The sequence below is a fragment of the Actinoplanes sp. NPDC026670 genome, assembly GCF_040638175.1.
Taxonomy (GTDB): Bacteria; Actinomycetota; Actinomycetes; order Mycobacteriales; family Micromonosporaceae; genus Actinoplanes.
Map to the genome: position 1 here is coordinate 1 of NZ_JBEZXU010000024.1, position 115,343 is coordinate 115,343.

Here is a 115,343-nt window from a genome sequence, read left to right on the forward strand (position 1 = left end):
CGGCCAGATCTTGCATGAGTCACTCGTAGATCACCGGTGCCGAACCCTACCGATACCAACCCCTCCCGGAACCGGCCCACCTATAGAAGCGTCGCCGTGAAGGTGGAGAACCGTGCAAGATCTGCCAGGAGGCAAGGCTGATCAGACCGGCGCACGGCCGGGCCGACGCACGGCCGGGCGGGCACACGGCCGGGCAGGCACACCGCCAGGCAGGCACACCGCCAGGCAGGCACACGGCCAGGCAGGCACACGGCCAGGCAGGCACACGGCCGGGGCGTGGGAGAGGCCGTCAGCTCGCGGTCAGAGCGGACCGGCGGCCGCCGACGACCTCGGCGGCGGCGAGCAGGCCCAGCGACAGCGCGGTCAGTACCCGTACGCCCGTGGTGTGTGGCAGGAACGCGGCCGGGAGGAACGGCAGGACCGCGAGCAGCGGCACCGCGACGACGGCGGCGACGGTCCAGAAGCGGGCCGGGTTTCTGGGGGCGGGCGGCGGCTCGCCGTGCCAGCGACGCACCAGACGGTCACGGCCGATGATCGCCGCGATCAGCGCCATGGCGGCGAAGCCGACAATGTGGGCCGGGTATTCGATGTCCGGGTACCAGGCTTCGAGCCCGTCGAGCACGAGGTGGCTGGCCGCGCCGATGAGCGCCGACGTGACGGTGATCCACCAGCGGTGCCCGGAGGACCGCAGCGCCCCGTAGTCGCGCAGCGCGAACGTCCGGCCCGCGGGCAGGTGCACGGCGATCGCCGGGGCCGCCCGGCGCACCAGGAAACAGCCGAGCAACGTGACCGGCAGGCAGAAAATGATCAGCCCGTGCAGCTGGTGGGAGAGTGGCCAGACCGGTAGGCCGCTGCCGTCGACGAGGTACGCCACGTCGGGTGAGGCGGCGCCCAGGGCCAGGGCGACACCGTCGAACCAGCGTGGCCGCCACAGTTTGAGCGGCAGGATTCCGGCGGGATGGGTGGGAAATGTACTCGGCACCGCCCGCACGATAGCCAACCGTGCCCACCGTGCCCCTAATGTGACGATCATGAAGTTGCGTGAAGAAGAGGTCCGGGTGGGCGATATCCGGGCCGTCGTGATCCGTCCCACGGTCGAGAAGGCGTGGCCTGGCCTGCTTCTCTACACCGACATCTTCCAGTTGACCGAGTCGACGCTGCGGACCGCGCGGCGGCTGGCGGCGGACGGGTTCGTGGTGGTGGTGCCGGAGATCTACCCGCACGGCCCGCTGGCCGGGGTGGCGCTGGAGTTCGACGACGCGGGCAAGCAGCAGGGTCTGGCCGGGGCGGCGGCGACCACGACGGCGCAGTTCGACGCCGACCGCACCGCGGTGCTGGACTACCTGGCCGCCCGCCCGGACGTGTCGGACGTGTTCGTGACCGGGTTCTGCATCGGCGGGCACCTGGCGTTCCGGGCCGCTTTTGATCAGCGGGTGACGGCGACTGTCTGCTTCTATCCGACCGGGCTGCACAACGGCGCGCTGGGCGCGGACGCCGATGCGCAGAGCCTGGCGAGGGCGGCGGACATCCGGGGGCGGCTGCTGATCGTGTTCGGCAGCCAGGACCCGCACGTGCCGGCCGACGCCCGTCTGGACATCCTGCAACGGTTGTACGCGGCCGGCCTGACCGACCTGGAACTGCACGTCTACACCGGTGGCGAGCACGCGTTCATGCGGGATGTCGGCCCCCGGCACGATCCGGCGCTGACCGATCGGGCCCTGATCGAGGCGGTCGCCTTCTTCCGCGAAACCTAGCGTTCATATTCTTCGATGTCTTAGCATTCTGAGAAAGTTTCGCGTCTTCTGGCGTACCCGAAGGGACCCCCATGCGCCGGCGCTTTTCTCTCTCCCTCGCCGCCCTTCTACTGATCCCCGCAGCGCTCGCCGCGGTCGGCCCCCAGCCGGCCGCGGCGGCGTACGCGACGAACGACTACTGCCTCGGTGAGTGCTCCGACATCCTGCCGCCCGGCCAGAACGGCGACGCCGATCTCGCCGCGATCCTGGCGCACCAGGTGTTCGGCACGATGCCCGCCAACTCCGACAACCAGCTGGCCCCCTACGCCAATCTGACCTACAGCTACACCGGCCTGACCCCGGGCCAGATCAACACCTTCTTCAACGACGCGTCGTACGGGGTCGCCGCCGCGAACGTGGCGAGCACGATCACCCCGCGCTCGGACGTCAAGATCGTCCGCGACCGGGCGCTCGGCATCCCGCACGTGACCGGCACGACCCGCGCCGGGACGATGTTCGGCGCCGGTTATGCGGGCGCGCAGGACCGGCTGTTCCTGATGGACCTGATGCGCCATGTCGCCCGGGGCAGCCTGACCGGGTTCGCCGGCGGCGCCGAGGGCAACCGCGACCTGGAGCAGAGCGTCTGGCGCAACTCCCCCTACACCGAGGCGGACCTGCAAAACCAGATCAACACCTTGCGGGCTTCGGGTACGCGCGGCGCGCAGCTCTACGACGACGTGCAGCAGTACCTTGCCGGAATCAACATGTACATCGACGACTGTATGGCTGCACGTGACTGCCCGGGTGAATACGTATTGACGGGTCATCTTGACTCGGTGACGAACGTGGGTGGACCGGTCGACTTCGTGGCGACCGACCTGATCGCGATCGCCGGTGTGATCGGTGGCCTGTTCGGCGGCGGTGGTGGCAACGAGATGCAGTCGGCGCTCGTGCGGATCGCGGCCCGCGCCAAGTACGGCACCACCATCGGTGACCAGGTGTGGCAGCAGTTCCGGTCCCAGAACGACCCGGAAGCCGTGGTCACGCTGCACGCGGGGCAGTCCTTCCCGTACAGCTCAGGGGATCCGAATGCCACCGGGGTGGCCATGCCGGACGCCGGAACGGCGACCCCCGAACCGCTGGTCTATGACAAGACCGGCTCGGCGGCCACCGGCGTGACCGGGACCAGCGCCATCGCCGACTCGCTGAGCACGCTGACCATCGACAGCGCGCATCAGGGCATGTCGAACGCCGCGATCGTCAACGCGGCCAACTCGGCCACCGGCCACCCGGTCGCCGTCTTCGGCCCGCAGACCGGATACTTCGCGCCGCAACTGCTCATGCTCCAGGAGTTGCAGGGCCCGGGGATCAGCAGCCGCGGTGTCGCGTTCAGCGGCCTCAACCTCTACACGCTGCTGGGCCGCGGCCCGGACTACGCGTGGAGCGCGACCTCGTCGGTGCAGGACATCACCGACACGTACGCGATCCGGCTCTGCAACGCCGACGGCAGCACCCCGACGACGGCGTCGACGAGCTACCTGTGGCACGGCACGTGCACCGCGATGGAGACGCTGAGCCGGGTCAACTCGTGGGCGCCGACCACCGCCGACGACACCGCGGCCGGCTCCTACCGGCTGACCGTGCTGCGCACCAACTACGGCCTGGTCACCTGGCGTGGCAAGGTGGGCGGCGTGCCCGTCGCCTTCACGGCGAAGAGGTCGACCTATGGTCACGAGGCCGATTCGGCGATCGGTTTCCAGATGTTCAACGAGCCCGATCAGATGGGTACGCCGTCCGCGTTCCAGAATTCGGCGGCGAACATCGCATTCGCGTTCAACTGGTTCTACGTGAACTCGGCCGACACCGCGATGTTCACCTCGGGCACCGAGCCGATCCGCCCGGCCACCGCCGACCCGAACCTGCCGACCTGGGGTGACGCCGCCCAGGAGTGGACCGGTTACCGGGCCGCCTCCGCGCACGTGCAGGCGGTCAACCAGGACTACTTCGTGAGCTGGAACAACAAGCAGGCGGCCGGCTACTCGGCGGCCGACGGCAACTTCAGCTTCGGTTCGGTGCACCGCGGCGACCTGCTGGACGCGCCGCTCAAGGCCGGGATCGCGGCCGGCACCAAGTACGACCGGGCGACGCTGCTCAAGGTCGTGCAGCAGGCCGGGCTCACCGACCTGCGCGGCAAGGAGGTGCTGCCCAGCCTGCTCCGGATGATCGACACCGCCACGGTCACCGACTCCACCCAGGCCGCCGCGGTCGCCAAGCTGCGCACCTGGCTGACCAACGGAGCACTGCGCAAGGAGACCGCGTCGGGCAGCAAGGTGTACGCCGACGCCGACGCCATCCGGATCTTCGACGCCTGGTGGCCGCGGGTGGTGGCCGCGCAGTTCCAGAGCGGGCTCGGCACCGGCCTCTACACGGCGCTGGTCGACACGCTCCAGATCAACGAGTCACCGTCGGGCGGGCAGACCGGCCAGGTGTCGACGCTGCCGCACTCGGCGAACGCGGCGCAGGGGCACAAGGGCAGTTCCTTCCAGTACGGCTGGTGGGGCTGGGTCGAGAAGGACCTGCGGGCGGTGCTCGGCGACAGTGTGCCGAACTGGTCGACGAAGTACTGCGGCGCCGGCACCGTCAGCGCCTGCCGCAGCGCCCTGCTGACCAGCCTGTCCGCGGCGATCGCCGAGCCGGCGGCCACCACCTACCCGGCCGACGACCACTGCGCGGCCGGCAACCAGTGGTGTGCCGACGCGATCCTCCAGTCCCCGCTCGGCGGCATCACCCACGACCTGATCTCGTGGCAGAACCGGCCCACGTACCAGCAGGTGGTGTCCTTCCCGGCCAAGCGCGGCGACAACCTCGCCAACCTGGCGGCCGGGCGGACCGTCACCGCCTCCGGCAGCCAGTCGGGCAACGCGGCGGCCAACGCGGTCGACGGCAACATGACGACCAGGTGGGCCAGCGAGTGGGCGGACGGCCAGTGGATCCGGATCGACCTGGGCTCGTCGGTCGCGGTGGGACGGGTGCGGGTGTTCTGGGAGTCGGCGTACGCGTCGGCGTACAAGATAGAGACCTCGGCCAATGGGACCACCTGGACCCAGGTCGCCTCCGTCACCGGAGGCAACGGAGGCGAGGACAACGTGGCGCTCACCGCGAGCACGGCACGTTACGTCCGGCTGACCGGGGTCACCCGCGCCACCCAGTACGGCCTGTCCACCTATGAGATAGAGGTGTACAGCCGTTGACGTCCCGCGCCTGGTCCTCCGCGTGGAGGACCAGGCGCGGCCCGGTCAGCGGCCGGTGATGCCGCGGATCCACCCGGCGAGGTTGTCGGTGCGGGCCGGGATCTCGATCTCGGTGTGCGGGCAGCTCGGGCCGTCGCTGACGACCGCCACCAGCTGCGGAGCGTGCCCGCGGGACTCACGGAAGAACGGGCCACCGGAGTCGTACGGGCACGGCGTGGTGTCCGGGTTCGGCGCCTTGCCGCGGACGCCCAGAGTCGAGTCCGCCACCGACTCCACCACCAGCTGCCCGGTCTGAAGATGCGTCACAGGTTTGGCGTTGGCACTGGTCAGCGAGCCGTAGCCGGTGAGCCGCAGCACCTCGCCGACCTTCGGGGCACGGCGGCTGACGGCCAGCGGCCGGATGTCGGTGATCGGCTCGGCCAGCCGGGCCAGGGCCACGTCGGCGGTGGCGGACTGCCGCACCTCGACGATCTCCAGGTCGTGCCCGCCAGGGCTGGTGACCAGATCGGTACGGCCGACGGTCGCGACGGTCGAGGCGGCGACCGGGCGTTCGACCCGGACGCCGTTCTCGTCGCGGAAACAGTGCCCGGCGGTGATCACCCATTCCCGGGCGATCAGGGCGCCCGAGCAGGCGCTGTTGCGGGTTCCTCCGCCGAGGACCGGGATGCCGGTCATCGTCAGCTTGACAGAGAACGAGTATCTGCCCTCTTTCACCGGTTCGCCGTTGGCGATCGCGTTGGCCGGCGAGGCCGCGGCGAGCGTGATGCCCGCCGCGGCCACCGCCAGGAACATCGTTCTTCTTTGTGGCACTTGCTGTCCTCCTCGAAGCGAATGTCCTCTTTGGGATAGACGCAGGAGGATGGTAGAAGGTTGGGTCTAGACCGACGCGGAGATGCAGAACGGGTGGCCGGCCGGGTCGAGCAGGACCCGCCAGCGGTCCGGCTGCGGCTGGTGATCGGGCTTGGTGGCGCCGATCCCGAGCACCGCCGCCTCGCCGGCCTCCAGATCGTCGACGCCCAGCTCCATGTGGGCCTGCTTGGGCACGTCGGAGCTGGGCCAGGTCGGTGGCAGGTACTTCGCCACCTTCACGAACCCGATGCCGTTGCCGGGTCCGCCCAGGTAGACGAACTCGTCACTGGTGTAGCTGATCTCCATGCCGAGCAGCTTGACGTAGAAGTCGGCGAGCGCGACCGGGTCGTCGCAGTCGAGCGAGAAGCCGACATAACGGGCGAGTGCCATGGTGATGCTCCTTTTCGTTGTCACCACCACCCTGTCAGCCATGACTGACATCCTGTGGCAGTCTTTGAAAATGCGTGCGAGTCGTCTGCTGTCCGTGGTCCTGCTGCTCCAGGACCGCGGACGGCTCACCGCCCAGCAGATCGCCGGCGAACTCGGCGTCTCGGTGCGTACCGTGTACCGCGACATCGAAGCCCTCGGCGAGGCGGGCGTCCCGGTCTACGCCGAGATCGGCGCCAACGGCGGATATCAGCTGGTCGACGGCTACCGGACCCGGCTCACCGGCCTGACTCCGCAGGAGGCCGGGACGATCTTCCTGGCCGGGGTGCCGGACGCCGCCGCCGAACTCGGGCTCGGCGCCGTGCTCACCACCGCCGAGCTGAAACTGCGCGCCGCCCTCCCGGCCCGCCTGGCCCGGCAGGTCGACGAGGTCCGCGACCGTTTCCACCTCGATGCGGCCGGCTGGTTCCGGGAGACCGAGGCCCACCCGCACCTGGCCGCACTGGCCGGCGCGGTGTGGAACCGGCGGCGGGCCCGGATGCGCTACCGGCGCTGGCGGGAGCCACGCGAGGTGGACCGCGACATCGAGCCGCTCGGCATCGTCCTCAAGGCGGGCGTCTGGTACTTCGTGGCCCGGGTCGGCGAGGATCTGCGGACCTACCGGGTCGCCACGATCCTCGACCTGACCGTGCTCGACGAGACCTTCGAACGTCCCGACGGCTTCGACCTGGCCGCGACCTGGTCGTCCTGGGCCGCCGACTTCGAACGGCGGCTGCACCGGGCCGAGGCGACGGTGCGCCTCTCCCCCGCCGGGCTCACCCGGATCCCGTACCTGATGACCCGGGCGATGGCCCGCAACGTCCGCGACGCGGTCGGCGCCCCGGACCCGGACGGCTGGACCACGGTGACCCTGCCGATCGAGTCGGTGAAACACGCCCACGCCGACTTCCTGCGCCTGGGCGAGGACATCGAGGTGCTGTCCCCACCCGAGCTACGCGACCTGATGCGGGCCAGCATCACCGCGATGGCCCGCTTCTACCCTCAGGCGGCCTTGGCCGGCGCCGGGGGCGTCAGCTCCATCAACGGCTCGACGGCGGGCCGGGCCAGGTAGTAGCCCTGCGCGTGGCAGATCTGGTTCTCGGTCAGGGCGGCCAGCTCGCCGGGGGTCTCCACGCCCTCGGCGATCACCACCATGCCCAGCGAGACGGCGAAGTTGGCCATCGCGCCGATCAGCGCGAACCGGGCCGGGTCCACGTCGTTGTCGGCGATGATGCTGCGGTCCAGCTTGATGATGTCCGGGCGCAACCGCAGGATGTGCTGCATCGAGGCGTAACCGGCGCCCGCGTCGTCGACGGCCAGACGTGCCCCGAGCGAACGGATCCGGTCCAGGACGTCGGCGACCACACCGTAGTCGTCGATGGCGGTGTGCTCGGTCACCTCGACCACCACCCGGCGGGCCTGGTCACCGAGACCCGACAGCAGGTCGAGCAGCCGCGGGTCGGTGAGCGTCTGCGCGGACAGGTTGATCGACAGGTAGCCGTGCGCCGGCAGCTCCGGCAGGCGGCGGCAGGCCAGCTCGATGGCGTGCAGCTCCAGGTCGATGCCGAGCCCCACCTCCCAGGCCTCGGCGAACCACAGGTCGGGCGTGCGCTTCGGCTCGGCGTTGAACCGGGCGAGCGCCTCCATCCCGGCGATCCGCTGACCGTCGATGTCGACGATCGGCTGGAGCACCACGTACATCGCCTCGGGGTCGTCGAGGGCCTGCTCGATCCGGGCGCGGGAGTCGGCGTACCGCTGCTGCTTCTCGTCCTGCGCGATCTGGGCGACCTTCTCCACCGTGACGTCGGCGGTGAAACCGCGATAGCCGACGGTCCGGCCGGTCTCGTCGAACATCGGCGCGACAGTCGTGCTCAGGTGCCGCACCGACCCGTCGGTGTGCCGGGTCTCGGTGGCCAGATCCTGCCGGCCACCCGGGTCGACCTTGGGCCGGGCCGACGCCCCGTCGCTGATCAGCTCGCAGACGGTCCGGCCGATGACCTCCGGCGGCTGGTGGCCCAGCATCGCGTGCACGCCATGGCTGGAGTAGGTGATCCGCATGTCGGCGTCGGTCTGCCAGATCCAGCCGTGCGCGTTGTCGACGGTGTCCTGGAACGCCTGCACCGCCTCCCGCTCCCGGGTGGTGAGCATCCGCTCGAACCGCACCAGACGGCGGGTTACCACCACGGCGTACGGCAGACCGGCCAGCCCGACCATACCGAGCCACTCGTCGGGTTCCGGGAACTCACCGGCGCTGACCGCGTCGATCCAGTCCCACACGTACGAGACCAGGGCGATCGCCATGGTCACGGCGAGCACGACGACAGCGGACGAGACGACTCGACGAGAGTTGAGAATCTCCTCGGTCGCCACCTGGCGATGCTGTGCCTGGTCAGTCACATTCTGAACGTCGGCACTGTGGGGCCCGTGTTGAGGAACCCGTCGATGATCAGAAAAGGTCAGAGCCCGGCACAGCGCAGCAGCTTTGATTCACGGCGGACCTGGGCGACAACTGTGGGATTCCTTGATTTTCCGGATCGATCGCCCGTTCACCTGTCGACGAGAGCCAGCCACTGTCCGCTGACCACCTGTGCGCCCGGCCCGGAGAGCGTACGCTCCAGCCGCCCGCCGGTTGCCGCGGTCAGATCCCAAAGCGCGCCGCCGGGCAGCCGGATACGGCCCAGCGTCTGACCGCTCGCGTACGCCTGACCGGGTTCGACCAGCCACCGCTGCAGCTGGGCGGCGCCACCCGGCACGGTGAAGACCAGCGGCGTCAGCCGCTCGGCACCGGTGACCGCCGGCACCAGACGCGGCCCGCTGACCAGCGACCAGCGGGCCGCCCCGCGAACCACAGCCAGCTCCGGCTCGTCGATGCGCCGCAGCGGCCGGCCGAACTCGGCGGCGAGCATTTCGACCACGGCCGGCATCCGGGTGCCACCGCCGGTGAGCAGGATCGCTGCCAGTCGCGTGGCCGGCACACCGTGGCGGGCCAGCAGCTGCCGGCAGGCGAGCACCGTGCGGTGCAGGACCGGTGCGGCCAGCGCCGCCAGGCCGGGCCGGGTCAGCCGATAGGCGGGCGCGCCGGGCATCAGGAAGTCCTCGGTCGCCGCGGCGTCGCTCAGTTGATGGCGGATGCGCTGGGCGAAGTCGGTCACCGCCGCATTGAGCCGCAGGGCCGCGGCCTCGTCACCGGCCGGTGGAGTGAGCCATTGCCGGTTCGACGCGGCCACCTGCCGGCCGACCAGCACATCGATGTCGGCGGCCCCACAGTCGCCGAGCCGCACGTGCTCGACGATGTGCGACGCCGGCCAGCCCAGACGGACCAGCGTCGCGTCAAAGGAGCCGCCGCCCAACCCGTACATCAGTGCCAAGTCGCCCTCGGGCAGGCCGGCGCCGGCAGCCAGCACGTGCGCCGCCGCCGTCGGCTCGTCCAGCGACTCCACCGTGGTGAAGCCGGCCGCTTCGGCGGCGGCCAGCGTCCGCGCGCGGCGCGTTTCGTGGTCCCCGCCGCCGGCCGGCACCGTGAGCAGAGCCCGCGTCACCGGCGTGCCGGTGACGCGCTCGGCTTCGCGCCGCAGCGCGTTCAGCAGCGCGGCGAACAGTTCACCGGCACGAAACGGCCGGCCGCCCAAGAGGTACAGCTCGTCTGCGGCAAGTCCGCGGGTCCACCCGGCGGCCGCGGACCCGGGGTCTGCGGAACGGCGCTCCTGGGCGGCGGCGCCGGTCAGCAACTGCTCGCCATCCCGGAAGAGGGCCGACGGCCACGCCGGCGCACCGGTGAGCGGCTCGGTGAGCAGTTGCATGCGATCGGCGGTGAGCAGCAGCACCGTGGTTGCGCTGTGTCCGACGTCGATCACCAGACGCGGGCCGTCAAAGTCCGATGACATCGACGCGGCTCCCTGTCTCGAACTCCCAGTTGACCAGCAGCAGATCACTGCCGGGCACGAACGCGACCCCGGCCGCCGCCGGTGCCGGCGGCACCATGCGATGCAGTTCCAAGCCCTCGGCCGGATCGCTCAGCACCACCCCGGCCGACTGCACCCCGGCCCGCAGCTGTCCGTCAGCCGTGGCGGCCTGAGCCACGAACGCGTCGGCGGCGCTGCGCGGCCGGAAAGCCGGGTTGCGCTGCTCCCAGACCGGATCGGAGATCTTGTCCTCGACACTGCCGGTGTCCAGGTCGAAGACGGTGATGGCAGTGCGCCGGTAGCGGCCCACCGACTGACGTCCCGCACCCTCTACGGCGACACGCCATCCAGTCTCGTCGACGAGCACCCGGCGTACGTCGAATGCTTCAGCGATCTGCGCGGTCAGCGTGCCCGAGGCGACGTCCCAGACTCGAAGGCCCATCTCGTCGTCCCAGCCGATCAGGGTCACCCGCCCCTGCGGGTCGACGAAGAGCCGGCCACCGGCGCTGCCCCCGGTCGGCTCCGGAGTGAAGCCGCCCAGCGCCTCGCCGGTGCCGGCCGACCAGATCCGCACCTCGTCAGCCCGCGCCGAGCACTCGTACAGCGTGATCTGATCGGCGCCGAGCAGGTAGGTGCCGGCGGTTTCGACGCTTCGCAGCACGGTGGGCGACTCGGCCGCCAGCGTCACCGGGTCACGCCGGGCGCCGACCGCCAGAACCGGACCCACCAGTGCGCCGGGCTGCGGCAACGGGCCGTTCAGGCGGCCGGCCCGCGGCGCGGCCAGCCGGGCGACCAGCTGATCATCGGTACGGACCTGGGCGAGTACCGCGCCGGCCGGGTACCGCTCACCGGGGCGCACCTCCCAGTTCAGCAACCGGGCCCGCCCGCCGGGCACGTCCCACACCACCGGCTCGGTACGCCACGGCGCCGCCCATGCGCTGATGCGCCGCTCGGCAGTGCGCTCGGCCCAGCGGGCCGCGCCGCGCACGGCCGCGAACTCGGGGTCGGCACCGCCCCGCGATTTGTGCCCCAGGCGCTCCTCCAGCCCGGCGGCAAGACCCAGCCGGGAGTCGCCACCGGCCGGCACCACCGCGGCGAGGTCGACCGGAGCGATCGCGGACTCCCGCAGCACCTCGAACGCCGCGGCGGCCAGCGCATCGAGATCACGCCCGCCGGTGGTGGCGCGGCTCGCCAGCACCTGGCTGTGGACGCCGTCCACCCGTACACAGGAGACGGTCCAGGAGGCGCCGAGGTCGGCGACGAGCACCGGCGCACCGTCCGGAACATCGGCGCCACTCCGCGGATCGAGGGTGATCGCCACCGCGTCATCGATCAGTTCCACGTCGGTGAACCCGGCAGCCTGTCCGATCTCGATCAGCGCGTCACGGCGCGGGTCCGGGGTGGGCCACACCGCCGGGACGGTCAGCACCAGACGCCGGATCGCGGCCCGGTAGACCCGGCGGGCCTCGGCGCCGATGGCCGACAGGTACACACCGAGCGCCTCCGCGGCCGGCACGTCACGGCCGTCGATCACGAGCGGGGCATCATTCTCGAGCGTACGCCGGGGACCGTCCAGGAGGCGGCGTGGCGACGCCTTCCGTAGTTGCTCGGCCGCCGCTCCGACCAGCCAGGCACCGTTGTCGAATGCCATCGACGACGGCCACACCGGGCGTTCGCTCGCCGGATCACGCAGCAGCGCGGTCCGGTTCTGCGCCACGATCGCGGCCCGCGAGCAGGCGTTGCCGACGTCGACGACCAGGATCGGCTCGGTCACGTGTCTCCTCGTTGCCACCGGAATCCCGGCAACCTGAATCGCCGCCAGTCGCCGCCCGGAAAAATGAGTCCCGGCCAGTAGTGTCCCGGCTACGCTACGCGCAGTCCAGCCACGACAGATGCAAATACGTGGTCCTTCTGCCGGACATCCCGAGGCGGCAGCAACTTCGAGTCGACGAGGTTACCGGCACATGTCGGGGTTGATCGTCCGGTCAGATGCGGCCGGGACCGCGCCGCGGTTCGCGTGCCGGGTGAACCGGCACGCGAACCGGGCAGGCAACCGGACCGACCTCGATCGGCGGCACGCACCACTCACCGAGGCGATGATTGATACGTCGAGTGGTTCAGGACAGGGTGCAGGTGATCGGAGCAGGAGTGGTGGCGGTCCCGTTGCCGACGAAGCCGAACGTGGTGGATGCTCCGGCGGCCAGCGCGCCGTTGTGGGCGGCGTTGCGGACGGTCACCGCCGGGGTGCCGACCACGCCGTTCCACAGTGAGCCGATCGTGGTGCCGGCCGGGTAGGTCCAGTTCACCGTCCAGGCGCTGCCGGCGGTGGTGCCGGTGTTGCGTACCGTCACCTCGCCTTGGAAACCGCCGGACCAGGAGGTGGTGGTCTTGTAGGTGGCGGTGCAGCCCTGGTCGCCGCTGCCTCCGCCGGCGCTGGTGGTGACGGTGCGGCCGGCCGATGCCGCGCCGATGTTCCCGGCCGCGTCGCGGGCCCGGACGCTGAAGGTGTACGCCGTGGACGCGGCCAGCCCGGTCGCGGTGTAGGAGGTCGCCGACACGGTGGCCACCACGGTCCCGTTGCGGAGCACGTCATAGGCGGTCACGCCGACGTTGTCGGTGGCCGCCGTCCAGCTCAGGGCCACGCTGTTCGCGGTGATCGTGCCGGCCGTGGGCTGGCCGGGCGCGCCCGGAGCGGTGGTGTCGCCCTCCGACCCGCCGTCGCCGTAGCGCTGGCCGAGGCTGATCCCGGTGGTGCTGCCGTCGCCGCCGAGCGGGATCTGGTGGTCGAGGCCGACGAACTTGCCGCCGTACTGCCACAGGGCCGGTTTGAGCAGCGCGTACTTCTGCTCGTCCCAGGTCTTCCAGTCGTCGAGCAGCAGGCCGCCGGTGTCGCCGGAGTTCGGGTTGAGCACCCAGAACGTCTGGTGCAGCTGGTTCTCCACGATCAGGTCGCGCAGCGCGGTCATCCACTTGTCCTGGCGGGCGTCCTGGCCGAGCCGGCCGCCCCATTCGCCGACGAGCAGCGGGGCGGTGCCGTTCTCGTGCAGGTAGAACCAGTTGGGCCGCCACACGTCGTCGGTGAGGCTGGCCTTGTCGAACGGCTTGTCGAACCACGGCTGGTTGTAGACCAGCGGCCCGTAGTCGTGCGGCGAGTAGACGAGTTGGTCCTGGTTGGCGCCCAGGTTGATCGGATACTGCTTGGCGCCGCGCAGGTTGCCGCCCCACCAGTTGTAGTAGTAGTTGGGCGACAGGTCGGGGTCGGTGTTCGGGGAGTTCCAGGTCTCGCCCTCACGCGGGTAGACCTCGTTGCCCTCGACCAGGATCAGCACCTCGGGGTTGATCGCGAGGATCCGCCTGGCGGCGGTCTCGGCGGTGTTCTTCCAGTTGTCGACGTCGGTCGAGTTGTCCCACTTGGCGCGCACGGTGTCGTTCGGGGTGCCGTGCGGCTCGTTCTTCAGGTCGAACGCCACCACCGTGTCGTTGGTCTTCCAGCGGGTGGCCGCCCATTCCCAGCCCTGGTAGTACTGCTCCGGGGTGATCGTCCCCTTGTACCAGACCGGGTGGATGTGACCGGAGTTGTCAGCCTCGGCGGAGTGCACGTCGAGCAGCACCTTGATCCCGAAACGCTCGCACAGCTGGAGCCAGTACTCGAAGACCTGGAGGCTGTTCATCCCGGTGAGCTCGGGGTTGGCGTAGGTGTTGACGTTGGGAACGGTCGCCTGCCCGGCCTTCCATTCCAGCAGCAGCTGGGTGGAGATCGGCACCCGGACCAGGTTGATGCCGCGCTGTGCCATCGCCCCGGTGAGCTGGGTGATGTTGGCCGACCAGAGCCCGTGGAACACCCGTTCCGAGGCGTTGAAGCCGAACCAGTTGGCGCCGGTCAGCCAGACCGGGTTGCCGGCCGAGTCGACGATCCGGTTGCCGGAGACGTGCAGCCAGTCGGACGCCGGCACGGCCGCCGCCGCGGGCGCGGCTGGCGCGGTGACGCCGCCGGTCAGCGCCAGGGCAAGCCCGGCAGCTGCGGCGGCCAGACGTCTCCTTGCTCGCCTGTCGAACACGCTGGAACTCCTTCGTGGGGGATCGGGGACGGGACCGCGGGAGCGCTCCCACGACATCCTGTAATCTCCCGGACACAAAACACAACCCTCAGCGATCAATGAGCGTCGAAGTTCCCAAAGCTGACCGCGACGGTTCGACTCTCTCGACCAGCCGGGTGGCCACGATGGTCTACGGTCGTGGCGTGTCGATCTCCGACGGCTTTGACTACGTCACCTACGGCAGCGTGTGCGACCCGGTCGAGCTCGAACGTTTCCTCGGGCACACGATGACGGTCAACGACCGTCTCGTCGCCGACGGCCGGCGCGGCACCCCGGTGTGCGTGTGGGGCCGGCACGGGATCGGCAAGACCGACATCGTCGAGTCGGTGGCGCGGGCCCGCGGCGCGGCGTTCGTGTCGATCGCCCCGGCCCAGTTCGAGGAGATGGGCGACCTGCTCGGGATGCCGGTGGTCGTCGACGGCGGCGCCGCGACCGCGATGGCCCCGCCGGAGTGGGTGCCACGCGAGGACGTGCCGGGCGTGCTGCTCATCGACGACGTCAACCGGGCCGACGACCGGATCCTGCGGGGCCTGATGCAGCTGCTCCAGCGATACCGCCTGGCGTCGTGGAGCCTGCCGCCGCGCTGGCAGATCGTGCTGACCGCGAACCCGGACGGCGGCGACTACTCGGTCACTCCGATGGACGACGCCATGCTCACCCGCATGCTGCACGTGACGCTGCGGTTCGACGTCAAACGCTGGGCCGCGTGGGCCGAGACGCAGGGCATGGACCCGCGCGGAATCGCGTTCGTGCTCACCTATCCCGAGACGGTCACCGGCGTGCGCACCACACCGCGCAGCCTGGTGCAGTTCTTCGAGCGGATCGCCGCCCTCCCGGACCTGCGGGCCGATCTCGACCTGGTCACCATGCTGGGCGACGCCTGCCTGGACTCGTCGACCGTGTCGGCGTTCGTCGCGTTCGTCAACAATGACCTGGACATCCTGGTCACCCCGGAGGAGATCCTCGGCGCCCGGGACTTCGCGCCGGTGGCCGAGCGGCTGGCGGAGCTCGGCGGCCGGGGCGGCCGCCGGGTGGACCTGCTCGCCACGGTCTGCACCCGGGTGGTCAACCACCTCCGGCAACGGACCACCCGCCTCGACGCGACCGCGGTCGCCAATCTACGGGGGCTGCTCACCCTCGAGGCGCTCCCGGCCGACATGCGGCTGGCCATGGCTCAGGACCTGATGCTGCTCGATCGGTCGCTCGGCGCGACCCGCGTGCTCGCCGACAAGGCGGTCGGCCGGCTGCTGCTCGACCTGGCGGCCGTGCCGTCATGAGCCCCGGCCTGGCCGGGATCCGGGCCGAGATCGACGCCGCCGCCCGCGACCTGCTGATCCGCGAGCCGTACTACGGGCACCTGCTGGTCGGCATGATCCGCCTGGTGACCGACGGCGACGCCGGGATCCGCCTGGTGCCGGCCGGTCCGGCGCCGGGGCTGGCGGTGTCCGCCGCCGGGTGGGCGGACCTGTCGCCGGCCGCCCGCACCGCCTGCCTCCGTCACGAGCTGCTGCACCTGACGCTGAAGCACCCGCTGCGGGCGTCGGCGTACGGCTCGCTGCAGCTCTGGGGTCTGGCCTGCGACCTGGTGGTCAACCAGCTGTGCGACACCGCCGCACTGCCCGGCGCGGTCACGGTGGCCGACGTGGGACTGCCGCCCGGCCGCACCGCCGACGACTACTACGCGATGCTGCGTGAGCCGTACACCCGTGCCTGCCAGGGCGGCGACCCGGACGGATCGGCCGGTGACGGTCCGGCGGACGAGGTGGTCGCGGCGGTGCGGGCCTGGCTGGACGGGCCCGCCGCCCGATGTCACGAGGCCTGGCGCGATTTCGCCGCGCTGCCCGCGGCCACCCTGGCGACGTTCACGCACGGGGTCGAGACGCTGCTGGCCACGACCGTGCGCCGGGCGACGGTCCGCGGCTGGGGTCCGCTGCCGGCCGAGCTCGTCGAGATCCTCGAGCTCGTCATCCGCCCGCCGCAGGTGCCGTGGCGGCGGGTGCTGCGGATGTTCGGCGCCACCAGTGAACGGACCCGGCTTCGCACCACACTGTCGCGGCCGTCGGCACGGTACGGAACCTCGCCCGGGGTGCGGGTGCGCCGCAGTTCCCGGCTGGTGGTGGCGGTCGACACGTCGGGCAGTGTGGCGGCGGCGGATCTGACCGCCTTCTTCAGCGAGATCCACGCCATGTGGCGGCGCGGGGTCGAGGTGACCGTGCTGGAGGCCGACGTGTCGGTCCATCGCGAGTACCGCTATCGGGGCCGCCCGCCCGAGACCGTGTCGGGCCGTGGCGGCACCGGTTTCGATCCGGCCATCCGTCGCGCCAACGAACTCGGCCATGACGGACTGGTCTACCTCACCGACGGCTTCGCGCCACGGCCGGCCGTCGCGTCCCGTACACCCCTGTTGTGGGTGTTGACCGCGGGGGACAGCGTCCAGGACCTGTCCCACCTGCCCGGACGCCGGGTCCGCCTCACCGGAAGGAACGGTTGACGATGTCCCAGCCATGGCAGGACCCGGCGACAGCCCGGGCCGAACTCGCCGACCCCCGTGGCGCGGGCCGCCTGGCTCGCGCCTTCGACGCCGGCGACGCCGCACACGTCACCACCTGGCTGGCCCTGGCTCCGGCCGAACGGCGAACCGTGCTCACCGCGGGCGCCCGGGCGCTGCACGAACGCGTCTACACGCTGGCCGCCGGCCCGGGGCGTGACCTGCCGGCCCGGCTTGCCCTGCTGGCCGACCTCGTCGCGGTGCCCAAGCTGGAACCGCACACCGCCGGCCGCTACCTCGCCGACACGATGTACAAGACCGGCTGGCGCCCCGGCGTCACCGCGGAATGGGCCACCGCGTGCGCGGAGGCGTTCCTTCCGTACGGCCCGGAGTATCCGAAGATCTTCCATGACACCGCCCGGGTCCGCTTCCTGTGCGGCGACCGCGACGGGGTGGTCGAGGCGGTCGCCGCCGGCCGGCAGCACGGCGGCAGCATCTGGCTGATCCGCGACGACACCTTCCTGGCCGCGATGTGGGCCGACGACCGGTATGCGGCGGTCTTCGCCGACCTCGACCCGCCGGGGCCGGTCTTCGACAGCCTGCCGGCGGCTGTCCTGGCGGGTCGTCACGTGCACGTCGTGCGCCACTCCGGCCGGCTGCCCGATGCGCCCGACGGCGTGGACCGGCTGGTGAATCTGGAAAGGATCAGCCTGCCCGGTGACGACGCCGGCCCGCTGCTGCCCGGATTGGTTGCGCTGCCGAAGCTCGCCGAGATCAACCTGAACAGCTGGTACCAGCCGTTGCAACTGGCCGCCGAGGACCTCGACCCGGTCCTCACCGCCCCGCGGGCGATCGCCCTGCGGGTCGCCGACGGCACCAGCGACATCGTGTCGTTCGCGCAGACCCGATCACTGCGGGCCGGGTTCGAGGCCGCCGGAACGGCGACGGCCGGGCGGCTGCTGCAGATCACCCTGCTGTTCAGCCTGCCCGACCGTCGGCACGTGACCGGGGCGAGCGTCACCGACCTGCTCGACGCCCTCGACTGCCCGGTTCCGGTGGTACGCGGCCGGGCCGTACAGGTGCTGGCGGACGTGCTCGCCGCCAGCCCGCCGACACTGGCCGCCGGCGACGAGGTGCTGGTCGCCGGCCGGCTCGGCATGGGCGCGGCGGAGATGGCCGAACGGCTCGGCCGGCTCGGTGTGCGGGTGGGCCGCAAACCCGGACCGGCGACCCGGGCGGTGGTGGTCGGCGAGCGGCACCGGGGCGTCGCCGGGCAGCTGCTGGCGGCCGGGCTGCCGGTGATGACCGAGGCCCAGCTGGCGGCCCTGCTGGAGAGCACGACGGAGCCGGTCGACACCGGCGCGACCGACCGGATCCGCGACCTGTTCGCCTCACCCGACCCGGCCAACCCGGCGCTGGCGGCGGAGCTGGTGCGCGCCAACGGCCTGGGCGCCGGCCTGCTCGCCGAACTGCTGGTGGTGTCCCGGTGCAACTGGCTGGACCAGCGGGTCCGGGACCAGGCCCGCCGGCTGTTCAACCGGAGCGCCCCGGTCGGTAGCCAGGCCGCCGTCCGGGAGCGCGAGACCCGGTTCGTGGTCGAGCCTCGGCGGGAGCGCACGCGCGCCTGGCAGCTGCGGGAGAAGTACTTCGAGCTGCGGGCGGCGGCCGGCAAACTGGGCGAGCTGTCCGAGGGGGAGCTGGATCCGTTCACCCTGGTGATGTTCGCCTACCGGATGGTGGGCGAGACCGAGCTGACGTTCGGCTGGCGCGGCATGACGGAGTTGCCGGCGGCGGCGTTCAGCCTGCCGGACACGGTGCTCCTCGACTCCGGCGGTGAGGGCGCCTCGACGGTCGCGGACGAGATCGGCGACCTGACCCGCCTGCGGGTCCTCGACCTCGCCCACAACACGCTGACCGTGCTCCCGGACACGCTCGGCAAGCTGTCGAGCCTCGAGACCCTGCGGATCGGCGCCAACCGGCTGACCGCGCTACCGGCGAGCATGGCCGCGCTGACCGGCCTGACGGAGCTGAGTCTCGGCGGAAACCCCCTCACGACGTTCCCCGGCGTGATTCCGAAGATGACCGGCCTCACGACGTTGAGATTCGAGATCGGGGACAAGGGAGAGCCCTTCGACGGGCTGCCGCCGGGCATCGGCGAGCTGACCGCGCTGCGCCACCTCGACCTGTCCGGACAGCATGTGGGCACGTTGCCGGAGAGCATGCGGGCCCTCACCGAGCTGGAGGAGCTGAACCTGCGCTGGGCGCACGTCGACGCCCTGCCGGAGTGGCTGGGCGAGCTGCCGAACCTGCAGAAGGTGTGGCTCGACTTCATGAAGGGCACCGACATCGCCACGGTGACCCCGGTCGTCGAGCGGCTGAGGGCCCGGGACATAACGGTTCTCTCTGACTGAGCCCGCCGGTCAGCCCACCGGGACCCGCGCCGCGCGGGTCAGACCCGGCCGCCACCAGTTCCACCGGCCTAGCAGTGACATCGTGGCCGGCAGCAGCAGGCCGCGCACCACCGTGACGTCCAGCAGAACCGCCACCGCCATCCCGACGCCGATCTCCTGCACCGCGACCAGGTCGCCGAGGACGAACCCGAGGAAGACGACGCCGATCGCCAGGGCGGCCGTGGTGATCACCGGGCCGGCGGCGGTCAACCCGGCCAGGACGGCGCGATCGCTGGCCGCGCCGTCGGTGGCCGTACGCCGGTCCCATTCCTCTTTGATCCGGGCCAGCAGGAACACCTGGTAGTCCATGGAGAGCCCGAACGCGAAGACGAACAGCAGCAGCGGCGTCGTCAGGTCGAGCGCGCCCCAGGGTTCGAAACCCAGCACGCCGGCGCCCCAGCCCCACTGGAACACCGCGACCAGCACCCCCATGGTCGCCAGCAGCGTCAGCACGTTCATCGCGATCGCCTTGACCGGCACCACCACCGAGCGGGTGAGGGCGAACAGCAACGCCGCGGTCGCCGCCACGATGACGGCCAGGGCAACGGGCAGGCGCTCGGCCACCGATCGTTTCGCGTCGGCCAGTTCCGCCGCCGGGCCGGCCACCAGCACGGGTGCGGGCCCCTCGAGTGCCCGCAGGTCGGCCACCAGTTGCTGGGCCTGCGGGCTGTCCGAGGCGCCCTCGGGCACCACGTCGGCGATGCTCACCCCGGCCGGCACGTCCGGCCGCACGAACACGTCGGACACGCCCGGCAGTTGCTCGATGGTGTCGAACAGCTGGTCCGGGCCGCCCTCGACCACCACGGTCAACGGCTGCTTCGGCGGGTCGGCGAACCTCTCCTGCGTCGCCTCGTACGCCTGACGGGCCTCGCTGCTCCTGGGCAGCACACGCACGTCGGAGTTGCCGAGCTCCACGAACAGCAGTGGAGCGCTCAGCACCAGCAGACCGGCGACCACGGCCAGCGCCACCGGGCCCGGCCGGCGCTGAGCCAGCCCGGCCAGCCGCACGAGAAGACCGGGTCCCCGCGACCGGCGCTGCGCCGGGATGCGCCGGTGGGCGACCGCGATCAGCGCGGGCACCAGCGTCGTCCCGGCCATCGTGGCCAGCACGACGACCAGCGCTCCGCCCATTGCCATCGCGGCCAGCACCGGGTCGCCGAAGACGAACAACCCGGCCAGCGCCACGGCGACCGCCGAGCCGGAGACCAGGACCGCCCGGCCGGCGGTGGCCACGGTACGTTCGACGAGCTCGGCCACCGGCGCGCGCGGATCGGCGGCGCGCTCCTGCTGGAACCGGGTGATCATCAGCAGGCTGTAGTCGACCGCCAGCCCGATGCCGAGCAGGGTCACCACGTTGACGGCGTACTCACTGACCGGCAGCAGACGGGCCAGGCCGGTCAGCGCCAGCAGCGTGGCGGTGACCGCGCCCACCGCGGCGCCCAACGGCAGCAGCCCGGCCACCAGGCCGCCCAGCAGCACGATCAGCAGGATCGCAACACAGACCAGGGCGACCGACTCACCGACGGCGGCGTCCCGGACGGCCTGCTCACCGAAGTCCCGCTCGGCCAGCAGCCCGCCCCCGATCAGGATCTCGGGAGCGTCGATGCGGCGCAGGGCGGCGCTCACCCGGTCGGCGACCCGCAACGCCTCGTCGTCGCTCAGGCCCGGCGTCAGCTCCACAGTGATCAGGGAGCTCTGCTGGTCGGTGGAGATCTGCCGTGTCCCCGTGGTGTAGGAGTCCACGACCTCGGCCACACCGGGGATGTCGCGGATCTCGTACGCGATCCGGCTGACGCTCTCGACGAGCGCGATGGCGCCGACGTCGCGGCCGGAGATCACCGCGACCACCCGTTCACCCTCGGGCGACAGCGCGTCCAGACGGGCCTGCGCGACCGCCGCCGGAGCGCCGGCGGGCAGGGAGTCGATCGACTGCGTGCGATCGTAGACGGAACCACCGAAGACCGCGCCGGCCGCCGCGACCGCCAGCCAGACGACGATGACGGTACGACGCCAGGCGTACATGATTCGACCCAGCCCAGCCGGCATGACGGCCTCCTGACCGGCGCCGGACGGCAGCCCGAGCACATGAGATCATCGCGGCCGGACGGCACGCAACCATGTGGACGCTCACGGCGCCGCGTTGAGCAGGTCGAGCACGCTGTGCTGGCAGCTGTGGTTGGTGGGCACGTAGGGTCCGGCCCAGTGGCTGCCGTACTGGTCGAGGGTGTCGCGGTTGCGGGCGTACGCGCTGTCGGCCTGTCTTTGCAGGTACGCCGTGTAGGTGCCGCCGGTGGCCGTGTTGAGCACACCGAGGCCGCGGACGGCCGGGCCCTTGAACGAGACGCCGTCACCACTGCACGTGTTGCTCTCGTTGGGTTCCCGCATGATCCCGCCCGAGTTCAGGTAGGTGCTGGCGGTCAGCGCGTCCCCGATCCGCCGGGCGGTGGCCAGCGCTGCCGTGTCACCGGTCAGCTGGTTCAGCCGCACCAGGGCATTGATCAACACCCCCTGGTTGTACGTCCACGTCACGTCCCCGTTGTTGCGGCAGGTGCTCAGGTTGACGCCGTCGTTGACCAGGTTGCCGGAGTTGAGCATGCCGGTGCTCTGGAACCACGCCCAGCCGGCCTGTGCCCGTTGCCGGTACACGGTGTCACCCGGGATCCGGCGGGACAGTTCGGCGTTCAGCTGGAGGTAGAGGCTGTTGGCGATGGCGTTCTTGACGGTGCGATCGGTGCGCCAGTAGATTCCGCCGCCGCAGCGGGTGTCCCAGTAGGCGTGCATGTGGTCGGCGTCCGCACGGGCCGTCGCCAGATACCGGCTCTCCCCGGTCAGGTCGTACGCGGCCACCCACGCCAGTCCCCACCAGCCGGTGTCGTCGAGGTACTCGTTGCGGAACTGGCCCTGACGGCTGCTGAGGTTGCGGTCGTAGGTCTCGCTGATCGCGTACCGGTAGCTCTGCATGCCGCTGACCCGGATGCTGTCGATCAGGGCGGTGAGCGCGTTGGCGCCGGTCCACCACCCGTTGGTGTCGAACAGGCCGGTGGCCCGGTCGAAACGCATCATCAGCGCGGTGGAGGCGGCGGTGCGCCGGTTCCCGGCGTTCCAGGTGGTGCGGGCCCAGGCGGTGCAGGCGATCTCCGGCCGGTCGCCGGCCCGGCCGCACGCCCGCAGCGCGCCGACGCCGCGCGCGGCCCAGTCGTCGACGTTGACCATGCCGGTACGCCATCCGGTGCCGCCCGCCGGGATCCGGGTCTCGCTGACACGGCTGCCGTCCACCCAGCTGCGCCCACCGTCCATCGAGCGGTCCAGCCACACCTCGTCGCCGGCCGTGCCGCCGCCGACCGAGGCCCAGCCCATCGCGTCGGTGTCGTTGATGTGCAGACGGAAGGTCCGGCCGTACAGGGAGGTGGCGACCGGGACGCGTTCGGTGGGCGCCAGCGCCGGGTCACGGCCGTCGCAGTAGCGGTTGCAGATGACGGCGGCCGCCCCAGCTGGCCCGGCGTTCGGAACCGGCGCCAGCGCGGCGACCACGATCACGATGAGGCCGGCGGCCAGTCGACGCTTCGTCATACCTGTTAACAAACCTGAAAAATAGCCGAGCGTCAATACAAGGGAGTACGCGGACGCTCGGCGCCTTTCGCAGCCGGTCTCCGCACACCGGAAATGCGGCGGCCCAACCGGCTGGACTGACGGGGGCCGAGGGCCGTTGCAACAGGCTCCGTAGCCGTGACGGGCGCACACGTTGACGATGCGTGTGCTCGCGCAGTCGCCCCGGCAAGGCTGAACGCTCGCGATCGGCCGTGCGTGTGTTCCGGTCCTTGCTGGGGCAAGGACCGGAGCTCACGATCGGCCAGTGTGTGCGCTGGTCGACGTTGCCGACCCGCGCCACCGGCAGTAGCAGGCTCCGCGGAACGCGCTGCGCACCCACCAGCCGTCGCCCAGCACGGTAAAGCCGCCCACAATCCAGCGCTCAGCGACGGCTGACGGTCTCAGCCGTCGCCCAACACGGTGAAACCACCCGCAATCCAGCGCTCAGCGACGGCTGAGGGTCTCGGCCGTCGCCCAACACGGACAAACCGCCCGCAATCTAGTGCTGAACGACGGCTCGCGGTCTCGGCCTGGGCCGAGCCGACAGGCCCCGAACGCAGAGATCTCCAGCGTTGCGCTCTCCTGCAAGGCGGCGCGTCGTCGTGGCCGAGAAGGGACGTTCGGCGGAATGATCTCGGCACCGATCACGTCCAAGATCGGGCGATGACCGCAGGTGACGGGGCCGCAGAGCCGGACAGATCAGAGACCACACCAGTACGGGTCCCCGGCACGCGGTACGGCAACGCCTCCGAGATCGCCGAGGCCGTCGGGGCGTTCGCCGGCCTGTTCTTTCTGGCGGCCTACGTGATCATCGACTCGAGGCATCTCATGTCGAACTACTGTTTCGACGCCAACAACCAGATCGTCTGCCCGATCAGTGGCCCGGACTGGGCTCGACCTCTGCCCAGCGCCGCCACACTGATCGGCCTGTTCATCGGCCTCATCGGCCTGGCTGTCGGTCGCCCCATCCGCACTGGCGCGCTGATCGCCGGTTTCACGGTCACGACCGCCGCCTTGATCGGCAGCTGGGTGATCGGGTAGCGGTATCCGGGGTTCAGGCGGCGCCCCGACCAGGGGCTGCGAGATCAACTCGTGGCTATTGTGGCGGGCATGTTGAGCGAGGTCGAGGAGCGTACCTATCGATTGCTGGTGCGTCTCGGCCGGGCCGGGGCCGCCGATCTGGTCGCCCATGGCGCTGTCCCGCCGGAGGACGCGGCGGCGGTGCTGGAGTCGTTGCGGGCCAAGGGGCTGACCGGGCCGGGGCCGGAATACCAGCCGGTGCCCGCCGACGTCGCGCTCGGTGACGCCCTGCTGCGCCGCCAGCAGGATCTGCGCAACGCGCAGCAGTTCGTGGCCGCGCTGAGCGAGGAGTACCGGGCGCACGCCCGCCGCCGTGACTCCGAGCATCTGGTCAGTGTGGTCGTCGGGGCCGGTCCGTTGCGGCAGCGGCTGCGCGAGATGCAGAACGACGCCCGGGAGGAGATTCTCTGGTTCTGCCGGGCCAACCCGCTCGCCATGGCCGGGACCGAGAACACCGAGGAGGGCTCCGCACTGGCCCGGGGCGTCCGTTACCGGGCGATCTACGAACGGGAGCTGCTGGACCGGCCGGGTGAGCTGGACAGCATCCTGGAGTCGGTGGCCGCCGGGGAACAGGCGCGGACGCTGCCGGCCCTCCCGGTCCGGCTGGCGATCGCCGACCGCGAGCTGGCCATCTGCCCGCTGGTGCCGGACGAGTCCCGCGGCGTGGGCGAGCCGACCGCGGCCCTGATCCGGTCGAGTGAGCTGCTCGACGCGCTGGTCGCGCTCTTCGAGAGCTACTGGGAGCGGTCGACCCCGCTGGCCGGGGCGGAGGGGCCGGCGGGCGTCGACACCCGGCTGTTGTCGCTGGTGGTGGCGGGGATGCCGGACAAGTCGATCGCCACGCATCTCGGGGTGAGCAAACGGACCGTCCAGCGGCGTATCGACCGGTTGATGGACCAGGCCGGTGTGGATTCCCGCACCGGCCTGGCCTATCAGGCGGCCCGCCGTGACTGGCTGACCGGGGTTCAGCCCCGGCCGTAGGCGCGGATCACGGTCTGTTTCAGCGTGTTCCCGGCAGTGTCGGCAGCGGTCACCCGCAGCGACACCGGGGACCTGCCCGGGGCCACGAGCGCGGAGGACGCGATCACCAGGGCCGGCCGCCAGACCCGGCCGTCGTCGGTGGAGACCTCCACCTTCAGCGACTTCAGCTTGGCGGTGAAGTCGAGGCGTACGCCGAGCGGGTGGGCGTGGTAATCGACGCCGAGCAGCGGCAGCGTGCCCGCCTTGGCCGAGGTGAAGGTCCACTCGGTGTCGGTCGCCGTGCCGTACACCCATTCGTCGTCCGAGCGTCCGGTGGTGACCTTCAGCCGGTACGGCGCCTTCCCGGGGGTGGTCGTCACGTCGACGGTCCCGGTCGTGCCCTCGTGGATCAGCGTGCCGTCGCGCCACAGTCTCGCCGTCACGCCGTCGCCGTAGCCACCGGGCTGGGCATGTCCGTCGCCGTCCACGAACTCGGCCACGTTCAGTCGCAGCACCTCACCGGCCCGCTCGGAGCCGAGGTCGGCCGGCCGCACCACCGCGCCGCCCCAGATCTCCGTGCGGCTGCCCGCCCGGTAGCTGCCGGCCGGTTCGACGAAACCGTTCGTGAGCTGGCCGAAGTCGCCCCACGGGTAGGCGCTGTGCACCATGTGCTGCCAGATCGTGTCACCGGCCGACACCCATTCCTGCCGCACCGACGGGGTGCGGACCGAGCGGGACGTGTCGTTCCAGCTGTAGTCCTGCCACGGGCGCCAGCCGAACCGCTGTTCACGCACCCACGGCTCGCCGCCGTTGTGGGCGTACGACGTGTCGATCCGCATGCTGTTGGCGGCGGTCACCCGGTGCGTGACCTGTGCCGGGATCCGCCCCGGCACGGCCTGGAACACGTCGTACAGATAGGGATCGCCGGTGGTCAGGGTGAGCGTCAGCGAGCCCTTGCGGCGCAGTTTCGCGCCGTCCTCGAACGGCACCTGCGCGGTCACGATCGGCAGCCGCTCGGTGGCCCTCGGGTTCCAGGCCGCCCATCCGCTGCGGTCGGCCGGCTGGATCAGCACCGCCACGGCGGCGCCGCCGGCTACCGCCCGCCCGATCTGGTCGACCGGCGCGTCATAGTTCGCGTCGATCAGCACGGCCTTGCCACGGAGGTTCTTCGCGTTCTGCTCGACCACCTCGTAGCGCCGGGTCCCGGCGGCCGCGGGTGAGTCGTACACCAGATGGATGTCCAGGCCGTCGGCCTGCGCGACCGGCGCGGACAGCTGCCACCGGGAGGAGAATTCGAACGTTCCCTTCCGGACCTGCGCGGTCGGGGTGGTGTTGACCGCACGCATGCCGGCGAAGTGCATCACCCCGTGCGAGATGGACCGGCCGCTGCCGGTCACCCGGTGCGCGTAGTAGCTGAGGATCGACCGTTGCTCGGCCGGTTTCGGCGTCTCGATCCGGATCGGCCGGCTCTGCCGGGCGTCCAGCACGATCTCGGTGTCGCCGGTGATCTCCAGTTCCGGCAGGACGACGTAGGCGACCTCGTCGCCGCTCGGGCCCAGCTCGATCAGGCCGGTCAGGATGTAGGCGCCGTCCTGCAGCGCGAAGGTCTCGCCGGCACTGCCCATCGAGCCGAGGACGTCGAACCGGCCGTCGTCGCCGAAGATCGTCAGCGCCGGCACCTGCACCGGCGACCCGTCCCGGTCGACCGCACGCACCTTGACCGTGCGGGACGGCCCGTCGATGATCCCGCCGATCGCGGTGGTCACCCGCACGCCTGTCGCGGTGGCGGTGAGCCAGCCGCTGAGCTGAGCGGGCTTGGCCCCGGCCAGTTTCAGGGTGACGGTCACCGCGGTGGTCCCGCCGGCCGGCACGGTCACCGTCGCCGCGCTCAAGGTCACCGCCGCGGGCGATTGCAGCGACAGCGTCACCGGGCCGGTTCCGGTGTTGCGATATTCGACGGTACGGGTGACGCTGCCCGCCGATTCGCCCAGCACGTGCCGCCCGAAGTCCGCGACCGGGGTGCCGGTGATCTGCTGGGTGGTCGCCCGGGTCAGGTCGACCCGCCCCGCGCCCTGGTCGTACACGGTCGCGTTCGCACTGGTCACCGCGGTGCTGACCAGGGCCTCCTTGATCCGCTGCCCGGACCAGTCCGGATGCTGCTGGGCCAGGATCGCGGCCGCGCCGGCCACGTGCGGGGTGGCCATCGAGGTGCCGTCGGCGGCGGTGTAGTTCGCGTCCACCGGCTCGCCCATCGTCGTGCCGGCCGCCCGGGCCGCCACGATGCCCACGCCGGGCGCGGTGATCTCCGGTTTCAGGCCCAGGTCGCCGAGCCGTGGTCCCCGGCTGGAGAACGAGGCGATCCGGTTGTCGCGGTCGACCGCCCCGACGGTCAGCGCGCTGTCCGCCGCGCCCGGGGTGCCCACACTGGACGCGGCGCCCTCGTTGCCGGCGGCGACGACGAACAGCGTGCCACTGGACTGCGACAACTCGTCGACGGCCAGGCTCATCGGGTCGAGGCCGTCGGTGGCGGATCCGCCGAGGCTCATGTTGACGACCTTCGCGCCCGAGTCGACGGCCCACTGCATGCCGGCGATGATCTCCGACTCGTAGCCGTACCCGTCGTCGCCGAGCACCTTGCCGATCAGCAGCTGGGAACCGTGGGCGATGCCCTTGCGGGTACCGCCGGAGGCCGCGCCGCTGCCGGCCACGGTGGCCGCGACGTGGGTGCCGTGACCGAACCGGTCCACCACGTCGGCGCTGCTGCTGAAGTTGGCCGTCGCGGCGATCCGCCCGGCCAGGTCGGGGTGCCCGGCGTCGACGCCGGTGTCCAGCACCGCCACCTTCACACCGCGCCCGTCCAGCCCGGCCGACCAGGCGTCCGGGGCGCCGATCTGCGCGGCGCTGCGGTCCAGCACCGGCGCGACCCGCCCGTCCAGGAAGATCCGCCGCTGCCCGGCGATCCGCAAGCCGGCCGTCTCCGTCTTCCAGAAGTCCGCCAGGGAGCTCTTGGCCGGCCGGACCGCGACAGCGCCGATGCTGCCCAGCGCGGCGCCGGTGGTACGCAGGCCGGCGCCGGTCCCGGTGACGATCAGCGGGAGCGTGCCGTTCGCGGTGTCGCCGTAGCCTTCGGCGAGCAACCGCTCGACGTCGAACAGCTCGGCGTCCACCCGTCCGTTCTGGATCAGCGGGATCGCGTCCGACGGCACCACGCGCAGCCCGCCGTCGGTCTCCAGCGTGTGGAAGGTGACGCGTTCCCGGCCGGGCGCGGGGGTGACACCGGCGGTGTGCCGGCCGCCGGCGCTCTGCCCGATGCGGACGGTGTCGCCGGTGACCAGGGTGATCACCTGCTCCGGCGGTGCTTCAGTGGCACGCGCCGGCACGGCGGGCGCGGCTGACGCCGGGGCCGGCAACGCGGCGACGCCGACCAGGACGACGGCCAGCAGACGACCGAGCATGGAAACTCCTTAATGCGTTGTTCACTGCACGCATCATCAGGTTCCTATCTCGTCACAGATGTTTCGTGCCCCTGACGGGCCCTGGCCATGGCGCGATGTGGACACAGAGCGCCGCTGTTCCTCCCGCCACCGGAAGTGAGTGACGGGACGGACAAGATCGTCTGTCGCGGCACCGGGCCGCGCCGGGGCGGCTGATTGGCCATACTGATCGATACTTCATTTCGTCGATGTGTTCGAGACGGAGCCATGAGCCAGCAGGACGCACCTGATCCGTTCGACGGATTGCACGACTGGGCCGCCAAGACGGAGAAGAAGGTGCGCCGTGAGCGGCTGCGCCGGCTGGTGGCCGGGCGGGTGCCGGTCGTCCTGGTCGGTTTGGCCGCGCTGGTCGCGCTCGGCTTCACCGTCCCGGCGGGGCTGGCGATGGTGCGGGACCGGCCGGCGCCGGCCGCCGAGCCGACCCGGTCGCCGGGCGACGGCGTCTCCGGGACGATCCCGGAGAACGGTTCGATCACCGACCCGTTCGCCGACACGCCCGCCGCCTCCTACCCGAAAGGCGCTGCCGGCATCAGTCTGCCGGCGGCGAAGGCGGTGACCGGGTTCAGCGCGGCGCAGGTCAGCGCCGCGCTTCAGCAGGTGCGCCGGGCGATGATCGCCAGCCGGCTCGACTCCACCATGCTGACCGGGCACGACCCGGACGAGTTGCTCGCGCTGCTCGCGCCCAACCAGCGGGCCGGCATCAGCAAATGGTTCAGCGACGCGACCTACGTCAACCTGGCCACCTGGATCGATCCGGCGGCGCAACTCGACCCCGATCATGAGCCCCGGGTCAGCGGCAGGATGGCGTACACGTCGCGGGTCCGTGACGGGCTCCGCGAACTGCGGATCACCACCAACTTCGTCTGGGTGTACGCCTTCGAGGGCGTCGACCGGCCGATCGCCGTCATCCACGACGAGATCGAGTGGACGCTTCCGGCACCGAAGAACCTGCGCGCCGACGACAACGGGCTGTGGGTCGGCAAGGTGCGGTCCTACCTGGGGATGGTCGACTGCGCGGCGGCGGAGAAGGGCCTGTTCGGGCCGACCCGGTTCGGCGCGCCCGGTCCCGCGCCCTCCGAGGATCCGGAGGAGTTGCTGCGAGCCGACCACCCACTCGAGATCGAGGAGAACTGCCCGTGACGGACGCATTCGGCCCGGCGGTCGCGTTGCGGCCGGGACGGGCCGCCTGCGTCGCGGGGTAGGCCCGGGGCTGGGTGGGTGTGGTCGGGGCGGCGGTGGAGCGTACCGGAAGCGGATCATCTGTCTTGGAACTAACCTGGGCGGATGACTGCGATGGCCCCGGCCAGGACCGCGACGGACCTGTCGTTTCTTCTTGATCACACGAGTCATGTGCTGCGGACGCGGATGGCGGCGGCGCTCGCCGAGATCGGGCTGACCGCGCGGATGCACTGTGTGCTGGTGCATGCGCTGGAGGAGGAGCGGACGCAGATCCAGCTGGCCGAGCTCGGGGACATGGACAAGACGACCATGGTGGTGACCGTGGACGCGCTGGAGAAGGCCGGGTATGCCGAGCGGCGGCCGTCGAGCACCGATCGGCGGGCCCGGATCATCGCGGTCACTCCCGCGGGCGCCGAGGTCGCGCGGCAGAGTCAGGAGATCGTCGACGGGGTGCACCGGGAGGCGCTCGACTCGATACCCGCCGACGAGCGGGTGGTGCTGGTCCGGGCCCTGAACCGGCTGGCCACCGGGCATCTCGCGACACCGGCCGAGGGTGGCCGCCGGGCCCGGGAGCGCGCCAAGTAGTTCCGACAGGGATCGTCTACAACAAAACTATCTGCTAGCGTCCTTCTCATCACACCGATGGGGAGGCTCTCTCATGCATCGCTGGACCGCGCTCGGCGTCCTGTCCGCCGCCGGGCTGATGACGATTCTCGACGGCAGCATCGTGACCGTGGCGATGCCGGCCATCCAGCAGGACCTCGGCTTCTCCCCGGCCGGGCTGAGCTGGATGGTCAACGCGTACCTGATCCCGTTCGGCGGGCTGCTGCTGCTCGCCGGGCGGCTCGGCGACCTGATCGGGCGGCGGATCATGTTCCTGGCCGGGAACGCGGTCTTCACCGGCGCTTCGCTGCTGGCCGGGCTCTCCACCGGGCCGGGCATGCTGATCGCGGCCCGGTTCCTCCAAGGCGTCGGCAGCGCGATGGCGTCGGCCGTGGTGCTCGGCATCCTGGTCACGATCTTCACCGACACCGGGGAACGCGGCCGGGCCATCGCGATCTTCAGCTTCACCGGAGCGGCCGGGGCGTCCATCGGCCAGGTGCTCGGCGGGGTGCTCACCGACACGCTGAGCTGGCCGTGGATCTTCTTCATCAACGTGCCGATCGGCCTGGCCACGATCCTTCTCGCGGTACGGGTGCTGCCCCACGACCGGGGACTCGGGCTGTCCGCGGGCGCCGACGTCGCCGGGGCCGTGCTGGTCACGTCGGGGCTGATGCTCGGCATCTACACGGTCGTCGAAGGCGGCACTGGTGGACCGGGGTGGTGTCGCTCGCGCTGCTGGCCGGGTTCGTGGCCCGGCAGGCGACCGCCGCCAACCCGCTCATGCCGCTGCGGATCCTCCGCTCCCGCAACGTCACCGGGGCGAACCTGACCCAGATGCTCGCACTGTCCGGGATGTTCGCCTTCCAGATCCTGGTCGCGCTGTACATGCAGAACGTGCTCGGCTACACCGCCCTGGAGACCGGGCTCGCCATGCTCCCGGCCGCGGTCGGCATCGGGGCCGTGTCGCTGTTCGGGTCGGCGCGGGTCAGCGCCCGGTTCGGTGCGCGGACGACACTGATCGCCGGGCTGGTCCTGCTGATCGGGGCGATGAGCCTGCTCACCCGGATCCCGGTACAGGCCGGCTACGTCACCGACCTGCTGCCGGTGATGCTGCTGATCTCCGGGGGCGGGCTGGTGCTGCCGGCGCTGGCGACGCTCGGGATGTCGGGGGCGCGGGAGAGCGACGCCGGGCTCGCGTCCGGGCTGTTCAACACCACCCAGCAGGTGGGCATGGCGATCGGGGTGGCGGTGCTGTCCACGCTGGCCGCGTCCCGTACCGGCAGGCTGCTGACCGACGGGCAGTCCGCGGCGGCGGCGCTGACCGGTGGGTATCGGCTGGCCTTCGCCACGTCGGCCGCGCTGCTGGTGGCCGGGCTGCTGGTGGCGGTGACGGTGCTACGCCGGCCGCGTGCCGCCGCCCCGGCCGCCGAGCCCGTCCGTTCGTGACCTGGAAGCGTGACCCGCCGACTCACGATCCGAGACCGCCAGCCGTCGCTCACCGTTGGAATACGGGCGGCAATACCGCGGTGAGCGACGGCCGAGACCGCCAGCCGTCGCTCACCACCGGAATGCGGGCGCCATTACCGCGGTGAGCGACGGCCGAGACCGCGAGCCGTCGCTCACCGCTGGAATGCGGGTGGGATTACCGGGCTCAGCGACGGCTGGTCAGGGCCGCGTCCAGGTCGGCGCGGTGTGCCGTCCACCAGCGGAGCACCGCGGACGACCTGCGGAACAGGTGGTCACAGGACGTGTCGCGCCGGTCGTAGTGGCGGCGCAGGAAATAGGTGTCGGTGGCGTAGTCCCACCAGCGCCGGTGAGCCGCGTCGCGGAGTTCGGCGGCGCTGATGTCGATCCGGCCGCGATACCCGGCGACGAACGCGGCCAGCCGGTCGAGGTCGACCCCGGTGGAATCGTCACCGCGCCCCACCGCGAACAGGATCACGGCAGTACGCAGGACCTCCAGGCCGTACGGACGGACGCCCAGACGATCCCAGTCGAGTACTCCGGTGCAGCGGTCGCCGGTGAACAGCAGGTTGAGATGGTTGAGGTCGCCGTGGGTCCAGCCGGCCGGGCGCACCGGGCCGGGGCGGGGCGGCAGGTGGGCCAGGTCGGCCAGCAGGCGCAGCCGGCGGCTGATCTCAGCGACGGCGAAGGCGTCGAAGTCGGTCGACCCGGCCGCGGCGGCGCTGCCGAGGCGGGTCAACTCGGCGAAGGCGAACGGGACGAGTGGTGGCTCGTCGTGGAGCTCCGGCGGAACGGCGGGCAGGGCCTCGCTCAGCCGGTGGTGCAGGTGGCCGATCAGGTCGCCGAGGTTCCGGGCGGCCGGTACGGACAGGTCGCCGCAGTGTTCGCCGGGCAGCCACGGGCCTGCGGCATACCAGTGACCGTCCACCTCGGCCAGCCGGGACGGCGTGGGCACCGGCAGACCGTGTACGGCCAGGGCGGGAAAGAGCTCGTGCTGGCGGCGGACCGCGTCCGGGGTGGCGTCGTGCAGTCGCTTGACGGCATACACCCCGGACGCGGTCTCGACGCGCCAGTTCTGGTTCATCAGGCCGAGCGTGATCGGCACGCAGCCGGTGACCGGTCCGAGTCCGAGCGCACCTGGCACGCCGGGCGGCAGGACTTCGGTCAGAGGCGGATGCGCTGGCCCGGGAAGATCAGGGCCGGGCTGCGGAGCGTGTTCTTGTTCAACGCGTAGAGCGTACGCCAGCCGCCCTTGACCTTGTATCTCCTCGCGATCGAGGCCAGGGTGTCGCCGGACTTGATCACATAGGTCTTGCCGGTGGCCTTCGCTTTCTTCTTCGGTGTCGTCGACTTCGTCGTCTTGTAGACACCGGCCTTCTTGCCGCAGACCGGCCACGGGCTCAGCCCGCGCTTGGCGTGCAGCTTGTTGGCGATGGCGATCTGCTGGGCCTTGGTGGCCTTGTCCGCGGTCGGGGCGTACTTCCCGCCGCCGTTCGACTTCCACGTGCTGCGGCTGAACTGAAGGCCGCCGTAGTACCCGTTTCCGGTGTTGATGTGCCACCTGCCGCCGGACTCGCACTTGGCGACGACGTCCCAGTTGACCTGACGCGCGGCCTGAGCCGGGGTGGCCGGGCCGAGCAGGACGCCGGCTCCGGTGATTCCGGCGGTCGCCAGAACCAGGGCAAGGCGGATTCGTCTACTACCAGACATGGATGATCCTCCACGCCTGCGAGGTGAGCTGTCGGGTTCGGGAAGATCGTCCCGGCCGCGTGCACACGGCTTCACCCCAAGGCGCGCATCCCGCGCGCCGCAAAAAGTGGGTCCCCCGCTCCTGCCCTCCCATCGAGTCTGTGGACGGGGGCAGGACTCGGCGGTCCGTCCACAGTGCCCGCGTCGCGGGACGGCCCGACGGTAACCATGACGAAGGGCCGCAAGCCAAGCTCACGGCCCTCGATAGTGACGTTCTTCTCAGTATTTGCCCGGTTTGATCTTGTTAGCGCCCGGAAATTTCCGAAACAGCGTTTATGAGACTTTTCATGGCGACTTTTGCCGCCTCAGTGGGCGACGGGCACCCTCGGCCGGGCAGCCGGACGGCCCCTCGGAGCGGAAACCGGACGGCCTTCGCCGGACGCCGGACGGCCCTCGGCGCGCCGTCATCGGATGCCCGCCGCGGCGCCGTCCTCGGCGTGCGCCGGCCGCCACGGGCCGTAGGCCACGGTCGGATAGACGACAATCGGCGTCGCCGCGGGAAGCCGCCGCCGGCCCGCCAGCCAGATGATCACCGCGGCGAACCCGATCAGAATGGGAACGTCGACCGCGAACCCCTGCCACGGCATGTCAGCCGCCGTCTCGTCGATGGCCAGCTGCCCGAACGCCGCCGCCACCAACGTGCTGAGCAGGTTGTTCATCACGTGCAGGGCGACCGCCGCCTCCAGCCCGCCGGTCCGCACCGTCACCCACCCGGCCACCGCGCCGAAGAGCATCAGGTCGGCGAAACCCCACGGCGTCCCCCAGCCGTGCAGCGCCGCGAACACCGCCGCCTGCACCAGGATCGGCAGCCACGGGCCACGCAGCCAGGCGCCCAGGCCCTGCAACAGCCAGCCCCGGCACAGGTACTCCTCGGCGGCCGCCTGGAACGGCACCACGGCCAGCAGCACCGCCGCCGACACCAGGAACGGCCCCCAGCCGGCCAGCGGATCGTCGAGCCCGGCGTCCTCCCCGGTGAGCACGGACAGCCCGGTGATCCCGCCCAGGAACAGGATGATGGTCACGGTGGCGACGCCGAGACAGACCGCGAGCCATCGCCACCGGATCCGCCCGGCCACCGACGACAGCGTCCCGGGCGCCCGCCGCTGGATCCACAAGGCCGCCACCATGGTCACCGGCAGGGCCACCGCGATCGACAGGAAGCCGAGCGCGAGGTCCGGCAGCGCGCCGAGCGTCGCCATGCCGTCCGGCCCGCCCGGGCGGCCGAAGATCTCGGTGAAGATCACGAAGGCGATCATCGCCGCGAAGACGACGGCGACGATGAAGAGCGTCCCCAGCGGAAACCGCCACCAACGATGAGCGGCGGTACGAGCGAGACGGTGGTACGGGATACCGGACGGCGGAGGAATCGTCATGCCGATGAGTCTTCCGACCGGGGCGTCCCGGCGGATCTGGCCGCAGCCGGATTCGGGCACCTAACCTGAGATATAGGTGTCCGGCAGAATACCGATCATGGAACCACCCGAGATGATCAATGCCGGTGATCTGGTCCTCAAACGATGGGAACCGGAATGGTCGGCCGAACTGGCCGCCGCCGTCCAGGAGTCGCAGCCCGAACTCGCGCCGTTCCTGCCGTTCGCCACCCCCGGTTACGGCCTGGCCGAGGCCCGCGCCTTCACCGAGCGGTCGGTGGCGAACTGGACGGCCGGCACCGAGTTCAACTATGCGCTGTTCACCGCCGTCGGTGACCTGATCGGCGCGGTCGGCCTGATGACCGAACCCGGCCCGGGCATCCTGGAGATCGGCTACTGGCTGCGGACCCCGTGGGCGGGCCGGGGCCGGATGACCGCCACAGTGACCGTCCTGACCCGGGTGGCCCTGTCGCTGCCGGGCATCGAGCGCCTGATCATCCGGCACCACCCGGACAACCACGCGTCGGCCGCGGTCGCCGCCAAGACCGGTTTCGTGGAGACCGGCCGCGCCGGCGACGACGTCATCCGCGAGTATCGGGGCTGATCAGCACCACCACACCGCGGGCCGGCAGCGTCTCCGGCGCGCCGGCCACAGCGGACAGGTCGACCGGGTCGGTGGTTCGGTTGATCAGGAAACGGGCCGGGCCGCGGACCGCGAGCTCCACCCTGCCACGCAGGTCCGGCGGCAGCTCGCTGGTCACCCCGGCCGGGATCAGCAGGTCGTCGAGGATCAAGAGCAGGCCTTGCGGCCGCAAACGAGTCGAGATGTACGCCGCAGAGCCCGCACCCACCTCGCGGCGGGTGACGGCCGCCCCGCCACCGGTGTAGGCGGCCAGCACCTTCGTCGCCGGGTCGGTCACCTCGACCCGCTCCGACCAGAGCGTGCCGATCGCGCCGTTCGACAGTGGCGCCGACTCGCCGTCGAGCAGTGGCGCGAACTCCTCGACCCGGATGCCGAGCAGATCACGCAGCGCGCCCGGGTAACCGCCGAGCCAGGCGTGGTCGAACTCGTCGACGATCCCGGAGAAGTAGGTGGTCACCAGGTGGCCGCCGCCCGCCACATAGTCCTCCAGGCGCTGCTTCAACGCGGCCGGGACCAGGTGCAGGATCGGGGCCACCACCAGGCGGTATCCGGTCAGGTCGGCGGCGACCGGGACCACGTCGGCGCGGATGCCGTGGTCGAGCAGGGCGGTGTACCAGTCGAGCGCCTCGTCGCGGTAGCGCAGCCGGTCGGTCGGGTGCGCATCCTGCTCGGCGGCCCACCACGACTCGTAGTCGATCACCACGGCGACTGCGGACGGCGTACGCGAGAAGCCTGTGATGGCGGACAGCGACCGCAACCGCGCGCCGAGATCGGTGACCGCCTCGAAGATCGCGCTGCTCTTCCCGGCGTGCGGCAGCATCGCCGAGTGGAACTTCTCGGCGCCCGCCCGGGACTGCCGCCACTGGAAGAAGCAGACGCCGTCGGCGCCGTGGGCGACGTGCGTGAGCGAGTCGCGGGCCAGCTCACCGGGGAGTTTCGGCACGTTGACCGGCTGCCAGTTGACCGCGCTGGTGGAGTGCTCCATCAGGAACCAGGGGCGGCCGGGGATCAGGTTGCCGCACAGGTTGGCCGAGAAGGACAGCTCGTCACGCGACTGCGGGCCGGGCCTGGTGTAGTGGTCGTTGGCGACGAAGTCGACCTCGGCCGCCCAGTCCGGATAGTTCATCTCGTTGATCGGACCGGCGACCATGAAGTTCGTGGTGACCGGCACGTCCGGGGTGATCTCCCGCAGGATCCGCCGCTCGGCGAGGTAGTGGTCCTTGAGCGCGTCCGACGAGAACCGTTTGAAGTCGAGCTGCTGGGTCGGGTTGACCGGGCCGTTCGCATGCCGGGGCGGCAGGATCTGCTCCCACTCGCCGTACCGCTGCGACCAGAAGTCGGTGCCCCAGGCCGCGTTCAGACCGTCCAGGTCGGTGTAGCGCTCGCGCAGCCAGATCCGGAACGCGCGCGCCGCGTCGTCCGAGTAGTCGTGGACGTTGTGGCAGCCCAGCTCGTTGTTGACGTGCCAGGCGGCCAGGGCCGGGTGGTCCGCGTACCGCTTGGCGAGCACCCGGACCAGGCGCAGCGCGTGCTCGCGGAAGACCGGTGAGGTGGGCCGCCAGTGCTGGCGGGCGCCGGGCCAGACGGTCCGGCCGTCCCGGTCGACGGGCAGGATCTCCGGATGCTTGGTGGTCAGCCACGGTGGCGGCGACGCGGTCGGAGTGGCCAGGTCGACCAGGATGCCGTTGGTGTGCAGCAGGTCGATCACCTCGTCGAGCCAGCCGAAGTCGTAGCGGCGCTCGGCCGGTTCGAGCCGCGCCCAGGAGAAGATGCCGAGCGAGACGATGGTGACCCCGGCCTCGCGCATCGCCCGGACGTCGTCGTCCCACACCGCGCGCGGCCACTGCTCCGGGTTGTAGTCGGCGCCGAACTCGATCCGTGGCTCCCCTTCGCGCCGCAGCCATCGCGGGGCCTCCCGGGGTGCGCGCAGCGCGGCCGCGAAGAAGCCGAGCGAGGCGTCCACCGAGTCCGGGACGTCGTGCGGCCGGTTCAGGTGGCCGTGCGTGGTGCCCGGGGCGACGAACGACTCGGCCGGCACGCCCACCTCCCGCAACTGCCGTTCCAGCAGCTCACCGGAGGGGCGCAGGTCGTCGAACTCGGACAGCAGGATGTGTGCCGGGGGCAGCCCGTCGAGGCGGGCGGCGCCCGGTAGCGCGTCCGGCGGGAGGTCGCTGATCCGGCCCACGTAGTTGCGGACCATGTCCTCGACGCCGTCCAGCGTGCGGCCGTGCCCGAGCATCGGCGTCGGGAAGTGCGCGAACGGATAGGCCAGCAGGAGCAGATCGGGCCGGTCCCCGGCCGCCCGTGGTGCGGGCACTTCGGCGTCTTGAACCGGCGTCGTCCGGAGCGCGGTCGCGATGGCCAGGGCGGCGCCCGCGCTCGCGCCGCCGAGCGCCCGGCGGTTGGGGAGGTCGTCGCGGGCGGTCACCCAGGTCCAGACGGTGTGCACGTCGTCGATCGGCACCGGGTAGCGCACCCCGTCCACCGCCAGCCGGTAGCCGACCGAGAAGACGATCGCATTCGCCCGGCGGGAGAGCTCGGCGCTGACCATGTCGGCCTCGGCCATGTCGAGGTCACCGTGCCGGAAGCCGCCGCCGTGCGCCCAGACCAGCACCGCCTCCGCCTGGCCGGCCGGCTCGTAGACCCGTACCGGAATCGGGCCGTGCGGCCCGGCAACCTCTAGATCAGCGCGCATGACCTTCATCTTTCTGAAACGTATTTACTCGGGCAAGCGCTTTCCCGCGTGTCGAAACCGGCCTGTCCGCGTGGCCAGCCGCGGCGCGAAACCGACCGCACGTCACCACACAACGCGACCGTGGCCAGCCGCGGCGCGAAACGAACCGCACGTCACCACACAACGCGACCGTGCCCAGCCGCGGCGCGAAACCGACCGCACGTCACCACACAGCGTCTTTGAGGCGGGCCAGGACCAGGAGGCCGATCTGGTCCGCGCCGTACTCGGAGAAGTGGGTGTTGTCGCGTTTCTCGTTGTACAGGAAGATCGGCTTGGAGTCCTCCGGGCCGAGCGCCTCCACCAGCGCGGCACTGTCCGCGGTCAGGTCGATGTAGGGCACGCCCAGTTCGGTGGCGACCGCCGCCATCTCCACCGGCAGGTCCACGCCGAGCCCGTTGACATGCTTCGCTACCGGGGTGAGGGCGCCGGTCGAGTCGAACAGGCGGCGCACCGGCGGGCTGACCAGCACCGGCCGTGCGTGCAGCGCCTGCAACTCGGTGACCATCCGGGTCAGGTTGGCCCGGTAGTCCTCGGCGGTCGTCGCCTTGTCGTTGTGCCCGAACTGGAGCACCACCACGTCTCCGCGCCCGACCCGGGGCAGCATCGTCGCCCACAGCCGCGGATCGGCCAGGAACGAGGCCGAGCCCTCCCCCGAGTCGGCGTAGTTGGCGACCACCAGCCCGTGCGGCAGGTGCTGCGGGATCGCCTGGCCCCAGCCGGTGTACGGCACGACGGCCTGGTCACAGACGGTCGAGTCACCGGCCAGGAAGAGCTGCCGGGTCCGGTGCGGCGCGGGCCGGACGGTGACCCGGCGCACCAGCGGGGCGGCGCCGCTGAAGGTGAGGGTCAGGCCCGGGGTGCCGACCGCCGGCAGGGTCGGCTCACCCTCGGGCTCGCGGACGTCGACGATGAAGGACCGGCGGGCGTACCGGCCCGCCTCGGTGCCGGTCTCGGCGACCATCATCCGGCGGGCCTCGGCCTGCACCGCGGTGCTGCCCGCGGCCTCCGGGCCGCCGAGGACCACCGAGACGGCGTATTCACCGGGCGGCACGTCGTAGTGGCAGACGACCGGGGCGGCCCCCGTGCACTCCCCCGGGATGTCCCCCCGGCCGCCGGCCAGCGCCGGGCCGGGCACTGCCACCACCGCGGCTGCGACGGTGGTCAGCGCCAGCGCTCGGGTTCGCTTCATCGACGTTTCTCCTCTCGGCGGATTTGAAACGTTTACATCGATGAAACCCGATCAGTCAAGCCATCTGCCGACGCTCCCACGCAAAAGCGGTGCGCGGAACGGCCCGGCGCATTCGCGGTCAGGGGCGCAGCAGCAGCTTGCCGCGGACGTGACCGGTGGCGCTGCGATCCTGGGCCTTGCCCGCGTCGGCGAGGGCGAACGTCTCGGCCACCTCGACCCGCAGCTTCCCGGCCACGGCCAGGTCGGCCAGCACGGCCAGGGCTTCGGCGCTGCGTTCGCCGCCGGCCGAGTAGGGGACGCCCAGTTGCTGGGCCGCCGCCGCGTCGGCGATCGTGACGGTCCGGCCGGTGGTGCCGCGCAGCTCCACCGACGCCTCCAGGGCACCCTGCCCGGCCGCGTCGAAGACCGCGTCGACACCCTGCGGCGCGGCGGCCCGGACCCGGTCCACGAGACCGTCGCCGTACGCCACCGGGACCGCCCCGAGCGACCGCAGGTACTCGTGGTTGGCTGCCGAGGCGGTGCCGATCACGGTCGCCCCGCGGGCCACCGCCAGCTGGACCGCCACCCCGCCGACCCCACCGGCCGCGCCGTGGATGAGGACCGTCTCGCCGTCCGTGACGGCCAGCTCGTCCAGCACCCGCTGGGCGGTCTCCCCGGCCACCGGCAGCGCGGCCGCCTCGTCCCAGCCCAGCCCGGCCGGCTTGCGGGCCACAATGGTGGCCAGCGCGTATCCGGCGTACGACCCGGTGTCGGTGAAGCCGAACACCTCGTCGCCAGGCGCCAGCCCGGTCACCCCGTCACCGACCGCGTCGACCACACCGGACGCCTCCCAGCCGGGTGTCGACGGGAACTCGGTGGCGAACACCTGGGCCAGCCACCCGTTACGGATCTTGTAGTCGACCGGGTTGACGCCGGCCGACACCACACGCAGCCGGATCTGGCCGGGACCCGGCTGCGGAACGTCGGCCTCGGCCACCCGCAGCACCTCGGGCCCACCGAAACCGTCGAAGACGATCGCTTCCATGACTGCCACCTCTCGTCGATTGCTGTGGCACCCAGGCTGCTGCGGCGGCGGACGGTTGTGGAGCGGACGGGTTTCCCTAGGACCGACGATCCTTGGCTGCGATCCGGCGGGTGCGCGAGCATGTGAGTCATGGACCGACGTGAGCTGGCCGACTTCATCCGCCGTTGCCGGGAACGGCTGCGTCCGTCGGAGGTCGGGCTCACGGCGGGGCCCCGGCGGCGTACCCCAGGGTTGCGCCGGGAAGAGGTGGCGATGCTGGCCGGCATGTCGGCCGACTATCTGATGCGCCTGGAACAGGCGCGCAGCCCGCAGCCGTCACCGCAGGTGCTGCGGTCGCTGGGGCAGGCGCTGCGGCTCAGCGACGACGAACGTGACCATCTGTACCTGCTGGCCGGGCACCGTCCCCCGGCCGGGCGGCTGGCCGGCAGTCACGTACGCCCGGGTCTGCTCTATCTCCTCGACCAGCTGACCGGCGTGCCCGCGCAGGTGCTCAGCGACCTCGGTGACCTGCTGGCGCAGAACGCGCTGGCCGAGACCCTGTTCGGCGACATCTGCCCGCCGATGCGCCACGACCACGAGCAGGATCACAACATCGTGTGGCGGTGGTTCAACGATCCGCGGATCCGGCTGGCCCATCCGGTCGGCGAGCACGACTACCTGAGCCAGGTGTACGTCGCCGACCTGCGGGCCGCGGTCGCCCGGCGTGGTTCCGATCCGGTGGCGATGTCGTTGGTGGAGCGGCTGCGCGGGTGCAGCGACGAGTTCGCCGGGCTGTGGGACCGGCACGAGGTCGCGGTCCGGCGGCAGAGCCGGCTGCTGGTCCAGCACCCGACCGTGGGGCTGCTCGAACTCGACTGCGAGACGCTGCTGACCCCGGCCGAGGATCAGCGGCTGGTGCTGCTCACCGCGCCGCCGGGCAGCTCTACCGCGGGCCACCTGGAACTGCTGCGGGTGGTCGGGCCGGAGACGTTCGCACGCTGAGCAGGGCGCCGAGCGGGTCGCCGAGCAGGGCGTCGAAGCCTTTCTCGGCCGCGCCGATCAGGGTCGCGTCGTCGCCCAGGCCGGACGGCAGCAGCCGGACCCGGTCCCGGGAGACGGGCATGCCGTGCCCGGCGATCCGTGCGCCCACCTGCGGGGCGGCAACCGCGTACAGCTCGCGCAGGGTGCCGCCGAAGACGACCACACCCGGGTTGAACAGGTTGATCAGGTTGGCGACGCCGATGCCCAGCCAGTCACCGATCGCGGCGACCGCGGCCGCCGCCTCCGGTTTGCCGTCCGCTGCCTCGCGGACCACGGCCCGGACCGCCTCCCGGCCGGACTCGCCGGACCGGCCGACCGCCGCCAACAGCGCGTACTCCCCCGTCTCGGCCTCCAGGCAGCCCCGCGAACCGCACAGGCACTCCCGGCCGCCGCGCGGGTTGACCAGCATGTGCCCGACCTCGGCGCCGTAGCCGCTCTCGCCGCCGAGCAGCCGGCCGCCGACCAGGATGCCGCCGCCCACGCCGACGTCGCCGTGCAGGTAGATCAGGTCGGGCGAGCCGATCCCGGCGCCCCGGACGAACTCGGCGTGCGCGCCCAGGTGGGCCTCGTTGCCAACGGCGACCGGCAGGCCGATGCCCAGCGCCGACTCCAGCTCGGCGCCGAACGCCTGGTCGACCCAGCCGAGCTCGGGACCATACCGGACCATGCCGTCGCCGGGCCGGATCATGCCGCAGTAGGAGGCGCCGACGCCGGCGCAGACCGTGCCCGGCGGCGCGGTGCCGAAGAGCTCACGGCCGAGCGCGGCCAGGCCGCCGACCACCATGTCCAGGTCGGCGCCGGTCCGCGGGCGGGGTGTCTCGCGCCGGTCCAGGATCGTGCCGCCGAGCCCGACCCGGGCCGCGACGAGACGGTCCACCGCCACGTCGAAGGCGAGCACGAACACCCGGCCGGTCTCCGGGCGGACCACGAACGACGGCCGGCCGGCGCCCAGAACCGCCTCCGGGTTCTCCTCGCGGACCAGGCCGGCCGCGGCCAGCTCGCTGGTCAGGGCCAGGATGGTGCTGCGGTTGACACCCATCCGCTCGGCGAGGGCGGCCCGGGACAGCGGGCCGCTCAGATGCACGTGCCGCAACAGCGTGCCCAGGCTCGCACGATGTCTGCTCACTGCGGGTGTGTCCTTACCGATGGGGGTCTACCGGTGGGGATCTCCACCCTACCGGGGCCATCGTCAGGCGGCGATCTCGAAGGCGCCCTTGCCCCGGCTCTTCGCCCGGTACATCGCCTGGTCGGCCAGGTTGAGCAGGTGAGAGGCGTCACCTGTGATCGCGGCCGCGGCGCCCACGCTGGCCCGGACGGTGACGACCGCCCCGCCCGGCAGCGGGCAGGGCACGTCGACGGCGGCGATGATCCGGTCGGCCACGGCCGGCAGGGCGCCCGGCGGCGGCCGGTCGAGCAGGATGGCGAACTCGTCACCGCCGAGCCGGGCGACCAGATCGTCGGGACCCACCGCGGCACGGAGGCGGGCGGCCGTCTCGACCAGCACCGTGTCGCCGGCGGCGTGGCCGTACCGATCATTGACGGGTTTGAAATCGTCCAGGTCGATCAGCAGCACCCCGGCCGGCCCGGAACCGTCCAGGGCCACCTCCAGCCGGTCCAGGAAGCAGGCCCGGTTGGCCAGGCCGGTGAGACTGTCGGTGAACGCCATGGCGTGCAGCCGCCGGGTCAGGCTGTCGCGTTCGGCGAGCAGCCGCGCGTTGTCGATGAACGCGGTCAGCTGCCGGACGACGACGATGCCGGTGCACAGCACCGCCCCGGCCTGCAGCGCCCAGGCCCGAAGATCCAGACCGCGGGTCGACAGGACCGCGATCAGCAGGACGTGGATCCCGGCAAGAGCGAGATAGGGCATCGGGCTGTACGGACGACGCCGCGCGACAGGCGCCGCCACCCGCCCGGTCCGGAACCGCCGGTACTGGAGCCACGCCGCGATCAGCAGCATCGCGTGACAGGTCAGGCTGAGCGCGAAGACCGGGCCGGGACGGCCGGCGCGGGCCAGCTCCGGCCCCAGCGTGCGGGCCAGGCTCTCCAGGGTTCCGGCGACCGGCCCCATCACGCCGATGTGCCAGCGGAACGGCGCCGCCCCGCTGAGGTAGAGACGCCCGACGACGAACGCCAGCAGCATCGCGACCACCGGGGCGGCCACCCCGGCGACCTGCCCGGCGCCGAACGAGCCGGTCATCGCCCAGTACAGGCCGGCCGCCCCGACCGCGGTCACCACGGTGGCCAGGTCGAGGTGGTAGCAGAGACGGTCCCGGGCCGACCGGTGCGGCAGCGGGTAGGTGGCGATCACCCCGATCACGACGGCGCCGCCCGCGGCCAGAGCCACCGTCCGGGGGATGCCGGTGCCGGTGAGCGCGTGCAGCGACGCCGGGTCGGCCAGCGTGGTGACGACCTGGATCCAGTCGGCCACGCTGAACATCGCCCCGGCGGCCACGAAGGCGCGCCAGAAACGGCGCTCCGAGGTGGGGTCCGGCATCAGGCGGACCGCGCGGTACGCGTACCAGGTCATCGCCGTGGCGAACACGGCGACGGCGACCCAGCAGACGACCGCGAGCACGGCGGTGCTGCCCAGGGGCGCCACGAAGACGGCGCCGAGCACCGCGGTGAGCGAGACGACGGCCACCGGAAGAACCGGCATGTGGACTCCTAGCCGGGTTGTGACGGTACGGGCCCGGTGTCGACCGGCAGGGTGAGCGTGAAGATGCTGCCGTTCGGGTGGCCCGGTGTGTGGCCGACCGTGCCGTCGTTCGCCTCGGCCAGGCCGCGGACGATGTAGAGGCCGAGCCCGGTGCCCTGGATGGTCATGTCGGCGCCGGTCGCCCGGGTGAACCTGTCGAACAGGTACGGCCGCAACGGCTCCGGAATACCCGGCCCGCTGTCGTGCACGCTGATCAGCGCGTTCACACCGGCCGGCTGGACGGTGATGGCGGTGACGCCACCGGCGTACTTGTCGGCGTTGGTGCAGAAGTTGGTGATGATCTGCTGGAGGTGGCCGGGGTGCACGAGCACCGCCAGGTCCGGTGGGCAGGTCACCTCGGCGTGCAGGCCGAGCCCGGCGACCACCTCGTGCAGGGCCGCGGCGACCTCGACGGGTTCCGGTTCGGCGTGCAGCTGACCGGCGTCGATGGTGCACATGGTGAGGATCTCGGCACGCAGCAGGTTGAGCCGCCGGGTGGAGCGGGCGATCACCTCGAGCGCCTTGCGGTGCGCCGGCACGAGTTGCCCGGTGTCGGCGAGCAGCATGTCGGCGTACCCGCCGATGGTGTTCAGCGGGGTGCCGATCTCGTGCGAGAGCATGCCCATCAGGTCGAGTTTGAGGGCGTTGGCCTCGGCCAGCCGGCCGTTGGTGTCCTGGAGCTCGTCGTTGCGCACGCCGAGCAGCGCGGCGGCGGCGTCGCGTTCCCGTTCGGCGGCCAGGCGGGCGGTGACGTCCTGGACGACGGCGATGAAACTGGCCGGCTGGCCGTCGCTGTCGCGGACCAGCGACATGCCGACCTCGGCGTCGACGACCTGACCGTCGGCGTGCAGCAGCCGCAGGTGCCGGCCGGACGGCACGTTCTCGGTGAACAGCATGGCCGCGGCCCGGTGGTTGCCGGCCCGGTCGTCGGGGTGGGTGATGTCGTCGAGGGTGCGTTGTTCGAGGTCGCCGACCTGGCGGCCGAGGATGTCGGCGAGCGCCGGGTTGACGTGCTGGAAGCGGCCGTCCAGCCGGATCGTCGCCTGGCCGACGGTGGCCAGCGAGAACTGGGTGCGCAGTCGTTCCTCGCTGTCGGCGAGACGCCGTTCGGCCTGTTTGCGGGCGGTCACGTCGACGTTGAACTCGAGGATCGCCAGCGGGTCGCCGGCGTCGTCGTACTGGACGCTCTGGTGGGAGAGCACGACGATGCGGGTGCCGTCGCTGCGCAGGTGGTCGAGTTCGCCGTGCCAGCGGCCGGTGCCGGCCAGCGACTCCTCGGCCTGCTCGCGCGGCTCCGGGAACCGGGTGTCGAGCAGCCGGTGCAGATTGCAGCCGACCACCGCGTCCGGCCGCCAGCCGTAGACGGTCGCGGCGCCCCGGTTCCAGTAGGTGATCCGGCCGTCGAGGTCGCGGACGATCACCGCGGTGGGCGCGAGGTCGAGCAGTTCGGCCTGCTGGCGAAGCCGGGCGTTGTCCCGGTGCCGTTCGGTGACGTCGCTGCACACGCCGTCGACGAAGAGCACGCCGTTCTCCCGGCGGGGCTGGCCGCGGGTCCACACCCAGCGGGTCACGCCGTCGCCGCCGATCAGCCGGCAGACCGTCTCGGCGGTCTGCCCGGTGGTCAGGGTGTGCCGGAACGCGAGGAACGCCGCCCGGTCGTCCGGGTGCATCATCTCGGCCATCGCCATGCCCAGGTCGCCGCCGGCCGGCGCGGGACCGCCGAAGATGCCGGTGTTGTCGGGGCTGGCGTAGACCATCCGGACCGTGCCGTCCGGGGCGATCCGGACCGTCCACAGGAAGTCGCTGAGGTTCGCCACGATCCGGTCGAAGCCGCGCTGGGCCCGGGCCAGCTCCAGTTCCAGGTCGAGGGCACGGCGGCGGTGGACGTACTGGCCGATGTGCGCGGCGACGGTGTCCAGGGCGGCCAGCACCTCCGGGTCGGACTCGGCACGCCGCCTGTCGTAGACGGCGAGGACCCCGACCACGTCGACACCGTTGCGGACCGGCACCGCCACCACGCTCTGCAACCCGGCCGATTTGGCGGCGACCGCGCGCGGCCCGTCGGAGGCGGACAGGTCGGTGGACCAGCACGCGGCCGCGGTCTCCCAGACGTGCCCGACGACACCACTGCCGCGGGTCACCTCCCGGACCGCCCGCATCGGCTCGGTCATCGCCACGTCCCGCGACCACGCGGCCAGCCGGACCAGCCGTTTGGCCTTACGGGTGTCCAGGTGCCAGTACTCGGTGTACGGCCACCGCAACCCCTCCCCGACCGCGGCGAGCACCGTGTCGGTGGCCTGCTCCACGTTCTGGGCGGCGGCGAGCGCCCCGGCGACCGCGTATTCGAGCCGCCGCATCCGCTCGCTGTGCTGCCGGGCGGTGATGTCGCGGATGAACGCGCCCATCACCGTCGACGACATCTCGATCGGGAACTGCCGGCCGCCGCGGTGCACGGCCCGGAACTCGGCCCGCTGCCCGCCGTCGTCGGCGTCCCGGGTCACCTCGTCGAGCCAGCCGCGGAAGCGGTCCCGGTGGTCCGGGGCGATGATCAGCTCGTCGATCGGGCGGCCCAGGGCGTCCAGCTCGTTCCAGCCGAACATCCGCTCGGCGGACCGGTTCCAGGTGGTGACCTCGCCGTCGGGGCCGGCCGCGACGAACGCGTCCAGGGTGCTGTCCAGGATCCGGCGCAGCTGCTCGGCGCATCGGGCCGCCTCGGTGGCGGCGGCCCGGGCCGCGATCTCCCCGGCGGCGACGACGGCCAGGCCCTCCAGCACCTCGACGTCGGCGCCGGTCCAGTCGTGCGGCCGGTCGTCGAGGACGAGCAGCGCGCCGACCGGCCGGCCGTCCGGTGCACACAGCGGGACACCGAGCCAGGTGTCGGTGCGCACGTGCGGCGTACCGGCCTCGATCACCTGGCGGCAGCAGAGCCCGGGCTCCGGCGCCGGGTCGAGCCCGTCCAGACCGCCGGCGATCGCCACGCCGGACTCCAGAATCGCCAGCGCGGCCCGGCCACCGGTGAGACGGGTGGCCAGGGTGGTGATCTGGTCGAGAACGGGCGACGACGGGTCGAGCCGTGGACCGGAGGCCAGCGCGATCGTGTTCATCGAGGGCCCCATCGTCACAAGGCCGGAACAATTGAGAGCCGAACCACACACCGGCGTGCGGTAGGGTCCTGGGAACAGGTGACGACAGCACAACCGAATACTTCGCCGCGACCCCGCCGCGGGAGAGTCCTCGCAGGTCAGCGAGGCGCCGAAGGAGCAACTTCTCCCTCAGAATCTCTCAGGCACCCAGTACCGCGACGGTCAGGCGACTCTGGAAAGTCAGCTCTTTACGACGAGCTGCGCCCACGGTGCAAGCCGCCCGCACGGCGGTGAACCTCTCAGGCAGAGATGACAGAGCGAGGGAGGCCCGACCCGACAAGGAGCCTCCGTTGCGCCACACTGCCCTGCATCACGTCCACCAGTCTCTCGGCGCCGCGATGACCGGTTTCGCCGGTTGGTCCATGCCGCTGCGGTACGGCAGCGACCTCGGCGAGCACCACACCGTCCGCACCGGCGCCGGCCTGTTCGACCTCGGCCACATGGGCCAGATCGAGGTGACCGGCCAGGATGCCGCCGCGTTCCTGGACCACGCCCTGGTCGGCCGGCTGTCGAAGGTCGCGGTGGGCCGTGCCAAGTACACGATGCTGTGCCACACCACCGGTGGTGTCCTCGACGACCTGGTCGTCTACCGGCTGGCCGGGGACCGGTTCCTGGTGGTGGCGAACGCCGCCAACGCCGCCGTGGTCCGGGCGATGCTCGGTGAGCACTCGGGTGGCTACACGGTCCGGATCGCCGCGGCGGACCGGTCGCTGATCGCCGTGCAGGGCCCGAAGGCGGTCGACGTGGTGGGCGAGCACCCGGATCTGCGCTACTACGCCATCGAGGCGCAGCAGCTGGCCGGGCGGGACGTGCTGCTGGCCCGTACCGGATACACCGGCGAGGACGGCTTCGAGATCTACTGCGCGAATTCCGACGCCGAGGCGATCTGGGCGTGGGCGGTCTCCCGCGGCGCCGTCCCGTGCGGGCTGGCCTGCCGGGACACGCTGCGTCTGGAGGCCGGGATGCCGCTGTACGGCCACGAGCTCACCCTCCGCACCACCCCGTTCGACGCCGGTCTGGGCCGGGTCGTCGCCCTCGACAAGACCGACTTCGTCGGCGCCGCCGCCCTCCGCGCCGCCGCCCCGGACCGTCTGCTCGCCGGCCTGGTCACCAAGGGCCGCCGCTCGCCACGGGCCGGTCACGCGGTCCTCGACCCGGACACCGGCGAGCGCATCGGCGAGGTGACCAGCGGCGTGCCCTCCCCCACGCTCGGGCACCCGATCGCCATGGCGTACCTCCCGGCCGGCCGCACCGAACCCGGCACCCGGGTCCTGGTCGACATCCGCGGCGCCCGCGAAGAGGCCGAGGTCGTCGCGCTGCCGTTCTACCGCCGGCAGGGCTGAGCGATGACCGTCTCCGTCTTCGACCTGTTCTCCATCGGCATCGGCCCGTCCAGCTCGCACACGGTCGGGCCGATGCGCGCGGCCCGGCTCTTCACCGCCCACCTGGCCGGGGTCGACGGGGTGGCGACCGTGCGGGCCGAGCTGTTCGGCTCGCTCGGCGCGACCGGGCACGGGCACGGCACCCCGCGGGCCGTGCTGCTCGGTCTCCAGGGTGAGGAGCCGGAGACGGTCGACACCTCACTCGAACCGTCCGCGGACGCCACCGCCTTCGAGGTCGACGTGGTGCTGCACCGGCGGCGGGCGCTGCCCGGCCATCCCAACGGCATGCGCTTCACCGCGCTCGGCGCCGACGGCGCCGAGCTGCTGGCCAAGACCTATTTCTCGGTCGGCGGCGGGTTCGTCCTGGCGGACGGCGCCTTGGGGGTACGCCCGGAGCAGGTGGCCGTCCCGTACCCGTTCTCCTCCGGCGCCGAACTGCTGGAACTCGCCCGGTCCACGGGGCTGTCGATCTCCCGGATGATGCTGCTCAACGAGTCGGTGCGGCGGCCGGCGGCTGAGGTGCCGGCCGGGCTGCTCGGCATCTGGCGGGTCATGAACGACTGCATCGACGACGGGCTGCGCGCGGAGGGCGTACTCCCCGGGGGTTTGAAGGTCCGTCGCCGTGCCTCGCTGACCGCCCGCAAGTTGACCGCCGACGGTGACCCGATGGAATGGCTGACCGTTTTCGCCATGGCGGTCAACGAGCAGAACGCCGCCGGCGGCCGGGTGGTGACCGCGCCGACCAACGGCGCCGCCGGGATCATTCCGGCCGTGCTGCGCTACTACCGGACCTTCGTGCCGGGCGCCGACGACGAGGGTGTGGTGCGTTTTCTGCTGGCCGCCGGGGCGATCGGGCATCTGTTCAAGGAGAACGCGTCGATCTCCGGGGCCGAGGTCGGTTGTCAGGGTGAGGTCGGTTCGGCGTGCGCGATGGCCGCGGCCGGGCTGGCCGAGGTGCTCGGCGGCACCCCGGAGCAGGTGGAGAACGCGGCCGAGATCGGCATGGAGCACAACCTGGGCCTGACCTGCGACCCGGTCGGCGGCCTGGTGCAGATCCCGTGCATCGAGCGCAACGGGATGGCCGCGGTGAAGGCGGTGACCGCGGCGAGGATGGCGCTGCGCGGCGACGGCCGCCACCACGTCTCCCTCGACAAGGTCATCAAGACCATGAAGGAGACCGGCGCCGACATGAAGATCAAGTACAAGGAGACGTCCCGCGGCGGCCTGGCCGTCAACGTCATCGAGTGCTGACCGGCCCAAGACCGTCAGCCGTCGCTGAGCGCTGTTATCGCGCCCGCGAAACCGCCGTGAGCGACGGCTGGCTGCCGGCGCTTTCCGGGCGGGCCGCTCACCGTTTTCCGGGCGGGCCTTCTCCCCGGACCGCGCTGACCGCCTCGCACAGGTCGGTCAGCGGGTCGCGGGCCTGAGCGCTGCAGGCGACCGCCTGCAGCAGGCCCCGGAACGACTCGGCGCCGGCCGCCGGCAGGGCACCCAGCACGTGCGCCTCGACATGCTTGAGCGCCTCCCGGCGGGACTGCCACGTCTCGCGGCCCTTGTCGGTGGCGACGACCAGGCGGCTGCGGCGGTCGGCCGGATCGGGCCGGCGGGCGACCAGCTCGGCCTTCTCCAGATCATCGATCAGGTACGTCAGGATGGTCCGGTCGATGCCCAGGTCAGCGCCGATCGCGCCCTGGTTGCGGGACGGCTCGCCGACCGCCGCGGAGAGCACCTGATAGCCGCGCGGACCGCCGGGCAGGTCACCGAGGACGTGGTCGGCGGCCTTGGCGTAGGCACGGAACACCACTCCCAGCATCCAGCCGAGATCACCTTCGAGGGGCGTCGTCACCCGACCACCCTAACCCAGAAGTTCTGCATCTCAAATGTTCTGTTTGACAGAACATCTTTTCCGCGTCACAGTTGCCGCATGTCCGACTACGGCCACCCACTCGAGTTCGGGTCCTTCATCACCCCGTCCGCCGCCGACCCCACCGGAGTCGTCGAGCTCGCCGTGTCCGCCGAGCAGGCCGGCCTGGACCTGGTCACCTTCCAGGACCATCCGTACCAGCCCGGTTTCCTCGACACCTGGACTCTGCTCAGTTACGCCGCCGCCCGTACCTCGAAGGTGCGTCTTGCGGCGAACGTCACGAACCTCCCGCTGCGCCCGCCGGCCGTCCTCGCGCGCAGCGTCGCCAGCCTCGACCTGCTCAGCGGCGGCCGGATCGAGCTGGGTCTCGGCGCCGGCGCGTTCTGGGAGGCCATCCAGGCGATGGGCTCGCCCCGCCTCTCCCCCGCCCAGGCCGTGCAGGCGCTCGAAGAGGGCATCGACGTCATCCGCCAGCTCTGGGACGCCACCGCCCGCGGCCCGATCCGCGTCGACGGCGAGTTCCACCGGGTCGTCGGTGCGAAACGCGGCCCGGCCCCGGCCCACGACGTCGGCATCTGGCTGGGCGCCTACAAGCCCCGGATGCTGGCTCTGACCGGCCGGCGCGCCGACGGCTGGCTGCCGTCGCTGTCCTACCTGAAGGACGGCGACCTGGCGGCCGGCAACCGGATCATCGACGAGGCGGCCCTCGAGGCCGGCCGCAAACCCGCCGACATCCGCCGCCTGCTCAACATCGGCGGCCGCCCGGACGCCCTCGAACTCACCGATCTCGCCCTGAACGACGGCGTCAGCACGTTCATCCTGGCCTCCGACGACCCTGACGACCTGCAGCGGTTCGCCGCCGAGGTGGCCCCCGCAGTCCGCGCGGCGGTGGCCGCCGAACGGGCCGGCGCCCGCTCCCCGCAGCCGGCCTCGGCCTTCCTGGCCGGCGTCTCGGCGGCGGGTGTCTCCCGCCCGGCGAAACGGCCGGTCACCACGGCGGGCCGGTCACCGTTCACCGTGACCCCGACTCCCGACGATGGGGTACGCCGAGCCAGCACCGTGGTCTGGGACGAGCGGACCCGCCCGACCGGCCCGGCGCCCGACCCGGATCGCACCTACACGGCCCACGACCTGGCCACCGGGCGCCACCTGGTCCAGGTCCACGACGGCCTGCGCGGCGAACTGGCCCAGATCCACGACCTGATCGACCAGGTCGAAGCGGGCACCCTCGACGTCGGCGCGGCCCGCTCCCACATCAACACGATGACCATGCGCCAGAACAACTGGACCCTCGGCACCTACTGCGAGTCGTACTGCCGGATCGTCACCACGCACCACACCATCGAGGACCGTTCCCTGTTCCCGCACCTGCGCCGGGCCGACCCGCGCCTGGCCCCGGTGGTGGACCGCCTCGAACAGGAACACCACGTGATCCACGAGGTCCTGGAGGGCGTCGACAAGGCCCTCGTCACGCTGGTCTCCGCCGCCGACGGCCTCCCGGCGCTGCGCGAGGCGGTGAACCTGCTGAGCGACACCCTCCTGTCCCACCTGGCCTACGAGGAACGCGAACTGATCGAGCCCCTGTCCCGCCTGGGCATGCAGTAGCCCCCGCCCGCCAGCCGTCGCTCACCGCGCTCATCCCACACCCATTCCCCGCCTGAACGACGGCTGAGACCGCCAGCCGTCGCTCACCGCGCTTATCGCGCACCCATTCCCGGCCTGAGCGACGGCTCGCGGTCCTTGGTCTGCCCGCCTGGTGGCGGGGGCGGACCCGCCGGTCAGCGGGTGGCCGCCGGACGACCGGTCACGCTGGAATGGCAGGGCCGGGACGAGCCCGGCCCAACCGCACAGGGTGACCGTTCGTCCGCAGATCCGGACGACGACGTCGCTGGTCGTGTTGTCACTTGAGCGGCCGCCGGTTTGCCTTGGCCGGCGGATGCTCCGGAGGCCGGCGACGCACCCTGCTGCGTGCGCACCGACACGACCGCGGCTCGGGGCGCTCGCGGCAGTCGCCGGCCGGTGGGGTGGGGGGAACATCCTCCGGCCGGCCGCCGCGACCACGGCCGGGCTCGTCCCGGCCGCATACCCCGGCCGGCCGGCTCCCGTCGCTGCCGAAGCGCCGCCGAAACAGCAGTCACGGCCAGCCGGAACCGGGCGGGGTGCGTCAGGTGGCGGCCAGCTGGGTCAGGACCCGGGTGGCCTGGGCTATCACCGGGGAGTCTTCGCCGGACCGGACCGCCAGGGCCAGGTCGATCCGGGCCGTCGGGTCGGTCAGCGGGCGGTACGTGGCGCCGGGCACTCCCAGGTGGGCCACCGGTTCGGGAACGATCGCCAGGCCCAGGTCGGCGGCCACGAACGTGACCAGGGTCGAGGTCTCCACCACCTCGTGCCGGATCCGGGGCTGGAAACCGGCGCGGTCGCACAGGCGGCGGACGGTGCCGTACATGGCGGAGTCGCGTTCGGCGTGGATCACGAAGTCCTCGTCGCGCAGGTCGATGACGTCGAGGCGGGTGCGGGCGGTCAGCGGGTGCCCGTCCGGCAGGGCCACGATCAGGGCGTCGCTGCGCAGCGTGCGGACGGTGATGCCCGGGTCGTCGACGGGCGGGCGGAGCAGGGCCACGTCGATGTCGCGGCGCTGGAGGGCGGCGACCTGCTGGGCGCCGAGCATCTCGCCGCGGAAGGCGACCTCGACTCCGGGCAGTTCCTCGCGCAGGCGGCGGGCCACGGCCGGGAGCAGGCTGTAGGTGGCCGAGCCGACACAGCCGACCGAGAGCCGCCCCTGGAGCCCGGCGGCGATCCGGCGGGCGACCTCGCCGGCGTCGTCGACGGCGGACAGGACGGCGCGGACCCGGTCGAGGTAGGCGGTTCCGGCTTCGGTGAGCTCGACCCGGCGGGTGTTGCGGTTGAGCAGCTGTACGCCCAGCTCGCTCTCCAGCTGCCGGATCTGCTGGGAGAGCGGCGGCTGGGCCATGTGGAGGCGGGCGGCGGCCCGGCCGAAGTGGCGTTCCTCGGCGACGGCCAGGAAGTAGCGCAGGTGACGCAGCTCCATCGTTTGATACTTCCAGAGTCTCAGTTTCGGCAGAACGGGTATTTCTGAATATCAGAGCTGGTTACTAGCGTGGGACTCATGGCTGACTCATTCGTGTACGCCGCCGTTCGTACCCCGTTCGGCCGTTACTCCGGGGCGCTCGCCGACGTCCGGCCGGACGATCTCGCCGCGACCGCCCTGTCCGGTCTGCTGGCCAAGGCCCCCGGCCTGGATCCGGCCCGGATCGACGACGTGTACTGGGGTAACGCCAACGGCGCCGGCGAGGACAACCGCAACGTCGGCCGGATGGCGGTGCTGCTGGCCGGCCTGCCCACCTCGGTTCCGGCGGCGACCGTGAACCGGCTCTGCGGCTCCAGCCTGGACGCGGCGATCATCGGCTCCCGGGCGATCGCCTCCGGTGACGCCGAGATCGTGGTGGCCGGCGGGGTCGAGTCGATGACCCGGGCCCCGTGGGTGCTGCCGAAACCGTCGCGCGCGTTCCCGGCCGGCAACATGGAGGCCGTCTCGACGACGCTCGGGTGGCGGCTGACCAACCCGAAGATGCCGGCCGAGTGGACCGCGTCGCTGGGTGAGTGCAACGAACAGCTCGGCGACAAGTACGGCATCTCCCGGGAGCGGCAGGACGCGTTCGCCGCCCGGTCGCACGTGCTGGCCGACAAGGCGTGGAACGACGGGTTCTACACCGACCTGGTGATCCCGGCCGGCGACCTGGACCGCGACGAGGGCATCCGTGCCGACAGCAGTGTGGAGAAGCTGGCCCGCCTGAAGCCGTCGTTCCGTAAGGACGGGACGATCACGGCCGGTAACGCGTCGCCGCTCAATGACGGTGCGGCGGCTGTGCTTCTGGGGTCGGGGCGGGTCTCCGTACAGCTGGGGATTGATCCTCTGGCTCGGATCGCCGGGCGTGCCGCACACGCCGTTGATCCGCAGGCCTTCGGTTTCGCGCCGGTCGAGGCGGCCGAGAAGGCGCTGCGGCAGGCCGGTATCGGCTGGTCGGACGTGGGTGCGGTGGAGTTGAACGAGGCGTTCGCGGTGCAGTCGCTGGCGTGTGTGGACGCGTGGGGTGTGGACCCGGAGATCGTCAACACCCGCGGTGGGGCGATCGCGATCGGTCATCCGCTGGGTGCGTCGGGCGCGCGGATTCTCGGCACGCTCGCCCACGTGCTGCGCGAACGCAACCAGCGCTGGGGTGTCGCGGCGATCTGTATCGGTGTCGGCCAGGCGCTCGCGGTGGTGCTGGAGAACGTGGCCGTGGAGAACCGGGCATGAGGACGCAGATCGTCGACGCGCTGACCGCGGTCAAGGAGGTCAGGGACGGCGACACCGTGCTGGTCGGCGGGTTCGGCATGGCCGGGATGCCGGTCGAGCTGATCGACGCGCTGATCGAGCACGGCGCCGGCGACCTCACCATCGTCAGCAACAACGCCGGTAACGGCGACACCGGGCTGGCTGCTCTGCTGGCGGCGGGCCGCGTACGCAAGATGGTGTGCTCCTTCCCCCGGCAGGCCGACTCGTGGGTCTTCGACGGCCTCTACCGGGCCGGGAAGATCGAGCTGGAGCTGGTGCCGCAGGGCAACCTGGCCGAGCGGATGCGCGCCGCGGGCGCCGGGATCGGCGCGTTCTTCTGCCCGACCGGGGTCGGCACGCCGATCGCCGAGGGCCGGGAGACGCGGGTGATCGACGGCCGGGAGTACGTGCTGGAGTACCCGATCCGCGGTGACGTCGCCCTGATCCGGGCGCATGTCGCCGACCGGCTGGGCAACCTGGTCTACCGCAAGACGGCCCGCAACTTCGGCCCGGTGATGGCGACCGCCGCCAAGATCACGATCGCGCAGGTGTCGACGATCGTCGAGATCGGCGAACTGGACCCGGAAACCGTCGTGACCCCGTCGATCTACGTGAACCACCTGGTGGAGGTGGCCTGATGGCGCTGGACAAGAACGAGCTGGCCCGGCTGGTCGCCGCCGACATCCCGGACGGGGCGTATGTGAATCTGGGGATCGGTCAGCCCACGTCGATCGCCCGCTACCTGAGCCCGGACAGCGGCGTCATCCTGCACACCGAGAACGGCATGCTCGGCATGGGCGAGGTGGTCCCCGACGACCAGGCCGACTGGGACCTCACCAACGCCGGGAAACAGCCGGTAACCGAACTGCCCGGAGCGGCCTACTTCCACCACGCCGACAGCTTCGCGATGATGCGCGGCGGCCACCTCGACGTGTGCGTGATGGGCGCCTTCCAGGTGTCGGCCGGCGGCGACCTGGCGAACTGGCACACCGGCGCCGCGGACGCGATCCCGGCGGTCGGCGGGGCGATGGATCTGGCCGCCGGAGCCAAGCAGGTCTGGGTGATGATGACGCTGTTCACCAAGTCGGGCGAGCCGAAACTGGTACCGGCCTGCACCTGTCCGCTGACCGGCAGGACGTGCGTGACCAGGGTCTACACCGAGGTGGCGACCTTCCACGTCACCCCGGATGGGGTACGGGTGGCCGCCACCTACGGCATCGAGCCGGGCGAACTCGCCGCCCGGCTCGATGTGAAGCTCCTCGTGTGAGGACCGGTTACGGGTAGGCCACCACGTTGCGCGGGGTGGTGTTGCCGGCCGGGTTGGGGACGGCGCCGCCGGTGTCGTTGACGACGTTGGCGATGGTGCCGACGTCACCGAGCGAGACGGTCAGCACGCTGCGGAGCTGAACGCCGGACCGGTTCGGGACCTCGAACGCCCGGTCCACCCGTACCGCCGGGTTGACGTTGAAGTAGGCGTACGAGCCACCACCCCAGAGCTGGTGGTCGGTGACCGCGTCGGCGACCTTGTAGGCGGCGTAGCCGTTGCCACGCGGCCCGATCCAGGCGGCCTGGTTCGGCACGTCGTACGGCTTCTCGTTCTGGAAGAAGATCGTCTTGCCGCGGTTGCCGTTCCAGATCACCTCGTACTTCTGGTAGTGCTCGACGAACAGGCCGGTGGCCAGGACGTCGTCACCGTTCACGATCAGGCCGGTGTCGCCGGTGTTGACCGCCCAGCCGGTGGGCGCGCCACCGTGGTCGGCCCGCCAGGCCCAGATGTGGTCGATGATCGTGTCGTCGGCGTGCACCGCGAGGGTGGTGGTGGCCTTGCCCTGGACGCTGCTGCCGATCCGGAAGAACACGTCCTGGAGGCTGATCGGGTTCGCGGCGTGGTCGGTGTGCACACCGGCCCGGCCGACGCTCATCAGGGTCGCGCTGTTGGTGGTGCCCGCATCGAAGGTGAGACCGCTGACCTTGACGCCGTCGACGTCAGCGACGTTCAGGGCCTCGACCCCGCCGGACGGGATCAGGGTCGGGAAGCCGATGCCGGTGACCACGGTGTTGGCGCGGGTGACCCGGATGGTGTCGTTGAGGGTGTAGGTGCCCGGGGTGAAGAACAGGTTCAGGCCCTGGGCGAGCGCCTGGTTGATCTTGGCGGCGGTGTCACCGGGCTTGGCGACGTAGAACTCCCGCATCGGGATCGAGGTGCCGGCCGCGTTCGGCCAGGTGGCGCCGGCCGAGTTGCGGCGCAGCGCGGGCACGAAGACCCGGTAGAGGCCGGCGCTGTCGACGTAGAGGTACGGCTTCTCCCGGGTGACCGGCGTGGTCGCGAGGGTGGTGTGCGGCGGGTTCGGGAACGCGTTGGCCGGGGCGCCCTGGACGCCGGAGTAGACCATGTTCCAGACGCCGCCGTCCCAGCGGGAGATCCGGCTGTCCCGGGTGTACCACTGCTGCTGCGAGCCGGAGGAGACGACCCCGTCGACGATGGAGTCGGCCAGGTAGCCGCCGCTGGAGTAGCCCTGCCCGTTGTCCTGGTTGGACGGGGCGAGGGTCAGGTTGCCCTTGATGTGCACGCGGCGCATCGGGGCGGCCTGGGAGACGGCCCACCGGTTGGTGCCGCCCTCGGGCACGATGGACAGGTTCTCCATGCTGCGCCAGAAGTTCTGGGTCGCGTTCTTCTCGTCGCCGTAGTTCCAGCCGGAGTCGACGTTGACCGCGCCGTTGATCGTCACGTCGTCGGGGTTGAGCCCGAGACCGGCGACGGTCGTGTAGAAACCGACGTTCGCCCACACCCGGCCGTAGGTGCCGGGCTTGAACAGGAACACGTGGCGCTGCGATCCGAACTGCGCGGTCGGGCTGCGCAGCTGCGCGTTGAACGCCGAGTCAACCGCCGACTGGATGGTCGCCGCCGCGGTGCCCGGCTCGAAGATCCGCACGTTCGAGCCGAAGTCCGGGGTGTCCGAGGTCGGGATCGTCGGGGTGGTGGTGCCGCTGCCGAAGACCTGGAACTCCCACAGCGAGTAGCCGTACGGGGTGGCCCGGGTGGTGCCGTTCATCCGCACGTACCGGCCGCTGCCGGTGATGTTCAGCGTCTGCACGCCGGCCTGGCCGGTGGTGACCGGGCTGATGTTCGTCCAGCTGGTGCCGTTGGCGGAGGTCTGGATGGTGAAGGCCGAGGCGTACGCGGCCTCCCAGTTCAGCACGACCTGGCTGATCGTCTGGGTGCTGCCCAGGTCGACCTGGAGCCACTGCGGGTCGGCGAACGTGCTGGACCAGCGGGTGCCGGCGTTGCCGTCGACCGCGTTCGACGCGGGGAAGGCGGCGCTTTCGAGAGACGAGGCGGTGGCCGGTTTGCCCTGCGACAGCAGGGTGTCCGCAGCGCTCGCGGTGCCGGAGACCGAGGCGACGGTGATGCCGAGGGCGACGGCGAGCGCGCCGCTCAGCACGACCTGCCCGCGGCGTCGGAGCCTCTTCCGTGGGGAGACCGGGATCGGGGGTGTCATGTTCCTGCCTATCGGACGGGGGCGAGGGTGACCATGAAGCGCAGCTCAGAGAGCGCTCTCCGGCAAATTGTCATCGCGCCGTCTTCGCCCGTCAATATGTCGGCAACAAATGACGGTTCCGGAACCGTGAACCCGATTAGATATTGAGAAAAGTATTTTCGGGAAAACTGTTATCGGTCGTTTTAAGCCCGGTCTGCACCGCCGCCGAGGTGGTCCAGCTCGGCCCGGTACATCTCCTGCATCCGGCCGAAGTGGCGGGCCAGCAGCACGAGCTCGTCGACGCTGTAGCCCTCGACGAGCTGCCCGACCCGCCCGGCGAACCGCTCGTACGGCCGCTCCAGCTCGGCGGCCCGCTCCGGCCGCAGGGTGACGATCACCCGGCGCCGGTCGGACGGATCACGCTCGGCCGTGACCCAGCCGGCCTGCTGGAGGCGGCGGAGCATGCTGGTCACGGCGCCCGTGGTGACGTTGGTCCGCTCGGCGATCTGCCCGGCGGTGGCCGACTCGACATCGGCCAGGAAGTCCAGGCACTCCAGGTCACTCACGGTGAGGCCGAGCCGGTCCGCGACGGCATACCGGAACACCACCGACAACCGCGAGTTCTCCCGCCCGGCCCGCATCAGATCAGCGATCGCAGACCGCCTCTCCTCCGGCCCCTTCTCCCCTGCCGGAAGATCGGTCAACGGGCTGCGGGCCGGCGAGTCGGGCATGCCGGTCATCATGCCTCCGGCACGGTGACCCGGTGCAGCCGAGGTAGCACGCGGGTCAGCACCCAGTGCGGCGCGGCCGCGCCCCCGGTGAGGCGGCGCATGAGGCCCGCGGCTGTGTCGACGGCCTTGAAGGCGTAGGGCACCATCTCGTCCTGGTACCCGGTGATCGCCTCCTCCACCGGCACGCCATCGGCCCGGGCCTCGGCGAGCCGCCGGCCGAGCACGAGGGCGTCACGCAGCGCGGTGTTGCCACCCTGGGCCCCGAACGGCGGCATGACGTGTACGGCGTCGCCCATCAGCGTCGCCCGCGGCACCGCCCACTGCCGCGGGCGGGTGCCCGTGGCGAAGAGGTTGAGGACGGTGGTGTCCAGCTCGCCGGTGCCGACCAGCCGCCGGACGAGCGGGTGGAAGTCGGCGCTCTTGCGGACGGCCAGTTCGCGCAGCGCCAGCAGATCCCCGCGGGCGGCGACCGGCACCTCCTCCTGGCGCAGCAGCAGCCCCCACATCACGTAGTCGTAGGCGGTGGGCGCGTAGGCGCCCGGGGCCACCCGGGCGAACGCCTCCCGCGGGCTCTCGCCGAACCGCATGGGAGTGAAGAAGAACGCCCGGCCCGGCCGGTCGGCGATGGACAGGACCCCGCTGGTGCGCAGCGCGTCCGGGATGACGCTCCAGCCGTCGCGCCACAGTGGCGACCGGCCGTAGATGCCCGCCATCGGGGTGTTCACCGGATCCGCCTCGGGCATGAGCTGCGCGCGCAGCGCGGAACCGACGCCGTCCGCGCCGACCACGACGGACGCCGGGACGGCCGAGCCGTCGGTGAACCGCAGCCGCAGCCCGGCCGGCCCGCCGCCGTCCACCGCGGCGGCGGCCTTGCCGTAGTGGATGCGCCCGTCCAGCCCGGTCATCAGGATCGACCGCAGGGTCGCCCGGTCGACCTGGCGGGTCGCGTCCGGCTCGATCTTGAAGTTGACGGTGAACGCGTCCCGCAGCCGGCGGTCGGTGAAGCGCACATGTCCGCCCGGCTCGTCCCCGGTGGCCAGCGCCAGCCGGTAGAGCGGGCGGGGCAGGCTCACGCGCAGTGCTTCCAGGCCGTGCCGGTCCAGGATGATCCGGTAGCCCTGCTGACGGACGAAGGGACTCTGATCCCGCTCGTAGACGTGCACGTCGATGCCGGATCGCATCAGGTATTGGGCGAGGCAGAGCCCGGAGAGTCCGGCGCCGGCGATCGCCACTGAGAAGTCGGTCGATGTGCCCACACGGTTATCTTAATGACTAAGATGATTTGGGCAAGGGCACGCCGATTAATCTTGCGGGCGTGCCTAGATCATCGTTGACCGCCGTCGTCCGTCCCGCCGTCGCTGCCGATGCCGCCGCCATCACCCGGATCTGCTCCACGGGCTACCGCAACGCGTACCGCGACCTGCTGCCCGAGGGGTACATCAACCGCAGCGTCGCCGAGTTCTACAACGAGCCGCGGATCACCCGGGACATCGCGCCGGCGCTGCCGGACTGGTTCGGCTACCAGGTCGTCGAGGAGGACGGCCGGATCCTCGGCGCGGCCGGCGGCGGCATGACGGACGCGACGACCGGCGAGCTGTCACTGATCTACCTGGAGTCCGACGAACGCGGCCGCGGTCTGGGCACGCTGCTGCTGGACCGGGTGACCGAGCAGATCCGGGCGGCCGGCGGGACCGAGATGTGGGTCTCGGTGTTCCTCGGCGACTCCGGCGGCATCGGTTTCTACCGGGCGAGAGGCTTTCAACCCATGGATACGGTACGGGCGACGCTGTCCCGAGAGGACGACCACATCCGGAGCCTGCGCATGCGGCGGTTGACGGACGATGCCGTGAAACGTTAGAAAGGCACGCCCAAGATCTGTCCGGAACGTGAGTCGGGGGACTTCCGTGGCGTTGCCTCAACCGCCGGAGCGGGCGGCGGAGTTCGGGCGCGATGCGCTGATCGTCTGCGACAACCTGGTCCGCATCTACCAGACCGGGTCGATCGAGGTCCAGGCGTTGCAGGGGCTGGACCTGCTGGTCAACGCGGGCGAGATGATCGCCGTGGTGGGCGCGTCCGGGTCGGGCAAGTCGACGCTGCTGTCGATCCTGGCCGGTATCGACGCGCCGACCGCCGGCCGGGCCCGGGTCGGCGACGCGGATCTGCTGACCATGTCCCGCAGCGACCGGGTCCGCTACCGGCGGCACACCGTCGGGTTCGTCCGGCAGCAGACCGCGTCGAACCTGATCCCGTACCTCACCTCCCGTGAGGTGATCGAGATGCCGATGGTCGCCGCCCGCCGGCCGGCCCGCGAGCGCCGGGCCCGCGCCGACGAGCTGCTGGCCGCCCTCGACGTCGGCGACTGCGCCGACCGCAGGCCGGGCCAGATGTCCGGCGGCCAGCAGCAGCGGGTCGCGATCGCGGTGGCGATGGCCAACCAGCCCCGGGTGCTGTTCGCCGACGAGCCGACGGGTGAGCTCGACACCACCACGTCGGCCGGGGTGTTCGAGGCGCTGCGGCACGTCAACCGGGAGTTCGGGGTGACGGTCGTGGTGGTCACCCACGATCCCGGGGTGAGCGGCCAGGTGGAGCGCACGGTCGCGATCCGGGACGGCCGGACCAGCAGTGAGGTGCTGCGCCGCACCGAGACGTCGTCGAACGGGGACACCCACGTGATCGCCGAGGAGTACGCGGTGATGGACCGGGCCGGGCGGGTGCAGATCCCCCGCGAGTACCGGGAGGCGCTCGACCTGACCCGGCGGGTCCGGCTGGCGCTGGAGGCCGACCACGTGACGATCCACCCGGACCCGTCGTGAGCGCCCTGGTGTCCGTGCGTGACGTGCACCGGCGGTTCGGCAGCGGCCCGGCCACCGTGCACGCGCTGCGCGGTGTCTCCTTCGACGTCGAGGCGGGCAGCATGGTGGCGCTCGTCGGCCGGTCCGGCTCCGGCAAGACGACCCTGCTCAACGTGGTCGGCGGACTGGACCGGCCGGACGAGGGCTCGGTGGTCGTCGACGGCGACGAGGTCACCGCGCTCGGCGAGGACGGGCTGTCCCGGCTGCGGCGGGAGAAGGTGTCGTACGTGTTCCAGACGTTCGGCCTGATCCCGGTGCTGTCGGCGGCCGAGAACGTGGGCGCGCCCCTGCGGCTGGCCCGCACCCCGGCCGCCGACCGGGAGAAACGGGTCGCACTGCTGCTGGACCTGGTCGGCCTCTCCGATCACGCCGGTCAGCGGCCCGGTGAGATGTCCGGCGGGCAGCAGCAGCGGGTCGCCATCGCCCGCGCCCTGGCCGGGTCGCCGCGGCTGCTGATCGCCGACGAGCCGACCGGGCAGCTCGACGCCGAGACCGGCCGGTCGGTGATGGCGCTGCTGCGGGCGGTCGTCGAGTCGGAGGGGGTCACCGCGCTGGTGTCCACCCACGACCCGGTGATGATGGCGCTGGCCGACCGGGTGATCCGGATCAGCGACGGCCAGGTCGACGCGTAGCCGTGCGGACCCTCATCCTCCGGCGTGCCCGGGCCCAGTGGCCGCTGCTGGCCGCGGTGCTGGCGGTCGTCACGGTCGGGGCGACCCTGCTCGGCGTGTGCGCGCTGCTGGTCACCCGTACGTCCGATCGGGCCCTTGAAGTCGCCGCCTCCCGAGCCGTTCCGGCGTCGACCGAGGTCACCGCCTACACCGTGACCATCGCGCCTCGTGACGTGGCGTCGGTCGACGCGGACACCCGCTCGGTGCTGCGCGAGGCGGTGACGCCGTTCGGCAGCGTGCTCGCGGGGCGGATGTCGACGGTGATGCGGCCCGTGCCGATCGGGTCGACCGGCGCGCAGGGTCTGGCGTACCTCTCCGGGGTGGAGAACCTGACTGATCGCGCGAGTCTGGTGACCGGCCGATGGCCGCGCCCCGGCGCGGGCGAGGCGGTGCTGCTGGAACGGACCGCCAAGGCGCTCGGCGCGCGGCCCGGCAGCCGGGTGCGGCTCGGGGTGGAGCTGGTCCGCGACCCGGCGCCGGAACTGACCGTGACCGTGGTCGGCGTGGTCCGGCCCCGGGCCGGCGGCGGCTGGGAACGCGACCCGCTCGAGGGCGCCGGCTACGTGCCCGACTACCGGGACGGGTCGGCGCTGCGCACCGCGCAGGCGTTCGGGCCGTTCCTGATGGACTACCGGGAGCTGCTGGCCGGCGGCTCGACGATGAGCCGCCTGGAGATCACCGCCCGGCCCGACCTGGGCGCGTCCAGCCCCCGCGAACTGGACCGGCTCGGCCGGGGTGTGCGCGAGGCCGACCGGCGGCTGTCGGCGGTGCTCGGCGAACGGGTGCAGATCGAGCGGGTCGCGTCCCGGCTGCCCGCGGTCCTGGCCGCCACCGAACGCCAGCAGCGGGTGACCTCGTCGGCCGTGCTGGCCGTCGCCGTGCTCGGCGCGGTGCTGACCGCGGCCGCGTTGCGCCTGGCCGGGCGGCTGACCGCGGACGTCCGGGCGGCCGAGACGGCGCTGCTGTCCGCCGCCGGGACCAGCCGCGTCCAGCTGACCGGGCTCGCGATCGCCGAATCCGCGCTGCTCGCATTGCTGGCGGTGGCCGTCGCGGCGCCGCTGTCGTCACTGGCGCACGCCGCCCTCACCCACCTGCCGCCGCTCGACAGCGCCGGCCTGGCCGCCGGCCCCGCGCTGAGCGGGCCGCAGCTGCTCGCCGTCGGGATCGGGGCCGCGCTGCTGTTCCTGCCGACACCGGCCCGCTCCGGCCTGGCCCGGTCCGGCGCCGACGTGGCGCTGGTCGCGCTGGCCGCCGGCGCGTGGTTCTCGGCCCGCTCCGGTGGCGCCGACGCCCGGATCGACGTGGTCCGGGTGCTGGTCCCGGCCCTGCTGCTGGCCGGCGGCTGCGTGATCGCGCTGCGCCTGGCCCCGCCCGCGCTGCGGGCCGCCGACCGGTGGGCGGCCCGCCGGGCGTCCGGGCTGGCCCTGCCACTGGCGATGTCCGAGGCGGCACGCCGGCCCCGCGCCGTCGCGGCCGGGCTGCTCGTCACGCTGGGCTGCGCGGCGGCGACGTTCGCGGTGGCGTTCGACGCGACCTGGCACCGGTCCCAGCTCGACCAGGCGAACCTGTCCGTCGGCGCCGACCTGGTGCTGACCCTGGGCGCGCCGGCGGTCGCCGGGCAGGGCGCCGAGGTGTCCCGGGCGACCGGCGGCCAGGCCCGGCCCGCGGTGAACCGGGGTGTCGCGATCGGGCAGTGGATCGGCGGCGGCGACGAACCGCCTCGCCTGGTGGCGGTCCGCGGGGCGGCCGAGGCGCCCGGCGTCCCGCTCCGCACGGGCGCGGCGCTCACCGTCACCGGGCGGGCGACCGGCCCGGATCGGCTGTCGGTGACGCCGCAGCTCGTCCTCGAGGACGCCAGTGGCCTGCGGACCGCGTGCACCGCGCCGGCGATCCCGCTCGACGGGCGGCCGCACCCGCTGCCGGACTGCGTTCCGGTCGACGGGATGCGGCTGGTCGCCGTGATGCTGCCGGTCGCCGCCGACGAGTTCGCCTACGACAGCGTCCGGACCAGCGACATCACCGTCGACCTGTCGGTGCCCGGCAGCGCCGGCTGGACCGCGGCCTCGGCCGAGCCCTACTCCGGCCAGCTCCGGTCACCGAAGGTCACCACGAACGGCTCGTCGCTGCGCCTCACCGCGAACGTCGCCCTCGGCGGGCCACCCGATGCGGCCCGCCGGCTGGTCGCGACCGCGTTCCCCGCCCCCGGCCCGGTGCCGGCCACCGTCTCCGCGGCGCTCGCCACCCAGCTGTCGGTCGGCCCCGGCGACCAACTCGACATCCTGGTCGGTCTCGCCACGGTCCCGGTGCGGATCGAACGGGTCACCGAGTCGGTCGCGGCCGCGCCCGGCGCTCCCGCCATCGCCGCCGACCTCGACACCCTCTCCCGGGCCCTGCTGGCCCGCGGCGAACCCCAATTCCCCATCGACGCCTGGTGGGTCACCGGGGCCACGGACGCCTCGGGGCTCCATCTCGGAGACATCCGCACGCGTACGGGCGAAGCCGCGCGACTGACCACCGGACCGGTCCCGGCCGCCCTGCCCGGAGCCCTGCGCCTGCTCGTCCCGGCCGCGGTGTTGCTGCTGCTGGCCGGGCTGGTCCTGCACGTCACGTGCGACCTACAGGCCCGGGCGGTGGAGGTGGCCCGGCTCCGAGGGCTGGGGATGACCCGCCGCGACATCCGGACCACCCTGCTCGGCCAGCACACCGTCGTCCTGCTGCCGATGCTGGTCGCCGGCACGGCCGTCGGCGCCGCCGCGACCTGGCTGGTCAGCCCGCTGCTGGTGCGCGCCGAGACCGGCGGGGTGCCGGTTCCGGCGGTCGCCGCGGTCTGGCCGTGGCCGGCCGAGGCGGCCCTGCTGGCACTGCTGCTCGCCGCCACGGCGCTGGCCGTCGCCGCGGTCGTGGCGGTCCAGTCCCGCCGGGCCGACGCCGCCCACCTCCGGGTCGCCTCATGATCATCGCCGGACTACACCGGGCGTCGATCCGTGGCCGGTTCCGGGCCGACGCCGGGCCGCTGACCCTGTCCGCGCTGGTGGTGCTGCTGGTCAGCGTGCTCGCCGGAGCGGTGCCGGGCCTGATGGAGCAGACCGCCGACGCCGCCGTGCGCGACGCCGTCCGCGTGGCCGGGGACAGCGCCAAGATCACCGTCACCGCCCGCTGGGAACCCGACGACACCCTGACCGGCCGGGCCCGCGCGCCCCGCCTCGCCGAAGACGTCAACGACCTGCGGCTGCGCGCCCTCGACGAGCTCGGCCCGGAACTGCGCACCATGCTGCGCCCACCGATCGCCGCCGTCACCAGCCCCACCCTGAAGGTCACCGACGGCAGCGTGCTGCGAACCTTCCGGATGGCCTACCTGTCCGGCGGCACCGGCCCGCAGGTCACCTGGACGGCCGGGACCGCGCCGGCGGCGACCGCCGAAACCGCCGAGATCGAATGGTTCGGGCCACCATGGCGGGTCCAGGTCGGCGTCTCCGAGGCGACCGCAAACCAGTTCGGGGTACGGCCGGGCGCGCTCCTGAAACTCGCCGACGAGCGCGGCAACACGAAGAACGTACAGGTCAGCGGCATTTTCCGGCCTGTCGATCCGGCCGACCCGGCCTGGGCCGAAGCCCCGTGGCTACTCAACCCGGCCGCCGGCGCCGACGGCATCGGCACCACCCGTTTCGGTGGACTGCTGACCGCCGAATCGCTGCCCGACGCCCGGCTCGCGTTCGAACGCGACGAACTCCAGCGCACCGTGCTGTTCGTCCCCGACCCGGCCGTCCTGACCTGGGAGGCCGCCCGGCGGGTCAACGCCACCGTGGTCACCCTCCAGGCCCGGTCCGCGTCGTCGAGCGCCGTCGACACGTCGTCCACCTGGCGTACCGGCCTCGACTCGGTCCTCGACGACGTCACCACCCAGGTCGAGACGGCCCGGATCCAGGCCGGGGTGCTGCTCGCCGCGATCCTCGCCGGAGCCGTGCTGGTGCTGCTGCTCGCCGCCGACCTGCTGGTCCGGCGCCGCTCGGCGGCCCTGGTGCTGGCCCGGCAGCGGGGCGCCTCGCTGACGTCGCTCGGCGTGGAACTACTGATCGAGTCGGCGCTCGTCGCGCTTCTGGCAGCCGGGGCCGGATGCGCCGTGGCGGCCCTGATCACGGGCGCCGTCGCCACGGCGTGGGTGGCGCCGGTACTGGTCACGGCGGTTGCGGCAGTTCCCGCGTACGGCATGGTGCACGCCGCCTCAGCCACCAGAGACCGGCGGCTGCCCGCCAACCGATCGGCCCGCCGGTGGGCGCAGCACACCGGCGCGTTGCGCCGGGCCGCCGCCGAAGCCGCCGTGGTGATCGCCGCAACCGCCGGAATCGTCGCGCTCAACCAGCGCGGAATCGGCTCCGGCCTGCCGGTGCTGGCCCCCACCCTCGCCGTCCTGGCCGGGGCGATCCTGCTGGTCCGCCTGCTGCCACCGATCACCGGACTGGTGCTGTGGCAGGCGCTGCGGTCCCGGCGGCCACTCGCCGTGTTCGGCGCCGCGCGGGCGTCCGCCACCTCCGGCCGGGCCCTGCCGGTGGCCGCCCTCGTCACGGCGGCCGCGCTGGCGACGTTCGCGCTGGTCACCGCCACCACCGTGGAACGCGGCCTGACCGGCGGCGCCCAGGAGACGGTGGGCGCAGACGTCCGGGTCGACCTGGCCTCCTCGCCCGCGTCCCCTTCGTCGTCCTCGGCCGCTGAGGCCGCGCGCCGGATCGCCGCCGAGCCAGGGGTGACGTCGGTCCTCATCGGGCACGTCACGGACAACGCGCGGATCGTCGCGGACGGCAAGCTCGCTCCCGCCCGGCTGGTGATCGTGGACAGCCGCGCCTTCACCGGGACGCAACTGACCGGCCGGCAGGCCCTGGTCCGTTCCGCGACCGGAGCTCTGCACGAGGGCGCCACGGTGGAGATTCTTCAACAGGGCAAACCGGCGATACAGCTGACCGCCACCGGCGCGGCCCCGGCCATCGGAGGCGCCACCGAGGTGGTGATCGTCGACGTGGCGGCCGGCCTGACCGAACCGCCGAACACCATCTGGGTGAACGGCCCCGGCGCCCCCGAGGCCACCGCCGGCCTGTCGACGGTCTCCCGTTCCGAAGTCGCGCAGTCCCGGCGGGCCGCGCCACTGGTCTCCGGCCTGATCCGCCTGACCTGGGCAACCGCGGTTTTCCTGCTGGTGGCGGGCCTGCTCGCGTTCGCGTTGACGGCGGCCGCGAGCGCACCCGCCCGCTGGCTGACCGTAAGCCGCCTCCGGACGCTGGGCCTGACCCCGAGGCAGGGCCGCCTGATCGCGGTCGGCGAGTTGCTGCCCGTCGCTTTCGTCGCGGCCGTCGGTGGCCCGGCCCTGGGCATCCTGATCGCGGCACTGACCACCGGCCCGCTGGCGCTGCGCCTGCTGACCGGCCAGGTGACCGACCCGGCGACTGTCGTGCCGTGGCCGGCTCTGGCCGCGGTTGCGGTGCTGTTCCTGGTCACCGCCCCGATACTGGTGCGTGCCGAGGCCGCCCTACGGCGTCGTTCCCAGTTGGCCGAGGTCCTCCGGGTCGGCGCCCCGATCTGACCCTGCCCCCTGCCGGCCGTTCCGGGCCGACCAGCTCGGCCGGTCCAGGGCCGCTGATCAGGCGATCCGGGCCGAGCTGCTCACTTGATCCGGCGGGTGGACCGGGCGACGAGCTTGTCGTACTCGGGGTGCTTCTCCAGCCACTCACCGAGCAGCGGGCACATCGGGACCACGGTCCGGTTCCGGCTGCGGGAGTCGTCCATGGCGGCACGAGCGAGCAGCGAGCCGACATCGCTCCCCTCGAACCGCGAGTCGATCTCGGTGTGCGTGAAGACGATGATCGGCCCGGTCACCTGATAGGTGAGCACACCGGCCAGCTCACCGTCCTCGTCCCGAGCCTCGAACCGTCCCTTTTCCGGAACTTCGCTCACCACGATCGTCACCCCGCCATCCAACCACGCCCGCCACCAGGCAACTCGACCACCCGACGCCCCGGAAACCCGATGGCCGACCCGGCGGCGAGGGTGTGATGATCGGTGGCGGGTCGCTAGCTCAACTGGCAGAGCACTCGACGGATAGCTCCTCCACTCTCCGCCTCACGCGGGCATGGTCGCGCTTCCTTCTCCTCTTGCTAACCGAGAGGTTCGGGGTTCGAGTCCCCGGCGGCCCACAACTCGTTGACCTGCAACTCCGTGTGGGTCAACTGATGCATTGCGCAAATCGTGCGCTGGACGTTTAGCTCGATCCGGATGTTGTTCGTGTTCGTTCCTTGGTCGCAGGCGGTGCTGCTGGTGGCCGGGAACAAGGCCGGCGATTGGACTCGGTGGTATCGGACGGCGATTCCGATAGCCGAGACCGCGTACGACGGTTGGCTCGCTGCGGAGAGAAAGCGGAGGGAGAACTCATGAGCGACTTCCACGACTGGGAGGATCTCCGTGCGGAGTTGCACGACGGGGACGACGAAGCCATCGAGCGGGAGCGAGCCCGGACCGAGGCCTGGGTCGGTGCGTTTCATCTGGCCGAGGAGCGCAAGCGCCTGGGGCTGACACAGAAGCAGGTGGCTGAACTCATGGGCGTCTCGCCGGGGCGAGTGAGCCAGATCGAGAACGGTGATCTGGACGTCAACGAGGTGGCGACGCTGAGCCGGTACGCACGGGCGCTGGGTGCCCGGATGCGGATCATCTTCGACTACGGCAGCGACCTACGGCAGATCGCCTGAGGGCGCTGTCCGGCTCGGGCTTCGAGCGCTCGATCGGCGGCAAGTTGCCCGTCGTGTGTTCCTGGTCAGCGCTGGTCTTCCGGCGCTGACCAGTGCTGTTTCCGGGGCCGTACAGCAGCCCGGTTTGGGGAGGCTTGACTGCGGGACGCGCGGAAAGGGCGCGGGAGCCTGTCCGCTCCTGCGCCCTGACTGTCAGCTGGCCGCTCGGTCGGCTGTCACGCGGCCTTCACGAAGTACTGTGCGGGCGACCCGTTGCAGTCCCAGATCTGCAATCGGGTTCCGTTTGCCGTGGCGCCGGATGGTGAGTCGACGCACCTGTTGCTCTGCGGGTTGCGCATCCGGTTGCCTTCCTGAACCCAGTTCTGCGCCCCACTGCCGTTGCAGTCCCAGAGTTGAAGCTTGGTGCCGTTGGTGGTGCCGCCGGACTGGACGTCGAGGCAGCGGCCGAGGGTACGGAGCGTCTGCGCGTTCCACGTCCACTGCTGGTCGGTCGCCGCCGTGCCCTGGCAGTCCCACAACTGCACGGCCGCGCCGTTGCCGCCCGTGTTGTCACCGGCCACGTCGGTGCACTTGCCGCTGGGCCCGTTGATCTGCGTCGCAGGTCCGCCCGGGGTAGGCGGCGTCGTGCCGCCGTCCTGGTAGTAGCGCACGTAGTCGATCGATGCGGTGAGCGGGAACTGGCTCTGCACGGGGTTCTGTCCCGGGTATGAGCCGCCGAGGGCCAGGTTGAAGATGATGTGGAACGGCTTGCGGAACTCCTCCAGGGTCGCCGGCGTCGTGTCGATCACGTGCGTTTGCACGCCGTCGACGTACCAGCGGATCTGCGCGGCCGTCCATTCGATCGCATAGACGTGGAAGGCTGCGGGGTTGTTGACGGCGGGGTTCGCGACGTAGTTGGCGTTCTGACCCGCTGTCCACGGGAACACGCCGGTCCGGAGATCCCAGAAGATGTTGTTCGTAACGGTCGTGTTCGCGTTCGCGTGTTCCATGATGTCGACCTCGCCGCAACTGGCCCAGTTGGTGGGCAGGCGGTCGTAGTAGGTCTGCACCGGGTTGTAGGCGCCCGTGGACGTCTCGTCGCACGCGTCACCGAGCATCCAGAAAGCCGGCCACGAGCCGGTGGCGGTCGGGAGCGCCATGCGCGCCTCGATGCGGCCGTACTGGAAGGACCTCTTCGTGTCCGTGGTCATGCGGCACGACGTCTGGTAGAAGTTACGGCCGTTGACCGTGATGGGCGTCGTGAGCCAGTTGGCACGCATCACGAGGTTGCCGCCGGACTGCGTGCAGTTCTCGGGGCGGTACCACTCCCACTCGCCGTTGCCCCAGCCGTCGAAGGCATTGAGGCCGGGGTTGAGCCCGTTGCCGACGTTGTAGTTCCAGTTGGCGCTGCTGGGCGCACCGGACCCGTTGAACTCGTCGGCCCACACGAGATTCCACGCGGCGTGTGCGGGCTGCTGCTGGACGACCGCACTGCCGACGAGTGCGGTGACCGCCGCGATGAGAAGGACTGCGAGGCGCCGGCGGCTGCGGGCCGGCGCCCGGTCGGTGAAACCTGAAGTCGTTGTCACGGAGAACGTCCTCTCGTACGGAGTGGTTCGATCTGCTGCGACGGGCGATCTGAGATGCGTTCTGTAAACATTGTTACGTAAATATTTCCAACTGTCGATGCAGTGGGCCGGTGTTCGCAGAGCTGACGTGGTTGCGCCGGCAGTGCATCGAGGGGCGGGATGCGGACCCGTTAGGGAAGCGCTTTCTCGCCGGCAAGAGATCCGGATGTCGAGGTTCCTGAACAGGTAGACATGGCAAGGCATCTGCTGACGCCCTACGATTGCCGACAATGGATCATCACGGAACCCGCCTCTAGCAGGAGATACTCGGCTGACCGCCCCGATCGATCACCGCCGCGCACTTCTCGAACGGGGCGCACTTCGCCAGTTGGATTCTCACGGGCGTCGATGAAACCGTTGTTCGACGATGACGAATCTGTTAACTTTTCCACACCCCTGAGAAAGCGCTCTCCGGGTCCCACCGCGGCCACGTTCGAGACGTGATCGGCGTACGTCTCGACTGCTTCCTCACGAGAGGTATCCAACCGATCATGATTCGCAGAGTGCTGCTGATCGTCGCTCTTGTACTGGCCGGGGCAGGCGTCAACGTCGCCCCGGCATTCGCGGCCGACTTCTCGGTGCTGATCTTCAGCAAAACCGCGGGGTTCCGGCATGACGCGATCCCGGCAGGAATCACCGCGATCCAGCAACTGGGCGCGCAGAACAACTTCACGGTCGAGGCGACCGAGGACGCCGCCCAGTTCACTGATACGAACCTGGCCAGGTTCCGGGCGGTCATCTGGCTGTCCACGACCGGCGACGTGCTCGACGCGACCCAGCAGGCCGCGTTCGAGCGTTACATCCGCGCCGGCGGCGGCTATGTCGGCGTGCACGCCGCCTCCGACACCGAGTACGACTGGCCGTGGTACGGCAACGTCGTCGGCGCGTACTTCTCCGGCCACCCGGCGATCCAGCCGGCCACCGTCCGGATCGAGGACACCGCTCACCCGTCCAACGCGGGCATTCCGGCGAACTGGAACCGAACCGACGAGTGGTACAACTACCGCACCAACCCGCGCTCCCAGGTGCACGTCCTCGCGAATCTCAACGAGGCCACCTACACCGGCGGCACCATGAACGGCGACCACCCGATCTCGTGGTGCCGGCCCTACGACGGTGGCCGCTCCTGGTACACCGGCCTCGGCCACACCGCCGAGAGCTACGCGGAGGCCAACTTCCGCACCCACCTGCTCGGCGGGATCAAATACGCGGCGCAGAACATCGGCAACTGTTCGGTGCCGGCTCCCGGCGGCACGTTCAGCCAGGTGACTCTGGCCAAGGGCGTGGCGGAGACCGGTGAGCCGATGGGCATCACCGTGCTGCCCAACCGGGGTGTGCTGCACACCTCGCGCAACGGCGTCATCCGGTACACCGACGTCAACGGCAACACCAAGGTAGCCCTGACGCTGCCGGTCTACAGCCACGACGAGGAGGGTCTGCAGAGCATCAAGGCCGACCCGAACTTCGCCACCAACCGCTGGGTGTACGTCTACTACGCGCCACCACTCAGCACGCCGGGCGGTGACGCTCCGTCCACCGGCACGGCGGCGCAGTTCGCCCCGTTCAACGGCTCCAACAAGCTGGCCCGGCTCACCGTGCGGGACGACAACACGATCGACCCGGCCTCGCTGGTGACGATCCTCGACGTGCCGACCAGCCGTGGGCTGTGCTGCCACGTCGGCGGTGACATCGACTTCGACGCCGCCGGCAACCTGTACCTGTCCACCGGTGACGACACCAACCCGTTCGACTCGGCCGGTTTCGCGCCGATCGACGAGCGGGCCGACCGCAACCCCGCCTACGACGCGCAGCGCACCTCGGCCAACAGCAACGACCTGCGCGGGAAGGTCCTGCGGATCAAGCCGGGTGCGACGGGCGGCTACACCGTCCCGGCGGGCAACATGTTCGCTCCGGGCACGGCGAACACCAGGCCCGAGGTGTACGCCATGGGCTTCCGCAACCCGTTCAAGATGAGCGTCGACAAGGCCACCGGGGTCGTCTACCTCGGGGACTACGGCCCCGACGCGGGCTCGGCCGACCCGCAGCGCGGGCCGGCGGGCACCGTCTCGTTCGAGCGGATCACCCAGCCGGGCTTCTACGGCTGGCCGTACTGCTCCAACTACAACACCCCGTACCAGGAGTTCACGTTCCCCAGCGGGCCGTCGTCAGGTCCGTACGACTGTGCCGGTGGGCCGACGAACAACTCGCGGAACAACACCGGCATCACCAAAATGCCGCCGTCCCAGGCGGCCTGGCTGCCCTACGGCGGGCAGGGCCCCTGGCGGCCCGAGCTGGGCGGGGGCGGGCCGATGGCCGGGCCGGTCTACAACTTCAACGCAGGCCTGGCCTCCGACGTCAAGTTCCCGGCGTCCTACAACGGGAAGGCCTTCATCGGCGAGTTCACCAGCCGCTGGATCAAGGCGGTCACCCTGAACGCCAACGGCACGGCCGGCGCGATCGAGCCGATCCCGTGGTCCGGAACCGCGATCATGGACATGGAGTTCGGGCCGGACGGCGCCCTGTACGTGCTCGACTACGGCACCACCTGGTTCGGCGGCGACGAGAACTCGGCTCTCTACCGGATCGAGTACAGCACCGGCGGGAACCGGGCACCGATCGCACAGATCGCCGCCACCCCGTCCTCCGGCGCCGCGCCGCTGGCCGTGCAGTTCAGCTCGGCGGGCAGCAACGACCCGGACGGCGACCCGATCACGTACGCCTGGGACTTCACCAGCAACGGCAGCACCGACTCCACGGCGGCCAACCCGACGTTCACCTATCCGGCGAACGGCGAATACACCGCGACGCTGACGGTACGGGACAGCGGCGGCCGAACCTCGACGGCCAGCACTGTCATCGGGGTCGGCCGGCCATCCGTCCAGTTGATCGCACCGCCCGACGGATCGGTGTTCCAGCCCGGTGACCTGGTGCCGTTCGAGGTCAGGGTCACCGACCCGAACGCCGGCACCATCGACTGCAGCCGGGTCGTGGTCAACTACATCCTGGGCCACGACAGCCACGGCCACCCGATCACCAGCAAGACCGGCTGCACCGGGTCGATACAGACCACGGTGGACGGCGAGCACGACGTGAGCGCGAACATCTTCGGGGTGCTCGCCGCCGTGTACACCCCGGTCAGCGGGGTCGCGGTCCAGGATCAGCACGTGCTGCAGCCGCGGACCCGGCAGGCCGAGCACTTCGGCACCATGAACGGCGTCCAGGTCGCCGCCAAGGCCAGCGCCCACGGCGGCAACGCCGTCGGCTACATCGAGAACGGCGACTGGATCTCCTTCACGCCGTACAACCTGGCCGGTGTCACCGGGATCAAAGCGCGGGTCGCCTCGGCCGGCGTCGGTGGCACACTGACGGTGCGGGCCGACTCGCCGACCGGCCCGGTGGCCGGCACGGTGCAGGTCGCCCCGACCGGTGGCTGGGAGACGTGGATCGACGTCACCGGGACGATCAACCCACCGACCGGTACGCGCCAGCTGTACCTGGTGTTCACCGGCGGCGCGGGATCGCTGTTCGACGTCGACGACTTCACGTTCACCTCCGGCACGACGCAACCGCCGTCGGCGAACCTGGCGTTGAACAAGCCGGCGACGGCGTCGAGCACCGAGGCGGTCGCCTACCCGGCCTCCGCCGCGGTGGACGGATCGCTGACCAGCAGGTGGTCGAGTGCCTTCGCCGACCCGCAGTGGATCCAGGTCGACCTCGGTCAGTCGTACCCGATCGATCGGGTCAAGCTGACCTGGGAGGCGGCCTACGGCTCGGGATACCAGATCCAGACATCGGCGAACGGGACGACCTGGACCACGGTCCGGACGGTCACCGGCGGCGACGGTGGGGTGGACGACAACACCGCGCTGGCCGCAACCGGCCGCTACGTGCGGATCAACGGTACGGCTCGCGGCACGGTCTGGGGCTACTCGCTGTTCGAGCTCGAGGTCCACAGCTGATCGGGTAGACCGCGCACGACAGGGCGCGGGGACCTTCGGCGGTCCCCGCGCCCTGCCTGTGCCGTTCGGTGGGGTGGCTCCGGCGGAAGGATTCGAACCTTCACCTGTGCGCATTAACAGTGCGGTGCCCTGCCGTTGGGCGACGCCGGATCGTGCAGCGCGGACGGGATTCGAACCCGCACGTGTCCCGGGTGAAAGCCGGGCGACTCTACCTTTCGTCCACCGCGCCAAAATTGTTGCGTGTCGCCGGGTGGGTTCGAACCACCGGCCTCCGACTTATCAGATCGGCGCTCCGACCAGCTGAGCTACGGCGACATTGTGTTGCGCGCCCCGTGCCGGGATCGAACCGGCGGCCCCCCGCTCGACAGGCGGGTGCTCTCCCATTGAGCTAACGGGGCTGGATACAAAGAACCGCCCTATTCCGGTGTGGAATGGGCGGCTCGACCGAACGCTGGAGCGATCTATCGGCGCCGCCGCTGAATATCTTCATTGATCGCGTTCATCTCGGTCTCCCCGTTCGAGTTCGGTGTGGAACTGGTGGCAACAGTATGTGGATCGCCGAACCCGGGCAACGCAATTAACGTGGCATCGTGCTTCCCGACTTCATGCCCGGCCTGGAGTTGTGCCGGATCTTCTACGCCGAGGCCGTCCGCCCGCTGCTGGACGACGCCTATCCGGGGCTGCCGCATGCGGCCGCGCGGGTCGGGCCGGGTTCGGAGGTGCTCGGCTTCGACACGCCACGCTCGGTGGATCACGACTGGGGGCCGCGGCTGGAGCTGTTCCTGCGGCCGGACGACGTGGCCCGGCACGGCGCCGGGCTGTCCGCGCTGCTCACCGAACGTCTGCCCAGGCAGGTACGCGGGTGGCCGACCAACTTCGAGCCGGCGGACGCCCGGGTCCGGGTGATGACCGCCACCGACGGGCCGGTCGCGCACCGCGTGCACCTCACCGACGTCGGGAGCTGGTCGATCGAGCGGCTCGGGTTCGACGCCCGCCGGGTGCCGGAAACCGTGGACTGGCTGGCCACGCCCACGCAGCGGCTCGCCGAAACCGTTGGCGGGGCGGTGTTCCACGACGGGGTCGGCGAGCTCACGGCGCTGCGGGAGCGGCTGCGCTGGTATCCGGACGACGTGTGGCGTCAGGTGCTGGCCGCGCAGTGGGCACGGATCGGGCAGGAGGAGGCGTTCGTCGGGCGGGCCGCGGAAACCGGGGACGAACTGGGCAGCCGGGTGGTGGCGGCACGGCTGGCCCGGGACGTGATGCGGTTGTCGCTTCTGCTGGCGCGGCGCTTCCCGCCGTACAGCAAATGGTTGGGAAAGGCCTTCACCGCATTGCCGGAGGCGGCCGGAATCGCCGCCGCGCTGCACCGTGCCCTTGCCGCCGGTGATGCGGAGCAGCGCCAGGCGGCGCTCTGTGACGCCTACGAGATGGCCGGCGTCTGGCAGAACCGGCTCGGTGTCGCCGAACCGGTCGAGGCGATCCGGCGCCGCTATTTCGACCGCCCGTTCCCGGTGATCGACGCGGGCCGATTCGCGGCGGCGCTGATCGGGGAAACACCCGGAATCGGGGCCATCGACCAGTTCGGCGACAGCACGGACCTTCTGGAGAATCCGGGTCTGGCCCGGCGAATCATGCGAGCCGCGATCGCCCCGTAAGGCCGAAGTCCGTGTCGATGCCTGCCGCGCGGAACGTGGCGGCCGTAGGGTTTGCCGATGAGCATTCTGCAGGCCCTGCTGACAGGTGTCCGCGGTGGAACGATCGAGGTCGTCGATCTGACCGCGCCATTGTCCGCGGGAACGCCGATCCTTCAGCTGCCGCCGCCGTTCGCGAACACGATCCCGTTCGGTCTGGAGGAGATCAGCCGGTACGACGACCGCGGCCCGGCCTGGTATTGGAACGACATCCACACGGGCGAGCACACCGGCACCCACTTCGACGCGCCGGTCCACTGGGTGACCGGCCGCGACGGTGACGACGTTTCGCAGGTGCCGGTGCGGCGGCTGATCGCGCCGGCCGCGGTCGTCGATGTCGCCGACCGGGCCGCGAAGGATCCCGACTTCCTGCTCGAGATCGAGCACATCCGTGAGTGGGAGGCCACGCACGGGCCGCTGCCGGAGGGCGGGTGGCTGCTGCTGCGTACCGGATGGGATACCCGGTCGGGTGACCAGGAGGCGTTCCTGAACGCGAACGACACCGGCCCGCACACCCCCGGCGTCTCGGTGGAAGCCGCGAAGTGGCTGGCCGAGGAGTCGCCGGTGATCGGCCTCGGGGTGGAGACGGTCGGCACCGACGCCGGGGCCGCGCACTCGTTCGACCCGCCGTTCCCGTGCCACTCCTACCTGCTCGGGGCGGGCAAGTACGGGCTGACGCAGCTACGCAACCTGGATCGGCTGCCGCCGACCGGCGCCGTGGTGATCGCTCCCCCGCTGCCGATCGTCGGCGGGTCCGGCAGCCCGGTTCGTGTCCTCGCCCTCGTGGAGAAGTGAGCGAGTCGAAGAGTGAGTGACCGGACGGTTGCCGACGTCGTCGGCGAGACCCTCGCGAAACTCGGCGCCGACCTGGTCTTCGGGGTCGTCGGCAGCGGGAACTTCCACGTCACGAACGCGCTGGTCGCGCACGGCGCCCGGTTCGTCGCGACCCGCCACGAGGGCGGGGCGGCGACCGCGGCGGACGCGTATGCGCGGGTCAGCGGCCGGCCCGGGGTGATCACCGTGCATCAGGGCTGCGGGCTGACCAACGCGATGACCGGCATCACGGAGGCGGCGAAGAGCCGCACCCCGCTGCTGGTCCTGGCGGCCGAGCCGGCCGCGACCGCGGTGCGCTCGAACTTCCGGGTCGATCAGGACGCGCTGGCGCAGGCGGTCGGGGCGGTCAGCGATCGGGTGCACGGGCCGGCGTCGGCGGTGGCCGACACGACCCGCGCCTGGCGGACCGCGGTCCAGCAGCGGCGCACCGTCGTGCTCAACCTGCCGCTGGACGTGCAGGCCGCGACCGCCGAACCGGCCGAGGTCCCGCCCGCTCCGGCGACTCAGCCGCCGCGCGCGTCCGACGACGCGGTGACCGCTCTTGCCCATCTGCTGAAGGATGCCGGGCGGCCGGTGTTCATCGCCGGGCGCGGCGCGGTCGCCGCCCGCGCCGAGCTGGCGGCGCTGGCGGAGGCGTCCGGCGCGCTGCTGGCCACGTCGGCGGCGGCCAAGGGGCTGTTCGCCGGCGACGCCTGGAACCTGGACGTATCCGGTGGTTTCGCCACCCCGCTGGCGGCCGAGCTGATCCGGGACGCGGACGTCGTGGTGGCCTGGGGCGCGTCGCTGAACATGTGGACGAGCCGGCACGGTTCGCTGATCGGGCCGGACACCACGGTCGTCCAGGTGGATCTCGATCCGGCCGCCTTCGGCGCCCATCATCGTCTCGACCTCGGTGTCTGCGGGGACGCGAGATTGACGGCGGTCGCTGTCACGGCCGCGCTCCCCGATCAGCGCGAGGCCTATCGGACCGATGCGGTACGGGAGAGGCTGCGCGACCGGAGCCGCTGGCGTGACGTCGGGTACGACGACACCGGCGACGAGTCCCACATCGACCCGCGGACCCTCGCGATCACCCTCGACGACATGCTCCCGACGGAACGGGTGATCGCCGTCGACTCGGGCAACTTCATGGGCTACCCGTCGATGTTCCTGTCCGTTCCGGATCATCAGGGTTTCGTGTTCACCCAGGCGTTCCAGTCGATCGGGCTCGGGCTGGCCAGCGCACTTGGGGCGGCCCTGGCGAGCCCCGGTCGGCTGCCGGTCGCGGCGTGCGGGGACGGCGGTTTCCTGATGGGCATCGCCGAACTCGACACGATCCGGCGGCTCGGTCTCGGGATGCTGATCGTGGTGTGGAACGACGAGGCGTACGGGGCCGAGGTGCACCATTTCGGGCCGGCCGGGCATGTGCTGTCCACGGTGGTGTTCCCGGAGACGGATCTGGCCGCCGTCGCGCGCGGGCACGGGTGCGCGGCAGTGACCGTACGCAAGCCGGAAGATCTTGATCTGGTCCGGGATTGGCTGGCCGGGCCACGTGACGTGCCGATGGTGGTGGACGCGAAGGTCACCGCCGAGCATCCGTCGTGGTGGTTGGAGGAGGCGTTCCGCGGCCACTGAGACGGCGGTGGCCGCCCGGATCCGGACGGCGGGGTGGCCGCCCGCACCCGGACGGCGGGGTGGCCGCCCGCACCCGGACGGCCACCCTGCTGCTCACCGGCTCGTCAGCTGGCGAAGGCCTTCACCTCCAGCAGGCCGACGGACGCGGCGCCGCTGGTCAGCGCCACCCGCAACCGGGTGGTGCCGACCTGGCCGAACGTGACGGTGTTGTACTGGTTGGCGACGACGGGGTAGCCGCTCGCCGACGGCACGTCCACGTAGGCGGTGCCGTTCCAGTACTGGAGTTTCCACGACGCGGGCAGGTCGATGCCCTGGTTGTCGTCGAAGAAGTAGACCTGGGCCGATTGCAGGTTCTGCGCTGTCGGCCAGGTCAGTTCGGCCCACTGCTGACCCTGGTTGGGCCAGGTTCCCCAGCGCGGGTTGACGGTGTCGTTCGACGACGGCGGGTCGATCCCGTCGTTGATGGCGGCGACACTCTCCCACGACGACGTGTACGAGGCGCTGGGTGTCGCCGACGTCGCCAGGTTGGGGTTCGGATTCGGCGGGACGGTGCCCTGCCCGTACAGCTTGATCTCGGTCAGCCCGGTCTTCGTGCTGCCGGACGGCTGGGTGAACTGGACCCGCAGCCGCGTCGTGCTGACCGCGGTGAAGGTGACCTTGTTGAAGTTGGACTGGGCCGTGCCTGGTGTCTTGACCTGCGAGGCCGCGTTGACCCAGGCGCTGCCGTTCCAGTATTGGACGTTGTAGCCGGCCGGCGGCCGGTACCGGTTGCCGGCCCGGTCGTTGCGGAAGTAGAGCCAGGCCTCGTCGACGGTACGGGCGGTGCTGCCGAAGTTGAGCTCGTACCAGTCGGTCGCGTTGGCGCTGCCGTAACTGCCCCACAGCGGCGCGTTGGTGGGCAGCCCGTCGATGGCGCCGGCCACCGTCGTGCCGGAGGTGGTGTACGACGCCGACGCGGTCGCCCCGGTCGCCAGGTTGGGCCGGGTCGAGGTGAGGTCGACGCCCGCCTTGGCGAAGATGTCGACCACGCGCGCCCCGCTCTGGACCACGTTCTGCGGCGCCTGGAGGGACGCGAACGCGGTGCTGAACGCGACGGTTCCGGTGGTGGTGACGGCCCCGGTCGCCGGGTTGTAGGTGAACGGGACGAGCTGGTTGAGCGTCGCGACCCGGGTCCCGTTCAGGTAGATCGAGTAGCCCTGCGGCACCCCGGTGTACCTGGTGACGCCGTCGGCCGGGTCGTCCCAGACGATCGACAGGTCGGCGTTGCGGTAGCGCAGGTTGTTGACCGCGAAATGGCTCCACCCGATGTTGATCGGCGACAGCTGGATCTGGGCGTCGTTGCGCGGCCGGAGCCCGGCGACGTCCTCGATGATCGTCCAGTTGCTGCTGCCGAGGATGTTGTGGTGGATCCACGAGCGGTAGGTGATGGCGCTGCCGTTCCAGTCGGCCCAGAACTCGTTCGCGTCCGGCCAGTTGGTGTCGCCGCCGACGTACTGTGCCCAGGCGTTCCAGTAGAGCAGCTTCTTGTAGTCGTCGGTGTTCATCCACGAGTTGGGGTAGTTGCGCAGCACCGACGAGTAGAGCCGGAACTGCACCGTGGAGTTGATCGTGGAGAAGTTGTTGCTGCCCGGGTTCCCGGCGGCTGCCGCCGCGGCCTTGTCGACCTGGTTGGCGGTGTAGAACGGGAAGATCGGGTACTGGGCGGCGTCGGCGAACAGGCGCAGCGCCTCCCGGTACTGCGCGGTGTTCGGCATCAGCCCGACCGCGTACGGGTAGTAGTTGTTGATCTCCTTCCACGGCACGAACGCATTGGTGGAGACGTGTTTGTGTTCCAGCAGCTGCCGGTCCGGGTTCCACAGTGTGTTGATCACGCCGTTGCGGATCCGGTCGGCGAGAGTCTGCATCTCGGTGGCCTTGGCCGTGTTGCCGGACAGCGTGTAGGCGTCGCGGGCGGCGTTGGCGGCGCTCCACACGTAGGCGGTCTCGGCGCGGTCCAGGTTGCCGGCCCGCCAGTGGAACGACACGGCGTCGGCGTCGTTGCCGGTCATCGCGCCCCAGTCGTACTCGATGACGCCGTTGTTGTTGGTGTCGTAGGTGGCGAGCTGGCCCTTGGCGTCACCCTCGGCATAGCGGGCGAAGTTGTTGAGCATCGCCGGCTGCCCGCCGTGGATCTGGTAGGCCCGCCACGCCGCCTCGGCGATGTACTGGGTGTACGAGTTGGACCAGTTCTCCGGGTCGCCCGGGTTGTCGACGAACCGGCCGTTCGCCGAGTACTGGCCGACCGCCAGGTACGGGCCGTAGGAGTACTCCGGGCTGCGCAGATACTTCAGGTCGTCGATGTGCATCGGCTGGGTGAGCGCGATCGCGTTGTTGTAGCCGGTGACGCCCTCGATCGACTGCGGGAACTGGAAGTCCTGGCCGGGGATGTCGGCGTCGAGGTGGTTGAAGCGCATCAGCCACCAGCGGTAGTAGATGTTCTTCTTGATCGCCGCGTCCGGCACGTCGATGTAGGGGACGTTGTCGGCCCACCACTTGTTGTACGTGCGGACGTGGGTGGCGAACGCGTCGGCGGGTGTCCGGGCGCGATAGGCGTCGTACTCGGTGCGGGACGCCGGGATCTCGTTGGCGACCCAGCCGAGCTGCACCTTGACGGTGACAGTCTGCCCGGCCGCGACCGTCACTGATCGGCTGAGCGCCCCGTTGGCGGCGGTGAACCCGTCGCCGGAGAACCGCGGGTAGAGGGTCGTCAGGTTGTTCTTCACGGCCCGGGTGCCGGTCAGTTCGGTGCCGCTCACGGTGGTCGCGTAGGGCGACGTGGCGTTCAGTGTCAGGGTCGTCGAGGCGCTGCCGTTGTTGACCACGGCGACGTTCGTGACCAGCACGTTGTTGTCGGTGATGAACTTGGTGACGTCGAGCCGCATCGTGCCGCTGGTGTGCACGCTGCGCCAGTGGCTGGGTGTCTGCCGGCGCTGGGCGGCCTGTTCGGTGAAGGTGCCGGTGGACGCGGTGATGGCGTAGGCGTTCTGGCTGGAGATGTTGTCCCAGTACGCGGCGTTGCCACCGAAACCGATCACCGACGGGGTGTGCGTGTTCATGTACGCGGCCCGGCCGCGGGTCATCAGCCAGGTGCCGGCCGGGTCGTTGCCGGTGCGGGCCAGCAGGCGGTCCATCCAGAAGTCGGTGCCACTCGACTCGGCGTCGTAGATGGCCCGCATCGTGTCGCCTGTGGTGTAGCCGACCGGCGGCGCCGGGATCGAGCCGGCATTGCCGAAGGTCGGAAAGCCGATGGGTTGCGCGGCCAGAGCCGGCTGCGGGTTGATCGAGAGCGAGGCCGCGATCAACGTCAAGCTCATCGTGTACGCCCACCCGCGCCGCACGTTGCCGAACAGCCGCCGCCCGCTCCGTCGCGTCGCGTCGCGCTCTGTCGCGTCTGGCCGGCTCACGACTGGAATGCCTTCCACTCGAGCACGCCTGTCGAGAATCCGCTGCGTGAGGTGATCTGCAGCCGGAGGCGCGTCGTGTTGACCGCACTCGCGAACGTGTTGACGTTCTCAACATTGCCGGCGACGCCACATGTTGACTGGAGTTGAATCGCTACATATTGACTGCCGTTCCAATATTGCAATGCACACGACGCCGGCAAGTCGATCCCCTGGTTGTCGTCGAACCAGTAGACCGAGCTCTTGTTGATCGACTGCGCGGTCGGCCAGGTGTACTCGATCCACTGCGTGCCCTGTTGCGGCCAGTTGCCGTAGGCGAGGTTCGACCGGTCCTGCGAGTTCGCCGGCGTGCCACCGTTGTTGACCGCGGCCAGGCTCTCCCACGACGACACGTAGGACGTCGTCGCGGTGGCGGACGGCGCGATGTTCGTGCCGCTGCCACCTCCTCCGCCACCGGGGTTCGGCGGCGGGCCGGTGGTCGTCTGCACGACCTGCTGGATCGTCCCGTCAGCGTTGAAGTAGAGCCTGTCGACCGCCACCGACCTGCGGAAGTTGCCACCACCCGGCGCGTTCGCGTTGTGGTAGACGATGTACCACTGGCCGTTGAACTCGACGACCCCGGCGTGGTTGGTGGTCGACGACACCTGACCGAGCACGATGCCCCGGTGGGTCCACGGCCCCATCGGGTTCGTCGCGGTCGCGTACCGCTGGCAGGCGTAGTTGGAGTTGGTGACGCAGCCACTGGTGTCGTTGGCGGCGTACATCATGTAGTAGAGGCCGTTGCGTTTGAACATCCACGGGGCCTCCCAGTAGTTGGTGAGCCCCGTCGGCGTGACCACCGACCCGACCGTGTCGATCATGTTGCTGGCCAGGCGCACGGCACGCGGCGACCAGTAGCCGCCCCAGTACATGTAGGCCTGCCCGTCGTCGTCGACGAAGACCGTCGGGTCGATGTTGAGACCTGACGAGTTGGCGGTGCTGTCGCTGATCAGCGGACCGCCCTTGGCATCGGTGAACGGGCCGAGCGGGGTGTCACCGACGGCGACGCCGATGTTCATCCAGCCCGCGCCGTTGCCGTTGATCGAGGTGTACCAGTAGTACTTCCCGTTTCGCGGCTCGACCTCGCCGGCCCACGCGTCGGCGCCGGCCCACGGGAAGGTGGCGATGTTGGCGCGGGCGCCGTTGTCGGTCCAGTTCGCCGCGTCGGTCGAGGACAGCACGTGCCACTCGCGCATCACGAAGTTGCTGCCGCCGGTGGGCGCCTCGTCACGGCCGGCGTAGATGTACATGGTGTTGCCGACGACCAGGGGGGCCGGGTCGGCGGTGTAGATGCTGGTGATGATCGGGTTGGCGGCCTGTGAGGGGGTACCCACGGCTATCGCCGCGGCCGCGGTGAGCAGCGCGCTGAAGAGCGCCACTGTTCGTCTTCTTCTGGACATCGAACTGCCTCTCTCACTGTCCGGTCTCACGGCCCGGTCTCACTGCCGGCGGAAACCGGTCTCACTGTCCGGTGGAAAACAGTTGAGCTACCTCCGCCGCGGACAGCGCCCGGCTGTGGATCCGGAACCCGTCGACGGCGGCGGTCAGATACGGATCGGAGGCGTACTGGGAGCGGCCGATCCAGTTCTGGGTGGTGGACGGCAACGCGGACGGGCGTACCGTCAGGGCGGTGTTGCGGGCGACCTCGGTGCCGTTGACGTAGAGGACGCCCAGGTTGCCGGTGTGGGTGATCGCGACGTGCGTCCACGCTCCGGTGGGGAGCGCGGCCGGGGCGTTGATCCGCTGTTCGGCGCCGGAGCCGCCGTTGCTGATCGCGTACCGGGCGGTGCCGGAGCTGCTGCGCGGGGTGAGGAACAGGTAGGCGCCGGTGCCGGTGCCGAAGTCGAACACCCGGGTCCAGGTCGCGGCGGTGTCGATGCGGACCCAGGTGGCGATGGTGAACGCGGCGACCCCGGCCAGGATGCCGCCGGGCAGGCTGATGTATCCGTTGGCGCCGTTGAGCAGGACGGCGTTGCCGCTGCGCCCGGCGGTGCGGGTGACGCCGCCGATCAGGGCTCCGTTCCAGCCGTTGCCTGTCGCGTCGGCGGCGACGGTCCCGGACGTCTCGTCGAACGGGTAGCGGGCCTCCTTCGGGGCCGTGCTCGCGACGTTCCAGTAGACCGAGTAGCGCTGGCCGTGTGTCTTGTAGAACGGCCGGAGCAGCACCGATCCGGCGGTGTACTCCAGCGGTGTGCCGGTCGCCGTCAGCGTGCCCGGGTCGAGGGTGGGCAGGCTGCTGAGGTTGTTGCTGCCGAACTGGCCGGCCAGCACGATCGGCCCGTGCTTGACCGCGCGCACCGACGGGTTGTCCGGTGCGGGCTCGAGGGACAGCGTCATCGGGAGGCTGACATCGACGACGTCGCCGGTGGTCCAGGTCCGATTGATCGAGACGTACGTGCCGGGTGTCGCCGTTCCGGTGACGACGCCGTTGACGCGAACCTGGGCGCCGCTGGTCCACGACGGGATGCGGATCCGCATGTCGAAGGCGCCGGAACCGGCCGTCACGGTGAGCCGGGTGGACGGGCTCTCCGGATACGTGGTGTCCTGCCGGATCGTGACGCCTCGACTTGACCACGTCAATGTTGATGCGATGTACAGGTTGACGTAGAGCGTCGTGTTGATCTGGAAGTAGATGCTGTCAACGAACTTGGTGTTGGTCTCCATGCCGGTGCCGTGACAGCAGGTGAAGTTGTCGTAGTCGTTGCTGTACGTCTTGATCCCGCCGGCCCGCAACGGCACGTAGTAGCAGTGATGGCCGTGCGACGAGTTCGGGTTCTGCGCGCCGAGCAGATGGTTGAAGAGGGCCTTCTCGTAGAAGTCCATGAACTCGGCGGCCCGTGACGGGTCGGTGAAGAACAACTGCCGGGTCAACTTCAGCATGTTGTACGTGTTGCAGCACTCGCAGGTGCTGTCGGACAGCTCCGACGCGATCCGGTTCGGCGCCTGGAAGTACTCGCCGTTGGAGTTGCCGCCGATCGCGTACGAGTGCTGGCGCACCACGAAGTTCCAGAAGTTGACCGCGATGTCGCGGTAACGCGTGTCGCCCGTCGAGTGGTAACCACGGATCGCCGCGATGGCCTTCGGGATCTGTGTGTTGGCGTGGAACCCGGCGAGCGCGTCGACCCCGGCAGCGAGCGGGTCGAGCACCTGGGCGTGGTCGAAGTACTGGGCGGTGAACAGGTGCACCGGGTCTTCGGTGAGCTGGTAGAGGTTGAACAGGGTCTCCCCGATGCCGCCGAACTCGACCCGCAGCATCTGCTGGCGCTGGGCGTGGGTGAGCCGGCTGTTGCGGGCCTGCACCCAGGCGGCCTTGCGCTGCAGCACGGCGAGCGCCTGGGCGCTGCCGGTGAGCAGATGCCAGTCGAGCAGCCCCTGCACGATCTTGTGGAGGGTGTAGTAGGGCGCCCACACCTGCTGCCCGGTCTCGACCCGGTCGATGAACGACTCCGGGTAGGCGGAGAGATAACCGTTCGAGCGCTGGCAGAGGGCGAGCTGCGCGACCAGGTAGTCGCCCTTGACCTGGTAGCTGGGGTCGCCGGTGCTGGCGTAGGCCTGGGCGAGCGCGCTGAGCACGTGCCCGATGGAGTGGCCGCGCAGTTCGGTCGAGGGTGATTCCCAGCCGCCGCACGGGGTCGCCGACGAGGACAGGCCGGCGGTGACCCGGAACATGTGCAACAGCCGGTCGGCGTCCAGGAAGCGCAGGTAGGACTGGGTGCGGCCGGCGTTGTCGGCGAACGGGCCGGAACCCAGGCGGACGGCGGTTAGGGGAAACGGATACGCCGAGACACCGAAGTCGGGGCGGGCGGCTCGGGCCGGTCCGGTGGGCAACAGAACACCCGCTGCCCCGGCGGCGCCGGCAATCAGGACGGTACGACGGTTGAAACGCATGAGGACACCTCTGCAATCGAGATTCTTCGATGCATGGGAAGCGGAGGCGCCCGGGAAAGATGCAGCGTGCGGCACTCCTGAGCAGCCTCGGCAGACCCGCCCCCGTGATGCGGCTCGCCTGCGGCACACGCTGCCTTACGAAAACGTTTTCGGCAAGATGTAGAACTAGTTACGAATAGATTTCCGTCATCTCGAGTTCTTAGAGGAAATTTAAGATCATCTATTCATAGCGACGCTTGGGGCACTTAGGGTGGATTTCCAGATTGTCCACTTCCCGACAGAGGAGCATTATGTCTTCCCCTCGCGTCGCCGACGTCACCTGGCTGCTGTTCCGGGTCGTCGTCGGCCTGCTGTTCACCTGCCACGGGCTGGCCACCGTGTTCGGCCTGCTCGGCGGCAGCCGCGGCACGGGTGAGCCGGTGGCCGTCGGCGTATGGCCGGGCTGGTACGCCGGACTCATCCAGCTCGTCTGCGGCCTGCTCGTGCTGGTCGGGCTCGGCACCCGACCGGCCGCGATCCTGGCGTCCGGGTCGATGGCCTACGCCTACTTCGTGGTGCACCAGCCGGACGGGCTCATGCCGATCCAGAACGGCGGGGTCACGCCCGCCCTCTACTCCTGGTCGTTCCTGCTGATCGCCGTCCTCGGCGGTGGACCGTGGTCGATCGACGCGCTGATCCGCAACCAGCGTGCCTCGGTCCCCACGGTCACCGAGAAGGAGAAGGCGAAGGCGCCCGCCTGACGGCCACGTCGAGCACCCGCTCCGGCGCCACCGGCCGCGAGAACAGATAGCCCTGCCCCCGCTCCGAGCCGAGAGCCAGCAGTTCCGAAGCCTGGCCCTCGGTCTCGATCCCCTCGGCGACCGTGGTCAGCCGCAGGATCTGGGCCAGCCGGATCACCGCCTCGGCGATCGCCGCCCCCTCGGCGGTGCCGTCCAGCCGCGCCACGAAACTGCGGTCGATCTTGAGGACGTCCACCGGGAGGCGCGTCAGGTATTGCAGGGACGAGTAGCCCGTACCGAAATCGTCGATGGCGATCCGGACCCCCGCGGACCGTAACCGTCGCAGCGCCGCGACCTCGGCCGTCTCGTCCACCATCGCCGATTCGGTGACCTCGACGACCAGGCAGTCCGCCGGCGCGCCGGCCTGTTCCAGCACGGTGAGCACGTCCCGGGCCAGGTGCGGTTCCCGCAGCTGCCGGGGTGAGACGTTCACGGTCACCGACAGGTCGGCGCCCGCCGCACGCCAGGCGGCGACCTGGTGGGCCGCCTGTTCCAGCACCCACCGTCCGATGCCGACGATCTCCCCGGACCGTTCGGCCACCGGGATGAACGTGGCCGGCGACACCGCGCCGTGCAACGGATGGTGCCAGCGCAGCAACGCCTCGGCGGCCACCACCCGGCCGGTCGCGAGGTCGACGATCGGCTGGTAGAGCACGGTGAACTCGCCGCGCTGCAACGCGCCCTCGAGAGCCTCGGCGAGCGCCGCGTCGGCTGCCCGGCGGTCGTTCATCGACGGCTCGTGGATGGCGAACGTCGACGTCACCGACCGCGCGGAATGGCTCATCGCGATCTCGGCGTTGCGCAGCACGGTCCGGGCGGGTTCGCCGGGCCGGGCGAGCGCCACCCCGATCGAGCACCGGAGCCCGTCGTCCTCGGCCGCGGCCAGGACCCGCTGCGCCGCCGCGGTCGCCTCGTCGGTGACACCGGCGTCGGTCAGCAGCACCCCGAACGTGGCCGGGCCGATCCGGGCGACCAGATCGTCGGCCCGGACGTGGCCGCGAAGGATCATCGACATGCGGTGCTGGGCCCGCGGCTCGGGCACCGTGATCGCCAGAACGGCGAACGGCTCGCGCCCGCGGACCGCCGCGGCCAGCGCCTCTTTCAGCCCGTCCCGGTTGGAGAGCCCGGTCTCCGGGTCGCGGCCGGCCCGGGCCCGGCTGGTGCGCAACGACATCCAGTAGCGGAACGTCACCGCGACCAGCATGACGGCCATCGCGACGACCAGGCCACCCCAGCGTACGAACCCGGCTGTCCGCACGATCACCACGAGCAGCAGCGCCACCCCGGTGACCAGCGCGGCGAGCGGCAGGTAAGCGACCCAGCGGGGTGGTCCGGCGCGCCGGACCCGGTCGGTGACGCTGCCGACTCCGGACGCCGACATCAGCGGCGACAGCGTGAGCAGCAGATGCGCGATCACCACGAGGATGCCGCCGGACGGCTCGACCAGGCGTTCCACCCCGGCCGGCAGACCTGTCGCCCACCTGGTGTCGGCCACGATCGCGAGACCCATCCCGGTGATCAGCACGGTGATCGGGTCGAGCCAGTGGGTGACCATGCCGCGCAGCAGCATCGCGGCGATCGCCATGGCCAGCATGAGGTCGGCGACGAGCAGGCCGCCGATGATGCTCCAGGTCTGCCCGGACCGCTCGGACAACTGCGCCGGGTCCGGCCCGGAGAACCAGACCACCATCACCGCGGCCGCGCCGACCGCCACCATCTCGGCAATGAAGGCCTGCCGGTGCGGTCCGCTCAGCCGCAGCAGCGGACCGAGCACGAGCGACAGCCCGAGCAGGGCCATCCCGCTGATGTGGGTGGCCACCGCGGCCCACCACAGCCAGGCCGGTCCGCCGGCCAGCCAGGCGGTCAGCGTCACCGCGTTGCCCACGCCGAGCCCGCGGGCGACCGCGCCGATCCGGCAGGGCAGCACGTTCAGGCCGAGCCGGGCCACCCGGGTCAGGTAGTAGACGCCGAACCCGTCGGCCACCGCCAGGGACACTCCGAGGATCGCCGGATACCAGGACGGGACGAGCACGCCCGCGACCTGTGCCAGCGGGATCGCGGCGAGGGCCAGCAGCACATGGCGGGGCACCGGCCTCGCGCGTACCGCTGAACTCCTTCTCACCTCCGCACAGTCGGCTCCCGGCCGGAGGAAATGAGACAAACTCTTGCCCCCGGGGGCCAGAACCACCAAGCTGATCGATTGTTACCGGCGGGTAAGCCGCCGGCCGACCGTGGAAGTGGTGTTCGCCGAGCGTTGATCCCCGCGCAGCCCGGTGGATGCCTCACCATCCAGGCGGCCGTGCGGAAATCCGACGGAACGATTCCCCCCGATCGATACCGAGGAGTCCGATGTCCCCCACCACTCCCCGCTGGGCCGCCCGGTCGGCGGTCGTCGCCGGCAGCGCGCTCGCCCTGCTGGCCGCCACGGCCGTCCCGGCGCTCGCTGCTCCCCCGGCTGAGCTGCCCGGCAACGCCGAGGCGGTCGAGAGCAAATGGCAGCCGGCGTACGACTACGACACCGACGGCTGCTACCCGACCCCGGCGATCGGCCCGACCGGTGTCGTCAACGGCGGTCTCAAGCCGACGGGTTCGCTCAGCGGCGACTGTCACGACAACGCCGACCTGGACAACACCAACGGCTACTCGCGGTACAAGTGCAACAACGGGTGGTGCGCCATCGCGTACGGCCTGTATTTCGAGAAGGACCAGGCGCTCGCCAACAGCTCGATCGGCGGCCACCGGCACGACTGGGAGCACGTCGTGGTGTGGGTGCAGAACGACGTGGCCAAGTACGTCTCGACGTCGGCGCACGGTGACTTCGACATCGCGGCGGCGAGCGCGGTGCGATGGACCGGCAACCACCCGAAGATCGTCTATCACAAGGACGGGGTGAGCACGCACGCGTTCCGTCTGGCCGGCACCGGTGACGAGCCGCCGGAGAACGGCTACGCGACCTGGCAGTACCCGTCGCTGGTCGGCTGGAACGGCTTCCCGACCACGGCCATCCGCACCACGCTGAGCAACTACGACTTCGGCAGCGCCAATTTCGGCCTCAAGGACGCCAACTTCGTCAATCTGCTCACCGAGGCGATGCCTTCCGGCATCACGTTCAACCCCTCAGCCTGAGGTACGCCGTCCGCCCCCGCCCACCACAAGCGGGGCGACCGGTTGACGCCTGAGGTACGCCGTCCGCCCCGCCCACCACAGGCGGGGCGGCAGGTCAGGCGACCGGTTGACGCAGGATGGTCCGGAGTTTCTCCGGGGCGGTCCTTCGCGGGTCGCTCAGGTAGATCTCGTGGTGGCGGCCGGTCATCCGCAGGCCGTTGGCCGGGAGGAACCCGTGGTGCAGCCGGTCCAGCGTCTCGGCTTCGTCGTCGAACGAGCCGATGTGCAGGGTCTGCACGCAACGCCCCTCGGACAGCGTGCCGAGCCGGACGCCGCCGTCGACCAGCGACTCGTCGACCTCCCCGGGCACCATGATCATCAGGGTCCAGTGCCAGCGGCTCTTGTCCCGCGACGAGGTGAACGAGTCCATGTCGTCGGCCCACCACAGGCCCTCCAGCGGCATCACCACGTAGTCGCGGCCCAGGCGCTTGGCGGCGAACTTCAGCCGGTAGGCCACCGGATAGAGCGCCGCCGCCGCGTCACCGAACGCACCGCCGTTGGGGTCACCGGACCCGTCGATCATGAGATACCGCAGGTCGGGCACGTCCACGAGGTCGAACCGGCCACGCCGCGCCGAGTAGCAGGCGAGCTCCCGCTTGTGGTCGGTCTTCACCGATCGTCGCCGCCGGGCTCGATCGGGAACTGCACCTCGGTCAGCAACTCGTCCGGCGCGACGGTCTGCGGGTCGTTCAGGTAGATCTCCCGGGGCGGCCCGCAGGGTTTCCGGCCGTTCTCCTCGATCCAGCCGGTCACCACGTGATAGGCGGGAGCGATCTCGTCATACGGGCCACGATGGACGATCGACGCGACCGTCGCGCCGGGCATCTCCCGGAAACCCGGTGTGCCTGCCGGAACCGGGATGCAGAGTTCCACCTCACCTTCGGCGCCCTCGTCGAGCACATCGTGGTAGACGAGGAACGGAGCTGCGATCGGGTGCGCTCCGGCCGTACCGATGGCTCCGATGATCGTGCCGAAGCCCCGCTGGACGGCCTCGCCGATGGTGACCAGACTGACTCGTAGCGTCACGCTCGCGACCGTGGCCGGCGGGACTTCCTTTACCGTCACCTCGGGTGACATGAGGTTTCCTCCTCGATCGATGAGACGTTCGAGGAACCGCAGCATCCGCTCCTGCTCGGCGAGCCGGGCCCGCAGCCGCTCCCGGTGAGCCGAGAGTCGTTTTCCGATCAGCTCCGGATCGTCGTCGCCGAGCAGGTCACGGATCTCCCCGATTGGCAGGTCGACCGCCCGCAGCACCCGGATCGCCTCGGCCCGCGCGGCCTGTGACCGCCGGTACCAGCGATAACCGGACGCCGGGTCGACCCGGGCCGGAGCGAGCAGGCCCTGTGCGTCGTAGAAGCGCAGGGCCTTGATCGACAACCGGCTCATCCGGGAGAAACGACCGATCGGGATCAGGTCGTCCGCCACGGTTCCTCCTTCACACCGAAGCCTCCAGTCTCCCCCGGCGGGAGAGTCAAGCCCCGAGGAGGTCGCTCAGAGCCGGGTGACGGAGGCGACACCGTCGACGCGTGGCGCCGGGATCTGCCGGTCTGCGGCGGCCGGCTCGCCGAGGACGGTCGCGCCTTTGCCGAGGCTGAACCCGCAGCTGGTGATGGTGTGCTGGCGCAGCATCAGCGAGGTCGGCACCGGGGCGATCTCCCGCCAGGCGAAACACGCGCGGATGAGCTCCACGTTCGCGCCGCCGCTGATCTCCCGGTCGGCGGCCAGCAACGCCCGCAGGATGCCGTGGTAGGTGAGGAAGTCCGGCTTGATCCGGCCCCACGTGACAGCCAGCAGCCGGCCCAGGTAGTCGCGGGCGAGCAGCAGCGACTCCTTGAACGCGGCCTCGTTGCCGGTGTAGGCGGCGGTGAACTCGGCCTGGATCTCGTCGAGGTCCTGCGTGGTGCCGGGCAGGTTCGTCGACCGGTTCCGCAGATCCTCGCTGATCAGTTTCTTCGCCACCAGGTCCTGCTGGAACACCTCGACCATGGTGTCGAAGATCGCGCCGGTCAGCGGCAGCGACCTGTCGTGCGGCTCCTCGCCGACGTCCGACATGCGCCGGGAGTTGAACGCGACCCGGATCTCCCGGCTGTCCGACAGCTCACCGACCCGGTCCAGGCCGTTGATGGTGAGCAGGTTGCCCTTCGTCGAGTCGAGCAGCAGGTCGACGACCGAGTGGAAGTGCAGCGACGCCACGATCGCGACCAGGTCACCGGCCGACTCGTGCATGCCGCCGTAGTCGATCGCCTCATCACGCGGGTTGGCCGGCACCCCCACCTCGGCGAAGATGATGCTGTGCCCCAGCTCGTGGGCGAGAACGTCGAAATTCTCGCAGAACGGCCGGTCGTGATCGATGGTCCCGTTCGGCTTCCGCCCGAATCCGAACTCCAGGAAACCGTAGCCGGACTGGGCGTTGTCCCATTCGATCAGCGGGATCAGTTCGAGACGCGAGAAATCAGATTCGAAATGCCATTGAATCGTACGGCCGAAGTAGTCCTCCCAGATGTCCAGGACCCGCCGGACGGTGGCGTACATGGTGGCCGCCGAGAATTCCCGGCCGGCCGGATCGAGGTGATCGAAATGGCCGTCCGAGCCGGGCTGCACAGGCGGCCGCTGGTTGCCACGGAAGGGCGGCCGGAAGAAGTTGTTGTACGGCAGCTTCCCGATCGCGTCGATCACGAACATCCGGTCGTCACCCGGGCCGGCCTGCATGTCCTCCGGCGGCACGGAGACGGTGACCAGCTCGGGCTCGGGAAAGAGCGGGCCCGATCCATCGGCTTTCCGCAGGAACCGCGGCTGCGGGAAGATCCGGAACCGGGTGCCGACATCGGCCAGCCTGCGGTCCAACTCAAGGGACATGAGTGCCTCCACCCACTGTTGATTCTTTGGAGGCCTTCATGCGATTCCTTCACCGCCGGGAAGTCAACATCATTGTCCAAGAACCATCCCAAAGTAGATGCCGGTGCGGGACCCCGCCGCCCGGGTCCCACACCGGCGCCCACAGCGCCGCTATCATCCTGGCGCCGTCGGTAGAAAAACGATCACAACTGCAGCCAGCGATCGACACCGATCTCGGCCAGGAACCGTTCGTCGTGACTGACCACCACGAACGCGCCCTGATAGGCGTTCAGCGCGTTCTCCAGCTGACCCACGCTGACCAGGTCCAGGTTGTTCGTCGGCTCGTCCAGCAGCAGCAACTGTGGGGCCGGCTCGGCGAACAGGATGCACGCCAGGGTGGCCCGGAGCCGTTCGCCGCCGGAGAGCACCGACACCGGCAGGTGCGCGCGGGCGCCCCGGAACAGGAACCGGGCCAGCAGGTTCATCCGCTCGGCGTCGGGCAGCGCCGGCGCGAACGCGGCCAGATTCCCGGCCACCGTCCGCTCCGGGTCCAGCAGGTCCAGCCGCTGCGACAGGTAGGCGACCCGGCCCACCGCGCTCTTCTCGATCAGCCGCAGCAGCGTCGACTTGCCGGCGCCGTTCGGGCCGGTCAGGGCGATCCGCTCGGGCCCACGGATGATCAGGTCCACATCGGAGAACACCTCGTGGTCGCCGAAGCGGGCGGCCAGAGCCTCGCCGTGGAAGACGGTACGCCCGGCCGGGACGTTCGTGCCCGGCAGGTCGAGGACGATCCGGTCGTCCTGCTTCGCGGCCCGGCTGGCCTGGTCGTACCGTGCCTGGGCCTGGCCGACCCGGTCGCCGTGCACGTCGGCGGCCCGCGCCGCGGAGACCTCGGCGCCGCGTTTCAGGTTGCCGGCGTGGATCCGGGCCAGACCGGCGCTGGCCAGGTTGCGTGACGCGTTCGACGAACGGCGGGCCGCCCGCTCCCGGGCCTGCTGGGCCTCACGTTTCTGCCGTTTGAGGTCCTGCTCGGCGCTGCGGACCTGCCGGTCCAGGGTCTCCCGGCCGGCCGCCACCGCCTCCTCGTAGGAGGAGAAGTTCCCGCCGTGCCAGTCCACGTCACCGTGGTCGAGGGCGGCGATCCGGTCCATCTCGTCGAGCAGCTCCCGGTCGTGGCTGACCACCAGCAGCGTCCCGGACCAGGAACGGACCACGCCGATCAGCCGTTCCCGGGCGTCCCGGTCGAGGTTGTTGGTGGGCTCGTCGAGCAGCAGCACATCCGGGCGTTTCAGCAACTCGGCGGCGAGACCGAGGGACACCGCCTGGCCGCCGCTCAGGGTGCCGAGCGGGCGGTCGAGGGTGACCTCACCGAGACCGAGGCGGTCGAGTTCGGCACGGCTGCGCTCCTCGACGTCCCAGTCGTTGCCGACGACCGCGAAATGCTCCTCGGCGGCGTCGCCGCCTTCGATGGCATGAAGAGCAGCGATCGTACGGTCGACGCCGAGCACCTGAGCGACGGTCTGCTCCGACGCGAACGGCAGATGCTGAGGCAGGTAACCGAGCGTCCCGCGGACGGTGATCGTGCCGCCGGCCGGTGTCAGGTCGCCCGCCACGAGTTTGAGCAGGGTGGACTTGCCGGCGCCGTTGACCGCGACGAGACCGGTGCGGCCCTCCGGGACGGTCAGGGTCAGGCCGTCGAAGACAGGAGTGTCATCAGGCCAGGAAAAGGAGAGTTCGGAGACGGAAAAGGACATGGCTCACCCCACGGATGGAAGCGGATTTCCGGGCACGACGAAGGCAGCCGCCACGCGGGCGGCCGGGGCGGGGTCTTCACCCTGCGATGTCGTCGTCCCCAGCCATGTCTCTCTCCTTGTTCCGGGTCGTCGGCAACGATAGCTCAACGGCCCGGCGGCGATGCACTCGTTTGTCACTGAGCGCCCACAAGCCCTCCGTAAGTTCCGGGATCGTCGAATCATCACGGGAGGTAGTCATGTCCGAGAAACCGGTCGTCGTCCTGGTGCACGGCGCGTTCGCCGAGTCGGCCAGCTGGAACGCGGTCGCGGCGGAACTGGCCGCGGCCGGCGTCACCGCGCTGGCCGTGGCGAACCCGCTGCGCAGCCTGTCCGGTGACGCCGCCTACGTGCGGGACGTGGTCGCCTCGATCGGGCGGCCGGTGATCCTTGTCGGTCACTCGTACGGCGGTCAGGTCATCACCCAGGCAGCGGCCGGGGAGGCGGCGGTCAAGGCGCTGGTCTACGTGGCCGCGTTCACCCCGGACGCCGGGGAGAGCGCGTTGGAACTGTCCGGGAAGTTCGAGGGCAGCACCCTCGGCGGGGCGGTCGTGCCTCGTCCGCTGACCGGTGGCGGGGTGGAACTCTCGATCGAGGTGCCGAAGTTCCCGCAGCAGTTCGCGGCCGACGTCGACCCGGCTGTCGCGGCGCTGATGGCGGTCACCCAGCGGCCGGTCACCGAGGCCGCGCTCACTGAGGGACTGGCTGTTGGCGAGCCGGTCTGGCGTACCGTCCCCGGCTTCTTCATCTGGGGCGACGCGGACCGCAACATTCCCGCCGAGGCCATGCGGTGGATGGCGAAGCGGGCCGAAGGCCGCGTCCAGCGGGAGATCCCGGGCGCCGGGCACGCTCTGCCGGTCTCCCAGCCGGCCGCGGTCGCCGCGACGATCCTGGAGGCGGTCGCCGCGGTCAGCTGACCGCGACAACACTTCGGCGGCCGCCTGACGGTGGCCGCCGCCTGCCCGGCCCGCCGCCTGCCCGGCCCGCCGCCTGCCCGGCCCGCCGTCTGCCTGGCCGTGACGACAATTCGGTGGCCGCCGCGCCGCCGTCAGTCGGCCGGCGGGATGCCCAGGACCCGCAGCAGGGCGCCGGTCAGGTGGTCGGCGACCTGCGGCGTGGTCCAGCCGAGGGTGTGGGTCAGGTCGACGACGACCCGCTCGTCGAAGATCGTGACCCACATCAGGACGGCGAACCGGACGTCCTGCGCGGGCGCCGCGCCGCTGTCGACGGCCCGCCCGACCAGGCCACCGAGTCGCTCGTAGAGGCCGCCGACGAAGGAGTCCTCACGCCGGGCCAGCACGCCGCGCGGGGAGCGGACGTGCACCGCGGCCGAACCCCACCGGGATGCCTGCGCCACCCACTCGCGGCAGGCCGCACGGATGTCGGCGACCGGGTCGGCGCCGGGTGGCAGCCTGTCGAAGGCCGCCAGAAGTTCGCCGCTGAGCTCGGCATAGAAGGCGTCGATCGCGCTCGCCGTGTCGGAGAAGTTCCGGTAGGCGGTGGCGGTCGAGATCCCGGCCAGCCCGGCCGCCTCGGCCAGCGGGAACCCGGGCCCGCGCTCGGCCAGCAACTCCCCGACTGCGGCCAGCAACGCCGCCCGGCGCATCCGGGCGTCACCACGCCGGGGCCTGTCACTCATCCTGTGGTCCGTCGCTCATCCTGCGGTCCGTCGCTCGCCCGGCGGTCCGTCGCTCGCCCGGCGGTCCGTCGCTCGCCCGGCGGTCCGTCGCTCGCCCGGTGACCTGTCGGTCGCCCGGTGACCTGTCGTTCATCCGGTGATCTTAGGAGTGGGGCGGATCACCCCGGTTTTCCGGGCGCGTAACAACGACGAAAAGGAACTCCCGCAGACTGGGAACTGAGAAAATCTTCTCAGTTAGCTTGATCGGGAGGCTGGAATGTCCACAAGACGGACCCGCGTCGCGGTGATCGGGGCCGGCGCGGTCGGCACGGTCGTCGCCGCCGCCGCGGTGGACGCCGGGCACGACGTCGTCGTCTGCGCGCGGCGGCCGATCGATCGCCTGGTCGTCGAGCGCGCCGACAGTGTGCGTGAGATCGACGTTCCGGTGCTGGTCGACCCGTCCGAGGCGACCGAGGTCGACTGGGTGCTGCTGGCCACGAAGGCACAGGACGCCGCCGGTGCGGCCGCCTGGTTCGGGCCGTTGATCGGGCCGAGCACCACTGTGGTCGTGCTCCAGAACGGTGTGGACCACGCCGAACGGATCGGGCCCCTCGTCCCCCGCGGCACCCGGGTGCTGCCGGCGCTGGTCTACGTCGCGGCCGAGTCGCTCGGCCCCGGGCACGTGCTGCACCGGATGGGCGCACGGATCACCGTCCCGGGGGCGCCGGGAACGGCGCGTGCCGAGGCGCGGGCCACCTTCGACGAGCCGTCGGCGGCCGACGCGAGCCGGACCGGCGCGACCGGCACGAGCCGGACCGGCGCCACCAGCGCGAGCCGAACCGGCGCGACCGGCGCGAGCCGAACCGGCGCGACCAGTGCGAGCCGAACCGGCGCGACCGACCCGGCGGACCGGTTCGCGGCGTTGCTCGACGGGTCGTGGCTGCACGTCGAACGGGTCGCCGACTTCTCCACGGCGGCGTGGCGCAAGCTGCTCACCAACGTCGGCGCCAACCCGGTGACCTCGCTGACCATGAAGCGGATGTCGGTCATCCAGCACGAGCCGGCGGTGCGCGAACTCACCCGGGCCCTGCTCGACGAGGCGATCGCCGTGGGCCGGGCCGCCGGCGCCCACCTCTCCGACGCCGACATCGAGCACACGCTGGACATCTACGACGGTTTCGCCGGTGACGACGGCACGTCGATGCTCTACGACCGGCTGGCCGGCCGGGCCACCGAGCACGAGCTGATCACCGGGGCCGTGGTCCGGCTCGGTGAACAGCACGGCGTCCCGGTGCCGCTCAACCGGGCCATCCTGGCCCTGATGCACGGCGTCAACCACAAGTAGGGGCGCCGTCACGGCAGCCGCACCGAGACGGTGCCGCGGAACGGACCGGCGGTGATCCGGGTGATCTCGCCGGTCCGGGTGTTCCAGGTGATCAGGCCCTCCCGCTCGGTCTGCGCCAGCAGAGTCTGGCCGTCGATCCAGTCGAGGACCCGGCAGCAGCTCTTCCAGCGGTCCGCGCCGAGGTCGAGCAGCCGTTCGACCGTGCCGGTGGTGCTGTTGACCACGGTCAGCATCTGCACACCCCCGTAGTTCCGCGGACCCCCGTCGGGCGGTGCATGATCACCCCACGCGGCCGCGGCGACCCGCCCCGCGCCGTCGGGCACGGCCGGCCCGTCCCACTCGCTGATCCCGTAGCCGAACGGCTTCACCAGCCCGAAGTCGACCGGAACCTCGCGCAGCAGTTTCGCGTCACCGGGAAGCCACACCCGGACCTTGTGGCCCGCCCCGGCCCCGGCCAGCTCCGCGATCTCCGACAGGGCGACCGCGCTCCCGCCGCCGTGCCAGGCCGACATCGCGGCCGGTTCCGGGGTGACCGTCCCGGCGGCCCAGTCGACCCGGACCACACCGGCCGACCCCTGACCGACGAACACGATGCCGTTCCCCGACCACATGACCTGCTCGTTCAGGCCGGGAACCGGAATCCGGTGCACTTTCGCGGCGGGCAGGTCGATCACCACGAGCGCTTCCGGCTGCGGCACGGCGACGCGGCGCCCGTCCGGCGAGAGCGAGGTGCCGCGCAACGGGTCCGCTTCGTTTCCACCCCCGTCATGGGTACGCACCAGCTCGCCCACATCGACCCGGACCCACTGCCCGGCCGTGTCGAGGACGTGCAGCGGCCGCATCGACCGGTCCGCCGAATCCGGATCGTTCTCCTGAACGACCGCGACCGCCCGTTGCACCGGATGCCCGGACAGCTTCGGAGCATCCGCCGGAACCGCGAAGTCGGCGGGCAGCGGCGCGAGAGCCCGCTGGACCGGGTCCGGTGGCATCACGTCGACCCCGGGCGTGAGCGCCGACGGTGACGCCGAGGGAGCGGGCGGCGCCGGGACGATGTCGTCGCCACCGCGGCCACGCAACGGAACCGTCACCGCGACCACGGCGGCGAACGCGGCCACCGAGGCCAGCACCTGACGACGGCGGCGCACCCGGCGGGCGGTGGCCCAGGCGGTCGCGGCGAACGCGGGCGCAGTGACGTCCGCGGAACTCTCCTCGAGAAGCTCGGTGAGCCGGTCAGTCGTCATCATCGGTCCTTTCCGGCCATGTCACCGAGTTCCGGGGCCAGCTCCCGCAGTTTCCGCAGAGCCGCGCTGGCCTGGCTCTTCACCGTGCCGACGGTGACACCGAGGATCTCCGCGGTGCGGGCCTCGGTGAGGTCGTCGAAGTAGCGCAACACCAGCACCGCTCGCTGCCGTGGTGGCAGCCGGCGCAGCGCCGCCTCGAACACCAGCCGGTTCGGCACGTCGTCGCCACCGGCCGCGCGCTCCGGCGGCATGTCGCTGAGGTGCTCCCGGCGGAACCGCCGCCACCAGGAGACCGCGTCCCGGTACATCACCGTCCGCAGGAACGCCTCCGGATCGCCCTCGCGCACCCGGCTCCACCGCAGGGCGAGTTTGACCAGGGCGCCCTGGAGCAGGTCCTCGGCGAGATGATGGTCGCCGCAGACCAGGTACGCCGAGCGCAGCAGCCGGTGCTGTCGTGCCTCGACGAAGGCGGCGAAGTCGCTGTCCACACCTGTCCAACGCATGAGCACCCGTGAATGGTTGGCCGAGCCGATCGAGATCGATAAAGTCGAATCTCCTGGCACCCGCCTCAGGAGGACCATAGTGAAAATCGCCGACGCCCGGGTGATCGTGACCTGCCCGGACCGCAACTTCGTCACCCTCAAGATCGTGACGTCGTCGGGGGTGTACGGGGTCGGCGACGCGACGCTCAACGGGCGCGAGCTGGCCGTCGCCGCCTACCTCCAGGAGCACGTGGCGCCGGCGCTCATCGGGCGCGACGCCTCCCGGATCGAGGACACCTGGCAGTACCTGTACCGGGGCGCCTACTGGCGGCGCGGACCGGTGACCATGTCGGCCATCGCGGCCGTCGACACCGCCCTGTGGGACATCAAGGGCAAGGTCGCCGGGCTGCCCGTTTACCAGCTACTCGGCGGGCGGTCGCGGGACGGCGTCACGGTTTACGGCCACGCCAACGCCGACACTGTCGACGACGTGCTCCCGGAGATCGCGAACTATGTGGATCTCGGTTACCAGGCCGTCCGGGTGCAGACCGGCATCCCGGGGCTGGCCAGCACCTACGGGGTGTCCAAGGACCGGCTCTTCTATGAACCGGCGGACGCCGCCCTGCCGACCGAGAACACCTGGTCCACCGCCCACTACCTCGATCACGTGCCGGAGGTGTTCGCCCGGGTCCGGGACGAGTTCGGGCCGACGCTGAAACTGCTGCACGACGTGCATCACCGGCTCACCCCGATCGAGGCGGCCCGTCTCGGCCGGAGCCTGGAGCCCTACAACCTGACCTGGATCGAGGACCCGGTGCCCGCCGAGCTCCAGGAGGGTTTCCGCCTGATCCGGCAGCACACCACCACCCCGATCGCGGTCGGCGAGGTCTTCAACACCATCTGGGACTGCCAGCAGCTGATCAGTGAACAGCTCATCGATTACATCCGTGCGACTGTCGTGCACGCCGGCGGGATCAGCCACCTGCGCCGCATCTTCGACCTGGCCAACCTCTATCACGTCCGCAGCGGATCGCACGGGGCGACCGACCTGTCGCCGGTCTGCATGGCCGCGGCGCTGCACCTGGACGTGGCCATCCCCAACTTCGGCCTCCAGGAGTACATGCGGCACACCGAGGCCACCAACGCCGTCTTCCCGCACGGTTACCACTTCGCCGACGGATACCTGCACCCGTCCGAGGAACCCGGGCTCGGCGTCGACATCGACGAGGAGCTTGCCGCGCAGTACCCATACCGCCCGGCGGCCCTGCCGGTGAACCGCCTCGAGGACGGCACCCTGCACAACTGGTGACCTGGTCACGACGACCTACCTGATGGTGCGGAGCCGGCGCGCCTTGGCCATCCGGCTGAGGAGGGCACGGTTGTGCACCGTGCGGGACAACCGGGCCAGCGTCTCCGCCGGCAGGTCGCCTGGCCGGACGGCGACGGCCTCCACCGCGGCGGCCGCCGTCAGCGGAGCGAACGGGTAGCCCCGGCGGCGCTCCTCTGCCGCGCTCGCCGCGACGGCGACCCGGGCCAGCAGATCGGTGGCGGCCTCGGAACGATCCAGCGACAGCATCCACACCAGACCGCGCAGCTGCTCGTCGGTGCCGAACCAGACATGGCCGGACCAGCCGGTGAAGCACTCCAACACGGCCTCGACCGCCCACCTCTCCGGGAACGTCGTGGCCGCCCGCAACCAGGTCTTCGACGGTGTGGCCCCGGTCAGGGTGGCCGCGTGCCGCAGCACGTCACCGGCCGGCCGGGAGCTCAGGTCAGCTCCGAACTTGTCGCGTGCGAACGCCCCGAATCCACAGGACCAGGGCAACAGGTCGAGTGGCAGGCACCGGTAGACCCGGCCGGCCGCGACACCGTAGAGCTCGGCCAGCTGCCGCCGGATGTGCCGGGGTGTGTCGCGCTCGTTGATGAACTCGTCGAGCACCCGGACCAGGGCCGGGCCGAAGCCCTCCAGCTCGGCGGGGCTCAGCGACACCGCGATGCAGCCGGGCAGGACGAAACTCGCGCCGTCGTAGTTGAGGTAGTCGTCGGCCGTCCGGAGCGCCCACGCCAGGTCGGACCGGGACCATGGCACGTCGTCATCGAGCAGGCCCGGCAGCACGTGGACCGGGCCCTCGTCAGGCGCGCCGGTGTTGCGGACGGCGCTCAGATGGAGGCGCACCGCGGCGGCCCGGCGGGCCTCGGCCGGCAGGTCACGACCGGGTGGGCCGAGTCGCTTCCAGCTGCGGGCGGCGCTCTCCACCACCCGCACGGCCGACTCCAGCTCGGCGTCGCCGGTGACCGCGAGGCCGGCCGGCTCGTCGCCCGTTTCCGGGAGCAACTCGGTCCAACTCATGGCGCGATCCTGCCGGAGGGGTACGACATTCTCGGCTCGTGTCAGTTCGGCTCGTGATCAGGGGCTCATGCGATGGCCTGCCACGGGACTTCGTTCCAGCCCTTTCGCAGAATCGAGGTCAGGTGGCCGTACGACCGGAAATTGATCTTGTCGATCGATTGGATCGCCTGGTCGGGGAGATGGGAGTTCGTCGCGGCGGCGGCCGGGAGGCCGGAGGTCTCGCGCAGCGAGATCGGACGGGTGATCTGTGGGATGTCCAGGCTGGTCAGGGTGCGCCGCAGGACCTGCATGGTGATGCCGGCCAGCATCGGGGCGTGTGGCCAGACGACCTGGTCGCCGTCCCAGAAGACCGCGTTCCAGACCGAGCCCTCGGAGATCAGGTCGCCGGGGCCGACGAACAGGACGTCGTCGAAGCCGGCCCGCCGCGCCTCCAGTGCCAGGTGGGTCTGCACGAGCGTGCCGCGGTGTTTCAGGTGGGGCAGGTCACGTTCGAAACGGACCGTGCGCACCCGCAACGGTGGGCGCGGGATGTCGGCGGCCGGGGCGCTCACCGAGACCATGACGTCCATCCCGGGCAGGACCGTGACCCGCACCGATGCGTCCCGCTCGGCGCGTAACGCGTGGCTGATCAGCTCGAGGATCGTGCCGTCCGGCGGCGCCGGGTCGTCCGGGAAGAGTTTTTCGGACGCCTCGCGCAGCCGGGTCAGGTGCAGGTCGAGCCCGGCCACCGCACGCCCACGCACCTGCATGGACGTGTAGTGGCCGAACCCCCAGGTGGCGGCCTGGTGCAGCGCCTCGACGGACGGGGCGGCGCCGTTGATCTCGACGTAGGTCACACGCCTACCAGATCATGTCGACCTGACGCTGGAACGTGCGGTAGCCGGATCGGGCGAAAGCCGCCGCCATCGGGTGGTTTCCGACATCGGTGGCCGCCCGGATCCGGGGCACGTCCTCGGCGGCGAGGATGCGGGTGCCCTCGGCGAGCACGTCGTCGATGTGGCCGCGGCCACGGTGAGCCGGCACGATCCCGATGTAGGCGATGACCGGGTTGTAGCCGTTGTGCGCCGGGATCACGAACCCGACCGGATCACCGTCCGGAAGCGTCGCGATCCGCCACCAGTCAGGTGGACTCGGATACTGGGTCAGCTCGGTGCGGTACTGCTCCTCGGCGCACTCGCGTGGGGTCATCCGGGTCAGCTCGTCGCGGGTGTGCGCGTCGAGCGAACCGGCCACGACCAGCGTCATCAGGTCGATCAGCTCGCCCTCGGCGGGCGGGCGGAACGTGAGGCGGCCGGTCGGCGCCGGGATCGGGGTGCCCGGGTCCCATTGGAGGCGCAGCCGCTCCACGAACGGTTTCGCGCCGCACTCCTCCAGCACGGACATCCAGGTGTCGGCGTCGGAGCGCTGCCAGTCCGGTGGGAGGAAACGGGTGAACTCGGGCGCAGGATCGGGCAGCGCGGTCGTCACCAGATGGACCGCGTCGTCCTCATGGCCCTCGGCCACGTCGAGGATGTCCATGACCAGCGGATGTTCGTCGCCGGGGCGGGACCACCAGGCGGCTCGGGCGACCACTCGGTCGCCCCGCAGGGCCAGCCACAGCCATTCCGGCCGACGGCGGCCGACGGTCAGGTCGCCGATGATCTCCGAGTTCAAGGGGTACCGGAACGAGTTGAAGAGGTCCAGATCGCCGGGCATCTCGGCGAGTCGGATGGTCAACGGTGTCAAGGCGTTCTCCTGTGCGAGGCGCCCACTCCGTGGCCGGGTGGCTGAGGTCAGCGCTGTGCCCGGCAGGAGGTGAGCGTGGTTGTCATGCGGTACATCGCTCGTCCTCCTTTCTTGTCTTGGGTCCGAGGTCCCCGGCATTTCATCAGCCGGGCGCGGCCCGCGCCACCCATTTACCGCTCGGGTTCCCTCCGATCCTTTCTGCCGGTCCGGCTTGACCCGTCCTTTCTGCCGGTCCGGCTTGACCCGTCCTTTCTGCCGGTCCGGCTTGACTCGTCAGCGGGCGCCGGACCGTTCGGCGCCGATCCCGGCCGCTACGACCAGGGCGATGCCGGCCAGGGCCATCCAACCGGGTGCCTGGTGCAACAGGACGAAGCCGACCAGCACCGCGATCGCCGGCTCCAGGCTCATCAGCGTGCCGAAGGCGGCGGTCGTCAGCCGCCGCAGCGCCAGGAACTCCAGCACGAACGGCACCACCGGCAGCAGGATCGCCAGGAAGAGCCCGGCCACCACGATCTCCGGAGTCATGACACCGATCGCGGACGGGGCGGCCACCAGGGTCGCGACCAGACCCGCCACCGGCATCGAGATCGCCAGGCCCCGGATGCCGGACACCTCGTCGCCGACATGCTGGGTGAGCAGGATGTAGGCGGCCCAGCAGGCAGCCGCGCCCAGCGCGAACGCGACACCGGCCAGGTCGACCTCGTTCTGCCAGGGCGAGGTCAGCAGCACCACGCCCGCCCCGGCCATCAGTGGCCAGAGCACGCTGCGGCCACGGAACACCGCGACACCGAGCGGGCCGAGGAACTCCAGGGCACTCGCCGTGCCGAGCGGCAGGCGGGCCACCGCCAGCATGAACAGCAACGTCACCCCGGCGGTCACCACACCCAGCGCGACCGCCCCGATCAGCCCGGACCGGCTGATCCGGGTCCGGTCCTCCGGCGTCTCCGGGCGGCCGGTCACCCGGTGTGCCGCGGCCCGCATCGTCGCGGTGGCCGCCGGGTGGGCCATGACCAGGAGGATCAGGCCCGCCCAGGCCAGCCGTAGCCACACGACACCGAGCGCGCCGATCTCGTCGGCAAGGCCGACCGAGGCGGCGAGGCCGAGCTGCACGCAGGTCATCGAGGCGACGGCAAAACCCGTTCCGGTACGGACGGCGGCGCGGGCTGGTGGGGCGAGGACGGTCATGCCGCCCAGTAGACGGCCTCGGTAACGTTCACGTCCACGTGACGATGCTGTACATAACGTTCGCAGATGCTTAACAATGCTGGCATGGACGTGCGCCGCCTGGAGACCCTGCTGATGCTGTCCCGGCTCGGGTCGATGCGCGCGGTCGCCGATGAGATGTACACCACGACCTCGACGATCTCCCAGCAGATCGCCGCGCTCAGCCGGGAAGCCGGAACCGCGCTGATCGAGCCGGAGGGACGCCGGGTGCGGCTGACCCCGGCCGGACGGCGGCTCGCCGAGCATGCGGTGACGATCCTGGCGGCTCTCGAAGCCGCGAAGCTCGATCTGGACCCGGCCGCGGAACCGGCCGGCACGCTGCGTGTCGCCGGTTTCGGCACGGCCATCCGCCGGTCCCTGATGCCCGTCGCGGCCGGCCTGGCCACCGATCATCCGAAGGTACGGGTCCGCATCCACGAACACGAACCCACCGAGGCGCTGGCCCTGATCGCGTCGGACGACATCGACCTGGCCCTCACCTACGACTTCAACCTGGCGCCCGCGCCGCTGGACCGCTCGGTCACCGCGCACCCGCTGTGGTCGGTGCCGTGGGCGCTCGGCGTGCCGGCCGGCGAGGAGCTGCTGGACGCGCCGGCGCCGGCGGTCTTCACCCGTTACCGGGACGCCGAATGGATCGTCAACTCCCGTGGCTCCGCGGACGAGGAGGTGGTCCGCACGATCGCCGGCATGGCCGGTTTCGATCCGCTGGTGACTCATCGTGCCGACAGCCTCCTTCTGCTCCAGGACCTGGTCGTCGCCGGTCTCGGCGTCGGCCTGCTCCCGTCCGACCAGCCGACCCGTCCCGGCGTCCGGCTGCTCCCGCTCCGCGATCCCGCTCCGGTCCTGCGCACCTACGCCGTGGTCCGTGCGGGCCGGACCGGCTGGCCACCGCTGGCTCTCCTGCTGAACCTCCTGCAATCCGTCCCGGCCTGATCACCGGCCGCTCCCATCGGTGGGTGCCCGCCCGGTCGGCGGCGACTCACACGTTCCAGGGCAGCAGGGCTTCGTCGCCGGTGTCGCGGATCGCTGGGTCGATGCCTGTCACGTAGCGGGAGTCGAACGGCCAGCCGCCCTGACCGGCGTCGCGCTCGAGCAGGAAGCGCACGAAATGCTGGACGTCGCTGGCCACCCGGTAGGCATAGTCGTCGCCGTCCGTCGCGTCGAGGAACCAGACCGCCCCGGACTTCGCGTCGACAACGTAGGCGTTCCCGCACCCGTCACTGGCGATCGGGATCCGGCCCTGCCGTGGCCAGCCGTCGAAGGAGCCGAGCCGTTCCAGGGCCTCGCCGAGCCCGTAGATCCCACCCGGGCCGGCCGCCGCCCCGTTGCAAACCCTCAGCCAGGACACATACGACTGGGGCAACGGCATCGGATAACGCGCGGCGAACCGCTCGATCTCCTCCTCGGCGGCGCCACGGACCGGCTCGTCATCATCGGGCGCCCGCTGCGCCCGGGCCAGCAGGACCAGAAGCTGGGCGTCGCCGGCCTCGGGCACTCCCAGCTCGCGGTAAAGCCGCTCGGCCGCCAGCGCCTGATCGGCGGCCGGCTGCCAGTCCGCTCGGGCGAGATGGGCGCGCGCCAGACCATGCCGGGCACGGGCCTGCTCCGGCCGGTTGCCCGCGAGCCCGGCGAGCGCGTCGGCGGCCTGGTGCCCGGTCAGGGCCTGCCCCGGTTCGCCGGAGGCGAGTGCCGCCTCAGCGAGCCCGTTGTGCGCGGCCGCCTCGTCGCTCCGGTTGCCCATCGCACGGTAGAGGTCACCGGCTTCCCGGTGCCGGGCCAGCGCCTCCCCCGGCCGGCCCTGATGCCGCAGCAGCAGCCCGATCTGGTTGAGAACCCGCGCCTCGCCCAACGGGTCGGCGTCCTTACGGTGCATCGCGAGAGCCAGGTCGAGGTGCCGGCGGGCCTCGTCATGCCGGCCCAACCGGTCGAGGATCATGCCGAGGTCGCCGAGCACGAAGCCCTCCCGCGACCGGTCACCGGCGACCCGCGCCAGGTCCAGGGCCTCTTTCAGGCAGGTCTCCGCCCGCTCGGTCTCGCGGTGTCGCCAGGCCACGTCGCCGAGCGCATGCATGGCCAGCGACCGCGGGAACTCGTCGGCGGCCACCGTGAGGGCCTGCCCGGCGAAGTCCTGCGCCTGCTCGTAATCGCCGCGCCGCCAGTGTGTCCAGGCCAGGTCTGCGAGCGCCTGGCCCTCCACCGTGGCGTCGCCGTTGGCGCGGCCGCGGGTCAGGGCGATGGTGTGCAGCGTGACGGCGTCGTCGTGGTGGGCCTGCCGGTCCAGATACGGCCGGAGCGCGTGGGCGAGGTGGCCGACACAGACCCGTGGGCCGTGCACGACGGTCGCGATGATGTTGCCGCGCTCGGCGTCGAGCCAGCCGATCGCCTCGTCCGGGCCCGGCAGCGGCTCGATCGGGGTTAGCACCGGCGGCAGACCGGGCCGATCGCCGATGTTCCCCGGGTAGAGCTGCCGGACCGCCGACCGGGACCGGTGCAGGTAGTGCACGAGCAACCGCATCAACGCGTCATCGTCGGCCGCAAGCGTGCGGGCGTGCTCACGCAGCAGGTCGTGCATGGTGTAACGGCCCGGCTCACGTTGCACCAGCATGTGCGCGTCGAGCAGACCCTCCAATAGGTCCTCGGCGTCGATGACCGGCAGATCAGCGAGGGCGGCCGCGGCCTGGGGCTCGATGTCACGGCCGGGAGCGAGGCCGAGGAGGCGGAACATCCGCTGCTCCGGCTCGGCCAGCTGCTCGTAGGAGACGGTGAACGCGGCTGTGACACTGCGCTCCGCGGTGGCCAGATCAGCCGGGCGGAGGCGGCCGGCCAGGTAGGCGACGGTCCAGCGGGGACGATGCTGCAACCGGGCGGCGGCCAGCCGGAGCGCGAGCGGGAGGTGCCCGCACAGGTCGAGCACCTCCCGGACGGCGTCGGGCTCCGCGGCGGCCCGCTCCCCCACGATGCTCCCGAACAGGGCGATCGCGTCGTCTGCGGGCAGCACGTCGATGGAGAGCGCACGGGCGCCGTCGATGTCGACCAGCCGGCGCCGGCTGGTGATCAGCATCAGGCTGTCGGACGCCCCGGGCAGCAGCGGACGGACGTGCGCGCCGTCAGCGGCGTTGTCGATCACCACGAGCACACGGCGGCGTCGGGTCTCGGCCCGCCACAGCGCGCTGCGCTCCTGTTCCGCACGCGGAATGTCGGTGATCCCCAGCTGCCGCAACAGGATCTCCAGCGCTGCGGCGGCGGGAACCGGGGCCTGACCTGCGGTGTTGGCCCGCAGGTCGAGGAAGAGCTGCCCGTCCGGGAAACTGTCGGCCAGCCGGTGCGCGGCGCGAACCGCCAGGGTCGTCTTCCCGACCCCGGCCATGCCGTCGATGGTGACGACGTTCTGCGGGGCGCCGGGCCGGATCGCCTCCAGCTCAACGGCGCGGCCGGTGAAATCGGGCAGGTCGTAGGGCAGGAAACCGGGCCGGCCGGTGGATGGGGCACCGGCGAGGACTGTCTTCTCCAGCTCCACGAAACCGGAACCCGGGTCGAGGCCCTGCTGCTCGGCGAGAGCCGACCGGTAGGCGCGGGCCGCAGCCAGCGCGTCAGCCTGCCGGCCGGACCGGTGCAGGGCCAGCACGAACTGCCCAGCGAGCCGCTCCCGCAACGGGTTGGCGGCGACGTGACCGGCGAGCTCGTCGACGGCCGCGGCGTGCCGGCCGGCCTCCAGCTGCGACTCCATCAGCCGCTCGACTGCGGTGAGTCGCCTGTCGTCGAGCAGAGCACGGGCGCCGGCCGCATATCCGGCGTGGACGTCGGCGAGCGCCTCACCGTGCCAGAGGTCCAGCGCCTCCCGGAACCGGCCGGCCGACACCAGATCGTCGAACTCACGGACGTCCAGCCGGCTGCTCCCGGGAACCGCCACGTAACCACCCGGCCGGGTCTCCAGCACGCCGTCGGCGCCGGCCGTGCGTAACGCCCGGCGCAGGGCGGTCACCGCGGCGTGGATCTGCGACCGTGCCGTCTCCGGCTGGTCATAGCCCCACATCGCGTCGATCAGCCGCTCCAGGCTGATCACCCGGCCCGCGTGCAGCAGCAGGTAGGCCAGGACCGCCCGGTGCCGCGGCGCGATGCCCGTCACCATCTCGCCGTCAGACACGATCTGCACCGGGCCCAGGAGCCGGAATGTCAGGGCCACGCCGCGAATCTACCGCCTCGCGGACCGCCGGGACGACCTCCGTTGCCCAGCGGGCAAGCGAGGCCGGATCGGGGGCGCCACCGGACGGGGAGAAGAGCAGGAACCCGGAGGCGCCGTGGTCGAGGACGGCCGATGTCAGCTCCTCGATCCACTGCCCGGTGGAGCCGCCGGCCCATCGCCCGTCCCGGTCACGTGGGGCCGCCAGTGGCCGGTCGGTGATGCGCCCGGGAAGGTTGAACACCGTCCGGATCTGCCGCGGCTCGCGGCCCACCGCTGCCGCCGCGTCGTCGATGACCGGCCGCGAGGTGCGGTAACGGTCACTGAGCCAGTCGGCCGCGTGACCGGGGATCCAGCCGTCGGCGACCCGGCCGGTGGCGGCCAGGGAACGCCTGCCGACCGAGCCCGTCCACACCGGAGGCGCCGCCACGGGAGCCGGCTCGATGCCCTCCACCCGGTAGTGACGGCCGTGGTGGGTGACCGGAGGCCCACCGCCGGACAGCTTGCGGATCAGGACGATCGCCTCCTCGAAGGCGTCGACCGCCTCGCCCGGCGTCAACCGTGAGACGCCCATGTCGCTGATCCGGTCCCACCGGCCGCCCGCACCCATGCCGAACACGACGCGGCTACCGGAGATGGCGGACAGTGACGTCACCGTGCGGGCCAGCACGGCGGGCGGCCGGGTGGGCAGGTTGGTGACGTTGGCGAAACCGGCCAGTCGCCGGGTGGCGCCGAGCACGAAGGCGATCGCCGCATACGCATCCAGGCGCCCGCCCAGGTAGGGATGGTCGGACAGGGAGAAGAGGTCGAGGCCGTCCCGGTCGGCCTGCTGGACCATCCGGAGCAGCTCCGGGCCCTCGCCGATGTCGGTGTGCGCCCCGAACCCGAAGACGATTCTCTCGTTCATGCGTCGAGACTGCTCCGGCCGGAAGCCGTTGTGGAGGCCCCGCTGAGAGTGGTACCAGGAGGGACACCTTGAGGGTCTGAGGCGTTGTTACGGTCGGATGGTGAGCGAAAACGAACTCGGATTGTTCCTGCGGACCCGCCGGGAGGCGATCACTCCGGCCGAGGTCGGGCTGCCCGCCGGCCCACGCCGGCGTGCCCCAGGTCTGCGCCGCTCCGAGGTCGCCGCGATCGCCCGGGTCAGTGTGGAATATCTGACCCGGCTCGAGCAGGGTCGTGACCGCCGGCCGTCGCCGCAGGTGCTGTCGGCTCTCGCCGGCGCTCTGCTCCTGTCCGCCGGCGAGCGGGCCCACCTGCTGCGGCTGACCAAGGCGTCCGATCCGGGATACAACTGCCTCGGCGGCACCGCTCTCCCGGCCCGCACGGTGCGCCCGACCGTCCGGGCCGTGCTCGATCGGCTCGATCCGGCGCCGGCGGTGCTGCTCAACCGGCTCGGTGACGTCCTGGCCCACACCTCCGGCTATCAGCAGCTGATGGGCCCGATCGGCCTGCTGGATCCACCGCAGCCCAATGTCACCCGGTTCGTCCTCACCGATGAGCGGGCACGGGCCGCCTATCCCGAGTGGGCCCGGGTCGCTGACGAGGAAGTGGCGGCGCTCAAACAGGGGCCGTTCCGGGCTGATCCGCACATCGCCGCCCTGGCCGACGACCTCACCGTCACCGCCGGGGAGGCGTTCACCCGGCGGGTCGAGACAGTGCCGGGGCTGCCGGGCGCCAGCGGCGTGCTCCAACTGGCGCACCCGGTGGCGGGCCGATTGCGACTGGCCTACGAGGTTCTGGAGCTCGCCGCCGACGACGATCAGCGGCTGGTCGTCCTACTGCCCGCCGACACCGAGACCGGGGCCGCGCTCGACCGGCTCCAGACCCAACCGCTTCAACTACTGGCCAGCTGACCGACCGGCCGGCGGCAGACGCGATGGGCGGCCGGGAAGCCGCCCATCGCGGACGCATCGTCGATGTATCAACCGGGTCGGACAACCTCGGAAGCACCAGAGAGACAACGCATTCGAGGAGTGAGAGAACGATGCAGGCACGGATGAAGAACGCAGCGGTGCTCATCCCGGCGGCCATGCAGCCGATCCAGGGGCTGATCCAGGCGGCGCACTCGCAGGGTGTTCCGCAGGAGGTGCTGGATCTGGTGCACCTGCGGGTCAGCCAGATCAACGGGTGCAGCTTCTGCGTCGACGGCGGGCTGAAGAGCCTGCGCAAACTCGGCGTCAGCGACGAGCGGATCGGGCTGGTGGCGGCCTGGCGGGAGACGCCGTACTACTCCGACGAGGAGCGGGCCGCGCTGGCTCTGGCCGAGTCGGTCACCCGGCTCGCCGACCGGGCGGACGCCGTCCCGGACGACGTGTGGGACGCGGCCGCCGACCACTTCAGCGAGGAACAACTGGCCGCGATCCTGATGTGGATCGCGGTGACGAACCTGTTCAACCGTCTCAACGCCCCGATCCGCCAGATCGCCGGGGCATGGTGAGCGCCATGACCGCGGTTCGGGCCCACACCTACGCCGTCGATCCGGCCGACCTGGAGGAGTTCCTGGCTCGGCGGGCCTCGCTGATCGGCACGGTCCGCGAGACCCATCCGGGGCTCACGGCAGCCGTGCTGGTGCGGCTGGACGACGACACCTACACCGACACCTGGCACTGGGCGAGCGAGGCTCGGCTGTGGGCAGCGTTGGCGGCGATCTCCACCTTCCCGGAGGCGCCGCTGGCCATGGCCCTGACCAGGGACGCGACGGCACACAACGGGCTGGTCGTCGACCAGCGCTGAGGACGAGACCGCCGGCGGCGTCAGAACTCGTCGACGCGCCCGCGCTGGTCGAAGCAGGTGGTGTCGATCGCCAGCTTGATCAGTTCGCGAGCGGTGGCGTGGTCGGTGGCTTCGGCGTCGAGGGTGCCGAGGCTGCGGGTGGTGTCCACGATCTCGTCGGTGGTCTTCCCGGCGGCGAGGCCGGCGCAGGCCGTGTCGGCAATCGCCTGGATGTCCGTGTCGCTGCGGTCGGCTGCGATATCCGCGAGCTGGGCCCGCACCACGCTGACGAACTCCCCCGGCTGACCATCGGCCGGGGGCGAAGAGACAGCCGGGGGCGAGGAGGCAGCCGGAGACGAAGAGACGGCCGGAGGCGAAGAAGCGACCGGAGGCGAAGAGCCCGGGGCGGAGGACGAGGAGGTACCGGAATCAGTGCAACCAGCCACCATCAACAGAACCACCACGACGCCCGAAATGGGCCACTTAGTCCTCATCGCCCCCACCATTCAAGATCCCACGAGCGTAGACCAGCATCGCCGCACATCTGACGGACCACCGGTCCCACCCGGGACCACACCGTCGAAGGAGACCATTGGAGGGAGACCACGGGTGGTGACATGGGTGGGCCGCGCATGGTAGCCACATGTCAGAAATTGCACCCATCCGCGGCCGGGGCGGCTCCGAACCCCACCCGGACGAGTCGATGCGGGATGGAGAACGATGGCAGAGCGTGGCGTCGGGGATCGGCCGGAGTACCTGACTCCGGTGCCGGCCCCGGAGACGGTGCCGGATGCCGGGCTGTTGCTGGCGTCGGTGGCGCGCGGCGACGAGAAGGCGTTCGGCAGGCTGTACGACCTGGTCGCGCCACGTGTCTACGGCCTGGTCAGAAGGGTGCTGCGAGACCCGGCGCAGGCCGAGGAGGTGGCGCAGGAGGTCCTGGTGGAGGTCTGGCGTACCGCCGCCCGCTGGGATCCGGACCGGGGTTCGGCGACCGCCTGGATCTTCATGATCGCGCATCGGCGGGCGGTGGATCGGGTGCGTGCCGAGCAGGCGGCCGGTGACCGGGTGGCCCGGGTCGGCGCCGCCTCGGTGGACACCCCCTACGACGAGGTGGCCGACGAGGTCGCGGTGCGCCTGGAACGCCAGCAGGTCCGGCACTGTCTGGAGGTGCTGACCGAGGTGCAGCGGGAGGCGGTGACCCTGGCGTTCTATCAGGGCCACTCGTATCCGCAGGTCTCCGAGCTGCTGAGGGTGCCGTTACCGACAGTGAAGAGCAGAATGAGAGACGGCCTGATCAGGCTTCGCGACTGCCTGACCCCGGAGGTGGCCGCATGAGCGCTCCCAACGAGAAGAGCGACGTCCACTCGCTGATCGGCGCCTACGTGCTGGACGCGCTCGACGACATCGACCGGGCCTCGTTCGACAGGCATCTGCGTGAATGCGAGTCGTGCCGCCTGGAGGCCGACGAGTTGTTCGAGGTGACCGCCCGGCTCGCCGACGGCGCCTGGTCGGTGCCGCCACCCCGGCTCCGCGACAACGTGCTCGCCGAGATCGGCAAGACCCGCCAGCTGCCGCCGGCGATTCCGCCGCGGGCCCAGCCCCGGTCCCGGCGCGGTCTGCGCCTGGTCGCCGCGGCCGCCGCGGTGGTCGCCGCGGTCGGCGCCGGCTCGGCCGTCTATCAGATTCAGGATCAGCGGGTACGCGACGCGCAGTCCCGCCTCGAAGCAGCGCAGGCGAGCGAGGCCCGGGTCCGGTCGATCCTCGGCGCTCCGGATGTGCAGACGCGCTCCGAGCAGCTGAAAAGCGGCGGCCGGGTGACGGTGTCGAGTTCCCGCCTCCAGAACGCGGGCGTGATCATGCTCGCCGCTGACGATGCTCCGGCGGCGGGCCGCGTCTATCAGATGTGGACCATCCAGGCGGGCGCACCGGCCTCGGCGGGCGCGCTGCGCGAGGGGCAGTCGGCGGCCGTGCAGGTCGTCGAGGGCCTGCCGGCCATGTCGAACGTGGGCATCACCATCGAGCGGGCCCCCGAGTCGGCGACTCCGACGGCCCCGCTGGACGCGCTGGTGAATCTGGCCTGACCCCGGACCGATCCGCGGCCCACCCGGCTCCGAATCCCTGACGACGAAGGGGCTCACCGCCGACGGCGAGAAGGTCCCTGCCGACGCAGGGACTCACCGCCGACCGCGCGAAGGGTCCCTGCCGACAGCGCAGGGATCCTCGTCGACGGGCGGGTCCCCTGTCGACGAGGAGATGGGGGTTGTTCAGATGGCCGGGGAGCTGGGTGGCCGCTATCGGCTGCTCGAGGTGATCGGGTCCGGTGGGATGGGCCGGGTCTGGCGGGCCGATGACACGCTGCTGCAACGTACCGTCGCGATCAAGGAGGTGGCCGGGTCCGGTGGCCCGGTCCGGGAGGCGCGAGCCGCCGCCCGCCTGGATCATCCGGGGGTGGTGCGGGTCTACGACGTGGTCACCACGGACGACAGGTCGTGGATCGTCATGGAGCACGTGCCGTCGCGTTCCCTGCACCAGGTGGTCACCGGCGACGGTCCGCTGCCGGCGGCCGAGACAGCCCGGATCGGCCTGTGGATGCTGGCGGCGCTGGGCAGCGCGCACGCCGCCGGGGTGCTGCATCGCGACGTCAAACCGGACAACGTGCTGCTGGCCGACACGGCGCCGGGCCGCCCGGCGAGCGGGGCGACCCCGGGGAACCGGGTGGTGCTCACCGACTTCGGGCTGGCCATGATCAGCGGCGACGGCCCCGATCCACGCCTGGGCTCGCCGGGTTACATCGCCCCCGAACGGCTGCTCTCCCGGGAGGCCGGCGCGGCCGGGGACCTCTGGTCGCTGGCGGCGACGCTGTACTTCGCGGTCGAGGGCCGTTCGCCGTACACCCGAGGGGACGGCGGCACCGCGTTGCGCGCGATGATCAGCGAGCCGCCGGATCCGCCGGTGCTGGCCGGCCCGCTGACCTCGTTGCTGCTCGCGGTGCTGGTGCGGGATCCGGCGCGGCGCCCGTCGGCGGCTGTGATCGAACGGGGCCTGAGCGACGTGCTGACCCCGCCGCGGCTGACCCGCAGACTGCGCTGGCGGCGCGGAGAAGCGGCCCGGACAGCTTGACAGCTGCCCGGGCCGCGGTGAGGGGGCTCCTACTGGTAGACGCGGACGTAGTCGACCAGCATCTGGCTGGGGAACGGGGTGGTCGCGTCGATCGGGCCGGGGAAGTCGCCGCCGACGGCGAGGTTCAGGATCAGGTAGAACTTGTGGTCGTAGATCCACGGGCCGCGGGTGTTCTCCACGGTCTCCTTGGCGGCGTCGAAGACGAGCCGGCCGTCGAGGAAGAAGCGGATCCCCTTGCTGTCCCACTCGGCCGCCCAGACGTGGAAGTCCTGGGACAGGTCGACTGTCGCGTACTTCTGGCCGTACCCCCCGGCTCCGTTGTAAGCCGGCGCGTGCAGCGTCGAGTAGGCCTCGCTGGTGTTGCGGCCGAGAACCTCCATGATGTCGATCTCCCCGTTGTACGGCCACGGCCGCCCCTGGAGGAAGTCGTCACCCATCAGCCAGAACGCCGGCCACAGCCCGTTGCCCTTGGGCACCTTGACCCGGGCCTCGATCCGGCCGTACTGGACGCTGAACTTGTTGCCG

Annotated in this window: 88 protein-coding genes, 5 tRNA genes and 2 riboswitches (1 of these 95 running past the window's edge); of the genes, 44 read left to right on the plus strand and 49 right to left on the minus strand. The window is 71.1% G+C overall.

Translation table 11 applies throughout. The features are described from left to right. Positions 1–289: 289 nt before the first annotated feature. The gene (locus AB0E94_RS23475) at positions 290–982 is read right to left on the minus strand and encodes a DUF4184 family protein (RefSeq protein ID WP_360329400.1); all 693 of its coding nucleotides are present in this window, start codon (positions 980–982) and stop codon (positions 290–292) included. 49 nt (positions 983–1,031) lie between these two features. On the opposite strand from AB0E94_RS23475, the gene AB0E94_RS23480 reads away from it, so the two are divergent. Together AB0E94_RS23480 and AB0E94_RS23485 are read left to right on the plus strand one after the other, a co-directional pair. After that, positions 1,032–1,754 carry a dienelactone hydrolase family protein gene (locus AB0E94_RS23480; protein WP_360329402.1) on the plus strand — a complete coding sequence of 241 codons (723 nt, stop codon included), beginning with the start codon at positions 1,032–1,034 and terminating at the stop codon, positions 1,752–1,754. Between the two features lie 71 nt (positions 1,755–1,825). Further along, the gene (locus AB0E94_RS23485; RefSeq protein WP_360329404.1) at positions 1,826–4,984 is read left to right on the plus strand and encodes a penicillin acylase family protein; all 3,159 of its coding nucleotides are present in this window, start codon (positions 1,826–1,828) and stop codon (positions 4,982–4,984) included. Positions 4,985–5,029: 45 nt separating this feature from the next. Here the strand turns inward: AB0E94_RS23485 and AB0E94_RS23490 are convergent, their stop codons facing one another. Further along, a complete protein-coding gene (locus AB0E94_RS23490) occupies positions 5,030–5,776 on the minus strand; it encodes a trypsin-like serine protease (RefSeq protein WP_360329406.1) in 747 nt (248 codons plus the stop codon). A gap of 84 nt (positions 5,777–5,860) precedes the next feature. Then, entirely contained in the window at positions 5,861–6,265 is a 405-nt protein-coding gene (locus AB0E94_RS23495) for a VOC family protein (RefSeq protein WP_360329408.1), read from the minus strand. Here AB0E94_RS23495 and AB0E94_RS23500 point away from each other — a divergent pair. Then, positions 6,264–7,331, plus strand: a complete 1,068-nt coding sequence (locus tag AB0E94_RS23500) for a WYL domain-containing protein (protein ID WP_360329410.1) — start codon at positions 6,264–6,266, stop codon at positions 7,329–7,331. The two genes, AB0E94_RS23495 and AB0E94_RS23500, sit on opposite strands and share 2 nt — an antisense overlap. Here AB0E94_RS23500 and AB0E94_RS23505 read toward each other — a convergent pair. The 4 genes from AB0E94_RS23505 to AB0E94_RS23520 form a co-directional block, all read right to left on the minus strand. Continuing rightward, the gene (locus tag AB0E94_RS23505) at positions 7,262–8,656 is read right to left on the minus strand and encodes an EAL domain-containing protein (protein WP_360329411.1); all 1,395 of its coding nucleotides are present in this window, start codon (positions 8,654–8,656) and stop codon (positions 7,262–7,264) included. The genes AB0E94_RS23500 and AB0E94_RS23505 overlap by 70 nt on opposite strands. A 149-nt stretch (positions 8,657–8,805) precedes the next feature. Beyond that, positions 8,806–10,143, minus strand: coding sequence for an Hsp70 family protein (locus AB0E94_RS23510; RefSeq protein WP_360329413.1), 1,338 nt, complete (start codon positions 10,141–10,143; stop codon positions 8,806–8,808). Then, the gene (locus tag AB0E94_RS23515) at positions 10,127–11,935 is read right to left on the minus strand and encodes an Hsp70 family protein (protein WP_360329415.1); all 1,809 of its coding nucleotides are present in this window, start codon (positions 11,933–11,935) and stop codon (positions 10,127–10,129) included. Before AB0E94_RS23515 ends, AB0E94_RS23510 begins: the two co-directional genes overlap by 17 nt. A 343-nt stretch (positions 11,936–12,278) precedes the next feature. Further along, positions 12,279–14,165 carry a cellulase family glycosylhydrolase gene (locus tag AB0E94_RS23520; RefSeq protein ID WP_360329599.1) on the minus strand — a complete coding sequence of 629 codons (1,887 nt, stop codon included), beginning with the start codon at positions 14,163–14,165 and terminating at the stop codon, positions 12,279–12,281. A 236-nt stretch (positions 14,166–14,401) separates the two neighbouring features. Between AB0E94_RS23520 and AB0E94_RS23525 the strand changes: the two genes are divergently transcribed. The 3 genes from AB0E94_RS23525 to AB0E94_RS23535 are packed head-to-tail and all read left to right on the plus strand — an operon-like array spanning position 14,402 to position 19,157. Continuing rightward, a complete protein-coding gene (locus AB0E94_RS23525; protein WP_360329417.1) occupies positions 14,402–15,535 on the plus strand; it encodes an AAA family ATPase in 1,134 nt (377 codons plus the stop codon). Beyond that, positions 15,532–16,749, plus strand: a complete 1,218-nt coding sequence (locus AB0E94_RS23530; RefSeq protein WP_360329419.1) for a VWA-like domain-containing protein — start codon at positions 15,532–15,534, stop codon at positions 16,747–16,749. The genes AB0E94_RS23525 and AB0E94_RS23530 overlap by 4 nt, the downstream gene beginning before the upstream one ends. Positions 16,750–16,751: 2 nt before the next feature. Then, positions 16,752–19,157: a leucine-rich repeat domain-containing protein gene (locus AB0E94_RS23535; protein WP_360329421.1), complete on the plus strand. Its 2,406-nt coding sequence runs from the start codon at positions 16,752–16,754 to the stop codon at positions 19,155–19,157. 9 nt (positions 19,158–19,166) lie between these two features. Here AB0E94_RS23535 and AB0E94_RS23540 read toward each other — a convergent pair whose 3' ends face one another. Next, on the minus strand, positions 19,167–21,242 hold the full coding sequence (locus tag AB0E94_RS23540; RefSeq protein WP_360329423.1) for an MMPL family transporter: 2,076 nt from the start codon (positions 21,240–21,242) through the stop codon (positions 19,167–19,169). 81 nt (positions 21,243–21,323) lie between these two features. Beyond that, a complete protein-coding gene (locus AB0E94_RS23545; protein ID WP_360329425.1) occupies positions 21,324–22,766 on the minus strand; it encodes a glycoside hydrolase family 76 protein in 1,443 nt (480 codons plus the stop codon). A 681-nt stretch (positions 22,767–23,447) separates the two neighbouring features. Here AB0E94_RS23545 and AB0E94_RS23550 point away from each other — a divergent pair. Together AB0E94_RS23550 and AB0E94_RS23555 are read left to right on the plus strand one after the other, a co-directional pair. Beyond that, the gene (locus tag AB0E94_RS23550; protein WP_360329427.1) at positions 23,448–23,825 is read left to right on the plus strand and encodes a hypothetical protein; all 378 of its coding nucleotides are present in this window, start codon (positions 23,448–23,450) and stop codon (positions 23,823–23,825) included. 69 nt (positions 23,826–23,894) lie between these two features. Then, complete coding sequence (locus AB0E94_RS23555; protein WP_360329429.1) at positions 23,895–24,845, plus strand: helix-turn-helix domain-containing protein; 951 nt, start codon at positions 23,895–23,897, stop codon at positions 24,843–24,845. On the opposite strand, the gene AB0E94_RS23560 is transcribed toward AB0E94_RS23555, so the two are convergent. After that, complete coding sequence (locus AB0E94_RS23560) at positions 24,830–28,279, minus strand: S8 family serine peptidase (protein ID WP_360329431.1); 3,450 nt, start codon at positions 28,277–28,279, stop codon at positions 24,830–24,832. The two genes, AB0E94_RS23555 and AB0E94_RS23560, sit on opposite strands and share 16 nt — an antisense overlap. A 246-nt stretch (positions 28,280–28,525) precedes the next feature. On the opposite strand from AB0E94_RS23560, the gene AB0E94_RS23565 reads away from it, so the two are divergent. From AB0E94_RS23565 to AB0E94_RS23580, 4 genes are all read left to right on the plus strand, one after another. After that, on the plus strand, positions 28,526–29,458 hold the full coding sequence (locus AB0E94_RS23565; protein WP_360329433.1) for a hypothetical protein: 933 nt from the start codon (positions 28,526–28,528) through the stop codon (positions 29,456–29,458). 144 nt (positions 29,459–29,602) lie between these two features. After that, positions 29,603–30,082 (plus strand): MarR family transcriptional regulator, encoded by a 480-nt coding sequence (locus tag AB0E94_RS23570; RefSeq protein WP_360329435.1) that lies wholly within the window; start codon positions 29,603–29,605, stop codon positions 30,080–30,082. Positions 30,083–30,155: 73 nt separating this feature from the next. Next, a complete protein-coding gene (locus AB0E94_RS23575; protein WP_360329437.1) occupies positions 30,156–30,929 on the plus strand; it encodes an MFS transporter in 774 nt (257 codons plus the stop codon). After that, on the plus strand, positions 30,821–31,546 hold the full coding sequence (locus AB0E94_RS23580; RefSeq protein ID WP_360329439.1) for an MFS transporter: 726 nt from the start codon (positions 30,821–30,823) through the stop codon (positions 31,544–31,546). The genes AB0E94_RS23575 and AB0E94_RS23580 overlap by 109 nt, the downstream gene beginning before the upstream one ends. A gap of 205 nt (positions 31,547–31,751) precedes the next feature. Here AB0E94_RS23580 and AB0E94_RS23585 read toward each other — a convergent pair whose 3' ends face one another. From AB0E94_RS23585 to AB0E94_RS23595, 3 genes are all read right to left on the minus strand, one after another. After that, positions 31,752–32,648, minus strand: a complete 897-nt coding sequence (locus AB0E94_RS23585; protein ID WP_360329441.1) for a phosphotransferase — start codon at positions 32,646–32,648, stop codon at positions 31,752–31,754. Between the two features lie 80 nt (positions 32,649–32,728). Further along, positions 32,729–33,274 (minus strand): transglycosylase family protein, encoded by a 546-nt coding sequence (locus AB0E94_RS23590; protein ID WP_360329443.1) that lies wholly within the window; start codon positions 33,272–33,274, stop codon positions 32,729–32,731. Next, a riboswitch (cyclic di-AMP (ydaO/yuaA leader) is annotated at positions 33,273–33,447 on the minus strand. It overlaps the preceding gene by 2 nt. 270 nt (positions 33,448–33,717) lie before the next feature. Next, on the minus strand, positions 33,718–34,686 hold the full coding sequence (locus AB0E94_RS23595; protein ID WP_360329445.1) for a type II CAAX endopeptidase family protein: 969 nt from the start codon (positions 34,684–34,686) through the stop codon (positions 33,718–33,720). 97 nt (positions 34,687–34,783) lie between these two features. Here AB0E94_RS23595 and AB0E94_RS23600 point away from each other — a divergent pair, with 97 nt between their 5' ends. Beyond that, on the plus strand, positions 34,784–35,287 hold the full coding sequence (locus AB0E94_RS23600) for a GNAT family N-acetyltransferase (RefSeq protein ID WP_360329447.1): 504 nt from the start codon (positions 34,784–34,786) through the stop codon (positions 35,285–35,287). Here the strand turns inward: AB0E94_RS23600 and AB0E94_RS23605 are convergent. From AB0E94_RS23605 to AB0E94_RS23615, 3 genes are all read right to left on the minus strand, one after another. Continuing rightward, a complete protein-coding gene (locus AB0E94_RS23605; protein ID WP_360329449.1) occupies positions 35,265–38,021 on the minus strand; it encodes a beta-galactosidase in 2,757 nt (918 codons plus the stop codon). The two genes, AB0E94_RS23600 and AB0E94_RS23605, sit on opposite strands and share 23 nt — an antisense overlap. Positions 38,022–38,223: 202 nt before the next feature. Then, positions 38,224–39,249 (minus strand): rhamnogalacturonan acetylesterase, encoded by a 1,026-nt coding sequence (locus tag AB0E94_RS23610; protein ID WP_360329451.1) that lies wholly within the window; start codon positions 39,247–39,249, stop codon positions 38,224–38,226. Positions 39,250–39,367: 118 nt separating this feature from the next. Continuing rightward, positions 39,368–40,273 carry an NADP-dependent oxidoreductase gene (locus AB0E94_RS23615; protein WP_360329452.1) on the minus strand — a complete coding sequence of 302 codons (906 nt, stop codon included), beginning with the start codon at positions 40,271–40,273 and terminating at the stop codon, positions 39,368–39,370. Between the two features lie 129 nt (positions 40,274–40,402). Here AB0E94_RS23615 and AB0E94_RS23620 point away from each other — a divergent pair, with 129 nt between their 5' ends. Further along, positions 40,403–41,254, plus strand: coding sequence for a helix-turn-helix transcriptional regulator (locus tag AB0E94_RS23620; protein WP_360329454.1), 852 nt, complete (start codon positions 40,403–40,405; stop codon positions 41,252–41,254). Here AB0E94_RS23620 and AB0E94_RS23625 read toward each other — a convergent pair. From AB0E94_RS23625 to AB0E94_RS23635, 3 genes are all read right to left on the minus strand, one after another. Continuing rightward, positions 41,196–42,419, minus strand: coding sequence for an ROK family transcriptional regulator (locus AB0E94_RS23625; protein ID WP_360329456.1), 1,224 nt, complete (start codon positions 42,417–42,419; stop codon positions 41,196–41,198). The two genes, AB0E94_RS23620 and AB0E94_RS23625, sit on opposite strands and share 59 nt — an antisense overlap. A gap of 63 nt (positions 42,420–42,482) precedes the next feature. Beyond that, positions 42,483–43,949, minus strand: coding sequence for a GGDEF domain-containing protein (locus AB0E94_RS23630; RefSeq protein ID WP_360329457.1), 1,467 nt, complete (start codon positions 43,947–43,949; stop codon positions 42,483–42,485). Positions 43,950–43,957: 8 nt separating this feature from the next. Then, positions 43,958–47,092 (minus strand): PAS domain S-box protein, encoded by a 3,135-nt coding sequence (locus AB0E94_RS23635; protein WP_360329459.1) that lies wholly within the window; start codon positions 47,090–47,092, stop codon positions 43,958–43,960. A gap of 109 nt (positions 47,093–47,201) precedes the next feature. After that, positions 47,202–47,297, plus strand: a riboswitch (glycine riboswitch). Positions 47,298–47,421: 124 nt separating this feature from the next. Between AB0E94_RS23635 and gcvT the strand changes: the two genes are divergently transcribed. Further along, the gene (gcvT, locus tag AB0E94_RS23640) at positions 47,422–48,474 is read left to right on the plus strand and encodes a glycine cleavage system aminomethyltransferase GcvT (protein ID WP_360329461.1); all 1,053 of its coding nucleotides are present in this window, start codon (positions 47,422–47,424) and stop codon (positions 48,472–48,474) included. Positions 48,475–48,477: 3 nt separating this feature from the next. Beyond that, positions 48,478–49,764 carry an L-serine ammonia-lyase gene (locus tag AB0E94_RS23645; RefSeq protein ID WP_360329463.1) on the plus strand — a complete coding sequence of 429 codons (1,287 nt, stop codon included), beginning with the start codon at positions 48,478–48,480 and terminating at the stop codon, positions 49,762–49,764. 97 nt (positions 49,765–49,861) lie between these two features. On the opposite strand, the gene AB0E94_RS23650 is transcribed toward AB0E94_RS23645, so the two are convergent. Next, positions 49,862–50,359: a MarR family transcriptional regulator gene (locus AB0E94_RS23650; RefSeq protein ID WP_360329465.1), complete on the minus strand. Its 498-nt coding sequence runs from the start codon at positions 50,357–50,359 to the stop codon at positions 49,862–49,864. Positions 50,360–50,437: 78 nt separating this feature from the next. Here AB0E94_RS23650 and AB0E94_RS23655 point away from each other — a divergent pair, with 78 nt between their 5' ends. After that, a complete protein-coding gene (locus tag AB0E94_RS23655; protein ID WP_360329467.1) occupies positions 50,438–51,982 on the plus strand; it encodes an LLM class flavin-dependent oxidoreductase in 1,545 nt (514 codons plus the stop codon). A 559-nt stretch (positions 51,983–52,541) separates the two neighbouring features. Here AB0E94_RS23655 and AB0E94_RS23660 read toward each other — a convergent pair. Continuing rightward, positions 52,542–53,426 (minus strand): LysR substrate-binding domain-containing protein, encoded by an 885-nt coding sequence (locus AB0E94_RS23660; RefSeq protein ID WP_360329468.1) that lies wholly within the window; start codon positions 53,424–53,426, stop codon positions 52,542–52,544. Between the two features lie 78 nt (positions 53,427–53,504). Between AB0E94_RS23660 and AB0E94_RS23665 the strand changes: the two genes are divergently transcribed. From AB0E94_RS23665 to AB0E94_RS23675, 3 genes are read left to right on the plus strand one after another with little or no spacing between them, the layout of a single operon-like run. Continuing rightward, a complete protein-coding gene (locus AB0E94_RS23665) occupies positions 53,505–54,695 on the plus strand; it encodes a thiolase family protein (protein ID WP_360329470.1) in 1,191 nt (396 codons plus the stop codon). Beyond that, a complete protein-coding gene (locus tag AB0E94_RS23670) occupies positions 54,692–55,351 on the plus strand; it encodes a 3-oxoacid CoA-transferase subunit A (RefSeq protein WP_360329472.1) in 660 nt (219 codons plus the stop codon). Before AB0E94_RS23665 ends, AB0E94_RS23670 begins: the two co-directional genes overlap by 4 nt. Further along, on the plus strand, positions 55,351–55,980 hold the full coding sequence (locus AB0E94_RS23675) for a 3-oxoacid CoA-transferase subunit B (RefSeq protein WP_360329474.1): 630 nt from the start codon (positions 55,351–55,353) through the stop codon (positions 55,978–55,980). Before AB0E94_RS23670 ends, AB0E94_RS23675 begins: the two co-directional genes overlap by 1 nt. 7 nt (positions 55,981–55,987) lie before the next feature. Here AB0E94_RS23675 and AB0E94_RS23680 read toward each other — a convergent pair whose 3' ends face one another. The 3 genes from AB0E94_RS23680 to AB0E94_RS23690 all read right to left on the minus strand — a co-directional run bounded on the left by AB0E94_RS23680 (position 55,988) and on the right by AB0E94_RS23690 (position 60,179). Beyond that, positions 55,988–58,213 (minus strand): discoidin domain-containing protein, encoded by a 2,226-nt coding sequence (locus tag AB0E94_RS23680; protein ID WP_360329475.1) that lies wholly within the window; start codon positions 58,211–58,213, stop codon positions 55,988–55,990. A 182-nt stretch (positions 58,214–58,395) separates the two neighbouring features. Further along, positions 58,396–58,923: a MarR family transcriptional regulator gene (locus AB0E94_RS23685; protein ID WP_360329477.1), complete on the minus strand. Its 528-nt coding sequence runs from the start codon at positions 58,921–58,923 to the stop codon at positions 58,396–58,398. 8 nt (positions 58,924–58,931) lie between these two features. Next, positions 58,932–60,179: an NAD(P)/FAD-dependent oxidoreductase gene (locus AB0E94_RS23690; protein WP_360329479.1), complete on the minus strand. Its 1,248-nt coding sequence runs from the start codon at positions 60,177–60,179 to the stop codon at positions 58,932–58,934. A gap of 59 nt (positions 60,180–60,238) precedes the next feature. Here AB0E94_RS23690 and AB0E94_RS23695 point away from each other — a divergent pair, with 59 nt between their 5' ends. The 5 genes from AB0E94_RS23695 to AB0E94_RS23715 are packed head-to-tail and all read left to right on the plus strand — an operon-like array spanning position 60,239 to position 68,018. Beyond that, positions 60,239–60,781, plus strand: a complete 543-nt coding sequence (locus AB0E94_RS23695; protein ID WP_360329481.1) for a GNAT family N-acetyltransferase — start codon at positions 60,239–60,241, stop codon at positions 60,779–60,781. A gap of 46 nt (positions 60,782–60,827) precedes the next feature. After that, positions 60,828–61,736 carry an ATP-binding cassette domain-containing protein gene (locus AB0E94_RS23700; protein ID WP_360329483.1) on the plus strand — a complete coding sequence of 303 codons (909 nt, stop codon included), beginning with the start codon at positions 60,828–60,830 and terminating at the stop codon, positions 61,734–61,736. Beyond that, on the plus strand, positions 61,733–62,407 hold the full coding sequence (locus tag AB0E94_RS23705) for an ABC transporter ATP-binding protein (RefSeq protein WP_360329485.1): 675 nt from the start codon (positions 61,733–61,735) through the stop codon (positions 62,405–62,407). The genes AB0E94_RS23700 and AB0E94_RS23705 overlap by 4 nt, the downstream gene beginning before the upstream one ends. A 2-nt stretch (positions 62,408–62,409) precedes the next feature. Next, positions 62,410–65,400 (plus strand): FtsX-like permease family protein, encoded by a 2,991-nt coding sequence (locus AB0E94_RS23710; protein WP_360329487.1) that lies wholly within the window; start codon positions 62,410–62,412, stop codon positions 65,398–65,400. After that, positions 65,397–68,018: an FtsX-like permease family protein gene (locus AB0E94_RS23715; RefSeq protein WP_360329489.1), complete on the plus strand. Its 2,622-nt coding sequence runs from the start codon at positions 65,397–65,399 to the stop codon at positions 68,016–68,018. Before AB0E94_RS23710 ends, AB0E94_RS23715 begins: the two co-directional genes overlap by 4 nt. Positions 68,019–68,098: 80 nt before the next feature. On the opposite strand, the gene AB0E94_RS23720 is transcribed toward AB0E94_RS23715, so the two are convergent. Beyond that, a complete protein-coding gene (locus AB0E94_RS23720; protein WP_360329490.1) occupies positions 68,099–68,401 on the minus strand; it encodes a GNAT family N-acetyltransferase in 303 nt (100 codons plus the stop codon). 98 nt (positions 68,402–68,499) lie between these two features. Between AB0E94_RS23720 and AB0E94_RS23725 the strand changes: the two genes are divergently transcribed. The 3 genes from AB0E94_RS23725 to AB0E94_RS23735 all read left to right on the plus strand — a co-directional run bounded on the left by AB0E94_RS23725 (position 68,500) and on the right by AB0E94_RS23735 (position 69,177). Then, positions 68,500–68,628 (plus strand) — tRNA-OTHER (locus tag AB0E94_RS23725). A 79-nt stretch (positions 68,629–68,707) separates the two neighbouring features. Then, positions 68,708–68,866: a type II toxin-antitoxin system RelE/ParE family toxin gene (locus tag AB0E94_RS23730; protein WP_360329492.1), complete on the plus strand. Its 159-nt coding sequence runs from the start codon at positions 68,708–68,710 to the stop codon at positions 68,864–68,866. Continuing rightward, a complete protein-coding gene (locus tag AB0E94_RS23735) occupies positions 68,863–69,177 on the plus strand; it encodes a helix-turn-helix transcriptional regulator (RefSeq protein ID WP_360329494.1) in 315 nt (104 codons plus the stop codon). Before AB0E94_RS23730 ends, AB0E94_RS23735 begins: the two co-directional genes overlap by 4 nt. A gap of 215 nt (positions 69,178–69,392) precedes the next feature. On the opposite strand, the gene AB0E94_RS23740 is transcribed toward AB0E94_RS23735, so the two are convergent. Beyond that, positions 69,393–70,745: a ricin-type beta-trefoil lectin domain protein gene (locus AB0E94_RS23740; protein WP_360329496.1), complete on the minus strand. Its 1,353-nt coding sequence runs from the start codon at positions 70,743–70,745 to the stop codon at positions 69,393–69,395. Between the two features lie 530 nt (positions 70,746–71,275). Between AB0E94_RS23740 and AB0E94_RS23745 the strand changes: the two genes are divergently transcribed. Next, positions 71,276–74,743 (plus strand): ThuA domain-containing protein, encoded by a 3,468-nt coding sequence (locus AB0E94_RS23745; RefSeq protein ID WP_360329498.1) that lies wholly within the window; start codon positions 71,276–71,278, stop codon positions 74,741–74,743. A 74-nt stretch (positions 74,744–74,817) separates the two neighbouring features. On the opposite strand, the gene AB0E94_RS23750 is transcribed toward AB0E94_RS23745, so the two are convergent. The 4 genes from AB0E94_RS23750 to AB0E94_RS23765 all read right to left on the minus strand — a co-directional run bounded on the left by AB0E94_RS23750 (position 74,818) and on the right by AB0E94_RS23765 (position 75,141). Then, positions 74,818–74,893 (minus strand) — tRNA-Asn (locus AB0E94_RS23750). A 5-nt stretch (positions 74,894–74,898) separates the two neighbouring features. Further along, positions 74,899–74,972, minus strand: a tRNA-Glu gene (locus tag AB0E94_RS23755). Positions 74,973–74,984: 12 nt separating this feature from the next. Further along, a tRNA-Ile gene (locus AB0E94_RS23760) sits at positions 74,985–75,058 on the minus strand. An 11-nt stretch (positions 75,059–75,069) separates the two neighbouring features. Beyond that, a tRNA-Asp gene (locus AB0E94_RS23765) sits at positions 75,070–75,141 on the minus strand. A 192-nt stretch (positions 75,142–75,333) separates the two neighbouring features. Between AB0E94_RS23765 and AB0E94_RS23770 the strand changes: the two genes are divergently transcribed. The 3 genes from AB0E94_RS23770 to AB0E94_RS23780 are packed head-to-tail and all read left to right on the plus strand — an operon-like array spanning position 75,334 to position 78,882. Next, positions 75,334–76,398, plus strand: coding sequence for a DUF4037 domain-containing protein (locus tag AB0E94_RS23770; protein ID WP_360329500.1), 1,065 nt, complete (start codon positions 75,334–75,336; stop codon positions 76,396–76,398). Positions 76,399–76,455: 57 nt separating this feature from the next. After that, on the plus strand, positions 76,456–77,229 hold the full coding sequence (locus AB0E94_RS23775) for a cyclase family protein (protein WP_360329502.1): 774 nt from the start codon (positions 76,456–76,458) through the stop codon (positions 77,227–77,229). Positions 77,230–77,241: 12 nt separating this feature from the next. Beyond that, a complete protein-coding gene (locus AB0E94_RS23780; RefSeq protein WP_360329504.1) occupies positions 77,242–78,882 on the plus strand; it encodes a thiamine pyrophosphate-binding protein in 1,641 nt (546 codons plus the stop codon). 104 nt (positions 78,883–78,986) lie between these two features. Here AB0E94_RS23780 and AB0E94_RS23785 read toward each other — a convergent pair whose 3' ends face one another. From AB0E94_RS23785 to AB0E94_RS23795, 3 genes are all read right to left on the minus strand, one after another. Further along, positions 78,987–82,235 (minus strand): hypothetical protein, encoded by a 3,249-nt coding sequence (locus AB0E94_RS23785; RefSeq protein WP_360329506.1) that lies wholly within the window; start codon positions 82,233–82,235, stop codon positions 78,987–78,989. An 86-nt stretch (positions 82,236–82,321) separates the two neighbouring features. Continuing rightward, on the minus strand, positions 82,322–83,740 hold the full coding sequence (locus tag AB0E94_RS23790; RefSeq protein WP_360329508.1) for a glycoside hydrolase family 43 protein: 1,419 nt from the start codon (positions 83,738–83,740) through the stop codon (positions 82,322–82,324). A gap of 82 nt (positions 83,741–83,822) precedes the next feature. Continuing rightward, positions 83,823–86,249, minus strand: a complete 2,427-nt coding sequence (locus AB0E94_RS23795; protein ID WP_360329510.1) for a beta-L-arabinofuranosidase domain-containing protein — start codon at positions 86,247–86,249, stop codon at positions 83,823–83,825. A 290-nt stretch (positions 86,250–86,539) separates the two neighbouring features. Here AB0E94_RS23795 and AB0E94_RS23800 point away from each other — a divergent pair, with 290 nt between their 5' ends. Continuing rightward, entirely contained in the window at positions 86,540–86,989 is a 450-nt protein-coding gene (locus AB0E94_RS23800; protein WP_360329512.1) for a DoxX family protein, read from the plus strand. Here the strand turns inward: AB0E94_RS23800 and AB0E94_RS23805 are convergent. After that, positions 86,955–89,150 (minus strand): bifunctional diguanylate cyclase/phosphodiesterase, encoded by a 2,196-nt coding sequence (locus AB0E94_RS23805; protein ID WP_360329513.1) that lies wholly within the window; start codon positions 89,148–89,150, stop codon positions 86,955–86,957. The two genes, AB0E94_RS23800 and AB0E94_RS23805, sit on opposite strands and share 35 nt — an antisense overlap. A gap of 227 nt (positions 89,151–89,377) precedes the next feature. Between AB0E94_RS23805 and AB0E94_RS23810 the strand changes: the two genes are divergently transcribed. Then, positions 89,378–90,154 (plus strand): NPP1 family protein, encoded by a 777-nt coding sequence (locus AB0E94_RS23810; RefSeq protein WP_360329515.1) that lies wholly within the window; start codon positions 89,378–89,380, stop codon positions 90,152–90,154. A 94-nt stretch (positions 90,155–90,248) separates the two neighbouring features. Here the strand turns inward: AB0E94_RS23810 and AB0E94_RS23815 are convergent, their stop codons facing one another. The 4 genes from AB0E94_RS23815 to AB0E94_RS23830 all read right to left on the minus strand — a co-directional run bounded on the left by AB0E94_RS23815 (position 90,249) and on the right by AB0E94_RS23830 (position 94,782). Continuing rightward, a complete protein-coding gene (locus AB0E94_RS23815) occupies positions 90,249–90,806 on the minus strand; it encodes a GyrI-like domain-containing protein (protein WP_360329517.1) in 558 nt (185 codons plus the stop codon). Then, positions 90,803–91,618 carry a MerR family transcriptional regulator gene (locus AB0E94_RS23820; RefSeq protein WP_360329519.1) on the minus strand — a complete coding sequence of 272 codons (816 nt, stop codon included), beginning with the start codon at positions 91,616–91,618 and terminating at the stop codon, positions 90,803–90,805. Before AB0E94_RS23820 ends, AB0E94_RS23815 begins: the two co-directional genes overlap by 4 nt. Positions 91,619–91,684: 66 nt before the next feature. Next, the gene (locus AB0E94_RS23825) at positions 91,685–93,049 is read right to left on the minus strand and encodes a hypothetical protein (protein WP_360329521.1); all 1,365 of its coding nucleotides are present in this window, start codon (positions 93,047–93,049) and stop codon (positions 91,685–91,687) included. 182 nt (positions 93,050–93,231) lie between these two features. Then, the gene (locus tag AB0E94_RS23830; protein ID WP_360329523.1) at positions 93,232–94,782 is read right to left on the minus strand and encodes an ABC-F family ATP-binding cassette domain-containing protein; all 1,551 of its coding nucleotides are present in this window, start codon (positions 94,780–94,782) and stop codon (positions 93,232–93,234) included. Positions 94,783–95,018: 236 nt separating this feature from the next. Between AB0E94_RS23830 and AB0E94_RS23835 the strand changes: the two genes are divergently transcribed. Further along, positions 95,019–95,735: an alpha/beta hydrolase gene (locus tag AB0E94_RS23835; RefSeq protein ID WP_360329525.1), complete on the plus strand. Its 717-nt coding sequence runs from the start codon at positions 95,019–95,021 to the stop codon at positions 95,733–95,735. 131 nt (positions 95,736–95,866) lie between these two features. On the opposite strand, the gene AB0E94_RS23840 is transcribed toward AB0E94_RS23835, so the two are convergent. After that, positions 95,867–96,457 carry a TetR/AcrR family transcriptional regulator gene (locus tag AB0E94_RS23840; RefSeq protein WP_360329527.1) on the minus strand — a complete coding sequence of 197 codons (591 nt, stop codon included), beginning with the start codon at positions 96,455–96,457 and terminating at the stop codon, positions 95,867–95,869. Between the two features lie 256 nt (positions 96,458–96,713). Here AB0E94_RS23840 and AB0E94_RS23845 point away from each other — a divergent pair, with 256 nt between their 5' ends. Then, a complete protein-coding gene (locus tag AB0E94_RS23845) occupies positions 96,714–97,781 on the plus strand; it encodes a 2-dehydropantoate 2-reductase (RefSeq protein ID WP_360329529.1) in 1,068 nt (355 codons plus the stop codon). 8 nt (positions 97,782–97,789) lie between these two features. Here the strand turns inward: AB0E94_RS23845 and AB0E94_RS23850 are convergent, their stop codons facing one another. Then, the gene (locus AB0E94_RS23850) at positions 97,790–99,022 is read right to left on the minus strand and encodes a hypothetical protein (RefSeq protein WP_360329530.1); all 1,233 of its coding nucleotides are present in this window, start codon (positions 99,020–99,022) and stop codon (positions 97,790–97,792) included. After that, the gene (locus AB0E94_RS23855) at positions 99,022–99,525 is read right to left on the minus strand and encodes a SigE family RNA polymerase sigma factor (RefSeq protein WP_360329600.1); all 504 of its coding nucleotides are present in this window, start codon (positions 99,523–99,525) and stop codon (positions 99,022–99,024) included. The genes AB0E94_RS23850 and AB0E94_RS23855 overlap by 1 nt, the downstream gene beginning before the upstream one ends. Before the next feature lie 79 nt (positions 99,526–99,604). Here AB0E94_RS23855 and manD point away from each other — a divergent pair, with 79 nt between their 5' ends. Further along, positions 99,605–100,813, plus strand: coding sequence for a D-mannonate dehydratase ManD (gene manD, locus AB0E94_RS23860; protein ID WP_360329532.1), 1,209 nt, complete (start codon positions 99,605–99,607; stop codon positions 100,811–100,813). Positions 100,814–100,828: 15 nt separating this feature from the next. Here the strand turns inward: manD and AB0E94_RS23865 are convergent, their stop codons facing one another. The 4 genes from AB0E94_RS23865 to AB0E94_RS23880 all read right to left on the minus strand — a co-directional run bounded on the left by AB0E94_RS23865 (position 100,829) and on the right by AB0E94_RS23880 (position 104,764). After that, positions 100,829–101,854: a hypothetical protein gene (locus tag AB0E94_RS23865; RefSeq protein ID WP_360329533.1), complete on the minus strand. Its 1,026-nt coding sequence runs from the start codon at positions 101,852–101,854 to the stop codon at positions 100,829–100,831. Positions 101,855–101,919: 65 nt separating this feature from the next. Continuing rightward, the gene (locus tag AB0E94_RS23870; protein ID WP_360329535.1) at positions 101,920–102,690 is read right to left on the minus strand and encodes an aminotransferase class IV; all 771 of its coding nucleotides are present in this window, start codon (positions 102,688–102,690) and stop codon (positions 101,920–101,922) included. Positions 102,691–102,694: 4 nt separating this feature from the next. After that, positions 102,695–103,579 carry a GNAT family N-acetyltransferase gene (locus tag AB0E94_RS23875; RefSeq protein WP_360329537.1) on the minus strand — a complete coding sequence of 295 codons (885 nt, stop codon included), beginning with the start codon at positions 103,577–103,579 and terminating at the stop codon, positions 102,695–102,697. 273 nt (positions 103,580–103,852) lie between these two features. Then, a complete protein-coding gene (locus AB0E94_RS23880; RefSeq protein ID WP_360329539.1) occupies positions 103,853–104,764 on the minus strand; it encodes an EamA family transporter in 912 nt (303 codons plus the stop codon). Between the two features lie 66 nt (positions 104,765–104,830). Here AB0E94_RS23880 and AB0E94_RS23885 point away from each other — a divergent pair, with 66 nt between their 5' ends. Next, the gene (locus AB0E94_RS23885; RefSeq protein WP_360329541.1) at positions 104,831–105,736 is read left to right on the plus strand and encodes a LysR family transcriptional regulator; all 906 of its coding nucleotides are present in this window, start codon (positions 104,831–104,833) and stop codon (positions 105,734–105,736) included. A gap of 46 nt (positions 105,737–105,782) precedes the next feature. Here AB0E94_RS23885 and AB0E94_RS23890 read toward each other — a convergent pair whose 3' ends face one another. Continuing rightward, entirely contained in the window at positions 105,783–108,986 is a 3,204-nt protein-coding gene (locus AB0E94_RS23890; RefSeq protein WP_360329543.1) for a BTAD domain-containing putative transcriptional regulator, read from the minus strand. Next, a complete protein-coding gene (locus AB0E94_RS23895) occupies positions 108,940–109,890 on the minus strand; it encodes an LLM class flavin-dependent oxidoreductase (protein WP_360329545.1) in 951 nt (316 codons plus the stop codon). The genes AB0E94_RS23890 and AB0E94_RS23895 overlap by 47 nt, the downstream gene beginning before the upstream one ends. 97 nt (positions 109,891–109,987) lie before the next feature. Between AB0E94_RS23895 and AB0E94_RS23900 the strand changes: the two genes are divergently transcribed. The 3 genes from AB0E94_RS23900 to AB0E94_RS23910 all read left to right on the plus strand — a co-directional run bounded on the left by AB0E94_RS23900 (position 109,988) and on the right by AB0E94_RS23910 (position 111,719). Then, on the plus strand, positions 109,988–110,839 hold the full coding sequence (locus tag AB0E94_RS23900) for a helix-turn-helix transcriptional regulator (RefSeq protein ID WP_360329547.1): 852 nt from the start codon (positions 109,988–109,990) through the stop codon (positions 110,837–110,839). A gap of 143 nt (positions 110,840–110,982) precedes the next feature. Further along, entirely contained in the window at positions 110,983–111,423 is a 441-nt protein-coding gene (locus AB0E94_RS23905; protein ID WP_360329549.1) for a carboxymuconolactone decarboxylase family protein, read from the plus strand. Positions 111,424–111,428: 5 nt separating this feature from the next. Continuing rightward, positions 111,429–111,719: a hypothetical protein gene (locus tag AB0E94_RS23910; protein WP_360329551.1), complete on the plus strand. Its 291-nt coding sequence runs from the start codon at positions 111,429–111,431 to the stop codon at positions 111,717–111,719. Positions 111,720–111,739: 20 nt separating this feature from the next. Here the strand turns inward: AB0E94_RS23910 and AB0E94_RS23915 are convergent, their stop codons facing one another. Next, on the minus strand, positions 111,740–111,982 hold the full coding sequence (locus AB0E94_RS23915) for a hypothetical protein (protein ID WP_360329553.1): 243 nt from the start codon (positions 111,980–111,982) through the stop codon (positions 111,740–111,742). A gap of 436 nt (positions 111,983–112,418) precedes the next feature. Between AB0E94_RS23915 and sigK the strand changes: the two genes are divergently transcribed. From sigK to AB0E94_RS23930, 3 genes are all read left to right on the plus strand, one after another. Further along, positions 112,419–113,033 carry an ECF RNA polymerase sigma factor SigK gene (gene sigK, locus AB0E94_RS23920; RefSeq protein ID WP_360329554.1) on the plus strand — a complete coding sequence of 205 codons (615 nt, stop codon included), beginning with the start codon at positions 112,419–112,421 and terminating at the stop codon, positions 113,031–113,033. Beyond that, positions 113,030–113,779, plus strand: coding sequence for an anti-sigma factor (locus tag AB0E94_RS23925; RefSeq protein WP_360329555.1), 750 nt, complete (start codon positions 113,030–113,032; stop codon positions 113,777–113,779). The genes sigK and AB0E94_RS23925 overlap by 4 nt, the downstream gene beginning before the upstream one ends. Positions 113,780–113,966: 187 nt before the next feature. Continuing rightward, entirely contained in the window at positions 113,967–114,818 is an 852-nt protein-coding gene (locus AB0E94_RS23930; protein ID WP_360329557.1) for a serine/threonine-protein kinase, read from the plus strand. A gap of 29 nt (positions 114,819–114,847) precedes the next feature. Here the strand turns inward: AB0E94_RS23930 and AB0E94_RS23935 are convergent, their stop codons facing one another. Then, positions 114,848–115,343, minus strand: the 3' end of a protein-coding gene (locus AB0E94_RS23935; protein ID WP_360329559.1) for a discoidin domain-containing protein. Its footprint extends 1,142 nt past the window's final position; the window shows 496 of its 1,638 coding nt (coding positions 1,143–1,638); its start codon lies beyond the right edge, outside the window; the stop codon is at positions 114,848–114,850.

Bases quoted from the DNA above. Each gene is read 5' to 3' on its own strand.
- AB0E94_RS23810 (WP_360329515.1), top strand. From the start codon at position 89,378: ATGTCCCCCACCACTCCCCGCTGGGCCGCCCGGTCGGCGGTCGTCGCC.
- AB0E94_RS23550 (WP_360329427.1), top strand. From the start codon at position 23,448: ATGACCGCAGGTGACGGGGCCGCAGAGCCGGACAGATCAGAGACCACA.
- AB0E94_RS23605 (WP_360329449.1), bottom strand. From the start codon at position 38,021: ATGCGCGCTGATCTAGAGGTTGCCGGGCCGCACGGCCCGATTCCGGTA.
- AB0E94_RS23630 (WP_360329457.1), bottom strand. From the start codon at position 43,949: ATGCCGGTTCTTCCGGTGGCCGTCGTCTCGCTCACCGCGGTGCTCGGC.
- AB0E94_RS23900 (WP_360329547.1), top strand. From the start codon at position 109,988: ATGGTGAGCGAAAACGAACTCGGATTGTTCCTGCGGACCCGCCGGGAG.
- AB0E94_RS23485 (WP_360329404.1), top strand. From the start codon at position 1,826: ATGCGCCGGCGCTTTTCTCTCTCCCTCGCCGCCCTTCTACTGATCCCC.
- AB0E94_RS23895 (WP_360329545.1), bottom strand. From the start codon at position 109,890: ATGAACGAGAGAATCGTCTTCGGGTTCGGGGCGCACACCGACATCGGC.
- AB0E94_RS23730 (WP_360329492.1), top strand. From the start codon at position 68,708: ATGTTGTTCGTGTTCGTTCCTTGGTCGCAGGCGGTGCTGCTGGTGGCC.
- AB0E94_RS23530 (WP_360329419.1), top strand. From the start codon at position 15,532: ATGAGCCCCGGCCTGGCCGGGATCCGGGCCGAGATCGACGCCGCCGCC.
- AB0E94_RS23840 (WP_360329527.1), bottom strand. From the start codon at position 96,457: ATGAGTGACAGGCCCCGGCGTGGTGACGCCCGGATGCGCCGGGCGGCG.
- AB0E94_RS23675 (WP_360329474.1), top strand. From the start codon at position 55,351: ATGGCGCTGGACAAGAACGAGCTGGCCCGGCTGGTCGCCGCCGACATC.
- AB0E94_RS23645 (WP_360329463.1), top strand. From the start codon at position 48,478: ATGACCGTCTCCGTCTTCGACCTGTTCTCCATCGGCATCGGCCCGTCC.
- AB0E94_RS23925 (WP_360329555.1), top strand. From the start codon at position 113,030: ATGAGCGCTCCCAACGAGAAGAGCGACGTCCACTCGCTGATCGGCGCC.
- AB0E94_RS23560 (WP_360329431.1), bottom strand. From the start codon at position 28,279: ATGCTCGGTCGTCTGCTGGCCGTCGTCCTGGTCGGCGTCGCCGCGTTG.
- AB0E94_RS23600 (WP_360329447.1), top strand. From the start codon at position 34,784: ATGGAACCACCCGAGATGATCAATGCCGGTGATCTGGTCCTCAAACGA.
- AB0E94_RS23865 (WP_360329533.1), bottom strand. From the start codon at position 101,854: ATGAGTTGGACCGAGTTGCTCCCGGAAACGGGCGACGAGCCGGCCGGC.
- AB0E94_RS23535 (WP_360329421.1), top strand. From the start codon at position 16,752: ATGTCCCAGCCATGGCAGGACCCGGCGACAGCCCGGGCCGAACTCGCC.
- AB0E94_RS23590 (WP_360329443.1), bottom strand. From the start codon at position 33,274: ATGTCTGGTAGTAGACGAATCCGCCTTGCCCTGGTTCTGGCGACCGCC.
- AB0E94_RS23575 (WP_360329437.1), top strand. From the start codon at position 30,156: ATGCATCGCTGGACCGCGCTCGGCGTCCTGTCCGCCGCCGGGCTGATG.
- AB0E94_RS23670 (WP_360329472.1), top strand. From the start codon at position 54,692: ATGAGGACGCAGATCGTCGACGCGCTGACCGCGGTCAAGGAGGTCAGG.
- AB0E94_RS23835 (WP_360329525.1), top strand. From the start codon at position 95,019: ATGTCCGAGAAACCGGTCGTCGTCCTGGTGCACGGCGCGTTCGCCGAG.
- AB0E94_RS23635 (WP_360329459.1), bottom strand. From the start codon at position 47,092: ATGAACACGATCGCGCTGGCCTCCGGTCCACGGCTCGACCCGTCGTCG.
- AB0E94_RS23495 (WP_360329408.1), bottom strand. From the start codon at position 6,265: ATGGCTGACAGGGTGGTGGTGACAACGAAAAGGAGCATCACCATGGCA.
- AB0E94_RS23885 (WP_360329541.1), top strand. From the start codon at position 104,831: ATGCTTAACAATGCTGGCATGGACGTGCGCCGCCTGGAGACCCTGCTG.
- AB0E94_RS23845 (WP_360329529.1), top strand. From the start codon at position 96,714: ATGTCCACAAGACGGACCCGCGTCGCGGTGATCGGGGCCGGCGCGGTC.
- AB0E94_RS23615 (WP_360329452.1), bottom strand. From the start codon at position 40,273: ATGGAAGCGATCGTCTTCGACGGTTTCGGTGGGCCCGAGGTGCTGCGG.
- AB0E94_RS23585 (WP_360329441.1), bottom strand. From the start codon at position 32,648: ATGAACCAGAACTGGCGCGTCGAGACCGCGTCCGGGGTGTATGCCGTC.
- AB0E94_RS23855 (WP_360329600.1), bottom strand. From the start codon at position 99,525: ATGCGTTGGACAGGTGTGGACAGCGACTTCGCCGCCTTCGTCGAGGCA.
- sigK (WP_360329554.1), top strand. From the start codon at position 112,419: ATGGCAGAGCGTGGCGTCGGGGATCGGCCGGAGTACCTGACTCCGGTG.
- AB0E94_RS23910 (WP_360329551.1), top strand. From the start codon at position 111,429: ATGACCGCGGTTCGGGCCCACACCTACGCCGTCGATCCGGCCGACCTG.
- AB0E94_RS23540 (WP_360329423.1), bottom strand. From the start codon at position 21,242: ATGCCGGCTGGGCTGGGTCGAATCATGTACGCCTGGCGTCGTACCGTC.
- AB0E94_RS23665 (WP_360329470.1), top strand. From the start codon at position 53,505: ATGGCTGACTCATTCGTGTACGCCGCCGTTCGTACCCCGTTCGGCCGT.
- AB0E94_RS23565 (WP_360329433.1), top strand. From the start codon at position 28,526: ATGAGCCAGCAGGACGCACCTGATCCGTTCGACGGATTGCACGACTGG.
- AB0E94_RS23745 (WP_360329498.1), top strand. From the start codon at position 71,276: ATGATTCGCAGAGTGCTGCTGATCGTCGCTCTTGTACTGGCCGGGGCA.
- AB0E94_RS23930 (WP_360329557.1), top strand. From the start codon at position 113,967: ATGGCCGGGGAGCTGGGTGGCCGCTATCGGCTGCTCGAGGTGATCGGG.
- AB0E94_RS23795 (WP_360329510.1), bottom strand. From the start codon at position 86,249: ATGCGTTTCAACCGTCGTACCGTCCTGATTGCCGGCGCCGCCGGGGCA.
- AB0E94_RS23880 (WP_360329539.1), bottom strand. From the start codon at position 104,764: ATGACCGTCCTCGCCCCACCAGCCCGCGCCGCCGTCCGTACCGGAACG.
- AB0E94_RS23800 (WP_360329512.1), top strand. From the start codon at position 86,540: ATGTCTTCCCCTCGCGTCGCCGACGTCACCTGGCTGCTGTTCCGGGTC.
- AB0E94_RS23685 (WP_360329477.1), bottom strand. From the start codon at position 58,923: ATGCCCGACTCGCCGGCCCGCAGCCCGTTGACCGATCTTCCGGCAGGG.
- AB0E94_RS23545 (WP_360329425.1), bottom strand. From the start codon at position 22,766: ATGACGAAGCGTCGACTGGCCGCCGGCCTCATCGTGATCGTGGTCGCC.
- AB0E94_RS23785 (WP_360329506.1), bottom strand. From the start codon at position 82,235: ATGAGCTTGACGTTGATCGCGGCCTCGCTCTCGATCAACCCGCAGCCG.
- AB0E94_RS23610 (WP_360329451.1), bottom strand. From the start codon at position 39,249: ATGAAGCGAACCCGAGCGCTGGCGCTGACCACCGTCGCAGCCGCGGTG.
- AB0E94_RS23620 (WP_360329454.1), top strand. From the start codon at position 40,403: ATGGACCGACGTGAGCTGGCCGACTTCATCCGCCGTTGCCGGGAACGG.
- AB0E94_RS23850 (WP_360329530.1), bottom strand. From the start codon at position 99,022: ATGACGACTGACCGGCTCACCGAGCTTCTCGAGGAGAGTTCCGCGGAC.
- AB0E94_RS23510 (WP_360329413.1), bottom strand. From the start codon at position 10,143: ATGTCATCGGACTTTGACGGCCCGCGTCTGGTGATCGACGTCGGACAC.
- AB0E94_RS23480 (WP_360329402.1), top strand. From the start codon at position 1,032: ATGAAGTTGCGTGAAGAAGAGGTCCGGGTGGGCGATATCCGGGCCGTC.
- AB0E94_RS23655 (WP_360329467.1), top strand. From the start codon at position 50,438: ATGTCCGACTACGGCCACCCACTCGAGTTCGGGTCCTTCATCACCCCG.
- AB0E94_RS23680 (WP_360329475.1), bottom strand. From the start codon at position 58,213: ATGACACCCCCGATCCCGGTCTCCCCACGGAAGAGGCTCCGACGCCGC.
- AB0E94_RS23830 (WP_360329523.1), bottom strand. From the start codon at position 94,782: ATGTCCTTTTCCGTCTCCGAACTCTCCTTTTCCTGGCCTGATGACACT.
- AB0E94_RS23595 (WP_360329445.1), bottom strand. From the start codon at position 34,686: ATGACGATTCCTCCGCCGTCCGGTATCCCGTACCACCGTCTCGCTCGT.
- AB0E94_RS23570 (WP_360329435.1), top strand. From the start codon at position 29,603: ATGACTGCGATGGCCCCGGCCAGGACCGCGACGGACCTGTCGTTTCTT.
- AB0E94_RS23500 (WP_360329410.1), top strand. From the start codon at position 6,264: ATGACTGACATCCTGTGGCAGTCTTTGAAAATGCGTGCGAGTCGTCTG.
- AB0E94_RS23715 (WP_360329489.1), top strand. From the start codon at position 65,397: ATGATCATCGCCGGACTACACCGGGCGTCGATCCGTGGCCGGTTCCGG.
- AB0E94_RS23905 (WP_360329549.1), top strand. From the start codon at position 110,983: ATGAAGAACGCAGCGGTGCTCATCCCGGCGGCCATGCAGCCGATCCAG.
- AB0E94_RS23555 (WP_360329429.1), top strand. From the start codon at position 23,895: ATGTTGAGCGAGGTCGAGGAGCGTACCTATCGATTGCTGGTGCGTCTC.
- AB0E94_RS23660 (WP_360329468.1), bottom strand. From the start codon at position 53,426: ATGGAGCTGCGTCACCTGCGCTACTTCCTGGCCGTCGCCGAGGAACGC.
- AB0E94_RS23735 (WP_360329494.1), top strand. From the start codon at position 68,863: ATGAGCGACTTCCACGACTGGGAGGATCTCCGTGCGGAGTTGCACGAC.
- AB0E94_RS23825 (WP_360329521.1), bottom strand. From the start codon at position 93,049: ATGTCCCTTGAGTTGGACCGCAGGCTGGCCGATGTCGGCACCCGGTTC.
- AB0E94_RS23490 (WP_360329406.1), bottom strand. From the start codon at position 5,776: ATGTTCCTGGCGGTGGCCGCGGCGGGCATCACGCTCGCCGCGGCCTCG.
- AB0E94_RS23775 (WP_360329502.1), top strand. From the start codon at position 76,456: ATGAGCATTCTGCAGGCCCTGCTGACAGGTGTCCGCGGTGGAACGATC.